The sequence below is a fragment of the Microbacterium resistens genome (assembly GCF_021172025.1).
Classification (GTDB): domain Bacteria; phylum Actinomycetota; class Actinomycetes; order Actinomycetales; family Microbacteriaceae; genus Microbacterium; species Microbacterium resistens.
Genome location: NZ_CP082781.1, coordinates 3,847,438 through 3,959,918 on the forward strand (window position 1 = coordinate 3,847,438; position 112,481 = coordinate 3,959,918).

Genomic DNA, 112,481 nt, shown 5'->3' on the forward strand with positions numbered 1-112,481 from the left:
AGGCCACGGCGAAGTCCCCGTTCTCCAGGTCCTTGAGGTCGAGGGTGGAGGGGGAGTGGTCGGACACGATGAAGTCGATCGTGCCGTCCTCCAGCCCTTGCCACAGCAGCTCACGGTTGCCCGCCTCGCGGATCGGGGGGCAGCACTTGAACTGCGTGGCGCCGTGCGGGATCTCCTCGGCGGTGAGGGTGAGGTAGTGCGGGCAGGTCTCGACCGTGAGGCGGAGGCCGTCGTTCTTGGCGGAGCGCAGCATGGGGAGGGCGTCGGACGAGGACAGGTGGAGGACGTGCGCCCGTGCGCCCGTCCATCGCGCGCGCTCGATGACCTCGGCGATCGCCAGGTTCTCCGCACCGCGCGGGCGGGAGGCGAGGAACTTGGCGTAGTCGTCGCCCTCCGGGCGCGGGGCGCGATCGATGGCGCGCGAGTCCTCGGCGTGCACGATCATCACGGAGTCGAAGGAGGCCAGCTCGCGCATGTCCTTCTCCATCTCGTCCGCGTCCAGCGGAGGGAACTCGTCCACGCCCGAGTGGAGCAGGAAGCACTTGAAGCCGAAGACGCCGGCGTCGTGGAGGCCGCGCAGATCGCCGGTGTTGCCCGGGATCGCGCCGCCCCAGAAGCCCACGTCCACGTGGGTCTGGCCCTGGGCGGCCTCGCGCTTGACGTTCAGGGCCTCGACGGTGACGGTCGGCGGGATGCTGTTCAGCGGCATGTCGACGATCGTGGTGACCCCGCCGGCGGCCGCGGCGCGCGTGGCCGATGCGAAGCCCTCCCACTCGGTGCGGCCGGGCTCGTTCACGTGCACATGCGTGTCGACGAGCCCGGGGATCAGCGTCTCGTCCGCGGCGAGCTCGATGACCTCGTCACCGACGAGGCCGTTGCCCAGCGGCTGCATCGCGACGATGACGCCGTCGCGGACGCCCACCTCCCGGGGGCTGATGCCCGCCGTCGTGAGCACCCGCTCGCCGCGGATGACGAGGTCGTAGCGCTCGCCGGTGGGGTCGAGCGACGCCGCGGCGGCGTCGTCCCGTGCGGTCTCTTGCGACATGTCGCGGTCCCTTCTGCGGGCTTCCACCATACGAAACCCGGATCTCATCCAAAGAAATTAGCGCACGCCGTTCCCTCGCCCGTCAACTCCTCCTGCGCGGTCGCGATGCGGTCGCGGAGCATGGTGGCGTCCTCTCGGGGTTTGGCGTACCATTTCGCAGTGTAGAAGAAAACTTCCGCAGATCGGAAGTAATGATCCGTCCCGCCGGCCCGACGTCCGTTCCGGCCGGTTCGCGGGCCACCGCCGTCCCCGCCTCCCGAAAGAAGGCCGATCCGTGACCGATCTCTCCCTCTCCGCCTCTGTCGCCGACCTCGACGCCGAGGAGGCGGCGGAGTGGCGCGACTCCCTCGACGCGCTCGTGCAGGTGCGCGGGGCCGACAACGGCGCCGCGATCGTCCGCATGCTCGCCGATCACGCGGGGCTGCGCGCCGCGCCGATGACGACGACCGACTACGTCAACACCATCCCGGCCTCCGAGGAGCCCGGCTACCCCGGCGACGAGGAGCGGGAACGGCGGTATCGGGCCTGGATGCGGTGGAACGCGGCCGTCATGGTGCACCGCGCCCAGCGCCCCGGCATCGGGGTCGGCGGCCACATCTCCACCTACGCCGGCGCCGCCACCCTGTACGAGGTCGGCTTCAACCACTTCTTCCGCGGCAAGGACCACCCCGGCGGCGGCGATCAGGTCTTCTTCCAGGGCCACGCCTCGCCCGGCATGTACGCCCGCGCCTTCCTGGAGGGCCGCCTCACCGAGGAGGACCTCGACGGGTTCCGTCAGGAGAAGTCCCGCGAGGGCCATGCGCTGTCGTCGTACCCGCACCCGCGCCTGATGCCGGAGTTCTGGGAGTTCCCGACGGTGTCGATGGGCATCGGCCCCATGAACGCGATCTACCAGGCGCAGGCCAACCGCTACCTTCACGGCCGCGGCCTCAAAGACACCTCCGACCAGCACGTCTGGGCGTTCCTCGGCGACGGCGAGATGGACGAGCCCGAGTCCCGCGGCCTGCTGCAGCTCGCCGCCAACGACGGCCTCGACAACCTCACCTTCGTCGTCAACTGCAACCTGCAGCGCCTCGACGGCCCGGTGCGCGGCAACGGCAAGATCATCCAGGAGCTGGAGGGGTTCTTCCGCGGCGCCGGCTGGAACGTCATCAAGGTGATCTGGGGCCGGGAGTGGGACGACCTGCTCGCCCGTGACACGGACGGCGCGCTCGTCGACGTCATGAACACGACGCGCGACGGCGACTACCAGACGTACAAGGCGGAGTCGGGCGCGTTCATCCGGGAGAACTTCTTCGGACGCGACCCGCGCGCCCGCGCCCTCGTCGACGGTCTCACCGACGACGAGATCTGGGGGCTCAAGCGCGGCGGCCACGACTACCGCAAGGTGTACGCCGCCTACGCGAAGTCGCTCGAGCACAACGGCAAGCCCACCGTCATCCTCGTGAAGACCGTCAAGGGCTACGGCCTCGGCCCCCGCTTCGAGGCGCGCAACGCGACGCACCAGATGAAGAAGCTCACCCTGCAGGATCTCAAGGACTTCCGCGACCACCTGCGCGTGCCCATCACCGACGCGCAGCTCGAGGAGAACCCGTACCTGCCGCCGTACTACCACCCCGGAGCGGACGCTCCGGAGATCCAGTACCTGCAGGAGCGCCGCCGTGCCCTGGGCGGCTACCTGCCCGAGCGTCGCCCGGCCCACGAGCCCATCGCCCTGCCCGATCCGAAGGTCTTCGAGGTCGCCGCGCGCGGCTCCGGCAAGCAGGAGGCCGCGACGACCATGGCGTTCGTCCGGGTGCTGAAGGACCTCATGCGCGACAAGGAGTTCGGCCACCGCATCGTGCCGATCATCCCCGACGAGGCGCGCACGTTCGGCATGGACGCGTTCTTCCCGACGGCGAAGATCTACAACCCGAACGGGCAGAACTACCTCGCCGTCGACCGCGACATCGTGCTGTCGTACAAGGAGAGCACGTCGGGCCAGATCCTGCACGTCGGCATCAACGAGGCGGGGTCGATCGCGGCGTTCACCGCAGCAGGGACGGCCTACGCGACGCACAGGGTGCCGCTCATCCCCGTGTACGTCTTCTACTCGATGTTCGGCTTCCAGCGCACGGGCGACTCGCTGTGGGCGGCCGCCGACCAGATGGCGCGCGGCTTCCTCATCTCCGCCACCGCCGGCCGCACCACGCTCACGGGCGAGGGTCTGCAGCACGCGGACGGCCACTCGCCCCTGCTCGCGGCGACCAACCCGGCCGTCGTCACGTACGACCCCGCGTACGGCTACGAGATCGGCCACATCATGCGCGCCGGCATCGAGCGCATGTACGGCCCGGACTCCACCGACCGCAACGTCATCTACAACCTCATGGTCTACAACGAGCCGATCGTGCAGCCCGCCGAGCCGGCGGACGTCGATGTCGAGGGCATCCTGGGCGGCATCCACCGCATCTCGGCCGTGGAGAACCCGCGCACGCACCTGCTCGCCTCGGGCATCGGTGTGACCTGGGCGCTCGAGGCGCAGAAGATGCTCGCCGAGGAGTGGGGCGTGGCCGCCGACGTGTGGTCGGTCACCTCGTGGACCGAGCTGCGCCGCGACGCCGTGGCGGCGGAGGAGGACGAGTTCCTCGGGCGGGGATCGCGCACGCCGTTCCTCGTCTCGCAGCTCGCGGGGGCCGAGGGACCGATCGTCGCCGTCAGCGACTACGCGAAGGACCTGCCCGACCAGGTGCGCCAGTTCGTGAAGAACGACTGGGCGACCCTCGGCGCCGACGGCTTCGGCTTCTCGGACACCCGGGCCGCCGCCCGGCGGTTCTTCAAGATCGACGGACCGTCGATCGCGGTGCGCACGCTGCAGCTGCTCGCGAAGCGCGGAGAGGTGGACGCCGCGGCGCCCGCCCAGGCCGCCGAGCGCTACCGCCTGCTCGACGTGAACGCGGGCACCAGCGGCGGCGATGGCGAGTAGTCCCGCGCTGCGGACGGGTGAGCGCGTTTCGTCTCGCGGAGACCTGCACTGAGCGAGCGCAGCGAGTCGAAGTGTCGCTCAACGACCGGTGGTTGTCGGTCGTTGAGCGAGGAGCGCAGCGACGAGTCGAAACGTGGTGAGCGCGTTTCGTCTCGCGGCGCTCGCTCAGCGGCCGGACGGGCAGGGCTAGGCGGCGAGCTCGGCGCGGATGGCCTCCGCCGCCGAGCGCAGCAGCGGAACGGCGCGGACGGCGAACGGCTCGTCGACGCGGGAGACGGGACCGGACACCGACACCGCCGTCGGCGTGGGGGCGTCCGGCACCGCCATCGCGTAGCACCGGACCCCGATCTCCTGCTCCTGCTCGTCGATCGAGTACCCCCGCTCGCGGATCCGTTCGAGCTCGGCCAGCAGCACATCGATCGACCCGATGCTGTGGTCGGTCGGAGTGGGCATGCCGGCACGCGCCACGATCCCGCGCACGGCGTCGTCGGGGAGCTGCGCGAGGATCGCCTTGCCCACACCGGTGTCGTGCAGGTGCGCGCGGCGGCCCACCTCGGTGAACATGCGCATGGAGTGCGGGGACGGGACCTGCGCGACGTAGACGACCATGTCGCCGTCGAGCACCGCCATGTTCGCGCTCTCGCCGAGCTCGTCGACGAGCCGCGCGAGCTGGGGGCGGGCCAGGGCGCCGAACTGGCGCGAGGCCCCCTCGCCGATCCGGATGAGCAGCGGTCCCAGGGCATAGCGCCGGTTCGGGAGCTGGCGCATGTACCCGAGGGAGACGAGCGTGCGCAGCAGCCGGTGGATGGTCGGCAGCGGCAGGGCGGTCGACGCGGCGAGCTCGCTGAGGGTCACGTCGCCCCCGGCGTCGGTCACCAGCTCGAGGATCTCGAACACGCGCTCGACGGAGCGCACCCCGGCGCCGGCCTCGGTCGAGGTCTTGGTCTCCGTCATCGGGTCTCCTCTGGACGGTCGTCGTGTCGTTCAATCCTTCCACAATGCGGTAGCAATCCTTCGGAATCCGAAAATTGGCATACCAAGAGCTTGCGGAGAATTTCCGCATCGTAGATAATTGACTCCACCAGGCGAAATGAATGGACGTTCGTCGGGAGACTGTGGTGGTGGCCGGGAGGCGACGCACCTCGAAGAGGAGGAAACATGGCGAATCCGGGACCCGGGAACTCGATCACGCTGCGGATCGACGCACCGTCGAACTTCAGCGTCACGAGCGAGCTCGCCGCCGCCGCGGCGGGAGCGGGGGCCGCAGTCACCGCGCTCGACGTGGTCGAGTCCCATCCGGCGTCGATCGTCGTGGACCTCACGTGCAACACCACCGACGAGGAGCACGCGGAGCGCATCCGCGACGCGGTCCAGGCGCTGGACGGCGTCGCGGTGCGCCAGGTCAGCGACCGCACCTTCCTCATGCACCTGGGCGGCAAGCTCGAGGTCGTTCCGCGGGTGGCACTGCGCAATCGCGACGACCTGTCCCGGGCGTACACGCCGGGCGTCGCCCGCGTCTGCACAGCGATCGCCGAGGACACGGCCAAGGCGCGAAAGCTCACGGTCAAGCGCAACACCATCGCCGTGGTCACGGACGGCACCGCGGTGCTGGGGCTCGGCGACATCGGCCCGGAGGCGGCGCTGCCGGTCATGGAGGGGAAGGCGGCCCTGTTCAAGCAGTTCGCCAACGTCGACGCGTGGCCGGTCTGCCTGGACACGAAGGACACCGAGGAGATCATCCGCACGGTCAAGGCCATCGCGCCCGTGTACGGCGGGGTGAACCTGGAGGACATCGCGGCGCCGCGGTGCTTCGAGATCGAGGCGCGCCTGCGCGAGGAGCTGGACATCCCGGTCTTCCACGACGACCAGCACGGCACCGCCATCGTCACCCTCGCGGCGCTGCGCAACGCGCTGCGGGTGGTCGGCAAGACCATCGGCGACGTCCGCATCGTCGTGTCCGGCGTGGGCGCCGCGGGCAACGCCATCGTGCAGCTGCTGCTGGCCGAGGGCGCGGTCGACATCGTCGCCTGCGGCCGCGACGGCGCGATCCACGCCGGCGCCGAGTACGCCGACGCGCACCGCGTCGAGCTCGCCGCGACGACGAACCCGCGCGGATTCCGGGGCACCCTCAAGGAGGCGTTGGTCGGGGCCGACGTCTTCATCGGCGTCAGCGCGCCGAACATCCTCGACGAGGCGGACATCGCCGGGATGGCCGAGAACGCGATCGTCTTCGCGATGGCCAACCCCACGCCGGAGGTGGACCCGGTCGTCGCGTCCCGCCATGCCGCGGTCGTCGCCACGGGGCGCAGCGACTTCCCCAACCAGATCAACAACGTCCTCGCCTTCCCGGGCGTCTTCCGCGGCCTGCTGGACGCCGGGGTGTCGGAGGTGACCACGCCTATGCTGGTCGCGGCGGCGGAGGCGATCGCCGACCGCGTCGGCGAGGACGAGCTCAACGCGAGCTTCATCATCCCGAGCGTGTTCGATCCCCTCGTCGCGGGCGCCGTCGCCGACGCGATCGTGCGCTCGTCCGAGTCCGCCGCGTCCGAGAAGGAGTGACCGTGCCCGACATCCGCACCACCGCGTCCGCGGTCGACCGCGCCGAGGAGATCCTGACCCCGGACGCGCTCGCGTTCGTCGCCGCGCTGCACGAGCGCTTCGCCTCGCGCCGGGACGAGCTCCTGGCCGCCCGCGCCGACGCCCGCGCCGCCGCCTCCGCCGCCGGCCGACTGGACTTCGCGGCGGACACGGCCGCGATCCGCTCCGGCGACTGGCGCGTGGCCGAGGCGCCCGAGGCCCTGCGCGACCGCCGCGTGGAGATCACCGGCCCCGCGACGCCCGCCAAGATGGCCATCAACGCGCTCAACTCCGGGGCGAAGGTCTGGCTCGCCGACCTCGAGGACGCGAGCACGCCGCACTGGCACAACGTCGTCGACGCGCAGGTGGTCCTGCGCGACGCGGCGCGAGGCACCCTCGCGCACACCTCGCCGGAGGGCAAGGAGTACCGCCTGCGCGAGGACGCGCCGCTCGCCGTCGTCGTCGTCCGCCCGCGCGGATGGCACATGGACGAGCGCCACATCACGATCGACGGCGTTCCCGCCGTGGGGGCGCTCGTGGACTTCGGTCTGCACTTCTTCCACAACGCGTCCGTGCTGTCGGCTTCCGGACAGGGACCGTTCTACTACCTCCCGAAGATGGAGAGCCGCCTCGAGGCGCGGCTGTGGAACGATGTGTTCGCCTTCGCGCAGGAGCAGCTCGGGATCCCGTACGGCACGGTGCGTGCCACCATGCTCATCGAGACCATCCCGGCGGCGTTCCAGATGGAGGAGATGCTCTACGAGCTGCGCGATCACGCGTCGGGCCTGAACGCGGGTCGCTGGGACTACCTCTTCAGCGTCATCAAGTACTTCCGCGACGCGGGGGAGCGGTTCGTCCTGCCAGACCGGGCGAGCGTGGCGATGACGGCGCCATTCATGCGCGCCTACACCGAGCTGCTGGTCCGCACCTGTCACCGCCGCGGCGCCTTCGCGATGGGCGGGATGGCCGCGTTCATCCCGAACCGGCGGGACCCGCAGGTCACGGAGGCGGCGATCGCCAAGGTGCGCGCGGACAAGACGCGCGAGGCGGACGACGGGTTCGACGGGTCCTGGGTCGCACACCCGGATCTCGTCCCGGTCTGCCGCGAGGTGTTCGACGCCGTGCTCGGCGACCGTCCGAACCAGCTCGACCGGCTCCGGGAGGACGTCTCGGTCACCGCGGATCAGCTCCTCGACGTCGCGTCGGCGGGCGGCGAGGCCACCGAGGCGGGGCTCCGGACGAACCTCTATGTCGCGGTCGCCTACACCGCCGTGTGGCTGTCCGGGAACGGCGCCGTCGCGATCCACAATCTGATGGAGGATGCGGCGACGGCCGAGATCTCCCGCTCCCAGATCTGGCAGCAGGTCCGGGTGGGGACGACGCTCGCGGACACGGGTCGCGTGGTGACCCCGGCCCTGGTCGAGGAGCTCCTCGCCGAGGAGGTCGACCGCCTGCGCGGCGAGGTCGACGAGGCGGCGTTCGCGGAGTTCTACGAACCGGCCGCCCGTCTCGTCCGCGACCTCTGCCTGGAGGACGAGTACGTCGACTTCCTCACGACCGCCGCATACGAGCTGGTGAGCTGATGGCCGCGACGCTGAACGAGCAGGACCTCGCGGAGATCGACGCGCGTCTGGCCGACACCGACGCGCTGCTGCGCACCGCCTACCCGGGCGACGACGGCACGCGCCAGCCCGTGCACACCCTCTACGTCCCGGCGGACCGGTTCCGGCCGGGCCTCGCCGACGCTCTGGGCGCGGACGCCGTCGCGGCCGTGCGGTCCTTCGGGGGCACCGCGGCGCTCGCCGACGCGGTGGGTCTCGGGCACCTCGCCGAGGATCTCGCGCCACTCGTGGACGCCAAGCTCCGCCGCGAGCCCGTCGAGGACCTGCGGCTGGACTTCGAGGACGGCTACGGCGCGCGGCCGGACGACGAGGAGGACGCGGACGCGGTCCTCGCCGCCGAGCGCGTGGCCGAGGCGGTCGCCGCGGGCACCGCACCGCCGTTCATCGGGATCCGGTTCAAGTGCTTCGAGGCGCCGACGCGGCGCCGCGGCATCCGCACCCTCGATCTGTTCCTCACCACGCTCGTCGCGAACGGCGGGCTCCCGGACGGCCTCGTGCTGACCCTGCCGAAGGTCACCACTGTCGCCCAGATCGAGGCGATGGTGGCGCTGTGCGAGGCGTTCGAGGAGCGGCTGGGGCTGGCTCCGGGCCGTCTCCGGTTCGAGGTGCAGATGGAGACGCCCCAGCTCATCGTGGCGGCGGACGGGACCGTGCCGGTCGCCGCCCTGCTGCACCGGGCACCCGGCCGCATCACCGCCCTGCACTACGGCACCTACGACTACAGCGCCTCCCTGCAGATCGCGGCGGCGTACCAGTCGATGGAGCATCCGGCGGCGGACTACGCCAAGCAGGTGATGCAGGTCGCGGTCGCCGAGACCGGCATCCGGCTGTCCGACGGGTCCACCAACGTCATCCCGGTGGGGGACCCCGACCACGTGCGCGAGGCCTGGCGCCTGCACGCCCGCCTCGTCCGGCGCTCGCTGGAACGCGGCTACTACCAGGGGTGGGACCTGCACGCGGCCCAGCTGCCGACGCGGTACCTCGCGACCTACGCCTTCTACCGGGAGGGGTTCGCGTCGGCGGCCGCACGGCTGCGCAACTACCTGCACGGCGGGGACGAGGCGATCATGGACGAGCCGGCCACGGCCCGCGCGCTCGCCCGCTTCGTCGTCCGCGGCGTGGAGTGCGGGGCGATCACCGAGGACGAGCTGCAGGGCGCCGCCGGGTCCTCGCGGGAGGCCCTGATCCGCCTCGCGCACCCGAAGCTCGCCCTGTCCGACAAGGAGGACCGATGACGTACACGTACTACACCCCGGCCGGCGGGCTGCCCCCGCAGACGGCTCTGCTGACCGACCGCGCGATCGTGAAGCTCGCCTACACCGTCATCCCGAAGGGCGTGCTGCGCGACATCGTCACCAGCACCCTCCCGGGCTTCACGAACACGCGCGCGTGGATCATCGCGCGCCCGACGCCGAGCTCGGCCACGACGTTCTCGCAGCTCATCGTGGAGATCGCCCCCGGCGGCGGTGCGGCGAAGCCCGAGGCGGAGGCGGGGGTCGAGGGCGTGGTGTTCGTGACCGCCGGATCCCTCACCCTGACGCTGGAGGGCGAACGCCACGTCCTCGAGCCCGGCGGGTACGCGTTCCTCGCCCCGGGCGCCGACTGGTCGCTGGCCAACGAGGGCGAGGAGCTCACGAGCTTCCACTGGATCCGCAAGGCCTACGAATACCTCGACGGCGTGCCGGCTCCCGCGTCCTTCGTCACGCGCGACCAGGACGTCGAGCCGGTGCCGATGGTGGGGACCGACGCGTGGGCCACGACGCGCTTCACCGACTCGAGCGACATCGCGCACGACATGCAGGTGAACATCGTCACCTTCAAGCCGGGGGGCTCCATCCCGTTCGCGGAGACGCACGTCATGGAGCACGGCCTGTTCGTGCTCCAGGGGAAGGCCGTGTACCGCCTCAACGACGACTGGGTCGAGGTGGAGGCCGGCGACTACATGCTGTTGCGTGCCTTCTGCCCGCAGGCCTGCTACGCGGGCGGCCCGGAGGACTTCCGCTACCTGCTCTACAAGGACATGAACCGCCAGATCGCGCTCACCTGAGCCGATGCGCCCCGAGCCGTCGGGGTCCCGGAGCCTCCGGGACTCCGACGGCTTCGTCGTTCCCGCCGAGGCTGGCCGCCAGCCCCGGGCGCGGGGTGGCACGGCGGCGGGCGGCCGTGGCGGCGGGAGACGCGGCCGACCCTTGACGGCGGGCGGGTGACTCCGTAAGCTTTCGTCTAGTAAAAGTTCTCTTCCGAATAGTGGAAGTCAGGGCGATGAAGGGACCTCGACGATGACGTATACCGTGAACTGCTCGATCCTCCTCACGGAGCTGCCGCTGCTCGAGCGGCCGGCGGCGGCCAAGGCGGCCGGCTTCGACGCGGTCGAGTTCTGGTGGCCCTTCGCCACGGCCGTCCCGGCGGACGCCGACGTCGACGCGTTCGTCTCCGCGATCCGCGACGCGGGCGTGCAGCTGACCGGGCTGAACTTCTTCGCGGGCGACATGCCCGCCGGCGACCGCGGCCTCGTCTCCTGGCCCGCCCGCTCGGCGGAGTTCCGGGACAACCTCGCGGTCGTCGCCGGGATCGGCGACGCTCTCGGCACGAAGGGGTTCAACGCGCTGTACGGCAACCGTGTGGACGGCGAGGACCCCGCCGCGCAGGACGACCTCGCCGTGGAGAACCTGGCGCTCGCGGCCCGGGCGGTCGCTCCGATCGGCGGCACCGTGCTCGTGGAGCCGGTCAGCGGCGCCGACCGCTATCCGCTGCGCACCGCCGCGGATGCCCTCGGCGTGATCGAGCGCGTGCGGAGCGAGCAGGGCGAGTCGAACCTGGGGCTGCTGGCCGACTTCTACCACCTGGCCGTCAACGGCGACGACGTGCCCGCGGTCATCGAGGCCCACGCGGGCGGCTTCGCCCACATCCAGATCGCCGACGCGCCGGGCCGTGGCGCTCCCGGCAGCGGGAGCGCTCCGCTGGACGACTGGATCGCCCGCAGCCGCGAGCTCGGCTACGCCGGGCCCATCGGCCTGGAGTACAAGGCTCCGCAGGAGAGCGCCTTCGACTGGATCCGCGCGGGCGCGGCCGCCCGCTGATCCGCCCAGACACCGACTCAGCAAAGGACATCGACATGACCAGCATCGCCATCATCGGCCTCGGCATCATGGGTCTGCCCATGGCCAAGAACCTCGTCAAGGCCGGCTACGACGTCACCGGGTACAACCGGAGCCAGGAGCCGATCGACGCCCTCGTCGAGGCCGGCGGCACGGGCGCGTCCGGCATCGCCGAGGCCGTCGCGGACGCGGACGTCGTCATCACCATGGTGCCCGACTCCCCGGACGTCGAGGGGGTCGTGCGCGGCGAGGACGGCGTCTTCGCAAACGCCAAGGCCGGCGCCCTCTGGATCGACAACTCCTCCATCCGTCCCGACGTCGCCAAGACGCTGGCCGAGGAGGCCGTCGCCGCCGGGCTCGGCGTCGTCGACGCCCCCGTCTCCGGCGGCGAGCAGGGCGCGATCGACGGGGTGCTCTCGATCATGGTCGGCGGCAGCGCCGAGGACTTCGCGAAGGCCGAGCCCGTGCTGAACGCGATCGGCAAGACGATCGTGCACGTCGGGCCGTCCGGCGCCGGCCAGACCGTCAAGGCGGCCAATCAGCTGATCGTGGCCGTCAACATCCAGGCGCTCGCCGAGGCGATCACGTTCCTGGAGGCCTTCGGCGTCGACACCGACGCCGCGCTGACCGTCCTCGGCGGCGGCCTCGCGGGCTCCAAGGTCCTCGATCAGAAGGGGAGGAAGATGCTCGATCGCGACTTCGCCCCCGGCTTCCGTCTCGCCCTCCACAACAAGGATCTGGGCATCGTCACCGCCGCTGCGCGCCAGGCCGGGGTCACCGTCCCGCTGGGCGCCGCGGTCGCACAGCTCGTGAACGCCCTCGTCGCCCGCGGCGACGGCGGACTCGACCACTCCGGGCTCTTCAAGCTCACCACCGAGCTCTCCGGCCGCTGAGCTCGGACGTTTCGACTCGCTTGGCTCGCTCAACGACCGGGACCGTACTTCCGTTCGTTGAGCGAGGAGCGAAGCGACGAGACGAAACGCCCCACCCGGGACCGCGTTTCGACTCGCTTGGCTCGCTCAACGACCGGGACTCCTCGCTCACCGACCGGTACACACATCTAAGGAAACTCCCATGACCCGTATGCGCGCAGTGGACGCCATCGTGCAGATCCTCGTCAAGGAGGGCGCCGACGAGGCGTTCGGCCTGCCCGGGGCTGCGATCAACCCCCTCTACTCCGCGATGCGCGCCCACGGCGGCATCCGGCACACGCTCGCCCGCCACGTCGAGGGCGCCTCGCACATGGCCGACGGCTACAGCCGCACCGGCGACGGCCGGATCGGGGTGTGCATCGGCACCTCGGGGCCGGCCGGCACCGACATGATCACCGGCCTGTACGCCGCGATCGCCGACTCCATCCCGATGCTGTGCATCACGGGCCAGGCGCCGGTCGCGAAGCTCGACAAGGAGGACTTCCAGGCCGTCGACATCGCGTCGATCGCGAAGCCGGTGACGAAGTTCGCCAAGACCGTGCTCGAGGGCGCCCAGGTCCCCGGCGTCTTCCAGACGGCCTTCCAGGTCATGCGCTCCGGCCGCCCCGGCCCGGTGCTGATCGACCTGCCGTTCGACGTGCAGATGACCGAGATCGAGTTCGACATCGACACCTACGAGCCGCTGCCCGTGGCGAAGCCCGTCGCCACCCGGGCGCAGGCCGAGAAGGTGCTCGACATGCTCGTCGCGGCCGAGCACCCGGCGATCATCGCCGGTGGCGGCGTCGTGAACTCGGGCGCGTCCGCCGCGCTCGTCGAGCTCGCCGAGACCCTGGGTGTGCCCGTGTTCCCGACCCTGATGGGCTGGGGCGCGATCGCCGACGACCACCCGCTCGCCGCGGGGCTGGTCGGCATCCAGACCTCGCAGCGCTACGGCAACGCGAGCTTCCTCGAGTCCGACTTCGTGCTCGGCATCGGCAACCGCTGGGCCAACCGCCACACCGGCGGGCTGGACACGTACCGCAAGGGCCGCACGTTCGTGCACGTCGACATCGAGCCGACGCAGATCGGCCGCGTCTTCGCACCCGACTACGGCGTGGTCTCGGACGCGGGCGCGTTCATCGACGCCCTGCTCGCGGCCGCCCGCGACCGCGTCGCCGAGCTGCCCGACTACAACGGCTGGGCGCAGGAGTGCCGCGACCGCAAGGCGCGCCTGCTGCGCAAGACGAACTTCGACGACGTGCCGATGAAGCCGCACCGTGTGTACCAGGAGATGCTCTCGGCGTTCGACCGCGACACCACCTACGTCACCACGATCGGCCTGTCGCAGATCGCCGGCGCGCAGTTGCTGCACGCCTATGGCCCCCGCAAGTGGATCAACGCCGGGCAGGCGGGCCCGCTGGGCTGGACCGGACCCGCAGCCCTCGGCGTCGTGCGCGGCAAGCCCGGCGAGCAGGTCGTCGCGCTCTCGGGCGACTACGACTTCCAGTTCATGATCGAGGAGCTCGCCGTGGGCGCGCAGCACAAGCTGCCCTACATCCACGTGGTGGTGAACAACAGCTACCTGGGTCTGATCCGTCAGTCCCAGCGCGGTTTCGAGATGGACTACGAGGTCTCGCTGGCCTTCGACAACGTCAACACCCCGAAGGACTCGTCCAGCGTGGCCGAGGGTTACGGGGTGGACCACGTCAAGGTCGCCGAGGGCTTGGGCTGCAAGGCCCTGCGCGTGGAGCGTCCCGAGGACCTCGCCGCCGGCTTCGCCGAGGCGCAGCGCCTGCGGGACGAGTTCCAGGTGCCGGTGGTCGTCGAGGTGATCCTCGAGCGCGTGACCAACATCGCCATGGGGGCCGACCTCGACACCATGACGGAGTTCGAGGACCTCGCGTCGGTGCCCGAGGACGCGCCCGAGGCCGTCTACGCCCTTCTCGACTGAGAGCGGACGGGGCACGCCCATGCGCATCCTCATCGCCTCGGACAAGTTCAAGGGCTCCGCGACGGGACCGGAGGTGGCCGCCGCGCTCGCCGAGGGGATCGCGCAGTCCGCGCCGGGGACCGTGGTGGACGCGGTCCCCGTCGCCGACGGCGGCGAGGGGACGGTGGACGCCGCCCTCGCCGCCGGGTTCGAGGAGGTCCGCGTCACGGTCACCGGCCCCACCGGCAGGCCCGTCGAGGCGCGCTTCGCCGTGCGGGGCGAGCAGGCGGTCATCGAGATGGCCGCGGCGAGCGGACTGGATCTGCTCCCGGGCGGTGTCAAGGACCCGCTCGGCGCGACGAGCCGGGGCACCGGCGAGCTGATCCTCGCCGCCCTCGACCGGGGCTGCGCGTTCCTCGTCCTGGCGGTCGGCGGCAGCGCGAACACCGATGCCGGCGCGGGGATGCTCCAGGCGCTCGGGGTGAGCGTGCGGGATGCGGCAGGGCGTGAGGTCTCCGGCGGCGGGGGGAGCCTCGCCGCGGTGGACGCCGTGGACGTGACCGGGCTGGATCCTCGCGTGGAGCGGACGCGCGTGGTGCTCGCCAGCGACGTGGACAATCCGCTGCTCGGCGAGCGCGGGGCTGCGGCGGTCTTCGGACCGCAGAAGGGCGCCGCGGGCGACGACGTCGCCGTGCTGGACGCCGCGATGGCGCGCTTCGCCGGACTGCTGGAGCAGCAGCCGGGCGTCCGCGCATCGTCCGAGGCGGCGGGCGCGGGAGCCGCGGGAGGGGTCGGGTACGCGGCGCTCGCCGTGCTCGGCGCGCAGCGGCAGCCCGGCGTCGAGGTCGTGCAGCGATTGACCGGCCTCTCCGAGCATCTCGTCGGCGCCGACCTCGTCGTGACGGGGGAGGGGAGCCTCGACGACCAGAGCCTGGGCGGCAAGACGCCGCTCGGCGTCGCGGCCGCCGCGCGTGCGGCGGGCATCCCTGTCGTCGCGGTCTGCGGCCGGACCACGCTCGATGCCGATCAGGCGGCCTCGGCCGGCTTCTCCCGGGTCTACGCTCTCAGTGAGCTCGAGCCGGACCCCGACAAGAGCATGGCCGGTGCCCGGCGGCTCCTCGAGGAGGTCGGACGCCGCATCGGCGCCGAGGCCGCGGGGATCATCCGGTCCTGACCGGATCCCCGACACGGCGAGGCCGAGGACGGCGTCGCCGGATCACCGCAGGATGAGAGAGGACGGAACATGACCACTGCCGAACGACTCGAGGCCGGTCAGCCGGCGCCGGACTTCGCACTGCCGGACGCCGAGGGGCGCGTGCGGCGCCTGTCGGACCTGCGCGGCACGCCCGTGATCGTGTACTTCTATCCGGCCGCCTTCACGCCCGGCTGCACGACCGAGGCCTGCGATTTCCGCGACAACCTCGCCTCGTTCCAGGGATCGGGCTACGCGGTGCTGGGCATCTCGCCCGATCCGGTCGCGAAGCTCGCGGAGTTCGCCGCGGCCGAGCAGCTGAGCTTCCCGCTGCTGAGCGACGAGGACGCCGCCACCGCCAAGGCCTGGGGTGCGTGGGGCCCGAAGACGATCAACGGGAACACGTTCGACGGTCTGCTGCGCTCGACCTTCGTGATCGACGCGGAGGGCCGCGTGCAGTCCGCCGAGTATGAGGTGTCCGCCGAGGGGCACGTCGTTCGCCTCCGCGAGGCTCTCGGCGTCTGACGTCGGCATCTTCCTCTCGAGTGGTCAGTTTCTGTGGGTTTCGGCGCCGCGAACCCACAGAAACTGACCACTCGATTGCGTGGGGGAGGCGACGCACGAAAGTCTTGTCTTCGAGGTCGAGTCGGGTTAGAGTTGTCGCATGCTGAAATAACAGTTCCACGATACGAAACCGAGAGCAGGATCCTCGGGATCGTATTTCCGTACACCGTGGATGCCAGCATGAAAGAGAAAGCAGTTCGAGCAATGTTGCTTGAGGAGTTCAACAGAGCCGATCGCTCCGTCGCGATCGCCGCTCTCCGACCGTGCGTCGACGTGACGCGCTGGTGCGAGCACCTCGTCGATCATCGCCCCTACGACTCGGTCGAGTCCCTCGTGGCGGAGGCGGCCGTGGCCGCCGACCCGTTCACGGCGGAGGAGATCGAGGCGGCCTTCGTGCATCATCCCCGCATCGGGGAGCGCCCGAAGGGCGAGGGCGCGGAAGCGGCGCTGTCCCGGTCCGAGCAGTCGGGGGTCGACACCTCCGAGGGGGTCCAGGAGGCGCTGCGCGAGGGCAACCTCGCCTACGAGGAGCGCTTCGGCCGGGTCTTCCTGATCCGCGCCGCGGGCCGCAGCGCGGACGAGATCCTCGCCGCGCTGAGGGAGCGCCTGGCCAACGACGACGACGCCGAGGCGGTCATCGTCGCCCAGCAGCTGCGGGAGATCGCGCTGCTCCGATTGAAGGGAGTGGTCGCCGCATGACCGCCGTGTCCCACATCACGACCCACGTGCTCGACGCCGTCCAGGGCCTTCCCGCCCCGGGCGTCGCCGTGCAGCTCACCGCCCTGCGCGACGGCGAGTGGCAGTCCGTGGCCGACGCGGTCACGGACCAGGACGGGCGGGCCAAGCAGCTCGGTCCCGAGCGCCTGCCGGCCGGCACCTACCGCCTCCGCTTCGACACCGGCGCGTACTTCGCCGCGCGCGGCATCCCCACCTTCTATCCCGAGGCTCTGCTCACCTTCGTCGTCGACGACGAGGAGCGGCACTACCACGTGCCGCTGCTGCTGAGCCCGTTCGCCTATTCGACGTACCGAGGAAGCTGAATCATCATGACCGACACCCTGACCACCACCGCGACCGCCCCCGCCGACAGCGCCGCCGACGGCATCGTCCTCGGGCCGAACCAGTACGGCAAGGCCGAGGTCCGCGTCGTCAAGGTCACCCGCGACACCGACCGTCACGAGATCGAGGACCTCAACGTCACCTCGCAGCTGCACGGCGACTTCGCCGGGGCCCACCTCGCCGGCGACAACAGCCACGTCGTGGCGACGGACACGCAGAAGAACACCGTCTTCGCCTTCGCCCGTGACGGCGTCGGGTCTCCGGAGGCCTTCCTGCTTCGCCTCTCGGACCACTTCACCGGCGAGTTCGACTGGGTCACCGGCGGCCGCTGGGAGGCCGAGAGTTACGCCTGGGAGCGGATCCTCGTCGACGGCGAGGGGCACGACCACTCCTTCGTCCGCAAGGGGCAGGAGACCCGCACCGCCTTCGTCTTCGCCGACGGGGACGAGCGTCACGTGTTCGGCGGGCTCAAGGGCCTCACGGTCCTGAAGACCACCGGGTCCGGGTTCGAGGGCTACCCGCGCGACCGCTACACGACGCTGCCGGAGACCACCGACCGCATCCTCGCCACGGACGTCAAGGCGCGGTGGCGCTACGTCCCGGGTACGCGCGACCTCGACTTCACCGCGGTGTACGAGGACGTCAAGCGCATCCTCCTCGAGGAGTTCACGCGCCGTTACTCGGCCGCGCTGCAGACGACCCTGTTCGACATGGGGCGCGCGGCGCTGGCCGCACACCCGGAGATCGCGGAGATCCGGTTCTCGATGCCGAACAAGCACCACTTCGTCGTCGATCTGGCCCCCTTCGGCCTGGACAACCCGAACGAGGTGTTCTTCGCCTCCGACCGTTCCTACGGCCTGATCGAGGCCACGGTCACCCGCGAGGGCCAGGCCGAGGTCCCGGCGGCCTGGGCGGCGGCGACCGCGTTCTGCTGAGACCCCCAGCTCGGCAGATACCGCTGAGTCCCACGCTCAGCACCACCATTCCGGGTGCGGCGGTCGACGGAGCCCGACCCGCCCGGAAGCCCGGAGACCCCGCGTGCGCGCTGCGTACGCGGGGTCTCCTGCGTCCGCGGCGGTCGGGGGCGGCGGGTCCCGTTTCGACAGCGGGTCGCGTCGTTTGGGAGAATCGCTCGATGGCCACCCCGAAGATCGTGCTCTTCTACGCGTTCACCCCGCTGGCCGACCCCGAGGCGATCCGGCTGTGGCAGCGCGACCTGTGCGATGCCCTGCACCTGCGCGGCCGCATCCTCATCTCCCCGGACGGCATCAACGGCACCCTTGGCGGCGACCTGCCGGCCGTCAAGCGCTGGCTGCGCTCCTTCCGGTCCTACGCGCCCTTCCGCGACGCGGACGTCAAGTGGAGCGAGGGCACCGCGGTGGACGCCGACGGCTACAGCGCGGACTTCCCGAAGCTCAGCGTCAAGGTCCGCGACGAGATCGTGTCGTTCGGCGCACCGGGCGAGCTCCGCGTGGACGAGCGCGGGGTCGTCGGCGGGGGAGTCCGCCTGACGCCCGAGGCGCTGCACGAGCTCGTCGCGGAGCGCGGCGACGAGGTGGTGTTCTTCGACGGCCGCAACGCGCTGGAGGCGCAGATCGGGCGGTTCCGGGGCGCGGTCGTCCCGGACGCCGAGACGACGCGGGACTTCGTGGGGCTGCTCGACTCGGGCGCGTTCGACGACCTCAAGGGGCGACCGGTCGTGACCTACTGCACCGGGGGGATCCGGTGCGAGGTGCTGTCGGGGCTCATGCGCTCGCGCGGCTTCGGCGAGGTGTATCAGCTCGACGGCGGCATCGTCCGGTACGGCGAGCGGTTCGGAGACGACGGGCTGTGGGAGGGATCCCTCTACGTGTTCGACGGGCGGGGGTCCGTCGACTTCAGCGACCATGCGGCGGTGATCGGCGAGTGCGCCGGGTGCGGTGCGGCGACGAATCGCACCGCGAACTGCCCCGATGCGTCGTGTCGTCGTCAGTTCGTGGTCTGCCCCGCCTGCGTCGCCGTCCCCTGCTCCGCCCACGCGGCCTGACCCGCAGTTCGCGAGACCCCCTTCCGGCGACGAAACCCCCTCGTAGATGCGTGTGTGGGAGGGGGTTTCGGCGCCCAGAGGGGGTTTCGCCGGAACGTGGAGAGGGAGGGGGAGAGGGATCCGAAGGGGCAGGGGGGATCAGGAGACGGAGGCCGCGGTGAGGCGTCCGCCGAAGAGGGAACGGGGAGCCAAAGCCGCGAGGATGCGGTCGCGTGCGCTCACGCCGCCGGCGAGGTCCGCGCGGATCCGCCGTACGGCCGATGCGAGCTCCGCTCCGTCGGCGGCCGGGCTCTCCGTACGGGCTGCGACGGGCGCCGGGTCGTTCCCGCCGGCCCGCAGGCCGCTCCCCGCGGCCGGCGGGGAGCCGGGCGAGGACGCCCGGGCGTAGCTCGCCCGCTCCACCGCGGTCACGAGGACGCGGACCGCGCCCGGGTCGACGCCCCCGGTCGCCGTGAGCCGCGCGCCGCGGGTGCGCGGCGACTCGGCGGAGGAGGCGGGAAGGCCCAGGTCCAGCAGGGTGTCGCGGACCTCCGCCCACGCCGCGGTGGCGTCGCCCCGGCGGATGGCGCCGAACCGCGCGGCGCGTCGGATCGCGCGGGCGAGAGCGGGCAGGAGTACGACCGCGAGCACGCCGAGGATCGTCCACAGCAGCGGGTAGGGATCGAAGGTCCGCAGCGGCACCGCGCCGCCGGCGTCCGGATCCTGGTCGTTGCGGTCGAACGGGTCGCTCGTGGCGGGAGCCGTGGTCGGCTCGCTCGTCGGCGCCTCGCTCGTGGCGGGCGCCCCGTTCCCCGTGCCGTTCGCCGCGGTCTCGAACCGGGTCGGGACGCCGCGGGTCGCGGTCGGCTCGAACGGGATCCAGCCCAGGCCCTCGAAGTAGACCTCGGGCCAGGAGTGGAGCTGGTCGCTCGTCACGAGATAGACGGGGCCGCCGTCCTGCCGCTGGTCGCTCGCCGTCCCGGGGAGGTAGCCGACGACGATGCGCGTGGGCATCCCGAGCGAGCGCGCCATCAGCGCGAACGCCCCGGCGAAGTGGACGCAGTAGCCCTCCCGGACCGTGAGGAAGGCCTCCACCGCATCCACTCCGGTGCCGTCGAATCCCTCCGCGACCGGGGTCTCCTCCGAGTACCGGAACCCGGCGCGGAACCACGTCTGCAGCGCGACCATGCGGTCGTAGTCGCTGCCTTCCGCCCCCGCGACCTGACGCGCGGTCTCCTCGATCACGGGCGGGAGGTCGGCGGGGAGGTCGCGGAACGGCCCGGCGACAGGGGCCTGCGCGGCGGACGCGGCCCGCACCTGCTCGAGGGTCGGCTGCACCGAGGCCGACTCCACCGTGTAGTTCTGGTCGGCGGCGTCGGCGTCGGAGGCGATGACGGTGCGGTTGTCGCGCATCGCGATCCAGCTCCCGTTCAGCCCCCGGACCGTGGTGGCCTGGTAGGGGAGGGGAAGCCAGGATCCGCTCACGCCGGTCACGCGGATCGAGGTGCGCGCGGTCCGCAGGGCGACGCCCTCCGCGGCCGCCACCGCACCCAGGCCGTCCCGCAGGGCACTCGTCCGTGCGCGGTCCGGGTGCCAGACCTCGCCGTCGAACGCGGAGAGCGTGGCGATGCGCAGATACGGCGCCGAGGCCGCGTCCGTGATGAGGGTGAGCGCGGTGCGCGGCGTCGGTCGCCGCAGGTCCTCGCCGAGTCGCATCGTCGGGTTGAGCGCCGTGCTCCCGGCCACGATCTCGACGCCGGTCGCGGACACCGGGAGGATCGGCGACACCGCGAGAGCGACGACCACGGCCGCCGCTCCCACCGCGAGCGCGGCGGCGGTGCGGGGCCGGGGCGGTCGTGCCACCGCAGCGGCGGCGTCGTCGCGCCGGAACGCGCTGCGGCCGGACACATCCCGGCGCACCCCCACCCGCAGCAGCACGAGCAGCACCACGGCGAGCGCCACGAACCAGACCACGTCCACGGTCCCCGGGACGGCCGCCGCCGGGACCACCCCCACACCCGCCACGGCGAGCACGGCCAGCAGCGGCAGCCGCAGCACGACGACGAGCAGGTCAAGCACGATCGCCAGCGCGGCGACGCCCAGGGCGATCACCACGGCGACGGGGCGCGTGGACTCCAGCGGCGCGGATCCCAGCAGCACCTCCTGCCAGGCCTGCGCGAACAGCGGCGGCAACGCCCGCGCCGCCTCCGGCGTCGGGAGGACGCCCGCGAGCGCCTCGGCGCGGAACTCCAGGACCGTCAGCATGACGGACGCGGCCAGCGCCTGCCCGGCCAGCACCACGGGGATCACCGCTGCGCGCGGGCGTCCGCGCAGGAGGAGCCGCAGCGCCACGCCGGCGACGAGCACGCCGAGTGCGACGCCGAGCGCGTCCGCGCTCCAGCGGCCCGCCTGGATCACGCCGAGCAGGGGCCAGACGGCGACGGCGAGGCAGAGGGCCGTGATCAGGGCGGCGCCCACGACGCCCGTGTCCCGCTCTGCGCCGGCGCCGCCGGTCGCGTCGGGCGAAGAGAGGACGGGCCCCTGCCAGGCGGCGGCGGATCCCTGGTCACGGGCGGGCACGGCGGCCCCCTTCGGACACGGGCGTGGGCACGGCATCGGCCCAGGAAGCGGCGACATCCTCGTCCAGGCGACCGGTGAGCCAGCCCTGGGAGGCGGCCGCCTCCAGCGCCCGCGGTGCGGGGTCCGTCGCCAGCAGGATCGGGGTGGCGGCGCCGCCGTGCGGGAAGACGCCGGCGCTGTCGGTCCCGAGCGCCCCGGTCACCACCACGAGCGGCCCGAGCAGGTGCCCGCCCACGGCCGGTGCCAGGTGGGCGTCGCGTTCACCGCTGCGCGGAGAGGTCGCCGCGAGGGCCACGAGGAGTCCGTCGCGATCGTCCTCGCCGCCGCGGAGCCGGCCCAGGAGCACTCCCGTGGCGTCGACGACGTCCACGGCGTAGCCGTGACCCGACAGATGCAGGGCGATCGAGGCGCAGGCGGACACCGCGCGTTCGAACGCGTCGTCCGCGGCGCCGCCGACGACGGACCCGGACGAGGAGCGCGGCCAGCGCACGCCGGCGCGATCCAGCACCACGACGGCGTCCGGGCTCGACTCCTGCTCCTCCTGGCGCACCATGAGGTCGCCGCGGTGCGCGGTGGCTCGCCAGTGGATCCGGCGCATGGAGTCCCCGGAGACGTAGCGGCGCGGAGACAGGTTGTCCGCGCCCTGACCGAGCCGGCTGGACGACGTCTGCGCGGTGCCCCCGGCGGCGCCGACGCGGTCGTGGAGGGGGGCGAGGGCGACCACCTCGGGGACCACCGTGATCGGCCGGGTCTCGCCGAAGTCCTGGCGACGGCGCACGAGTCCGAACGGATCGGTCGTGGTGAGCGTGAACGGGCCGAGCGACCAGAGACCGCGGCGCACGCCCTGGATCTCGTACGTCAGGGTCAGGGGCACCCCGTCCGCGGTCCGCTCCGTACGGTTCGCCCGCTCGGGCGGGAACGGCCCGGACGCGTCGCCGCGCACGGACGGCGGCAGCGCGTCCTGCCAGAACCCGACCGGCGGACCCGTCACGGACCGGAGGCCGAAGCGCACGAGCACGGAGGAGCTCTCGCCCACGGGGAGGAGGTCGGTCGCGATCGTGCGGGTCACGGCGCCGCTTCGGCGGGGGAGGGCCACCGCGAGCGCGGCGAGGGCGACGAGGGCGAACAGCAGCACGCCGAGGTACAGCAGCACGGGCGTGCCGAGCACGTTCGCCGCGACGACGCAGACCAGGCCCAGGACCAGCGCCGCGGCGCCGCGGCCGGTCAGCGGGCGGTGCCGAGGCGCCCGGCGTCGTCCGCGTGTGTCGTCCGCCATGTCGCGTCCGTCCCTCCGCATCCGTCTCGCCGCGCGGTCGCTCAGCGGGCGGCGCCCACCGGCACCGGGGTGCGCTCGACGATGTGGGCGAGGGCCTGCTCGATCGGGCGGGCACCGGCGCGGTGCGCCCCGCGGGCGGGGATCAGCCGGTGCGAGAATACGGCGGGCAGCAGCTGGGACACGTCGTCGGGGATGACGAACTCACGGCCGTCCAGCGCGGCGTGCACCTTCGCGGCGCGTACCAGCTGGAGGGTGGCCCGGGGACTCGCCCCCAGGTGGAGGTTCGGATCCGTGCGCGTCGCCTGGGCGAGCGCGACGGCGTACTCCTCCACGGCGGGGGCGACGTGGATCGAGCGCGCCCAGGCGATCAGCCCGGTGACGTCCGCGGCGGCCAGCACGGGCCGGATCGTGTCGAGCGGGTTGACCGTGTCGCGCTGTCGGAGCATGAGCGTCTCGGCGGCGGCGTCGGGGTAGCCCATCGAGATCCGCATCATGAAGCGGTCGCGCTGGGCCTCGGGCAGCGCGTAGGTGCCCTCCATCTCCAGGGGGTTCTGCGTGGCGACGACGAGGAACGGATCCGGAAGCGGGTGCGTGCGTCCGTCCACCGTCACCTGCCCCTCCTCCATGGCCTCCAGGAGCGCGGACTGCGTCTTGGGGGAGGAGCGGTTGATCTCGTCCGCGATGACGATGTGCGCGAACACCGCGCCGGGCTTGAACTCGAACTCGCGGTCCACCGGGTTGTAGACGCTCACCCCGGTCACGTCGCCGGGCAGCAGGTCCGGGGTGAACTGGATGCGGCGCACGGTCGCGTCGATGCTGGCCGCGAGGGCCCGCGCGAGCATGGTCTTCCCGACGCCGGGCACGTCCTCGATGAGCAGGTGGCCCTCGGCGAGCAGGCAGACCAGTGCGCTGCGCAGGGCCTGCTCCTTGCCGTCGATCACCTCCGCGACCGAGGCCAGGATGGCGGATGTCTGCGCGGCGAACGCCGCAGCGTCCATCGGCGTGGAGGAGGCTTCCATGCGGTCCCTTCCGGCGTCGTCCCGGGGCGCCCCGGTGCGCTGCTGCGATCCTACCCGCCGGCCCCCGTGCCGGTCCTGGGAGACGGATGGCGTCCCTCCCGCGCCACCTGCCGTTCACCGGCGCGCGCCACGATGGCCCTATGCGCGCCCGTGACACCGCTCCGAAGCACCTCCGCATCGCCCGGATGATCCTGCGGGAGATCGAGGGCGGGCGTTATCGTCCCGGCACGCCGCTGCCCAGCGAGGCGACGCTCGCGGCCCGCTTCGGCGTCGCCCGGGGCACGATCCACCGGGCGCTGCAGGACGTGGAGGAGTCGCACCGGAGGGTGAGCCGGCGCGGCGCACGGTGGTACGTGCACGAGGCGCCGCGGATGCAGGACGTCACCGAGCTGCGCTCGTTCGGGCAGTGGGCGCTCGCCACGGGCCTGCGCCCGGGCGGGCGGACGGTGCGCAGCGTGGAGGGGCGGGCGACGGCCGAGGAGGCGCGGGAGCTCGGCGTCGCCGATCGCGCGCCGGTGCTGCGGATCACGCGGGTGCAGACCCTCGACGACGTGCCGGCGATGGTCAAGCGCACGACCTACCCCGCGTGGCTGATCCCGCTGCTGTCCACCCTTCCCGAGGACGCCCGGTCGATCATGGAGGTCGTCGAGCGCGAGGGCGGACCCGGGCTCGCCCACGGCGAGCACCGGATCTCCGCGATGGCGGCGACGCCCGAGGACGCACGGCTGCTGGAGTCGCCGAGCGCCACGCCGCTGCTGCGCGTCGAGCGGACCGTGCGCACCGTCGACGGTCGTCCGTTCGAGCTCAGCGACGACCGCTATCTGGGGACGGTCACGGCGTTCAGCCTCGTCAACGCGGCCCCTGGGCAGTGGCGGCGGGGCCGCGACCGGGCCCGCACCGCCTGAGCGCCCGCGGCCCGTTCTGACACCCCGGCCGAACGGTCAGGCCGGGTGCGGGAACGTTCACCGTGCGGCGAGGAGCCGTGCAGCGCCCGGTCCGCCGGCGGTGATCCGCCGTTCCTTGACTGACCCTGTCGCGCATCGCGCGCGGCCGATTCGGACAGGGAAGGAACGCATCTCATGACCATGCGCATCACGCGGAGCGCCCGACGCGCGGGGACGGCTCTCGCCGTGACCGCGACGGCGGCGGCGCTCACGGCGGGGCTCGTCGCCGTGCCAGCCGCGCACGCCCAGACGCCGGCCACGGCATCCGCCGAGGTCGCCCCCGGCGACGTCGTCCTCTCGGAGGCCTTCGACGACGGCACGCTCCCGGACGGGTGGAACGCGATCGCCGGGGACTGGAAGGTCGCGGACGGCCGGCTCGTCGGCACCAGCGGGGCCCAGGACGCGAAGATCACCTTCGGGTCGCACCTGAAGGACTTCGCCTTCGACGTGGACGTGCGCTTCGAGCAGGCCGCGGACAGCGCCCGCTGGCTGTCGCTGCTGCTGGACGCACCCGCCGACGGCTCCCACCCGTGGCAGCAGGCGGCCCTGCGCAACGGCTCCAACGCCGCGAACGGGGTGGAGTTCGCCCAGCGCACCCCGGCGGACGCCTGGAACGTCACCGACACCGGGTCCACCGCCGAGGCGATCGGGATCGGCACGGACGCGCACCTGCGCGTCGAGGTCCGCGGCGGGCGGGGCACGTGGTTCGTCGACGGGGTCGAGATCATGTCCACCCGTCAGCTGGTCCGCACCCAGGACGGCGTGATGGGGCTCATCGCGAACCGCTCCACCGTGAGCTTCGACAACGTGGAGATCACGGCGCTGGAGCCGGCGCCGCCGATCGACCTCGTCCAGCCGGGCGACACCGGGATCGTCGCCGCCCACCGCGGCAACTCCTCGGTCGCCCCCGAGAACACGATGCCCGCGTTCGTCTCCGCGTCCCGCGCCGGCGCCGACCTCTTCGAGATCGACATCGCCCTGACCAAGGACGGCGTGCCGGTCGTGATCCACGACGACACCGTCGACCGCACGACCGACGGCAGCGGGGCCGTGCGCGACCTGACCCTCGAGCAGATCCGCGCGCTGGATGCCGGGTCCTGGTTCTCCGACGCGTTCGCGGGGACCCGCATCCCGACCCTGGACGAGGTGCTGACCTACGTCGCCGGGGGCGGCGCGGACCTGCTGCTGGAGTACAAGGGCGACTGGGACGTCGCGCAGACGCAGATGACGGTCGACATGATCAACGCGCACGGCGTCGCCGACCGCACGTTCGCGCAGAGCTTCAGCGCCCTGACGGTGGGCAACATCGCCGCGGTGGCGCCGGATCTGACTCTCGGCTGGCTGGTCGGCGAGCTGAACCAGGACGTGATCGACCGCGGGATCGCGCTCGGGGCGGACGCCGTCAACCCGAACAGCGTCACGGCCGAGTCCGTCGCGGCCGCCCACGCCTCGGGCGTCGGCGTGTTCGTCTGGACGGTGGACAACGCCCAGCAGTGGCAGACGCTGACCGCGTACGGCGTGGACGGGATCATCACGAACCGCCCGGACCAGCTCGTCGGCTGGAACCTTCGCTACAACCAGCACCGCCCCGAGGAGCCGGAGCAGCCGGAGGAGCCCGGTGAGAACGAGCAGCTCATGGCCGTGGAGATCCCCGACGGCGGCCCGAGCGTGCCCAGCGGCGAGTTCACCTGGCGGTTCAGCTCCCACGACGTCGTCTCGCTCGGCACGGCGACCGCGCTCGGCGACAGCCTCGTCGCGCAGGGAGCGCTGAACGACATCCTCGTCACGGACACCCGGTCGGCGCCGGCCGGCGCCTGGGCGCTCACCGCGAAGGCCTCCGGGTTCGTCGCGGGCGAGGAGGAGTTCTCCGCGGAGTCGCTCGGCTGGTCCCCGTTCGTCAAGCACCCCGGTGCCGACGCGCAGCCCGGCAAGACCGTTCGGCCGGGGGAGAACGGCGGCCTGTCCGTGCCGTCGCTGCTCGCCTCCTCGGACAGCGACGAGTTCAAGGGCACCGACACCGCCACGATCGGAGCCGGCCTCGACCTGCGCCTGCCCGTGGGTCAGGCCGCCGGCGACTACACCTCGACGCTGACGATCACGGTCGTCCAGTAGCACGGCTGGGCCTGCGGGGCGGGCGCTCCGCCCCGCAGGCCCTCCGACGATCCCGCAAGGAAGGACAGCAACGCATGAACCGCACCCCCTTCGCCGCCCGCGCGGCCCTCGTCCTCGTCCTCGCCGGCTCCGCCGCCCTCACCGCGGCCCCGGCGGCCGCCGCCGCGGAGACCCCCGCCGACGAGGCGCAGGGCGTCGCGTGGAGCATGACGCCGGTGATCACCGCCGTCGGCGAGGAACGCACCAACTTCGCGTACGCCGTGGACCCCGGGGCGCGCATCGACGACGCCGTCCTCGTCCGCAACTCGGGCTCGACCGAGCTCGTCCTGGCCGTCCAGGGAGCGGGCGGCGAGACGACCAGCGAGGGAGCGCTCGACTTCGCCCGGGCCGGCGACGAGACCCCGGCGGACGCGATCGGATCCTGGATCGCCCCCGCGACCGAAAGCGTCACGATCGCTCCGGGCGCCCAGGCGCGCATCCCATTCTCGGTCACCGTCCCCGCCGACGCGGCGCCGGGGGAGCACGCCGGGGCCCTGCTGACCGTGCGGCAGCAGACCGGCGACGTCGTCTCGGTCGACATGCGCTACGCCACGCGCGTCACCGTCGCCGTCTCCGGGGAGCTCACCGCGGGACTCGGCCTGTCGGACACGGCGCTCCAGGTGCGGACCGGCTTCTGGCCCTGGGAGCCAGCGTCCGCGCAGGTGGGCTACGCGGTCACGAACACGGGGAACACCCGGCTGTCCGGTCCGCAGCTGGTGGACGTGCAGGGCGTGGCGGTCACCTCGGTCACGGACGGCTCCACGGGGGTCCCGCAGCTGTCCGAGCTACTCCCCGGCGCCGCCGTCCGGGTGGACGCCCGGATCGACGGGATCCCGGCGTGGTCGCCGTTCTTCACCGCCTCGATCGCCGTCGCGCCCACGGTCCTGACCACGGTCTCCGGCGACGTCCCGGTCGTCGAGCAGGCGACCGCGCGCGTGACCGCCGTCGCCGTGGCGCCCGGCACCTGGGTGCTCGCCGCCCTCCTGGTGGGGATCCCGATCCTCGTGCTGCTGCGGTGGCGCCGGCGCGGCGCCGGGACGCGGACCCCCGCGCCCGTGCCGGCGGACACGGAGCCCGCGCCGCACCTGTAGAATGGACGACGGCCCTCCGCGTGACGACATCCAGGCCAACTCCCCCAGGGCGGAAACGCAGCAAGGGTAACCGGGCTCTGCCGGGTGCGCGGAGGGTCTTCTCATGCCCGCCGTCGGACGGTGCGAAGTCGTGACCGGGAGGGCCTGCGGGCCGGTAGGGTCCAGACATGAGCGGCCGCGAGCGATACTCCGAGACCTACACCTCGGTGCCCGAGCGGATCACCGAGCCCTATCTCATCCCTCCGCTGGAGGCGTCGCGGCGCGGATATCGCCGCCCGCCGGCGGCCGCGTCCGCCGGCGTCCGGGCGATCCGCCGCACCGTGCTCGTGCTGGTGGTCCTCCTCGTCGGCGGGTTCGCGGCGGTCCAGACGCAGCTGTTCGGCCTGTGGCCTCAGGTGGTCGCGCTCGCCGACGGCGTGTTCGGGACGTCGTCCGGCCCGGGGACGGCTCCGGGAGCGGAGCCCGCGGCGTCGGCGACGCCCTCTCCGACGCCGAGCCCGGAGCCGACGTGGGAGGCGCCGGACCCGTCGGCCTTCGTGCCGGTCGATCAGGGGACGCTGGACGCGGTCCTCGACACGCCCGCGGCGCACGCGGATCGGCCGCTGCTCGCATACGCCGTGGTCCTCCAGGCCGGCGGGTTCGAGACCACGGCCGTGCCGGGTCTGCGGGCCTTCTTCGTGACCCTGAGCGCGGACCGGCCCGCCGAGCAGTACGAGTTCCCCACCAGGGACGCCGTGCTGCTCGCCCCCACCTCCTCGCACGCCGACATCGCCGAGGGCGACCTGCTGCTCGTCCGGCTCGCCGTCCCGCCCGCCGGTGAGGAGCCGGTGTCGGTCTACAGCCAGTCGGGGATGGGCGTCCCCGAGCTCCGCCTGTTCGCGGCGGAGCCGACGGAGTACGCGGACCTCGTCGCCGATGTCGCCATCGGCGAGATCGACCGCGGCGGCGAGCTGCCGGTCCTGCGCGTGGCCGTCCGCAACAGCACGTCCGTCACGATGTCGTACGCGATCGACGTCACGGCGCTGCGCGGCGACGGCTCGACGGCGACCAGCACCACCGCGTGGAGCGACCCGATCCCCGGCGGTCAGACGGGATCGGCGGACATCACGCTGCACGGCGAGCTGCCCGACGGCGTGACCTTCCGCGTCGACGAGGTCCACCGATACCCGGGATAGCGGCGCGGGGCGCGCGGATGACGGCTCGAAGAACGGGCTGTCATGAGGGCGCGGGCGTGATTACGCTGGACACGCGGCACGTCGCGGTGCCGATCCATCGATCCGTCCGCCGACCGGAGGAGCCGCCGTGCCCGAGACCCCCGCAGCGCCCGACCTCAGCGTCGCCGCCGGCGTGCTCTTCGACCTCGACGGCGTGCTGACGCCGACCGCCGAGGTGCACATGCGCGCCTGGAAGGCGGTGTTCGACGAGGTGTTCGCGGCGTGGGGCATCACCCCGCCCTACACCGACGCGGATTACTTCGCGTACGTCGACGGGAAGAAGCGGTACGACGGCGTGGCGAGCCTGCTGCACAGCCGCAACGTCGAGATCGCGTGGGGGAGCGTCGACGATCCTCCCGAGGCCGACACGATCTGCGGCATCGGCAACCGCAAGAACGCGGCGTTCGCGACGGCGCTGCGCCGCGACGGCATCGCCCCGTACCCCGGGTCCCTGGCCCTGCTGGAGCGCCTGCGCGACGCGGGCGTGCCGATGGCGGTGGTGTCGAGCTCGAAGAACGCCGAAGAGGTGCTCGCGGCGGCCGGGATCCGTGACTTCTTCGAGGTCGTCGTCGACGGCGTCGTCGCCGAGCGCGAGCACCTCGCCTCCAAGCCCGCGGCGGACGTCTTCCGCGTCGGGGCGGAGCGCCTGGGAGTGGCGGCCGCGGACGCGGTCGGCGTCGAGGACGCGGTGTCCGGGGTCGCCTCGGCCGCCGCCGCGGGCTACGGCACCGTCATCGGGGTGGATCGCGGCGCGGGCGCCGAGGCCCTCCGCGCCCACGGCGCGACGATCGTCGTCGACGACCTCGCCGGCCTCGTATCCTGAGACGTCCGCTCCGCACACCCCACCCGAACCGGCACCCGCACGTCCACATCCACGGAGAACTGCATGCGACGTACTGAGCGACTGAAGGAGTCGAAGTGATCGACCGCGACGTCTTCCCCGTCGACCCCTGGCGACTCGTCGAGACCCGCTTCCCCGCGGAGGATCCCGGCGTCGCCGAGACCCTCTTCGCCGTCGGCAACGGCTATCTCGGCCTGCGCGGCAACCACATCGAGGGGCGTGAGGCCCTCGAGCACGGCACCTTCCTGAACGGCCTGCACGAGACCTGGCAGATCCGGCACGCGGAGGCCGCGTACGGCTTCGCCGAGGTGGGGCAGACCATCGTGAACGCCCCGGACGCCAAGGTCATGCGCGTGTACGTCGACGACGAGCCGCTGAGCTTCGACGAGGCGGACGTCCGCGAGTACCGGCGGGCCTTGGACTTCCGCACCGGCATCCTCTCCCGGGACGTGCTGTGGGTCACCCCGTCCGGCAAGCGCGTGCGCCTGCGCGACGAGCGGATCGTCTCGTTCGATGAGCGCCACCTCGCCGTGCTGCGGCTGGAGGTCGTCGTCGAGAACGCGGACGCGCCGGTCACCGTGTCCTGCCAGATCATCAATCGGCAGGACGGCGAGGACGTCTACGGGGGCGCCCCCACGATCTCCGGCAAGGACGTCCGCGGAGGATCCGCACCGGGCGGATTCGATCCGCGCAAGGCGGAGCGGATCTCGGAGCGGGTGCTCCAGCCGGCGGAGTTCTGGCAGGAGGAGCAGCGCTCGGCGCTGTCGTACCGCGTCGCCGAGTCCGGGATGACGCTTGCCGTCGTGGCCGACCACGTGGTGGAGACCGAGAACGACTACACCGCGCGCCGCCTCATCGAGCCGGACATCGCCAAGAACGTCTTCCGCGTGCAGGCCAAGGCCGGAGTTCCGATCCGGGTGACGAAGCTCGTCAGCTACCACACCTCCCGCGGGGTGCCGCCGCGCGAGCTCGTCGACCGCTGCCGCCGCACGCTGGACCGGGTGGCGTTCGAGGGCGTCGAGGCCCAGTTCGCCAAGCAGGCCGCGTGGCTCGCCGCCTTCTGGGAGCGCTCGGACGTGCGGATCGGCGCCCGGGACGACCTGCAGCAGGCGACCCGGTGGTGCCTGTTCCAGATCGCGCAGGCGTCGGCGCGCGCCGACGGCGCGGGAGTGTCCGCGAAGGGCGTGTCCGGGTCCGGCTACAGCGGTCACTACTTCTGGGACACGGAGATCTACGTCCTCCCGTTCCTGACGTACACCTCCCCGCAGTGGGCGCGCAACGCCCTCCGCGCCCGCGTGCACATGCTCCCCGCGGCGCGGCGGCGGGCGAGGCAGCTCAACGAGGGCGGGGCCCTGTTCCCCTGGCGGACGATCAACGGCGAGGAGGCCTCCGCCTACTACGCCGCCGGCACCGCGCAGTACCACATCAACGCCGACGTCAGCTTCGCCCTGGGCAAGTACGTGCGGGGCACCGGGGACGACGAGTTCCTGTACCACGAGGGCGCGGACATCGCGGTCGAGACGGCCCGGATGTGGGAGACGCTCGGCTTCTGGCGCACGGGAGGGGACGTGGAGACGTTCCACATCCACGGCGTGACCGGCCCGGACGAGTACACCACCGTCGTCAACGACAACCTCTTCACGAACGTGATGGCCCGCTACAACCTGCGCTTCGCGGCGCGGGTGGTCAGCGAGATGGCCGAGGACGCGCCGGAGGCGTACGAGAAGCTCGTCGACCGCCTCCAGCTGCGCCCGGAGGAGGTGGAGGGCTGGGAGCGTGCCGCGGAGGCGATGTTCATCCCGTTCAGCCCCGCGCTGGGCATCCACCCGCAGGACTCCCTGTTCCTGGAGCGCGAGGTGTGGGATCTGGCGAACACGCCGAAGGAGCAGCGCCCGCTGCTGCTGCACTTCCACCCGCTGGTGATCTACCGCTTCCAGGTGCTGAAGCAGGCGGACGTGGTGCTGGCGCTGTTCCTGCAGGGCAACCACTTCACCGAGGCGGAGAAGCTGGCCGACTTCGAGTACTACGACCCGCTGACCACGGGCGACTCGACGCTGTCGGCGGTCGTCCAGTCGATCCTCGCGGCGGAGGTCGGATACCAGGACCTGGCGCTGGAGTACTTCGAGCAGTCGATCTTCGTCGACCTCGGCGATCTGCACCGCAACGCCTCCGACGGCGTGCATGTGGCCTCGGCGGGCGGCGTGTGGACCGCGCTCGTGTGCGGCTTCGGCGGCATGCGCGACTACAACGGCGAGCTGAGCTTCGACCCGCGCCTGCCGCGGGACTGGCCGGAGCTGTCGTACCCGCTGCGCTGGCTCGGTTCCGTGCTGCAGGTGACGCTCACCCGCGGCGAGCTGGAGGTGGAGGTGCGCGAGGGCGACCCGGTCGACTTCACCGTGCGCGGCGCGGCCTACACCGCGTCCGTGGGCGAACCGGTCCGGGTGCCCCTGGCGCACCAGGGACCCGTCATCCCCGGACGGCCCGAGCTGGGTCTGCAGGCGCGGCGCGAGGACGGCACGCTGCTGTCGGCCTCGGTGCCGACCACCTCCGCGATCCCGATCGTGGGAGCCGCGGGGGAGTGATGCGACGGAGGGCGGGGACCCGAGGGTCCCCGCCCTCCGTGCGTGCGGGTCGGGCCCGGCTCAGATGATGCTGCGGCCCTCGGCCTTGGCCTCTCGCGCCTCGGTCACGAACGCGCGGACGATGACGGCGAGCGTGCCCAGCACGATCACCGGCCAGACGAGGACGTAGGCGGTCAGGAGGACTGTCGACGTTTCCATTCTTCTTCCCTTCTCTCGCGTTCCCCGGTCACGCCCGTCCGACGCCGTCGCGTGGATCCTCGGGCGCGGCGGCGCGCGCGGCCTCGTCCTCGAGCGCGGCGAGCTCCGCGTCGAGGTCCTGGTCGAAGTCCCCGGTGCGCTCCTTGATGAGGGCGAAGTCGAAGCGCCGCCTGCTCGGCAGCGTCAGCGCGACGCACACGATCGTGGACACCGCGTACGCGACGAGGGAGCCCGACAGCACCGGATAGGTGTGCAGGAACCCGATCGAGAACGGCGCGGCCGTGAGCGTCGCGACGGTGCCGACCGCGAGAGCGATCCGCTTCCCGAAGAACCCGAACGCCATGAGCCCGAGGACGACGCCGATGCCGACGGTGGCGAGGGCGTCGCTGACGATGCCCACCGGGCCCGACAGCGGCACCCACTCGAACCGGACCGGCAGGAACGCGGCCAGCGCCGCGACCACCGCGACGGAGAACGCGAGGTTGGTGACGCGGTCCCAGTAGAAGCTCGCGATCACCGGGAACACCAGCGCGCCCCACATCGCGCCGACGAACACGAGGAGGTCGAGGATGTTGAGCTGCGACCCCGCGAAGGCGAGGCCGGCCACCATCGCGACGATCATCGTGACCCGTCCGACGAGCACCATGGTGCGGGGGTTCGCGCGCTTCTTGCCCGCGATGTTCTGGCCGTACACGTCGGCCATGACGATGGAGGACAGCGCCGTCAGGTCGGCGTCCGCCGTGGACGACAGGGATCCGATGATCATCACGAAGAACACGCACAGCAGCACCGGCGACAGGTACGCCGCCGCCATCTGCGGGATGAGGTTGTTCACGTCCCCGCCGACGGGCTCGATGCCCGCGTAGAGGGCGATGACCCCGAGCATCCCGATCCCGATGATGGTGGCGCCGTAGCCGAACGTCGCCGTGACGAAGGTCTTCTTGATGAGGTCCTCACGGACCGCGAAGAGACGCTGCGCGATGGTCTGGTTGCCGATCGCGTAGGCCAGCACGGCGGCGATGTAGGGCGCCCCCTGATTGAAGAACGCGTCCGAGGAGAAGAAGTCCCCCTGCTGCGGCGTCAGGTTGTGCGCCCCGGTCTCGAACAGCGCCGGGCCGCCGGCGGCGAAGAACACCACCGGGATGATGATCACGACCGCGCCGAGCATCGCGCACACCTGCGCGAAGTCCGTCAGCACGGAGGCGCGGAAGCCGGACCACAGGGTGTAGAGGAGCACCCCCGCACCGATCGCGAGGATCCCCTGGGTAAAGGAGAACGGCGTGAGCATCGAGATGAGCGCCCCGCCGGCGATCAGGTTCGAGGTGAGGCTGATCAGGCTGCCGAGCACGTTGGATCCCGCCAGCATGAGCTGGCTGGAGCGGCCGTGCCGGGCGAACATGACCTCGGCGATCGTGTGCGCGCGGGGCGCGACCTGGCGGATCCGCCGGCCGAAGGGATAGATCAGCAGGATCATCAGCGCGCCCCACAGCCCGTAGTGGATGGGGCCGGAGATGCCGTAGGTGTAGCCGGACGTCGCGGAGGCGTACATCGAGGCCGCCCAGATCCAGGTCGCCGTCATCGACGCGGCGGAGATCCCGAAGCCGATCCGTCCGCCGCCGGTCATGTAGCCGTCGGCGTTCTCGGTGCGCTTGCGGATGCGCAGGGACATGTACAGGCTGCCGCCGAAGAACAGCAGCAGGAGCAGGACCACGACGGGTCCCGAGAGTTGTTGCAGGTTTTCCACGTCTTCTCCTTGTCTCGTCGGCACCGGCTGCGGTGCCGGGTGTCGGGGGAGGAGAAGCGCTAACGGGTGGGGAGAGTGGCCTTCAGCGGGCTGGTGCGGAGACGATCGGGGGCGGGGAGCGGCAGTGTGCGGGCCGTCACAGGGTTCCTTTCGACACGGGGCACGCGCGCAGCCATCGTTCCGGCGCCGGCGGATCGACGCGCACGTGCACGGACGACGGGGCCGTCCGTGCGGCCGGGCGGATTCGCGCGACCGCTCACGACACAGCGCTGTCGTGGCGCGGGAGCCGGTGCGGATCCCGGATGCGCGCTCGCGGGTGCGGCGGCGGTCGGGCGAGCGCGCGGCCCGCTCCTCCAACGTAGCAACGGCCCCGGGCAAGTCAAACGCGCGCCCCGTCGGGTGCCCTCCCCGCGGCGCCGTCCGGGGTCCGGCGGCGGCGGATTCGACGACGAGGGGCGACGTGTCGGAGGCACGCTCTAGGCTTGTCGGGTGACCACAGCCCTCTACCGCCGCTACCGGCCCGAGACCTTCGGGGAGATGATCGGGCAGTCCCAGGTCACCGATCCGCTGATGACGGCGCTGCGCGGCGACCGCGTGGGTCACGCCTACCTGTTCTCCGGTCCCCGCGGATGCGGGAAGACGACGTCGGCGCGCATCCTCGCGCGCTGCCTGAACTGCGCCGAGGGCCCGACCGACACCCCGTGCGGCACCTGCCCGAGCTGCGTGGAGCTGTCCCGCGCCGGCGGCGGCTCGCTGGACGTCGTGGAGATCGATGCGGCGAGCCACAACGGCGTCGACGACGCGCGCGACCTGCGCGAGCGCGCCACGTTCGCCCCCAGCCGCGACCGCTACAAGATCTTCATCCTCGACGAGGCGCACATGGTCACCCCGCAGGGGTTCAATGCGCTGCTCAAGCTCGTCGAGGAGCCCCCGCCGCACGTCAAGTTCATCTTCGCGACGACCGAGCCGGAGAAGGTGCTCGGCACGATCCGCTCGCGCACCCACCACTACCCGTTCCGTCTCGTGCCGCCCGCGGCGATGCTGGAGTACGTCGAGAAGCTCTGCGCCGAAGAAGGGGTGTCGGTCGAGCAGGGGGTGCTGCCGCTCGTCGTGCGCGCGGGAGGCGGGTCGCCCCGTGACACGCTCTCGCTGCTGGACCAGCTCATCGCCGGGTCGGAGGGCGAGACCGGATCCGTCGAGGTCAAGTACGAGCGCGCGGTGGCGCTGCTCGGCTACACGCACGCGGCCCTCCTGGACGAGATCGTGGACGCCCTGGCCGCGGCCGACGCGTCCGCCGCCTTCCCCGCGGTCGACCGCGTGGTGCAGACAGGTCAGGACCCGCGGCGGTTCGTGGACGACCTGCTGGAGCGGCTGCGCGATCTCATCGTCATCGCGGCCGTCGGCGACGGCGCCTCGGCGGTGCTGCGCGGAGTACCGGAGGACGAGCTCGTCCGCATGCGCGACCAGGCCGCGGCGTTCGGATCCGACCGGCTGTCGCGCACCGCCGACCTCGTCAGCGCGGCGCTGGACGACATGACGGGGGCGACCTCCCCGCGCCTGCACCTGGAGCTCATGGTGGCGCGCGTGCTGTCCGCGGGCGAGACCGGGCCGGCCGTCGTCCCCGCTCCCGACCGAGCGCGCCCGGGAGACGCGCCCGCGCCGTCGCGTCCGACGCAGCCGGTCGAGACGCGGCACGCCGGTCCCGCCGCCCCGCAGTCGGCCGCCCCCGCCGAGACGCCCGGCTCCGCCCCGTCCGGCTCCGGTTCTGCGCCCTCCGACGCCGGTTCCGCGTCGTCTCCCGCTGCCTCTGCTCCGTCGGTGGCCCCGGCACCGGCTCCGGATGCGCAGACGGAAGCCCCCGCCCCCGTCGAGACCGGCCCGGTGGACTTCGCCCGGATCCGCGCCGCGTGGCCGGCGATCCTGAGCCGGCTCGAGAAGATCAGCCGCGGCTCGTGGCTCGTGGTCACCGCCGTCCAGCCCCTGGACTTCGACACGGCGACGGACGTGCTCACCCTCGGCTTCGCGAGCCCGAACGACGTCGCACGGTTCAAGGGGACGACCCCCGGCTCCGGCACCTCCGACCATCTGCGCAGCGCCATCGAGCAGGAGCTCGGCATCAAGGTCAAGTACAAGCCGGCTCCGCTGCCGCCCTCCGGAGGATCGGGGACGCCCGAGCCACCGCCGTCCACCGGACCGGGCGGATCGACGCCCGCTCCGGCGCCGCCGTCCCCGCCCTCGGGTGGGGAGTCCGCGCGCCCGGCAGCGCCGAAGACGGCCTCGGCCTCCGCGGCCCCCGTGACGGAGTGGGCGGTCGCTCCCATCCCTCGGGGTGAGCCCGATGCCGGTCCGGCCGGCTCGCCTCTCGGAGCCGCCCCGGCGGCCTCGCCCTCGGCGGTGTCGACTCCCGCAGCGGCCCCGGTGGTCTCGCCCTCCGCGGTGTCGACGATCGCCGAGACCGGCACGGGGAGCACGCTTCCGCCCCCGCAGTTCCCGGTGGACGAGGAGCCGGCCGACGTCGAGGCCATGCCGGCGTCCGGGTGGTACGAGCCGGTCCACGACGGCGACGTCCTGGACGAGGAGCCGCCGTACCCGGACGACGAGCCGCCTTACGATTCCGGTCCGCCGCCCCCGGACGACGCGGCGCCGCCCGCCCCGGCGCCGTCGTCGACGCCGCCCGCCCCGGTCCCGCCCGCCCCGGTCCCGCCGCCCGCGGCGCCGGACGGCACGAGCGCGCGCGCCCCGCGCCCGGCGTCCAACGGGGTGCAGCGCTACGGCGAGGCGGTCGTGCGCCAGATCCTCGGCGCCAGGTTCGTCCGTGAAGAGCCCTACGAGCCCCCGACGAGGTTCTCCTGATGTACGACGGCATCGTCCAAGAGCTGATCGACGAGTTCGGGCGGCTTCCCGGCATCGGGCCGAAGTCCGCTCAGCGCATCGCCTTCCACATCCTCCAGACCCCCTCCTTCGACGTGGCGCGGCTGGCGGAGCTGCTGACCGAGGTGCGCGAGCGCGTGAGGTTCTGCGAGGTGTGCGGCAACGTCGCCGAGCAGGAGCGCTGCGCGATCTGCCGTGACCCGCGGCGCAACGGCGCGCTCATCTGCGTGGTGGAGGACGCGAAGGACGTCGCCGCGATCGAGCGCACGCGGGAGTTCCGGGGCCTGTATCACGTCCTCGGCGGCGCGATCAGTCCCATCGCCGGCATCGGACCGGACGATCTGCGCATCGCGCAGCTGATGTCGCGGCTCGCCGACGGCACCGTCCAGGAGGTGATCCTCGCCACCAACCCGAACCTCGAGGGGGAGGCCACGGCGAGCTACCTGAGCCGCCTGCTCACGAGCATGCAGATCACCGTCTCCCGGCTGGCCTCGGGGCTGCCGGTGGGCGGCGACCTGGAGTACGCGGACGAGGTCACTCTCGGCCGCGCCTTCGAGGGGCGGCGCGTCCTGTGAACGCCGCCGGAGGGTTCACCCGCAAGGGGTGGCTGCTCTTCGGCGCCATGGCCCTGCTCTGGGGCGTGCCCTACCTGTTCATCAGCGTCGCGGTCGAGTCGTTCTCCCCGCCCGCGGTCGTCGCCGGTCGCACCTTCCTCGCCGCGCTCCTGCTCCTGCCGTTCGCGATCCGCAGCGGTGCGCTGCGCGCCGCCTGGAAGCACTGGCCGTGGGTGCTCGCCTTCGGGCTGGTGGAGATGGGCGGGCCGTTCCTGCTGCTCGGGCACGCCGAGCAGACGCTTCCCTCCGGGCTCACCGGCCTGCTCGTGGCGACCGTTCCGCTGTTCGCCGCCCTCATCGCGCTCGGCGGCGGCGACCGGGGCGTGCTGAGGCCGGCCCGCGTGATCGGCCTCCTCGTCGGCTTCGCCGGCGTCGCGACGGTCGTCGCCGGCCCCGGGCTGTTCGGCGGCGAGGTCAACCTCGTCGCTGCCGGCGAGGTGCTGCTGGTCGCCGTGCTCTACGCGATCGCGCCGTTCATCGTCGCGCGCAAGCTCCACGACGTCCCCTCCCTGGGATCGATCACGCTCGCGCTGCTCTTCATCGGCGTCCTGTATCTGCCGATCGCGCTCCTCACCCAGCACCAGGTGCCGACGCTGCGTTCCGCGGCGGCGCTGCTGGCCCTCACCGTGGTGTGCACGGCGGTGGCGTTCCTCGTCTTCTTCGCCCTCATCCGCGAGGTCGGGCCGGTCCGGGCGCCGCTGTTCACCTACGTCAACCCGGTCGTCGCGATCGTGCTCGGTGCGCTGCTGCTCGCCGAGCCGCTCACCCCGGGACTGCTGATCGGGTTCCCGCTCATCATCGTCGGCTGCTGGTTCGCGGGGACCGGCGGTCGTCTCCGGCCCCCGCGCGCCGCCGACCGCGACGAGGCGGAGGCGACAACCGTCGCCACAGCCATGGAGTCGGCGGCCGCGGCGGAGATCGAGGGGCACGCGGACGGGCGTGTCACGACTCGCGACGGATCGCCGCCCGCAGGCTGAGCAGAAGCAGGACGAAGCCCGCGCCGACGAGGATGTGGCCGACGCCGGCGAGCCCGGCGATCATCGCCGAGGCCTCTTCGCCGAGGACCTGCAGGATGCCGTGCCACACCAGCAGGGCGCTCGTGAGGAGCACGCCGGCGTTGTAGATCGCGAAGAACCAGCGGAACAGCCGGCCGTCCGACAGATGGAAGCTCTTCTGCAGCGCCAGGACGAGGAGCATGATCACGGCGCCCAGCGTCAGGATGTGGGTGTGGGCGAGACCGAGCTGACCGGACATCCCCTCCGGGAAGCCGTTGGCCTTGGTGAACTCGCGGTAGAACAGGCCCGCAGCGAGGCCGAGGACAACGTAGACGGTGGTGGTCGTCAACAGCAGGCGGAGCGCGGCGGAGCGGGTCCGGGTGACGTCGGCGGACACGGGAACGGTCGGGGATGCGGTCATGCCTCCAGCGTCCGTCCCGTCACGGCCCGGGGGATCCATCGAAAGATCGATCCCCGGGACGCGCGCTCCCGGCCGCCCGCCCGGCAGAATCGGGGGATGACCGCTGCGCCCTCCGCCGTCGTCGGGGACTCCCGGCACCGGATGCTGCGCGGCGCCCGCTTCGCGCTGCACCTCATCACCGTGGTCCTGACGGTGGTCGTCACCGTCCGCGCGGCGCTCGCCGGGGGCGAACTGGTGCTCGTGCTGTGTGCGGCGGGAGCGTTCCTCGCGTGGTACGGCGCCGGCGCGTCGTTCGCGCGCGGCCGAGCCGCGGGCTGGTGGGTCGTCGCGCTGGCGGTGCTGTGGGCGGGCATGGTCGTGCTGTCGCCGGAGTTCGTGTGGCTCGTCTTCCCGATCCTGCTGCTCGCGGGGCACGTGCTGCGGCAGCCGTGGTCCCTGCTGTTCGCCGCGGCGGCCATCGCCGCGGCCATCGTCGTCCCGGCGGTGCACCCCGCCTCGGCGGGCCTCACCACGTTCGCGCATGTCCTCGGCCCGCTCGTCGGCGGCGGGTTCGCCTACGGGGTGTCACTGGGCTACGACCGTCTGCTCCGCGACGCCGCGGAGCGGGAGCGCCTCATCGCCTCCCTGATCCGGGCCCAGGAGGAGACCGCGCGGCTGCAGGAGGAACTGGCGGTCACCCAGCGCGAGGCCGGGGCGGCACGGGAGCGCACCCGCCTCGCCCGGGACCTTCACGACACGATCGCGCAGGAGCTGAGTTCGATCGTCATGCTCGCTCGCGCCGATGACGAGGCCGGGTCGTCCTCGGGAACCGGCAGCGCCGGGCAGGTGGCCGCGCTCGCGCAGCACGCCCTCGGGGAGCTCCGTCGCATCGTCGCCGCCCTCGCTCCGGCGGAGCTGGAGGGATCCGCCCTCGCCGCCGCCCTGTCGCGCATGGTCGCGGCGCTGGGGGAGGAGACGGGGATCTCGGCGCGGCTGGACGTGGACGAGACGCTGCCACCGCTCCCCACGGCCGTGGAGGTCGCCTTCCTGCGGCTGGCGCAGTCCGCGCTCTCGAACGTCCGTCGGCACGCCGGGGCTTCCCATGTCCGCGTCGTGCTCGCGGCGGACGCCGGGGGCGTCGTCCTGGAGGTCGTCGACGACGGCGTCGGTTTCGACGTCGACGAGGCCCTTCGCCGCTCGGGGTCCTCCTACGGGTTCACGGCGATGCGTTCGCGGCTGCGCGAGCTGGGCGGAGAGCTCCGGATCGCCTCGGAGCCCGGCGAAGGGGTGCGGCTCGCCGCGAGCGTCCCGCTCGCCCCGGGCGGAACGGCGACGGGGGAGCACGCATGAGCGTGCGCGTGCTGCTCGTCGACGATCACCCCATCGTCCGCGCGGGGCTGCGGGCGCTGGTGGAGAGTCGCGGCTTCCCGGTCGTGGGAGAGGCCGCGAGCGGGGAGGAGGCGGTCCGTCTGGCCGCCGACCTGCGTCCCGACGTCGTCCTGTGCGACCTGCGCCTGGGGGAGGGGATGGACGGGGTCGCCGTGACGCGGGCCGTGCGCGCCCTGCCGGGTGCCCCGGCCGTCCTGATCCTCACCACGTTCGACCACGACGCCCAGATCATCCGCGCGGTCGAGGCGGGAGCCGCGGGCTATCTCCTCAAGGAGGTCCCCACCGATGTCATCGCCGCGGCGATCGCCGACGCGGCGGCCGGGGCGACGGTGCTGACGCCGGGCGGGGACCAGCGACTGGTGGAGGCGCTTCGCGCACCGCGTGTCTCGCTGACGGCGCGGGAGCGAGAGGTGCTGGTCCTCGTCGACGAGGGAGCGAGCAACCGGGAGATCGCGAGCCGACTGTTCATCAGCGAGGGCACCGTGAAGACCCACGTCGTGCACCTCCTGGAGAAGCTCGGGGCGGAGAGCCGCTCGGCCGCCGCGAGCGAGGCCCGTCGGCGCGGCCTGATCTGAGCGTCACATGTCCCGAGCGGCATGCGGCGCGCTCGTAGAATGTGCGAGGGCGCGGGCACCGAGCCGCGCCCGACCGTTCCCCGGGAGATTTTCGTGGCCCTCATCGTGCAGAAGTACGGCGGATCCTCCGTCGCCGACGCGGAGAGCATCAAGCGCGTCGCCAAGCGCATCGTCGACACCCGCCGCGCCGGGCACGACGTCGTCGTGGCCGTGAGCGCGATGGGCGACACGACGGACGAGCTGCTCGACCTCGCCGCCGAGGTCGCGCCGATCCCCGCCCCCCGGGAGCTCGACATGCTGCTCTCCAGCGGCGAGCGGATCTCGATGGCGCTGCTGGCCATGGCCATCCACTCGATGGGCTTCGACGCGCGCTCCTTCACCGGTCCCCAGGCCGGGATGCGAACCGACAGCCGGTACGGCGCCGCCAGGATCGTGGAGGTCACCCCCACGCGGCTCCGTGAGGCGCTCGACGAGGGGGCGATCGTCATCGTCGCGGGGTTCCAGGGGCTCAACGACGACACGCAGGACATCACGACGCTCGGCCGCGGCGGATCCGACACGACCGCGGTCGCGCTCGCCGCGGCGCTCGAGGCCGACGTCTGCGAGATCTACAGCGATGTGGACGGCATCTTCACCGCGGATCCCCGTGTCGTGCCGATGGCGCGCAAGCTCGGCACGGTCGGGAGCGAGGAGATGCTGGAGCTCGCCGCCAACGGCGCGAAGGTGCTCTACATCCGCGCCGTCGAGTACGCCCGTCGTCACGGGGTGCTCATCCACGCCCGGTCGACCTTCACGTCGAACGAGGGCACCTACGTTCTGGGCGAGGGCATGAAGAACCCCCGCGAATCCGAGGGAGACGCCATGGAAGAGCCGATCGTCGCCGGGGTCGCCACCGATCTCAGCCAGGCCAAGGTCACCGTCACCGGGGTCCCGGACGTCCCGGGCAAGGCCGCCGAGATCTTCAAGATCGTGGCGAAGTCCGGCGCGAACGTCGACATGATCGTGCAGAACGTGTCGCCGGCCTCGACCGCGCGCACCGACATCTCCTTCACGCTGCCGAAGTCGGACGCCGCCGCGGCGCTCAAGGCGCTGGCCGCGGAGCAGCAGGAGGTCGGGTTCGAGAGCCTCGTGCACGACGACCAGATCGGCAAGCTGTCCGTGGTGGGGGCGGGGATGCGCACGCACTCGGGCGTCTCCGCGATCCTCTTCGAGGCGCTGTCCACCGCCGGGATCAACATCGAGATGATCTCCACGTCCGAGATCCGCATCTCGGTCGTGCTGCGTGGCGACGACCTCGCCGAGGCCGCGCGCACCGTGCACACCGCGTACGGTCTCGACGGCGAGGTGGAGGCGGTCGTCGCCGCCGGCTCCGGCCGCTGATCCACCCCTCGGTCGTTGAGCGAGCGAAGCGAGACGAAACGCCCTCCGCTCCGCCCCGGTCGTTGAGCGAGCGGAGCGAGACGAAACGCCGCCCGATCTGCACACGTCGCTCCGATCCGCACAGGATTCCAGGGAGAGCATGTGCAGATCGGGTCCGAGTGTGCAGATCGGGGCACGCGGTCCGGCGGAGCGGGTGAGGCTCGGGGTCAGGCGGACAGCCAGTCCGCGAAGGAGGGACCGATCCGCAGGGCGTCCGGGCCGGGAAGGTTCAGGCCCGCGCGCATCCCCCGCATCTGCGCGTTCGGGACGGACAGCGCGACGACGGGCCCTCGGCGACCGTCCCGGCGGACCTGGGCACGGATCATCTCGGCCAGGCTCTCCTCGCGCGGACCCGTGACGTCCGCAGCGCGTCCCTGCGCCCCGGCGGCGACGAGGCTCACGAGGTGCCCGGCGAGCGCCGCAGCCGACACCGGCTGCACCCGAGCGCGAGGCGCGAACTGGATCGGCCCGAGACGGGACTGTGCGGCGACCTGGCCCGCGAACTCGTGGAACTGCGTCGCCCGGAGGATCGTCCACGGCGCATCGGACGCGACCACCTGTTGCTCCTGCGCGAGCTTTCCGGCGTAGTACCCGGCGGGGTTTCGGTCCACTCCCACGATCGACAGCGTCAGCAGATGGCGGATGCCGTGGCGCGACACCGCCCGCAGGAGCGTCGCGGTGGTCGCCTCGTAGAAGGCGGTGGCGGTCCGGGCGTCGAGCGTGGGCACGCTCACGGCGTCCACGATCGCGTCGACCCCGTCGAGAGCGGCGTCGACGCCCTCGCCGGTGCGCAGATCCACGCCGGCGGTGCGCGCGAGCACGACGCTGTCATGGCCGGCGGCGCGCGTCGCCGCGACGATCTTCCTGCCGATCGTTCCGGTTCCTCCTGCGATCGCGATCCTCATGCGTGTCCTCTCCTGCAGCGGGCCGCGGCGCGGTCCCTCACCCTCCCGACGACGCGGCACGCGAGAATGTGAGCACGCCCCCGCGCCTCGGTCGTGCGCGGCGGGAGGGAAGGGGTGCGGATGTCCGGCGACACAGGGACCGCCGAAGCCGAGCGTCCGCGGCTGATCGCGGTGGCGTTCCGCATGCTGGGCGAGCTCGCGGAGGCCGAGGACGCGGTGCAGGAGGCATACGTCCGGTGGTACGGGCTGGACGACGCGGAGCGCGCGGCGATCCGCGTGCCCGGCGCCTGGCTGACCCGCGTCGTCTCCCGGATCGTGCTGGACGTCCTCGGGTCGGCGCGGGCGCGCCGGGAGCGGTACGTGGGCGAGTGGCTGCCCGAGCCCGTGCCGGCCGAGGCGCTGCGGGTGGCCGGAATCCACGGGACCCCTCCGGGAGATCCCCTCGATCGCGTCTCCCAGGCGGAGAGCGTGTCGACGGCGCTTCTGCTCCTGCTGGAGGCGCTCACCCCGGCGGAACGCGTCGTCTTCGTGCTGCACGACGTGTTCGGCGTGCCGTTCGACGAGGTGGCGGCCGCGGTCGGACGCACGCCCGCCGCCTGCCGCCAATTGGCCTCGTCCGCCCGTCGTCACGTCCGAGAGGGGCGGCGCGTCCGCGCGGATGCCGCGCGCCACGACGACCTCGTGCAGGCGTTCGCCGCGGCGTGCCTCTCGGGGGATCTCGCCGCGGTCGTGGCGGTGCTCGACGACACCGTCACCCTCCGCTCCGACGGAGGAGGGGTCGTCTCGGCGGCCCGGCGCCCGGTCACGGGCGCGACGGACGTCGCGCGGTTCCTGCTCGGCCTCCTCGCGAAATGGCCGGATGCGGAGGTCGAGGCCGTGCGCACGGGCGACGGCCTGGCGCTCGTCGCGAGGCAGGGCGGCGCCGTCACGACGGTGGTGAACGTGGGGGCCGGTCCCGACGCGGTCACGGACGTGTGGATCATGCGCAATCCGGAGAAGATGCGGTTGTGGAACCGCTAGACTCGCTCAAACCCTGACACCGGCGCCAGGCGCGGATCCCTCCGCCACACCCGGCGACCGCGTCTGCGCCTCGAACGCCTCACCGCTCGACGCCTAGGAACCCTCATGACCCGTATCTCCGATTCCGGACTCTCCCTCGCCATCGTCGGCGCCACCGGCCAGGTCGGCACCGTCATGCGCGACATCCTGGCGGAGCGCTCCTTCCCGATCCGGGAGCTGCGACTGTTCGCGTCGGCGCGGTCGGCCGGCACGGCCGTCGAGTTCGGCGGAGAGACGATCCTCATCGAGGACGTCGAGACGGCGGATCCCGCGGGCATCGACATCGCGCTGTTCTCGGCGGGGGCGACGGCGAGCCGCGCCTACGCGCCGCGCTTCGCCGCGGCCGGCGCCGTGGTCGTCGACAACTCCAGCGCCTGGCGGATGGACCCGGAGGTCCCGCTGGTGGTCAGCGAGGTCAACCCGGAGGCGATCGCGCACACCCCCAAGGGCATCATCGCCAACCCGAACTGCACCACGATGGCGGCGATGCCGGTGCTGAAGGCGCTGCACGAGGAGGCGGGGCTGGAGCGGCTCATCGTGAGCACCTACCAGGCGGTGAGCGGATCGGGGCTGGCCGGCGCGCAGGAGCTGCTCGGCCAGGTCGAGGGCGTGCTCGCCCAGGGCGACACCCTGCGTCTCGTCCACGACGGCTCCGCGGTGGACTTCCCGCAGCCGGAGAAGTACGTCGCCCCGATCGCGTTCGACGTGATCCCCCTGGCCGGATCCGTCGTCGACGACGGGCTGAACGAGACCGACGAGGAGAAGAAGCTCCGCAACGAGAGCCGGAAGATCCTGGGTCTGCCGGACCTGCGCGTGGCGGGCACGTGCGTGCGCGTGCCGGTGTTCACGGGTCACTCGCTCTCGATCAACGCCGAGTTCGCACGGGACATCACCCCCGATCGTGCGCGCGAGGTGCTGGCCGGCGCCCCCGGCGTCGTGCTCGAGGAGGTCCCCACTCCGCTGTCCGCGGCGGGCAAGGACCCGAGCTTCGTCGGCCGGATCCGGGCCGACCAGTCGGCACCGGAGGGCAAGGGCCTCGTGCTCTTCCTCAGCAACGACAACCTGCGCAAGGGCGCGGCGCTCAACGCCGTCCAGGTCGCAGAGCTCGTCGCCGACCGTCTCGGCCGCTGATCGGCGGGGCGGGGCGACACGTGGTCGGGGGGCCTCGCGCCCGGAACTAGACTGGTCGGGTGACTGAATCCGTCGACGTCGTCCTCATCGGCGGTGGCATCATGAGCGCCACCCTGGGTACCCTGCTGCACGAACTGCAGCCGGACTGGAAGATCGTCGCCTTCGAGCGGCTCAGCGACGTGGGGCAGGAGAGCTCCAACCCCTGGAACAACGCGGGAACGGGTCACGCCGCCCTCTGCGAGCTGAACTACATGCCGGAGAACGGCGACGGCCCGCTGGATCCGGCCAAGGCGATCTCGATCAACGAGCAGTTCCAGCAGAGCCGGCAGTTCTGGAGCGCGCTGGTCGAGCGGGGGGTGCTGGACGCACCGTCGACGTTCATCAACTCCACGCCGCACATGACGTTCGTCCGCGGTGAGAAGGACGTCGCCTACCTCAAGAAGCGGTACGAGGTCCTCAAGGAGCAGCCGCTGTTCGCGGGCATCGAGTACAGCGAGGACTCCCGGGTCATCAACCAGTGGGCGCCGTTGCTGATGCAGAAGCGCCGGGCGGGCGAGCCGTTCGCGGCGACGCGCGTCCCCTCGGGCACCGACGTGGACTTCGGCGCCCTCACCCACCAGCTCTTCGACCACCTCGCCGAGAGCGGCGTCGAGGTCCGCACGGACCATGAGGTGCGCAGCCTCAAGCGCCGCAAGGACGGCACGTGGCGGGTCGGCTACCGCAACGCGATCGGCCGCACGCCCGGTCAGCTCGACGCGAAGTTCGTCTTCGTCGGCGCGGGCGGCTGGGCCCTCAAGCTCCTGCAGAAGTCCGGGATCCCGGAGATCCGCGGCTACGGCGTGTTCCCGATCGGCGGGCAGTTCCTGAAGACCACGAACCCGGCGGTGGTGGCCCAGCACAAGGCCAAGGTCTACTCGCAGGCCTCGGTCGGCGCGCCGCCGATGTCGGTCCCGCACCTGGACGCCCGCGTCGTCGACGGGGAGTCCTCCCTCCTGTTCGGTCCGTTCGCGACGTTCAGCCCCAAGTTCCTCAAGAACGGATCGATGCTCGACATCGTCACGCAGGTCCGTCCGCACAACCTGTGGCCGATGCTGCGCGTCGCGTTCGCGAACCCGGACCTCATCACGTACCTGCTCGGCGAGCTGGCGAAGAACCATCGCAAGAAGGTGGACAGCCTGCGCGTCTTCATGCCGACGGCGAAGGACGAGGACTGGACGCTGATCCAGGCGGGCCAGCGCGCCCAGGTGATGAAGAAGGATCCGAAGAAGGGCGGGATCCTCCAGTTCGGCACCGAGGTCGTCGCGGCCGAGGACGGATCCATCGCCGGTCTGCTGGGCGCGTCCCCGGGCGCGTCGACCGCCGTCCCGATCATGCTCGGTCTGCTCAAGCGCTGCTTCCCCGAGCAGTACCCGGGGTGGGAGCCGGAGCTGCGTGCGCTGATCCCGACGCTCGGGCAGACGCTGAACGGCGACGCCGCGGCGGCGGAGGCGTCGATGTCCACCACCGCCTCCGCGCTCGACCTCACGGCCTGACGGTCCGCCGTGGCGAAGCTGTACTTCCGCTACGGGGCGATGAACTCCGGAAAGTCGACGGCTCTGCTGCAGGCGGCGTACAACTACGAGGAGCGAGGCCAGCACGTGCTGCTGGCCAAGCCCGCGATCGACACGAAGGGCGCGTCCCAGATCGAGAGCCGGCTCGGGATGACGCGTGAGGTCGACTTCCTGATCGGGGCGGAGGACGACGCCCGAGCCCTCTTCCAGCGGGAGCGCGATCGCGTCCGCGGGGAGGCGACGGCGGGGCTGCTGCCGCAGGAGCCGGCGGACGTGGCGTGCCTGCTCGTGGACGAGGCGCAGTTCCTCACGCCTGAGCAGGTCGACGACCTGTTCCGGATCGCCGTGGAGGACGGGATCCCCGTGCTCGCATACGGGATCCGCAACGACTTCCTCACCCATGCCTTCCCGGGGTCTGCCCGGCTCCTCGCCATCGCGCACACGCTCGAGGAGCTGAAGACGATCTGCCGCTGCGGGCGCAAGGCGGTGTTCAACGGCCGTCGTGTGGGGGACGCGTTCGTCTTCGACGGGGAGCAGGTCGCGATCGACGGTGCCGCCGTGACGTACGAGTCCCTCTGCGGCAACTGCTATCTCCAGGAGTCCGGCGGCCGCCTGAGCTGATCCGACTCGGCGGATCCCGCGCGTTCACCCGCCCGCTCGTTGAGCGAGCGCAGCGAGTCGAAACGCAGCACGTCCCCCGCGCCCTCTGGTCGTTGAGCGAGCGCAGCGAGTCGAAACGCAGCACGTCCCCCGCGCCCTCTGGTCGTTGAGCGAGCGTAGCGAGACGAAACGCAGCACGTCCCGCGCCACCTTCCGGTCGTTGAGCGAGCGCAGCGAGACGAAACGCGCGCCATCCCACCCCGACCACCGGGCTTGCGTGGTCAGACCACACGGCATATCCTGTGGTCAGACCACAGGAGGATGTATGACCGAGAGCGCGGACGCCCCGGTGCGCGCCTGGCGCGCGGTGCTCGAGCACATCGAGCGCGACCTCCTCGACGGCCGCCTCGGTCCCGGCGACCGCCTGCCCTCCGAGCGCGATCTCGCCGCCGATCTCGGCGTCGGGCGGTCCAGCGTCCGCGAGGCGCTGCGGGTCCTCGAAGTCATGGGGCTCATCCGCACGGCCACGGGATCCGGTCCGCAGGCGGGCGCGATCGTGATCGCCGCCCCGGGAGGGGGCCTGTCCGCGCTGTTGCGTCTGCAGGTTGCCGCGCAGGGCTTCCCGATCGCCGACGTGGTGCGGACGCGCCTGGTGCTGGAGGAGGCCGTGACGGCGATGGTCGCCGCGGATCCCGAGCGCGACACGACCGCTGCCCACGCGATCCTCGACGCGATGGACGCCCCCGGTCTGAGCAGGTCCGAGTTCCTGGCGCTGGACGCCCAGCTCCACCTGGCGTTGGCCGAGGCCTCCGGGAACGCCGTCATCGCGGCGATGATGACCGGGCTGCGCGAGGCGATCGAGTCCTACGTGATCCAGGGATCCGCGGGCATCGACGATTGGGACGCGATGGCCCAGGCGCTGCGTCACGAGCATCGACACATCATCCGGGCGGTGGACGAGGGGGCGGCCACCGAGGCCTCCGCCCGTGTCCGCGACCACATCCTCGGCTACTACGCCGCGACCGGTCTCACCTGAAGGAAGGGCATCCATGGCATCCCGCATCCCCCGTCAGCTCCCCAAGCCCGCGGAGATCTTCGAACTGATGAAGTTCAAGGCGCCCGAGCTGGACGGCACCAAGCGCCGTCTCGACTCGGCGCTGACGATCGCCGACCTGCGCACGATCGCGAAGCGGCGCACCCCGAAGGCGGCCTTCGACTACACCGACGGCGCCGCCGAGGGTGAGCTCTCGCTGGCGCGGGCCCGTCAGGCGTTCGAGGACGTCGAGTTCCACCCGGGGATCCTCACGCCGGCACCCGACCTGGACACGTCGACGACGATCCTCGACGGTCCCAGCGCGTTGCCGTTCGGCATCGCCCCCACCGGCTTCACCCGCCTCATGCAGACCGAGGGGGAGATCGCCGGTGCCGGTGCCGCCGCCGCGGCCGGGATCCCGTTCACGCTCTCCACCCTCGGGACCACTTCGATCGAGGGCGTCAAGGCGGCCAACCCGACGGGTCGCAACTGGTTCCAGCTCTATGTGATGCGTGATCGCGAGATCTCCTACGGTCTCACCCGCCGCGCGGCCGACGCGGGTTTCGACACGCTGATGTTCACCGTCGACACCCCGGTCGCGGGGGCGCGTCTGCGCGACAAGCGCAACGGCTTCTCCATCCCGCCGCAGCTGACCCTCGGCACGATCATCAACGCGATCCCGCGTCCGTGGTGGTGGTTCGACTTCCTCACGACCCCGAAGCTGGAGTTCGCCTCCCTCAGCAGCACGGGCGGCACCGTGGGCGAGCTCCTGGACGCCGCGATGGACCCGACGATCAGCTACGAGGACCTGGACGTGATCCGCGGCCTGTGGCCGGGCAAGCTCGTCGTCAAGGGCGTGCAGACGGTGGAGGACGCCGCACGGCTGAAGGACGCGGGCGTCGACGGGATCGTGCTGTCGAACCACGGCGGCCGTCAGCTCGACCGCGCGCCGATCCCGTTCCACCTGCTGCCGCACGTGCGCCGTGAGGTGGGGGAGGACTTCACCGTCATGATCGACACGGGGATCATGAACGGTGCCGACATCGTGGCGTCCGTCGCGCTGGGCGCCGACTTCACGCTCATCGGCCGCGCATACCTGTACGGGCTGATGGCCGGCGGGCGCCGCGGAGTGGACCGGACGATCGCGATCCTCCGCAGCGAGATCGAGCGGACGATGCGCCTGCTCGGCGTCTCCACGCTGGCGGAGCTGGAGCCCGCGCACGTCACGCAGCTGACGCGGATGGTGCCCGTGTCTCCGGCCGCCGCGGAGTCGGTCTCACCCGGTCGCTGAGCGACCGCCGCGAGCCCCCTCCGTCCGTCGAGCGAGCGCAGCGAGTGACCCTCCGGTCGTTGAGCGAGCGCAGCGAGTCGAAACGCGGCATCTCCGGTCGTTGAGCGAGCGGAGCGAGTCGAAACGCGCTGCCCCGGTGCCGGGCGCGTTTCGTCTCGTCGCTGCGCTCCTCGCTCAACGTCCGGTGGGTGTCTGTCGTTGAGCGAGCGCAGCGAGACGAAACGCGCTGCCCTCGTCAGCGGCGCGGGAGCGTCGGCAGCAGGGCGTCCAGGTGGTCCGCGGTGTCCTCCCAGCCCTCCACAGCCACGCAGGGGACGCCGAGAGCCTTCACGGGGTAGTCGTTGCCGCCCTCGTCCAGCCGGTCGCCGTAGAAGAGCATCTCGCCGTAGGGGATGCCGGTATGCTCGGCGAGCTCGCCCATGCCGTACGCCTTGTCGATGCCGGCGCGCGTGATGTCGATCGAGGTGGAGCCGCCGGAGCGGACCTCCAGGTCGGGCAGGAGCGGCGCCACGGCGTCGCGGAGCGCGCGGCGCTTGGCGCCGTCCGGGTCCCACGCCTTCTTCGCGTCGCCGGGAGCCTTCTGCCCGAGCGCGGAGAACGTCACCTGCGACCCGCGGTCCTCCAGGATCGGCCCCCACGGCTCGGCCTCCCAGAGGCCGAGCCGACGTGCCTCCTCCTCCAGGGCCCGGAGCGCCTCGGCGGTCTGCTCCGGAGTGAGGTCGCGGGCGTAGACGAGCGTGAAGTCGTCGCCGTCGTGGCGCAGGTAGCGCGTGCCGCAGGTGGGCATGAGGTGGATCCGGGCGAGCGTCGCCGTGTCGACGTCGGTTCCGAGCTGCGAGACGACCTGCGTGCGGAACTGGTCCTCGTTTCCGCCGGAGATGATCGCGACCTCGACCCGGGACGCGAGGTCGATCAGCAGGCGGGCGATCCGCGGATCGATCGGGCTCTTCGAGGGGGCGAGGGTGTCGTCGAGGTCGAAGGCGACCAGGCGCGGTGCAGTCATGGTGTGCTCAGCTTATCCGGCGGACCTGGGCCTTCCCGCTCGGCGTCGGGGCCGGAGCGGGGGAGAACGAGAGAGGGACCGATCCGTGGATCGGTCCCTCTGATGTGTCGGGGTGACAGGATTTGAACCTGCGGCCTCTTCGTCCCGAACGAAGCGCGCTACCAAGCTGCGCCACACCCCGTGGCAACCGTTCGAGTCTATACCGAAAACTGCGTGCGTCCGAATCGGGTCACCGCCCGGGAGCGTTGCGCGGCGGTCCGAGGTCCGGCTCCTGGTCCCCGAGCTCACCACATCGCCTTCCCCTTCCGCTCGACCAGAAGCTGTTCCAGTGAAACGAGTTGTGGCGAGTGCGCGTCGATCTGTTCGCGCACCCAGTCCGGGCAGTCGCGGTCCTTGAGTGTGACGCGCTTCGACTGATCGAGCGTCAAGCTCCCGCATCCGTAGATGAACGCCGATTCATCGAAAGCCGACACAACGCTGGCGGCTTGGGGAGCCAGAAGACGATAGAGGAGCTTTGTCCGTCGGCCGCAGAATCAAAGACGTTCGGTGTGCCGCCCATTGGGGTGGGGCTTTCGGCCGGAGGGCGTCCGTCCACAAGGAAGTTGACGCGAGCATCTGGGAGATCTGCTTTCGTCAGCACCGATCCGATTCTCGTCCCAGGCACGTTCATCTTCATGCTCGTCGCTAGGGAGTTGATTGCGGACGCGGCGCTCTTCTCAGCTCGCTCTCGTGCGGAAGGGGAGAAGGAGCATCCGCCCAGGGCGAGGATGAGCAGGATCGAGATGAATGCGGCCGCGATGCGTCTCTGGGTCACCACCTCAGGACCGCCGTCCACGTCTGTAGCGGCGGTTCGAGCGGGCTCGGCGAGATCCGCCGCTGAGCGAGACGGAATCGTGAATACTCACCAGGTCGTCCTGCCCTTCTGCTTCGTCAGGACCTCTTCGAGCGAGACAACCCGGATCGTCGAGCTCGTGAATCGGGCAGCCACCCATCCGGGGCATTCGCTGTCGGCCAGCGTCACGCTGCGGTCCGCCGCGAGGGTGAGGCTGCCACAGCCATAAGCACGCGCTGTCGTGGAGAAGACGGAATCGATCGTTGCTTCTTGATATGTCCAGAACTGAACTCGTGAACGAGTGCCGTCGCCCGATGATTCGAACACCACGACTTCCCCTGTGTGAAGCGCCGAATCTGCCGCCTGTTCATGCGCGTCGAGGAGGTGTAGGACACCGACCGTTGCCAGATCTTCCGAGGTGAGTGCCTTCCCTACCTTCGACGCGGGAACTTCAGATTTCAGTCTTGCCGCCACGTCGCTGACGGAGAACGCCACATCCTTCTCGGCTTCGTCTCTTCCCGAACCTCGGGATGCCCACGAGCATCCGGAGAGGCCGATGCAGAGAACGGTCGCAAGGATCCCGGCCACGAATTGCGTGGCATGGAGTGCTCTCACCATGTCGTCGTTCCCTTTCGTGCCGTCAGCACCTCTTCCAGATCGACGAGTTGTGGCGAGCTCTGGGCCAACAGGCCAGCGATCCAATCCGGGCAGATGACATTCCGGAGTTGCACGCGCCGGTCGATGGTCAGGCTGAGCTCAGCGCATCCGTAGATGTTCGCGGATGTCGTGAACACCGAGGTGACGCTGGCGCCTTGATACAGCCCAAAAGTGATCTCCGAGCGTGTGCCGCTTCCGGTGGATTGGTACACCGTCGGGGTTCCTCCGCGGAGTACGCGGTCATCTGCGGGAGGCCACGACCTTTCCTCGAAGAAAGAGATCCGGACATCGACGAAATCATCGCGCGTCAGGGGAAAGCCGATCCGTTCGGCAGGCACTTTGTCCTTCAAGTTCACAGCTAGGGAGTTGATTGCGGATGCGGCGCTCTTCTCAGCTCGCTCTCGTGCGGAAGGGGAGAAGGAGCATCCGCCCAGGGCGAGGATGAGCAGGATCGAGATGAATGCGGCCGCGATGCGTCTCCGGGTCACCACCTCAGGACCGCCGTCCACGGCTGTTCCGGGTCTCCCGGGCAGGGCGCGGTCAGGCGTGCGTTGAGCGCATAATCCCCTGCGGGCAACCACGTGTCGCCGGGAGCGTCCTCTCGCATGAAGGTCTGCATCTTGTGAGGGCGCTCCCAAGCCAGAGTCTCCGTGTCCTGTTCGCCGATCGCACCGATGCCGTCGTTGCGTCGGAGACCGAATCGGATCTGGCCACCACAGGAGTCGAAACCCGTGACGTTGAACGACACAGGACCGCCATCGTGTACACGGAAGGTCATGTAATAGGTCGTCGGTTGCCCGCCGACAAGGGTCCCACTGAGCGACACGGACGAGGCGTCGAGAGCGGAGTTCGCCACCGTGGCGTAGCGGTCAGCCCCGGCCGTGTTCGGATGAAAGGACTGCGCGGATAGCGGGGCGGGCACGTTCGGCCCCAGGCCGGTCCATTCCGCAAGGGGCTCGTCGCCGGGGGTCAGCTCGAGCATGAATCCGTTGATCAGGGTATCTGGGGTGCAGAGGTTCGCGCCGGCGAAGAGGTACTGCGGATCTTGGTAGGTTACGTGCGCTCCCGCGGCGTCGGCTGCTTCGGTCAGGGCCGCGTTCAGCTTGTCGGCCACGGAGTTCAACCAGGGGAGGTCTCCGCTGCGCACGGAGACGCATGCGCCGCTGCTCTCGAAGATCATGGGGTACCCGAGCATGAGAATACGTGCATTGGGAGCATTGTCACGGATCTCGTTCAGGGTCGCGGAAACGAGGTCTGGAAGGGCGGAGAGCCTGTCGGCGACGACTTCTCCCAACGACAGACCCGTGCTCGTCCCTACGGACTCACAATCATCCGGGGAGGAGATCGTGCCGAGGATCACGCAGGATTTGATGATCTCCTCGAAGCCCAGGTCGTTGCCGCCGATCGTGAGGGTGACAAGTGTCGTGTTCTCGTCAACGAACCCGCGATCTAGCTGGTTGCGCTCTGCGAATCGCTGTTTGGAGCCGGAAACCTGGTCGCTTTGTACATGACGTGTTTCTGCACCCGAACAGGCAAGCAGGTGAAAGTCGAGGCGCGGGTCCTGTGCCGCCGTGAGAGCCCGAGCCGGCTGTCCGGGGATGTTCGGAGGCTCGATGCCATACGGCCACGCCGCAGTTGAGCGGTGGCACGCGTTTCTGTTCGGGTCGGGCGCGTAAGAATCCTCGGGGTCATCGGGATCGCCGTCCTGCAGAGCCTTCCTGCCGTGATGGTCGCTTCCGCGGAAGAAGCCCGAGCCGTCCCCGGGAGAGGTGCCCTCGCCGGAGGAGTAGGAGTCACCGAGTGCGACGATGAGGTCGGCCGGCTTGGCGGGGAGCGGTTCGAAGGCCACGGCATCCCATGCGATGTCGTCTGCCCCTGAAAGTGCGCTCGCCAGGTCTTCGTCGGCGTACTGGGCGTCGTTGTTCGCCAGCGTGATTCGTGGTGTGCCCGCGAAGGGAAGTGCACCGAGCGAGACCCATTCGTTGGCGTAATTGCGCTGATTGACGATCCGCGTCGTCGTCTTCACGCCCGTCTCGATCTGGTACGAGGCCTGTTGCGTCCAGGCGCCGTGGTTCGGCATGTGGACGTAAACCCGCGCCCAGCCATTCAAGGGCTGGTCGAGTGTCCACGTGCCTGCGACGTCGAGGGCGCCGCCGAACGCCTCGGCGGTGTCGGGCACGCGCACATGAGTGAACCAGAACTGCCCGTTGAACCCGGAACCGAGTTGATGCAGGTCGACCTTTGACGGGTAGAGCCCGGCCGCATCCTGAGCGAAGCGGAACTCGAATGTCCCCGCGCTGGAGACCGGGGAGCAACCAGAGCGCGTCGGCGGTGAGCCTGACGGCAGGTTGTCGATGATCAGAGCGCCTGCGGGAAGTTCGTCTACCGAACAGTTCGGCGGGTAGCTGCCCGCCGCCGAGGGCTTCGGCTCCCCGATGTCGTACATCAACGTCTCTCGTCCGCATTCCGTGGAGCAGTCCTCCTTCCATTCCGCAGAGAAGTGGAACCAGCACTCCGAGTCAGCACGCGTGCACTTCGCCGCGGTCGCAGGGTCGCAACTATTGGTGGCATCACAGAAGAGGTCAGGCTCGGGTTTGACTTGTCGTCGGAAGGTCTCGCCGTTGTCGTTGTCAGCGGCTGTCCACCAGGCGGGTGTGAAAGCGGGAAGGTAGGTGAACGTGTCGCCGAGCGGACCCTGGTCGACGGAATCGATGAACTGCGCAGAGTGCGCGGCGAAACCGAGTACCTTCTCCGGGTACGGCCACCGTTGAGGGTTCGCCGCATCTGCGGGGGAGTTGTCGAGGAATGGTCCGCGGTTGGCGGCATAGATCGGGTTGATCGGATTGTTGGACCAGCCGACTCCCCAGCGGTCGTTCGACGGCGTAGGTGCTTTGAACCCGGTGTTGTAGGTCCACAGGGCGTAGAACCAGTTCTCGAGATAGGCGGGATTGCCGTCGTTGATCTTCATCCCCGCGGCGTGCAGTTCGTTCCACTTCTCGATGAGGATCTGAAGGCCTCGCGCGATGTTCGCCTGGTAGTCGGTCGCGATGGCGAGTTGATCGGCGTAGGGCATCTCGCCCTGTTCCATTCCGTCTGTCACCTGCGCGATGCCATATCCGCAGTCGGCGTTCTCGTAGTCGATCTGCCACCATGCATCGTCTGCGTCGCTGAGCCGGTCGATGCCGTAGTAGTTCCCGATCAGCGGGTTGCCCGGCACGCCGGGCACGGAGTATCGAGACGCCTGCCAGACGTTGGACTCCTGCGCGAGGACACCGAGCATGATCTGCACGGGTACACGGCCGCCTCCTGCAAGTGCGGGCCGAGGGAACGACGGATGCAGATCTTGCTGCACGGCTTGACTCACGGCCCATTCGACCTCCGCAGGCCGCGGTTGCATCGCCTGGATCGCTGGGTCGTTCCGCGGCACCGCACAGATACTTCCGCTGCTGACAGGGGAATCGGGGACCATCGCGGGCGGTGCGTCCCGTCGAAACTCGTCCTGCGAGGTCGATGAAGGCGAGGACGGGCTATCGCTGGTGTCGACCTCGAACTCGAGCTGTGTATCGGTCTCGACCACCCTGGCGCTGATCTGTGTCGACGTGGTGGCGTCCGGGGCGGGGGAAGCGGACCCGAGCGGTGCGGCCGTAGCGAACGACGTATCGATGAACAGCGCCCCATCCGCCGAGAGGGTACCGCCCACGCTGCTTCCTTCCAGCGCCATGACATGCGAGGGCAGGCCGTCGGAGACTTCGTTCGGCGTTCCGAGGATCGCAATGCTGCCGTCCGCCGCCGTGGCGAGGCCGAGCTCCGAGAGCACACCATCTGCGAGCTGTGTCGGATCGCCGGAACCGTCGCCGGCAACGAGCATCGCTTGCGCCTGGGTGCCGTCGTGCTGGAGGTACGTGAGCGAACCGTCGACGCTCAGACTCAGATCGAAGGCCTGTCCTTGGGTCTTAATCAGGGATGACGTGCTTCCGTCGTCGCCGATCAGGGACAGCTCGCCCCCTGTCGCGCCGACGATCCCGCGTGAGGTGGGGATTGCGGACGTGACGAAGTCGGCGACATCAACCTCCTGTCGGTCGCTCGGATCCGATGCGGAGAGGCGGGTGAGGTGGGTGGCCCAGGTGTCCGAGAACGCGGAGAACACCGCGTGGTCGTCCTGGCCGCACCCGGGGTTGAAGTAGGCGAGGCTGAAGCCCCTGCCCAGCTCAGTGACGGAGCCCGTGTCGACCTCGACAACGGCCCCAAACGCGCCGCGCGTGAAGAGTACTTCGTCGTTCGTGAAACCGCGGGGTCCGTAGACGACGGCAAGCCAGCGTTTGTCGGCTGTCATGCATGCGTTGCCGATCCACCGGTCGGTCTCGAGATTGAGAGTGCCGAGCGCCGCGATCTCGGTCCAGGTGTATCCCTCGCTCTCGCGAGCGGTGAGGACACGGAGCGCGGTGCTGTCGCCGGACAGAGTCCAGGCGATGTCGTCGCTCGTCCGCCAGTCCGGCCCGAGGACGTCCTCACGCTGGTCCTCGGGCACGCGGTCCTCCGCGGTCGCAGAGAAGTCGGCTTCGATGGCGATCCGCTGTGTCTCGGAAGGGCGTGGCGGCGCCGTCCCCATCAGCGGTGCGGTGGGTGCGCCGTTGCTCACGGCGGCAAGGAATGCGAGCAGCATCCCGCTTGCGGCGAGGGCTTTGGGCGCCGGTGGAAGCATCATGATCCCTACAGGTACGCCGTCTCGTTCGCCTCGACAGCACTGGCATGCGATACAAGGTCCAAGACTGCTCTTCGCTGCTGGGTCTAGTCAAGAGTGTCTGTGTCGGCGCCAGAAAAAGGCTGTAATCGTAGGTATTGATGCCTCAAGTGGGAGAAGTCACCCATTGACTGGCTGGCATGCACTTATTATCTTGCGATCATGAACTGGCATCCAGAAGAACTGTCACGGAGATCGATGCTCAAGCGGGCCGGGGTCACGCTGGGGATGGGCGGCATGGCCGCGCTTGCCTCGCTGCCGTTGGCACCCCGTCCGGCGAGTGCGACGGAGCCGTCTGATCCTGCGGAGCTCGACACCATGGCTCGTCAGGTCGTCGACCAGGTGCGACAGAACAGCGCGCATGTGGGCGGCCGTCTCGAATCTCTTCCCTATCAACGGAAAGGACCGAACGGCGTGGACTGGGATTTCAACCTCACGAGTGGCGGCACCATCGAGATCCGTGCGGACTGGGGTGAACCCTTCCTCGATTCCTGCCGTGCCCTGGCCTATGTCCGCTTCGGCGTGTTCTACCGGGACCTGTACGGGCAAGAACAGATCAGCAACTCGATCCAGATCAATCATGATCAGAAGAACGCCTGGTTCAAGTTCTGGAGAGATTCGGGGACCGGTTCGTGGACAGACCAGTTCCCTGCTGGCGCGTTCGGCTTCTATGCTCGTGTGCCCCGCTCTGACTGCTACGGTGGCCGCATGTACCACGGGTGGGCCCCCGACGGCACCTTCCATGGCGCAAACATGCCCTTCTACTGGATCGCTCGGTACAACACCTATTGACATCCACAGGTGGACGTGACGGCGCTACGACGCTTTCCGCTTGCTGCACCATACCTGGCGACGCGGGAGCGGATGCGCCGTCAAGGCGGCGGCCCTCCGGATGTCAGAGGCGCCGCAGAACCGTCAGGCCTTCGCCGTGAGGGTCAGGAGGGTCGCCTCGGGGCGGCAGGCGAAGCGCACCGGAGCGTAGATCGAATGTCCGCAGCCCGCGCTTACGTTCAACGGGACGCGGTGGGCACCGTGGCTCCAGGTGCTCAGGCCCTTCGCCTGCTTGAGCGGGATGTCGCAGTTGGCGACGAGAGTGCCGAATCCGGGGAGGCAGACCTGGCCGCCGTGCGTGTGGCCGGCGAGGACGGCGTCGGCGCCGAGGTCGACGAGCCCGTTGAGCACCCGCTGGTACGGCGCATGGGTGACACCCAGGACCGGGATGCCCGCGGGACGCGGGCCGAGGGCGTCGATGGCGGAAGGGAGAGCGTCGAGGTCGTCCCAGTCGCGGTGCGCATCGCCGACGCCGACGAGGTCGAGTCTCCGTCCGCCGATCTCCATCGTCGCGGCGGTGTTGTCGATGCCCACCCAGCCGATCTCGTCGGTGAGGAACCGGTCGAGAGCCGCGGTGTCGAGTCGCTCGGCGTCCGGGACGTCTCGCGAGGGGCTGAGGAAGTACCGGAACGGATTGCGCGGCGCGGGGACGAAGACGTCGTTCGAGCCGTGCACGAAGACGCCGGGCACGCCCGCAAAGGGGGCGAACGCGCGCCGGATCCCTTCCAGGCCGTCGCGGTGACCCAGGTTGTCCCCGGTGTTGACGACGAGGTCCGGCTTCAGATCGGCAAGAGAAGCGAGCCAGCGCTGCCGACGCTCCTGCCACGGGGCCATGTGCGCATCGGACACGTGCAGGATCCGCAGGGGAGCGGAGCCTGGCAGGAGCGCCGGGGCGGAGACGTGCCGCACCGTGTACAGGTGCCGTTCGATCCCCACGCCCCAGATGACCGCGGACACGCCGACGGCCCCCACCGCGCCGAGCGCGATGAGGGCCGGGTGCGCCGGACGTGCCACTACGGGCAATTCTGCTTCGAGTAGTTAACCTGGACCGTGGTGCCCTTGGCGACCGATGTTCCCGCCGCCGGGTTGGTGTCGGTGACCTTCGGACTGCCGCCACCCGGCGTGCACTGGCCCGTGATGCCTACGAGTCCGGACTGCTCGAGGGCCTTGAGCGCATTGTTCAGGGCCTGGCCGCTCACGTCCGGCACGGCGGTTCCCTGTCCGTTGCTGGGAGAGATCGTGACGACGGCACCGCTGGCGACCTGGCCTGCGCCGGGATCCTGCGCCGCGATGACTCCGGGTGCGAGCGCGCTGGCGACAGGCGCGCCGACTGTGACGTCGAAACCGGCATTCTCCAGTCGACGCACCGCGTCTTCCTGGCTCATGCCCACGACGTTCGGAAGGTCGACGTAAGTGCGCTTGAGGAAGTTGTCCGGCGGGTCGGGGAACTCATCGCCGCCCGCGGTGACGATATTCGCTGCCCCCTGGAGGCGCGCGGCCAGCGGGAAACGGATGTTGGTCACGTCGCTGTTGTCCGTGTAGAAGTAGTTCAGATCCACGTCCTGCGCGTTGGGGGTCCATCGGCCCGGCGCCTCAGGGTCGTAGCCGACGTACTGCCCGACCCAGACGGCGGTAGCCGCCTTGGTGCTCGACTCGACGAGCATCGTCTGAGAGTTGTTGTGCGTTCCGGTCTTGCCGATCAGCGGGGTGCCGTCGTCCGGATTCCCGGCCGCGCCGGTTCCGCCGTTCATCACGCCTTCGAGCGCGTAGGCCGCAGCCGCCGCGATCTCCGGTTTGATGACCTCGCGGCATTCGGTCTTCGGGAGCGGCACGTCATTGCCGTCCGGCCCGACGATCCGGTCGATGGCGTGCGGGGTGCAATAGACGCCCTTGTTCGCTACCGTCGCGTACGCGGCGGCGATATCGACCGGTGCGATGTTCTGATCGCCGAGGACGTTGAACGGTACGCCGTTGATCAGCGTGCCAGTGGGCTGGTAGTCCGGGTCGGAGACCGATCCGCCGTCGCCGCGCTTGATGCCCATTCGCTCGGCGACTTTGTTGATGTCGCAGACATTGAGCTTCTCCGCCATCGCGAGGAACCCGCTGTTGAGCGAGCGCCGGGTGAAGCCCATAACGGTATCCGTGTTTCCACGGTCCCCTCCGGCGTTTCCGATGATGTCGGAGCCGCCCCAGACGAGCTCGCCGTTGCAGCCCTCCATCTTCGTGAACTTGCGGTTGGTGCCGTTGAGCGTCTCGTTGACGGAGTGTCCCTTTTCGAGCCAGTCGATCAGTGTGAACAGCTTGTACGTCGATCCGGCGCTGAATCCGCTGGCGGAGCCGTGCGCCGAATCTGCGGCGAACACCTGGGCGCTGTATCCCGGACCGGCGTCGGTCTCGCTGAATTCCGTGTTCTGGGTGATCGCCAGGATGCGTCCGCTGTCCGGCTGGATCGTCACGCCGGCGGCACCGAAGTTCATGCCGTCGATGGTCCGCGGTGCGAGCTCGCCCATCGCGGCCAGAGCCGGGTCCTGGACGTCGAAGTTCAGCGTCGTGTAGACGTCCAGACCGCCCTTGAGGAGCTTCTCCTGGCGCTCCTCCCAGGTCTCGCCGAAGGCCGGGTCGTTCTCCAGCGTGGCTCGCACGTACTGGCAGAAGTAGGCATAGCCGCCGGCATCGCCGCAGCCCTGGCTGGGCGTGCTGATCACCGGGGTGATCGGCTCCGCGTGCGCCGCGTCGTACTGCTCCTGGGTGATCTTGCCGTCGTCGAGGAGGCGGCCGAGCACGTAGTTGCGCCGTGTGAGCGTCTCGGAGTAGCCGTCCGCGGCGCCGTTCACCTCGTTGTCGGGCTGGTCGATCCGGTACTCGTTGGGGTTCTGCACCATGCCGGCGAGCGTCGCGGCCTGGTTGAGCGTGAGGTTCGCGGCGGACGTGCTGAAGTAGCGCTGCGCGGCGGCCTCGATGCCGTACGTGGTGCCGCCGAAGCTGACGAGGTTCAGGTACCCGATGAGGATGTCGTTCTTCGAGTACGTCTTCTCGATCTGCATGGCATAGCGCATCTCCTGGAGCTTGCGCTGGATGCCCTCGGAGCCGTCCGAGTTCGCCGCCGCGTTCCAGCAGTCAGCGAGCTGCTGGTCCCGCTCCTCCTGCGGCAGGTTCAGCTTGACCCCGCGCTCGCACTCCTGGAGCTGCACGTTCTTCACGTACTGCTGGCTGATCGACGAGGCGCCACGGGTGGACGAACCGCGGAGGTTGTCCACGAGGGCCTTGGTCGTGCCGACGAGGTCGATCCCGCCGTGGCTGTAGAAGTTCTTGTCCTCACTGGACAGCAGCGCGTCGTACATGACGGGCGCGACCTGGTCGAAGTTCAGTGGGATGCGGTTCTGGTCATAGAACCGCGCGAGCTGACGCTGGCTGCCGTCTCGATCCGTCGCGTAGATCGTCGTCGCCTCCATCGGCCGGTCGACCTCGAGGTTGGAGGGGAGGTTCTCGAACAGGTCGATCGACTGCGCGGCCGCGGCGCCGGCGACGGTGAACACCGGGGTCACGCTCGCGGTGACGAGGACGCCGGCGACGGTGCTGAGACCGACGAGCCCGGCCAGGCCGCCGAGCACACCCTTCAGCGTTCGTTTGGACTGAGGCATACGCTAGATCGTAAGGGAAGACCCTGAGTACCGTCTCTGACGCGCGCGCGTGCGCGTCCCTTCCGGCAGGAGAGCCATGACCACGTGGGAGTACCTCACCACCCCGCTGCTGATCCACAACACCGCAGCGATCCTGAACAACTGGGGCAAGCAGGGCTGGGAGCTCGTGCAGGTGGTGCAGGGGCCCGAAGGGGGTCTCGTCGCCTACCTCAAGCGTCCGGTGAGCGAGGAGGGCACCGCCAACGCCGGCCTCGCCGCGGCCGCCGAGGCGTCCCGCCAGTTCGAGGGAGGCGCGCAGTGACCGTCTCCGCCCGCCTCGCCGAGCTCGGAATCGAGCTTCCCGCCGTCGCGGCGCCGGTCGCCGCCTACGTTCCGGCCGTGGTGCACGGCGGCGTCGTCTACACCGCGGGCCAGCTCCCGTTCCAGGACGGCGCGCTGCCGGCGACGGGCAAGGTCGGCGCCGAGGTGACCCCCGAGGACGCCAAGGGGTACGCCCGGATCTGCGCGCTCAACGCACTGGCCGCCGCCGCGGACGCCGCAGGCGGGGTCGACCGGATCGCCGGGGTGCTCCGGGTGGGCGGGTTCGTCGCCTCCGACCCGTCGTTCCCCGGCCAGCCGGCGGTCATCAACGGCGCCAGCGAGGTCCTCGGCGAGATCTTCGGCGATGCGGGGCGCCACGCCCGCGCGGCCGTGGGCGTGTCCGTCCTGCCGCTGGACAGCCCGGTCGAGGTCGAGGTCTCCTTCCTCCTCGCCTGATCCCGCGTCGCGCCCCCGCTGGCGCCGCCCGGCGCGCCGGATCAGGCGGACGCGTGAGATCAGGCGAGCAGGCTGGGTTCTTGCCTGATCTGGCGTGAGTGCCTGACCTTGCGTGAGTGCCTGCGCGCTGTGCCCGGCGCGCCGTCCGAACGTCGGATCAGGCGGACGCGTGAGATCAGGCGAGCAGGCTGGGTTCTTGCCTGATCCAGCGTGAGTGCCTGATCTGGCGAGGGCGCGCCTTCTTGCGTGAGTAGCTGAGCACCGCGGCCCTGAGCGCGGAAGCAATCGCGTCGCGGCGACACCTGCGCGTGGGACAACACGAGAGCCCCGCGTCCGACCGGACGCGGGGCTCTCGCTGTTGTGACCTACTTGACCTGCGCCGAGATCACGCTCATCACGGCGGTGTCCGCGAGCGTCGTGGTGTCGCCGACCTCGCGGCCCTCCGCGACGTCGCGCAGCAGGCGCCGCATGATCTTCCCGGAGCGGGTCTTGGGCAGCTCGCCCACGATGTACACGTCGCGGGGACGGGCGATCGGGCCGATCTGCTCGCCCACCCAGACGCGCAGCTGAGCCGCGAGGCCTTCGGGGGAGTGGGCGTCGAGATAGCTCTGCTTGATGATGACGAACGCGACGACCGCCTGGCCCGTGGTCTCGTCGGAGGCGCCGACGACGGCGGCCTCGGCCGTCGCCTCATGGGCGACGAGCGAGGACTCGATCTCCGCCGTGGAGAGGCGGTGACCGGAGACGTTCATCACGTCGTCCACGCGGCCGAGCAGCCACAGGTCGCCGTCCTCGTCCAGGCGCGCGCCGTCGCCGGCGAAGTAGTAGCCCTGGTCCTCGAACTTCTCCCAGTACGTCTCCTTGAAGCGCTCCGGGTCGCCCCAGATGCCGCGGAGCATGCTGGGCCACGGCTCGGTGATCACCAGCAGCCCGCCGTTGCCGTTGCCGACCTCGGCGCCGGACTCGTCCACCACGTCGATCGAGATGCCCGGGAGCGGCACCTGGGCGGAACCGGGCTTCGCCGCCGTGATGCCCGGCAGCGGCGACACCATGATCGCCCCGGTCTCCGTCTGCCACCAGGTGTCGACGATCGGCGTGCGGTTGCCGCCGATCACCTCGCGGTACCACATCCACGCCTCGGGGTTGATGGGCTCGCCCACGGAGCCCAGCACGCGCAGGCTCGTCAGGTCGAACTCGTTCGGGATGCTGCGGCCGAGCTTCATGAACGACCGGATCGCGGTCGGCGCCGTGTAGAAGATCGTCACGCCGTACTTCTGGATGATCTCCCACCAGCGCCCGGGGTGCGGCGTGTCCGGGGTGCCCTCGTAGAGCACCTGCGTCGCCCCGTTGGCGAGGGGGCCGTAGGTGACGTACGAGTGCCCGGTCACCCACCCGATGTCGGCCGTGCACCAGAACACGTCCGACTCGGGGTGCAGGTCGAACACGTTCTTGTGCGTGTACGCCGCCTGGGTCAGGTAGCCGCCCGAGGTGTGCAGGATGCCCTTCGGCTTCCCCGTCGTACCGGACGTGTAGAGGATGAACAGCGGGTTCTCCGCGGGGAACGCCTCGGCGGTGTGGTCGGCCGAGGCCACCGGGACGACGTCGTGGTACCAGACGTCCCGGCCCGGATCCCACTCGACCTCGTTTTCGGTCCGCTTGACCACGAGCACGTGCTCGACGGTCTGCTGCTCGCCGTCTCCGCGGTCGCTGAGGGCCTGGTCCACGGCGGGCTTGAGGGGCGAGACCCGGCCCTTGCGGTAACCGCCGTCGGCGGTGATGACGAGGCGGGCCCCGGCGTCGTCGATGCGCGAGCGCAGGCTGTCCGCGCTGAAACCGCCGAACACGACGGAGTGGATCGCGCCGACGCGTGCGACCGCGAGCATGGAGGCGATGGCCTCGGGGATCATGGGCAGGTAGATCGCGACCCGGTCGCCGTGGCCGATGCCGAGATCGGTCAGCACGTTCGCGAGGCGCTTGACCTCGTCGGTGAGCTCGGCGTAGGTGATGCGTCGTTCGTCGCCCGGCTCACCCTCCCAGAGGATCGCGACGCGGTCGCCGTTCCCGGCCTCGACGTGCCGGTCCAGGCAGTTGTACGCGACGTTGAGCTCGCCGTCCGCGAACCACTTCGCGAAGGGCGGCGTGCTCCAGTCCAGCACCTGAGTGAACGGGGTGTGCCAGTGCAGGAGCTCGCGGGACTGCTCGGCCCAGAACCCCTCCCGATCGGCGGCGGCCCGGTCGTAGAGCTCGGGCTTGGCGATCGACTGGGCGGCGAACTCCGGCGACGGGGGGAACCGGCGGTCCTCGTTCAGAAGGTGGTCGATCTGGCTGCTGCTCATGATGAGGAGGCGCTCCTTTGCGGCACGGGTGTTGCGGGGTCGCGACGGGACCGCGACATCGGGAATCTAGCCCTGCGGCGTGATCCGAGAGTACCGCCGAAAGTCGGTAGACGAATGGGTTTTGTCAGACCCCTTACGTTGCGTATGCTGACCCACGGCCGAATTAACGATTCCGGCTTCACGCCGCGATTCCCCCGATCGCGTGCGTCTCTGGGCGGCATCCCATTCCCCCCGTGGGGTGCCGCCCTCTCTCCGTCGTGGGAGCGCTCGCACGACGCTCGGCCGGCCATGCGTCTCGTCCTCCACGGAGGCGGATCCGGAGGCGTTGTGCACCGCTGGTGTCCGGCCGTCTCCACGGCCGCGCGCCGGTTCCTAGCCTCGGCGTATGCCTGGACCTTTCGTCATCGTCCCGCGCCGCGGGGAGGGGGATCCGCTCGTCGCGGCCCCCGATTCCGTCGCTCTCGATCCCGCCTTCGGGGATCTCGCCGTGCATTGCGCCGACGAACGCGTGACCGACCTCTTCGTCAACGGCGCAGACGGGTTGTTCGTCGACCGGGGCGCCGGTATCGAGCGGGTCTCCGGGTGGTCGGCCTCCGAGCGCGAGGTGCGCGACCTCGCCGTGCGACTGGTCGGTGCCGGCGGGCGCCATCTCGACGACCAGTCCCCGTGCGTGGACGTTCGGCTCGGCTCGGGCATCCGGGTGCACGCGGTGCTGGCACCGGTCTGCACCGGCGGCACGGCGGTGTCCGTGCGGATTCCGCGTGTCCGCGCTGCGGACCTCGACGACCTGGTGGCTCTCGGCGGGCTCGGGCCGGAGAGCAGGTCCTGGCTCGAAGGCGCGGTCCGTGACCGCGAGAACCTCCTGATCACGGGCGGGACCGGCACCGGCAAGACCACCCTGCTGTCCGCGCTGCTGGCGCACGTCCCCTCCGCCGAGCGCATCGTCACGATCGAGGACGTGGCCGAGCTGCGGCCGCGGCACCCGCACCATGTGGCGCTCGAAGCGCGGCAGCCGAACCTCGAGGGCGTCGGCGGGATCACCGTGTCCCGCCTTCTGCGCGAATCGCTGCGGATGCGTCCGGACCGACTGGTGGTGGGAGAGTGCCGCGGCGAGGAGATCCGCGACCTGCTCACGGCGCTCAACACCGGTCACGACGGCGGCGCCGGCACCCTGCATGCTTCGGGACTGGCCGACGTCCCGGCCCGGCTGGAGGCGCTGGGAGCGCTGGCTGGAATGGATCCGCCGGCATTGGCGCGACAGGCGGTGAGTGCGTTCTCGTTCGTGCTGCACCTCGTCCGGGGGGCCGACGGGACGCGCCGGCTGGCGCAGGTCGGACGCCTCCGCCTGGAAGAGGATCGCCTCGGCATCGAGGAGGTGCGACCGTGGTGATCTCGGTGCCGCGCCGCCGCGCGGCGGGCCCGTCCGCGGTGGCGGTGCCGGTGCCCGAGGCGGTGCGCACGCTCGCGGTGCTGCTGCAGGCCGGGGCCGCGCCGCTGTCCGCGTGGCGCCACCTCGCCGACGCCGGGATCCCCGAGGCGGACGAGGTCGTCTCCGGCGTCGAGGGCGGGCGAGGGATCGCCGACGCCCTCCGGGAGACGAGCGTCGCGGCGGAGCCCCGTGGCGGCCCTCGCGGGCGCCGACGGACCGATGATCGGCAGCGGCGGGGAGCCGCGTGGCGTCAGGTGGCGTCGGCATGGGCGATCGCCGCCACCGTCGGCGCGCCGCTCGGCGACACGCTCCGCGTGATCGCCGACTCTCTCGACGACGCGGAGGCGACCCGCGACGATGTGCGGATCGCCTTGGCCGAGCCGGCCGGAAGCGCGCGGCTCATGATGTGGCTGCCGGTCGCGGGCCTTCTCCTCGGCACGGCACTCGGCTTCGACACCCTCGTCGTCCTCCTGACGAACCCGATCGGGGTGGCGTGCCTTGCGGTGGGGAGCGGCCTGATCGGGGCGGCGCGGATCTGGACGACCTCCCTCGTCCGGGCCGCCGAGCCGCCTCCGGACGTGCCCGGCATCCGCGCGGAGCTCCTGGCCATCGCGCTCGCCGGCGGCACGTCCATCGCTCGGGCCCGCGCCCTTCTGGCCGACGAGGGCGATGCGGCGGCCCCGACTTCGAACGGCGCGGCCGCCCGTGGCGGTCCCGGCGACGGACCCAACGACGCGATCGACCGGGTCCTGCGGCTGGCCGAAGCGGCGGGGGTGCCCGCCGTCGAGCTGCTCCGAGCGGACGCGACCCGGGCCAGGCGCGAAGCGCGGGTCGCAGGACGCACGAGCGCCGCCCGGCTTTCGGCCCGTCTCCTTCTCCCGCTGGGCGTGTGCACGCTGCCCGCCTTCCTCCTGCTCGGCGTCGCGCCCCTCGTCCTCAGCGTGCTGACGACGACCCCGTTGCCCGTTCCGCCGTGACGAGCGGACGACGTCGCGACCGGCGCGGCGGAGCGGCGCGGCGGAAGGTCCGGGACGGACTGCCGAGAAGAGACCCCATAAGAAGAGGAACACCCGAGGAAAGGAAACACCACGATGACCGATGCACGAACGACGCCCTGCGCAGCGATCACGTCCTCCCGGAGGGCCCGGCCCGCACCGGCGAGCGCACCGCCGCTTCCCCCACTGACCCGCCGGCGTTCGGCCGCGCTCTTCGGCGACGATCGCGGCGCCGCGACGGCGGAGTACGCGATCGCCACGATGGCGGCCGTGGCGTTCGCCGGTCTGCTGGTGGTCATCATGCGATCGGATGAGGTGCGGGGCATCCTCACCGACCTGGTCCGTCGCGCCCTCACGGTGTCCTGATGCCGCGGTCCGCCCGGTCCCGCTCGCAGGGGCCGGGCGCACCACGGCTCCGGCCGGACCGGGCCTCGCTTCCCTCGGGGCAGGCGACCCGGGACCCGACCGGGGACGCGGTCCGCGGCGAGAGGCGCGGCGCGGTCGTCGGCTCGGCCCGAGGGACGGGGCAGCGGGGCGCGGCGACCGCGGAGCTGGCGGTCGCCCTGCCCCTCGTCGTCGGCGTGCTGCTGTTCGGCGTGGCCGTGGCGGGTGCGGGGGTCCGACAGGTGGCTCTGCAGGATGCGGCGGCCGACGCCTCGCGGCTGCTCGGCCGCGGAGAGGACGACGCCGTCGCCGCGGCCGCGGTGTCGCGGGTGGATCCCGCAGCCGGGATCTCCGTGCACCGTACGGACGACCTCGTGTGCGTCACGGCGTCCGTCGATCTGCCCCTCCTCGCCGGATGGGCGCTGCCGATCCGCGCAGGCAGCTGCGCGCTGGACGGCGGGCGCTGATGGCGGGCACGATTCTGGCCGCCGGGTCCGCGACGGTCGCCGCAGGGCTCGTGGTAGGGGCGGCGGTGCTCGCCGGGGCAGCCACGACCGCGCAGCGTGTGGCATCGGCCGCGGACGCCGCGGCGCTCGCCGCAGCCGACGTCGTCTCCGGGGCCGTTCCGCTCGCCGCCGACCCCTGTGCGGTCGCGGAGCGGGTGGCCGCCGCATCGGGAGCGACCCTGGAGTGGTGCCGTCTCGACGACGGCCCGGGCGTGGCGACCGTGCAGGTTTTCGCGGCGTACGCTGGTATCACCGCCGTCGCCCGATCCCGAGCAGGCCCACCCGAGGCCGCTGCGGGCGGCGGATGAACCGCATGAGGACGACCTCCTCAGGGCGGTGTGTATGGTGTGCTTCGAAGAAAGGACGCACCCGTGGCGCAAGGCAAGAAGCTCGTCATCGTCGAGTCCCCGACGAAGATGCGCTCGATCCAGGGTTACCTCGGCGACGGCTACGAGGTGCTCAGTTCGGTCGGGCACATCCGCGACCTCGCGGACAAGAAGGACATCCCCGCCTCCGACAAGCAGGCGTATGGGAAGTACTCGATCGACGTCGAGAACGACTTCGACCCGTACTACGTCGTCAGCGACCGCAAGACGAAGACGGTCGCCGAGCTCAAGCGCGCGCTCAAGGACGCCGACGAGCTCCTGCTCGCGACTGATGAGGACCGCGAGGGCGAGGCCATCGCCTGGCACCTCCTGGAGACGCTCAAGCCCAAGGTGCCGGTCAAGCGCATGGTGTTCCACGAGATCACCAAGGACGCGATCCAGGCGGCCGTGGGAAACACGCGCGAGCTCGACCTCGCCCTGGTCGACGCCCAGGAGACCCGCCGCATCCTCGACCGCCTCTACGGCTGGGACGTGTCCCCGGTGCTCTGGTACAAGGTGAAGTCCGGGTTGTCCGCCGGGCGCGTGCAGTCCGCGGCCACTCGCATGATCGTCGACCGCGAGCGCGAGCGGATGGCCTTCGTCTCCGTCGAGTACTGGGACGTCGACGCCCAGGCCGCCGCGGGGGCCGGTACCGGGTTCCGCGTCCGACTGGTGCGCGTCGACGGCGGGCAGCTCGCCCGGGGGACCGACTTCGACGACTCCGGGAAGCTCAAGAAGGCCGTCGTCGTCCTCGACGAGGCGCGGGCGCAGTCGCTCGCCGCCGCGATCGAGGACGCCGGATCCGGCACCGTCACCAAGGTCGAGGCGAAGCCCGGCACGCGCAGCCCCTATGCCCCGTTCACCACCTCCACGATGCAGCAGGAGGCGGGGCGCAAGCTCTCGATGACCGCGAAGCAGGCGATGAGCGTCGCCCAGCGGCTGTACGAGAAGGGGTACATCACCTATATGCGTACGGACTCGACCGCGCTGAGCAGCCAGGCCGTCCAGGCGGCCCGCGAGCAGGCGGTCGCGCTCTACGGCGATGCGTCCGTGCCGCTCAAGCCGCGCGTCTACAAGTCGAAGAGCAAGAACGCGCAGGAGGCGCACGAGGCGATCCGCCCGTCGGGGGAGCACTTCCGCACGCCTGCCTCGCTGGCGAGCCAGCTCGACCGCGAGGAGCAGCGGCTCTACGACCTCATCTGGAAGCGCACGGTCGCCAGCCAGATGGCGGACGCGAAGTACGAGACGACCACGGTCACCCTCGCGGTGGACGCGGCCGGCCAGTCCGCGGAGTTCACCGCGTCGGGAACCGTGTACACCTTCAAGGGCTTCCTGGAGGCGTACGAGGAGGGCCGCGACGAGAAGCGCGGCGAGGACGCGAACGCGGAGAACCAGTCCCTCCCTGCCGTCGCCGTGGGCGACGAGCTCGCCGTCTCGGACGCGCAGGCCAAGTCCCACCGGACCACGCCGAAGCCCCGCTACACCGAGGCCTCGCTGGTGAAGGCGCTGGAGGAGCACGGCATCGGCCGCCCCTCCACGTTCGCCAGCATCATCGGCACCGTCATCGATCGCGGGTACGCCACCAAGCGGGGCCAGGCGCTCGTGCCGACGTGGCTGGCGTTCAGCGTCGTGCGGCTCATGGAGCAGCACTTCTCGGATCTGATCGACTACGACTTCACCGCCTCCCTGGAAGACGATCTCGACGCCATCGCCCGGGGCGAGCAGAAGCGCGTCGAGTGGCTGCGCTCGTTCTACTTCGGCTCCGACGCCCACGTCGGGCTCCGGCAGATCGTCGACAACCTCGGGGAGATCGACGCACGCGCCCTCAACGCGACGCGGATCACCGACACCGCCACCCTCCGCTTCGGCAAGTACGGCCCCTACCTGGAGGTCGTCGACCCGGCGAACCCCGACGCCAAGCCGCGCATCGTCAACGTCCCGGAGGACCTCGCCCCGGACGAGCTCACCGCGCAGAAGGCGCAGGAGCTCATCGACGCACCGGTCGCGGGCGATCGGGTCCTCGGGGAGAACCCCGAGAACGGCAAGGTCATCGTCGTCAAGGACGGCCGGTTCGGTCCCTACGTCCAGGAGAATGACCCGGAGCCCGAGGAGCAGGTCGACGAGGCCACCGGCGAGATCCTGCCCGCCGCGGCGCCGGCGAAGAAGTCGACGAAGAAGAAGGAGGCCGCGCCGAAGCCGCGCACCGCCTCGCTCCTGCGTTCGATGTCGGTCGACACGATCGACCTGGAGACGGCGCTGAAGCTGCTCAGCCTGCCCCGCGTCGTCGGCGTGGATCCCGCGACGAACGAGGAGATCACCGCGCAGAACGGACGGTTCGGCCCGTACCTGAAGAAGGGCACGGACTCCCGCTCCCTGGAGTCGGAGCAGCAGATCTTCGACATCACGCTGGAGCAGGCGTTGGAGCTCTACGCCCAGCCGAAGTACGGCGCGCGGCGGGCGTCGAGCGCGCTCGCCGAGTTCGAGGCGGATCCGGTCAGCGGCAAGCCGATCCGGATCCGCGACGGACGCTTCGGCCCGTACGTGACCGACGGCGAGACCAACGTCACGATCCCGCGGGGCCAGCAGCCCAGCGACATCACCTTCGAGATCGCCGTGCAGATGCTGGCCGACAAGCGTGCGAAGGGACCTGCTCCCAAGCGTGGCCGTGCGGCGGCGACGAAGAAGGCACCGGCCAAGAAGGCTCCCGCGAAGAAGTCCGCCGCGAAGGCGCCCGCCAAGAAGTCCGCGGCGGAGGTGTCGGCGGCGCGGTCGGCGGCCGCGAAGAAGGCGGCGGCGACCCGCGCGGCGAACGCGAAGAAGAAGGCGGATTCATGACCCCAGGGCGCGGGCTCTGGATCACGTTCGAGGGCGGTGACGGCTCGGGCAAGACGACGCAGGCGACGCTGCTCGCCGATCGTCTCCGGGAGCAGGGACGCACGGTCGTGCGCACCCGGGAGCCCGGGGGATCGGAGGTCGGCGTCCTCATCCGCGACATCGTGCTCCACCACCGCGGCGACATCGCTCCCCGCGCCGAGGCACTCCTCTACGCCGCCGACCGGGCGCACCACGTCGCCACCGTCGTTCGTCCCGCCCTGGACCGGGGCGAGGTCGTGATCCAGGATCGCTATCTGGACTCCTCGGTCGCCTACCAGGGGGCCGGCCGCGTCCTCGACGGCGACGAGGTCCGCGGATTGTCGCTCTGGGGCGCGGAGGGCGCGCTTCCCGACCTCACCGTGCTCCTCGACCTCGATCCCGTCGTCGCCCGGGCACGCCTGGACGCCGACGACAAGCCGTTCGACCGCCTGGAGGCGGAGCAGGAGGAGTTCCACGGACGGGTCCGCGCGGCCTTCCTCGCCCTCGCGGACGCGGAGCCCGAGCGGTTCCTCGTGCTGGATGCGACCGACGACCCGCAGACGATCGCCGCCCGCGTGGCGGCACGGGTCGACGACCTCGGCGCCTGATCCCTTCCCCGTCCGGAGTCGGGGCGCGTTCCGGGAGGAATCGGCCCCACAACGAGCCCCGAACGACCACGGCGGACCCCAAACCCGGAGGTGACGGGGATGAGAGGGGACGAGGGGAGGGGAGTGTCGGGAGGCGCGGCTAGGCTGAATCCATGCCCGACCCCGTCACCGCCCCCTTTCCGTGGACGGACGTCTGGGGGCAGGAGGAGGCGGTGCGGGCGCTGCGCGCGGCCGCGGCGGATCCGGAGGCCCTCGCGCACGCGTGGCTCATCACCGGCCCGCCCGGATCGGGGCGCTCCACGCTCGCCTACGCCTTCGCCGCGGCTCTCATCGCCGAGGGGCCGGACGACGAGGCGACCATGCGCCAGGTCCTCGCGCGCACGCATCCGGACGTCACGGCCCTGCGCACCGACAAGGTGATCATCACGATCGCCGAGGCGCGCGCGCTCGTCGAGCGTTCCTACTTCGCCCCCTCGTCGGGACGCTACCGCGTCATCGTCGTCGAGGACGCGGACCGGATGGTGGAGCGGACCTCGAACGTCCTGCTGAAGGCGCTCGAGGAGCCGCCGGAGCGGACGGTGTGGATCCTGTGCGCTCCGAGCGAGGCGGATCTGCTTCCCACGATCCGCTCGCGCGTGCGGCCGTTGCGCCTGCGGGAGCCGGAGGTCGACGACGTCGCCCGGCTGATCGTCCACCGCACGGGCGTCTCCCCGGAGATCGCCGAGCAGGCGGCGCGGCATGCGCAGCGGCACATCGGGATGGCTCAGCGCCTGGCCACCGACGAGGCCGCGCGGATCCGCCGCGACGACACCATGCGCGCGGTCCTCGGCGTGCGCGGCGTCGGCGATGCCGTGGAGGTGGCAGGGCGCATCGTCCAGGCGGCGACGGAGGACGCCAAGGCCCTCACCGCCGAGCGGGACGCCGCGGAGCGCGAGTCGCTGCTGCGGACGGTCGGGATCGCCGAGGGCCAGGCCGTTCCGCCGGCGCTGCGGGCGCAGGTCTCCGCGCTCGAGGACGAGCAGCGCAAACGTGCGACCCGGAGCCTTCGCGACGGCATCGACCGCGTGCTCACGGACCTGCAGTCGCTGTTCCGCGACGTCGTGCTGCTGCAGTTCGGTCGCACCGACGACCTGATCAACCGCGAGCTGAGCGATCAGCTCGCCGCGCTCGCGGACGCCTGGCCGGCCACGCGTACGCTGGACGTGCTCGACCACCTGGCGGAGACCAGGGAGTCGCTGGAGCGCAACGTCGCTCCGACCCTCGCCCTCGAGAGCTTGCTCGTCACCGTGACGAGCGGGAGGAAACCGTGAAGAACCGATCGACCCGGCGGATCCGCCGCCTCGCGACCGTCCTGGCGGGCCTCGCCGTCGCCTCCGTCGCCCTCTCTGGATGCCTGTACGCGATGATCCCGCCGGGGACGTCCTCGTCGCCGCTGCCGGAGCGCACCACGGAGCCGGACACAAGCGGCGTGTCCGAGGAGCTGATGCCCTTCTACGCGCAGAAGCTCGACTGGAAGCCGTGCTCGTCCGGGATGGAGTGCACGACCGTCACGGCTCCGCTGGACTGGTCCGCCCCGCAGGCCGGGGAGATCGACCTCGCGGTGGTGCGCCACCGCGCGGAGGGCACGCCGGCGGGTTCCCTTCTGACGAACCCCGGCGGTCCCGGCGCGAGCGGCCTCGACTTCATCTCGGAGAGCATCGACTACGCCGTGGGACCGGACGTCATCGCGGCGTACGATGTCATCGGCTTCGACCCGCGCGGCGTGGGCCAGTCGACAGCCGTGCGCTGCTTCGACGCCGCGGAGATGGACGAGTACCTCTACGCGATCCCCGAGGGCGTGCGCGGCTCCGACGAGTGGACGGCGGAGCTCGACGAGGCCAACGCCCGTTTCGCACAGGCGTGCGAGGCCAACAGCGGCGGGATCCTGCCGTACATCACGACGATCAACTCCGCGCGCGACATGGACCTGCTGCGCGCGGTGCTCGGCGACAAGAAGCTGAACTATCTCGGCTACTCCTACGGCACCTTCCTCGGGGCCACCTACGCGAACCTGTACCCGGAGCGCGTCGGCCACCTGGTACTGGACGGGGCGATCGACCCGGCCGTCTCGGGCTTGGACGTCAGCACCACGCAGGCGCTCGGCTTCGAGTCTGCGCTGCGGGCCTACATGGCCGACTGCCTGTCCGGGAACGACTGCGCGTTCAACGGCACCGTGGACGAGGCGATGGCGGATCTCGGCGCGCTCCTGGCGAGCGTGGCCCGGGTGCCGCTGCAGAACGGCGACGGCCGGATGCTGGGCGCCGACGCCCTGATGACCGCGATCATCTCCGCCCTCTACTCGCAGGACAGCTGGTCCTACCTCACGGACGCTCTCAGCGGTGCACTCGAAGGGGATCCGAGCACCGCGTTCTTCCTCGCGGACTTCTACAACGGCCGGACCCAGAACGGCGAGTACGAGGACAACTCGTCGGAGGCGTTCCGGGCCTACAACTGCATGGACTACCCGGTGGAGGACGACCCGCAGGCCGAGGCGGCCGCGAAGGCGCTGATCGCGGAGAAGGCTCCGACGATCGCACCGTACTGGGAGGGCGCGGATCCGTGCGCCGTCTGGCCCTATCCGCCCACCGGCACCCGCGGCGAGATCACCGCGCCCGGTGCGGGGCCGATCCTCGTCGTGGGCACCACCAACGACCCGGCGACGCCGTATGACTGGTCGGTGTCGCTGGCCGAGCAGCTCGAGGGCGGGGTGCTCATCACCCGCGTGGGGGAAGGGCACACCGGATACAACAAGGGCAACCGCTGCGTCGACAGCGCCGTCGACGGCTTCTTCCTCGACAGCACGGTGCCGGAGGACGGCCTGCGCTGCGAGTAGGACGAGCGCGCCTGCGCGCCGGGGCCCGGCCGACCCACGTGGTCGGCCGGGCCCTCGCCGTCTCGCGTGCCCACCGCCATCGGCGCGCCCGTGCGGCCGCTGGGTATGCTGGTCCCGTGCTCAGGCAGCAGCGATTTCGGAACCCCCGGCCGGGACATGGCCGCGGGGTCCTCGACGCGCGCTAGCGCCCAGGTCTTCGTAGGCGCGGCCGGGGGAAGCTCTCCACCCCGACCGACCACACCGGAGACCTTTCATGTCGAAGACCGACCACCTGACGCCCGCACAGCTCACGCGGGCTCTGTCCATCCGCGATCTCACGGATCCCGTCCAGGGACCGCATGCCGTCCAGACGCTGCTCGACGGCGTCGTCGACTCTCTCCGCACGTCGTGGGGCTGCACGGTGCGGATCGTCCGCTCGTCCCCGCTCGTCCCCGTGCGGGACAACTATGACCGCCTCGGCTACGGCGTCGAGGACGTGACGCGAGCCCGCCGGTACACGCGGTACGTCAGCCCCACGGTGATGCTGCGCAGCCATACGAGCGCGCTTCTGCCGACCGCCCTGGAGGACTACGCCGGCGAGGACCGCGTCGATGAGCTGATCGTGGTCCCCGGTCTCGTGTACCGGCGGGACGTCGTCGACCGCACCCACGTCGGGGAGCCGCACCAGGTCGACCTGTGGCGCATCCGCACCGGAGAGACCACGGACGAGGAGATGCGGGAGATGATCGCGCTCCTGGTCGAGGCGGTCCTTCCCGGGGCCGAGTGGCGGGTGACGGACGCGGTGCACCCGTACACGATCGGCGGGAGGCAGATCGACGTCCGTCACGACGGACGGTGGCTGGAGCTCGCCGAGTGCGGGCGCATCCATCCCGACGTGCTCCGCCGCTCGGGCCTGGACCCCGAGCGGTGGTCGGGACTGGCGCTCGGGATGGGCCTGGAGCGGGCGCTGATGCTGCGCAAGTCCATCCCTGACATCCGCTACCTGCGGGCCACGGATCCGCGGATCGCCGCGCAGATGCTCACCCTCGAGCCGTGGCGCCACGTGTCGCCGCTTCCGGCCACTCGCCGGGACCTCTCCGTCGTGGTCGGAGCCGAGGCGGACGAGGAGACCCTGGGCGATCGCATCCGTACCGCCCTCGGGGACGAGGCCGAGGTGATCGAGTCGGTCACGATCCGGGCGCGCACCCCGCACGACGAGCTGCCCGCGGCGGCGCGCGAGCGACTGGCGACGCGGGCGGGGCAGACCAACGTTCTGCTGCGGGTCGTCCTTCGACCCATCGACCGGACGCTCACGGCGGAGGAGGCGAACCGGGTCCGCAACGCGGTCTACCTCGCCGTGCACGAGGGGCCCGCCCTGGAGCTGATCTGATGCCGAAGAGCCGTACCGGTGCGTTTACTCCATGTTCTCCGGGACGAGGACGATGCCTCCGGACGAGTGCGAGGAATGCGCGAGGTCGTCGATCCACTTCCGGCTCAGCGGCGGCTGCTCGGGGTCGTCGAACACGAACCGGAGCGGGATGGACGGGTGCAGCCAGATCGTGCTGCGTCCCTCCGGCTGACTCTCGGGGTGCTTCCACGAGACCGTGAAGCTCTCGTCTCGCCGGAGCTTGGTCGTGATCACGATTTTCAGGTGCGCGAGCGTGCGATCCTCGATCTCGATGGCGGTTTCGGGACTGCCGTAGTACAGGGTTCCCATGCCCCGACACATTACGCTCCCGCGCCCGCCCCGCACCATGCCGAGGCGGAGGAACGATCCTCCGTCCTCGTGCTGTCTCGTGCTCCCGCGGGCGGCGGTCAGAGGTCGCTGAAGTCGTTGCCCGGCGCGCTGATGGACTCGAGGACGCTGTTCACCACGTCGTAGCTCACGAAGACGCTTCCGGTCTCTCCCGGGTGCACCAGCGACGAGGTCCCATCGATCGCCTTCCGTTGGGAGACGAAGACCTCGTGGTTGCGGCCGTTCGCGTCATCGGACCAGGTCGAGTCCAGGCTGGCGCCCGTCGCCGCGACCTCGTCACCGGTCATCCCGACGCTCGCGCCGTCGGACGAGCGCAGTGCGAGCGCGTCGATCGCCGCAGCCCGGAAGCTCACGCTGGCGTCGGACGACTGATCCGCCGTCCCGACGATGACGGCCTCGCCCCACTTCGTGGAGGTGAACCCGTACCGGTCGTCGCGTGTCGTGGCGGTGGGCTCGCCGAGATGGTCGGTCAGCACCGAGGTCACGGCCGCGGCGTCCGAGAGGGGAGCGCTCGTGAGGACGGCGCCGTCTGCGGACACCGCCGACAGGGTGTCGAGGGAAAGCACCAGTGCCGAGGTCTCGGGCGTCTCCTCCGGCGTCGGGGCGGGGGAGGGGTCGGCACCGGTGCCCGTCGTCGGCGAGGTCGAGGGTGTCGGTCCCGCGGCGGACGGGGCGCAGCCGGCGAGCAGAACGGCGGCGAGGGCGAGCGGGACGAGCAGGGAGAGGCGGCGCATGCCCGGATTGTACTCACGGTGTGGGTCTCACCCGCTGCGTGAAGAGTCGCGTCGAAACGTAGGGACCGGGGATGGGGCGTTTCGTCTCGCTGCGCTCGCTCAACGACCGACACCTCGTCCGGTCGTTGAGCGAGGAGCGCAGCGACGAGTCGAAACGTGGTGACCCGGCGTCGCTCGCTCAACGGCCGACGCTCTTTCCGGTCGTTGAGCGAGGAGCGCAGCGACGAGTCGAAACGTGATGACCGGGCTCGTACGCGTTTCGTCTCGCTGCGCTCGCTCAACGACCGACGCTGCGGCACCGTCCGAAGCCCTGTGCATCCGATGGGGTAGGCTGTCCCCAGGTTGTTGAAGTTGTGTTTCTGCTGGAGCCTGGCTCCAGACCAGCTTCTGGCCCGGGCGATGGCCCGGCGGGTATCCAGTTCAGTGGCTTCGGATGCATCGCGCCCGCGGTGCCCGCTCTGTCGATTGGTTGCCGTATCTGCTCCGCCGCCCTCCTCCGCTCGGGCGAGAACCCGTGCATGATCGGAGCTCCCAGGGGATCTCGCCGATCACCCGACCACCTCAGACTTCCGCCGCGAACTCGCTGCGGATACACGGATCACTCCCGTGGTCCCGGACAACGAAGGAATGACGTCATGGCCACTGGCACCGTCAAATGGTTCAACTCCGAGAAGGGCTTCGGCTTCATCGCGCCCGACGACGGATCCGACGACGTGTTCGCGCACTTCAGCGCGATCACGGGCGACGGCTACCGCAACCTCGAGGAGAACCAGAAGGTCTCGTTCGACTCCGAGCGCGGTCCGAAGGGAATGCAGGCGGCGAACATCCAGGTCATCTGACCTTTCGCACCGAGACGGGTCCTCCGGCGCCGACGCGTCGGGGGACCCGTCTTCGTGTCCGGGGAGAGCGGTGCCTCCCGCCCGACGACCCGCGGGAGGAGTCGTATTCGGTTCGGGGCATGCGAGGACGCGTAGCGTGGCGCGTAGCGATCGGCGTCCGCCCTTGGCTTCCACGGCTCAAGGGCTCCGATCAGAGGAGAGAATCATCTCCCTTTCCCTCACTGCACCATCTCCGGCCGGCACCCTCGGTCCGGTCCGGCAGACCTACGCAGGCGCGGACGCGTTCCCGCCGATGGCGAAGGCGTACACCCAGCTCTCCCGGACCGTCCGGGAGACGGGGCTCCTGTCGCGGACGCCGCTCTTCTACGCCGCCGTCGGCACGGCGCTGACCCTGGGGTTCGCGGCCTGCATCGCGGGCTTCCTCCTTCTCGGCGACAGCTGGTTCCAGCTCCTCATCGCCGCGGCCCTGGGGGTGCTCTTCACCCAGGTCGCATTCCTCGCTCATGAGGCGGCCCACCGGCAGATCCTGACGAGCGGTCCCGCGAACCTCCGGCTCGCACGGGTCCTCGGCGGCGTGGTCGGGATGAGCTACTCCTGGTGGGACTCCAAGCACACGCGTCACCACGGCAATCCGAACCGGGTCGGGAAAGACCCCGACATCGAGGTCGACACGATCTCGTTCCTGGACGAGGACGCCGCGCGCTCGCGAGGGCTCGTCCGGGCGATCACCAGGAGACAGGGCTGGTTGTTCTTCCCCTTGCTCACCCTGGAAGGGCTCAACCTGCACGCGCTCAGTGTGCGTCACCTCCTCTCGCGGGGGCGGATCGCCGGCCGCGGCCAGGAACTGGCTCTGCTCGCCGTCCGCTTCGCCGTCGTGCTCGTCCCGGTGTTCGTTCTGCTTCCGCTGGGCATGGCGTTCGCCTTCGTGGGCGTCCAGCTCGCCGTCTTCGGCGTGTACATGGGGGCGTCGTTCGCGCCCAACCACAAGGGCATGCCGGTCATCGCCGCGGACGCACGCCTGGACTTCTTCACCAAGCAGGTGCGCACGTCCCGCAACATCAGCGGCGGCTGGTGGGCCACCTGGCTCATGGGCGGACTGAACTACCAGATCGAGCATCACCTGTTCCCGAACATGCCGCGGCCGCACCTCTCCCGTGCGCGCGCGATCGTGCGCGAGCACTGCCGCGCCAACGATGTGCCCTACACGGAGACGACGCTCGTCCGGTCGTATGCGATCGTGATCCAGTACCTGAACCGTGTCGGTCTCGCGGCTCGGGACCCCTTCGACTGCCCGATCAGCGCCGAGTACCGTCGCGGCTGAAGCACGAACCGGGCGAAGCCCAAACCACGAAGCCCCCGTCCGGACCGGTGTCCTGACGGGGGCTTCTGTGTGAGCCGCCTAAGGGAATCGAACCCTTGACCTATTCATTACATGGCTCAGGGTTCCTCTGGATCCGAGGCGTTTTGGACCCCCGGGCGGGCTCTCTCGATCGCTGAGCTGTGGCGTCAACTCGACGTTGACACCGTTTCGACGTTCCCCGAGGCGGTGCAGTGATGGGGCGTCGTGAGGTCGAAACGGGCTCCTACATCGCGTTCGCACGTCGGATCATCCGAGGCGCTGGTGCTCGCGTGGCGAAGGCCGACGATTGGGAGCTGGGCGAACTGCTCTCCCTCCGGGACGAGGTAGAGGACGCGATCAGTCGTGCCGTCGTCGGCCTCAAGGCACAGGGCCACTCGTGGCAGTACATCGGGGATGCGCTCGGCATCACTCGACAGGCCGCGCAGCAGCGCTACGCCGATCGGATGAGCGCATGAGCGGGTCGTGGGACGCGATGCTTCGCTGGGAGGCTGAGAACGGCATCCGCCGTCCGGTGTCGTCCCAGGCGGGCCTCGCGTCGATCCGCGGCGGGCTGGGTCTACAGGCGCAGCCAGTAGCGCGTCTGCGGGAAGGCGGCGGGGTCGAGGAAAGCGGTCAGGATCTTGTTGCACCGCCCGTCGAAGTCGGTATCGAGATCCAGGCTCACGTCGTGCCCGTCGATGAGGACGTGCGCGTCGTAGAACCAGACAGGCCGGGAACCGACTTGCTTGTGGATCACGTACCCGATCAGGCGACCCTCGTAGCGGACGTTCCAGCGCTCGGGCTCGTGGCGGCGCACGATGACGTGCTCAACGGTCAGTCGGGGATCCACGCGGACACGGTAACGCCGACCCCCGACGTACCGACACCCAACCGCCCCGGATGGGAGCGAGTCATGAGCGCGCGACCCGGGTTCTTCCCGAACGGTCAGTGTCGGCACTATCAACTCGCGGATGGCTGGGCGAAGGTCTGGTGCGTCCGCACCGACGAGGGGCACACCGAGCACGAGACGGCGAACGGCGTTCGATGGGCGGCAGGCCGCCCGGATCGGAGCAACTGATGGAGTGCCCGAACTGCGGTGAGCCGGACATGATCTTCTACCGCGGCGAGCCCGCAGACGATGAGTACCCCGCCGAGCCGGACATGTGGTACTGCCCGGATTGCGGTTGCGAGGTCACAGACCGCCCGAACGGGGGTGCGTGATGGGGATTCTGAAGATGGTCGAGCCCGCCTATGACCGATGCCCCGGAAGCGTGTTCGGCTGCATTCCTCCGATGTACTGGACGGTCGGCATCGGCACCGTCTGGCAGTGCGATCACTGCGGGCGCATCTGGGAGCGCGTCTCCCGGCCTGGGGTGGCTTGGGCGAAGGTCCCGGATCGCCCGATTGGTCGTCCGGTAGGCGGGTTGGATAACGGTTTGTAGTACCCCTGACCGGTATGCGCTCAGGGGCATGCCGGGTGCCCTAGATTCGTCACGCTCTGGGGACTAGTCAACCCCTCGCGAGAGGGGGCTACTCGGCGTGCCCGAGAGAGGAACATGGATATGGAAACGCTGTCGTCGTGGGAAGTCTGGATGAAGTCTCAGGGGCTTTCTGAGCGGACGATCCGTGAGCGGATCGGGACGGTTCGGAACCTGCTGAGCCGGTCGCACACCACGGCCCGGTCGCTGGAGCCCGTGCACATTCAGACGTGGCTCGCGCGGGACATGAGCCAGGCGACGAGGGCGACGTATCACGCCTCGATCCGCGCGTTCTGCAAGTGGATGCAGCGGAGCGGGATCCGCGAGGACAACCCTGCCGATCGGACGCCGAGCCCGAAGCGACCAAAGACGCTCCCACGCCCGTTGTCCCCGGAACAGCTCTACGCGCTGCTGCGGGCGTGCAATCGACGCCGGACGCGAGCGTACGTGCTGCTGGGGGCGCTGGCCGGGCTGAGGGTGCACGAGATCGCGAAGATCCAGGGTGAGGACGTGGACCCGTGGACGGGCGTCCTGACGGTGATCGGGAAGGGCGGGAAGGTGGCACGCCTGCCGCTGCACGATGAGCTGATCGCGGAGGCGAAGCGGTGGCCGACGACGGGCTGGTGGTTCCCGAGCTACACGGGATCCCGTCCGCACGTGTCGTCACATGCGGTGTCCATGGCGATCTCCGATGCGATGTGGCGGGCAGGGGTGAGGGCGACCCCTCACGCGCTGCGGCACACGTACGGGACCGAGCTGGTCAAGGCTGGGGTTCACCTTCGGGTCGTGCAGGAGGCGATGCGGCACGAGAACCCGGCCAGCACGGCGATCTACACGAAGGTCGATTCCGAGCAGCTACGCGAGGGAATCGGGCGTCTCGTCCTCCCGGGCGCGGCGTAGGACGTACGCCAATCGGGTGTCAAGGTCGGGTTGACGGCCCCGGCAGGGTGGGAGATCCCGCCGTGCCGGGGCCGTTCTCGTCCTACTTGGGGTCGCCGTTCTCGTTCACGAAGAACAGGGCGGCGGCGAGGGGGAGCAGGTACACGGATGCGCCCGGGGGCAGCCAGCCGGCCCCGATCGCGGCGACGATGCTCGCGATCGCGAGGCCGTAGGCCCAGCGTCGGAACGTCGGCGTTGCGATGACAGCGGCCTTGTCCTGGCGTGCTGCGCGCCGCGCGCGGCGGGTGAGGGGGGCGGGGGTGTCGTTCATTCGTTCTCTCCAAACAGGTCGTCGGGGATGGGTAGGGGGTCGATGCCGGATCGGTAGGCGTGGTCGTGCTGTCGGCGCACGTACGCCCAAAGCCGGTTGTTCAGGGCTTCGACTGCGGCCAGGCGCGCCTCGACGCGGGCCATGCGCCCGTAGCGGGCGTTCAGCCATGCGCCGGAGGCGGCGAGGACGGCGACGACGATCGCGACGATCTCGGTCGCGCTCACGCGGTCACCGGCGTTTCGACGGGCGGGATCTCGGCGGCGGTCGTCAGCAGGTCGTCCAGCGTCAGGCGCTCGTCGTCCAGGGTGCGGGCGCGGGCGGTGAGCTGGCCCCTGATCGCGATTCCCTCGGCCTGCTGGCGGGACCAGTGCCGACCGTCGTTGCCGAGGGCGACGCTGCGCATGCAGGCGTCCACCGCGGACCACGGGATCGCGTTGAGGTTCAGCTCCAGGGTGAACGCGGCATTGTCCATCTCGTCGCCTTCGGTGAACGGGCCGTAGTGGTCTTTCAGGTAGGCGAGCGCGTTCGGGTCTGCGACGTAGTAGACCGTCTCGGGGCCGAGCAGGAAGAAGTGCAGGCGGTTCCAGCGCTTCAGCTCCAGGTACTTACTCATGGGGTCCTCCTTGGGGACGTTCGGGGGCGGTGTGGGGGTCGTGGCGCGTCCGACGATGCGGGCGGCGGTGAACAGGTCCCAGACGGCTTCATAGGTGCCGCCCGGGTCGGTTTCGAGGTGGAGGTGGGGGCCGTCGCTGTTGGTGCCGGTGGAGCCGACCCAGCCGAGCCAATCGCCCTCGTTGACGCGGGTGCCGATCGCGGGCCGGTCGGGGCTGTCCTGGTGGCAGTAGCCGACCTCGTAGTCGGGGTACTCGTCGTATCGGACCCATGTGACGTATCCGGGCTTGGGGGCGTAGGTGAGGGCGGAGACGACGCCGGGGCCGGATGCGGGGATGAGGGTTCCGCGGGACTGCCCGAAGTCAACGCCTGCGTGGCCGGGGTAGGTGCTCGGGTTGTCGAACGGGATCGGGAGCATGGTGGAAGTCCTTTCAGAGCACGTAGGAGCAGTTGAGCCACATACGGTTGTTGAGCCCGGAAGATCCGATCCGGACTACGCCGTTGGTTTCGACGCGCAGCGACCCGTGCGCGGCCCGGTTGGCGTCGTTCGTGACCGCCATGACGCGCAGCCCGTTCGGCCTCATCTCCACGGGGACAGAGAAGTAGGCAGCCACGTCGGCCAGGTTGCCGCCGCCGGTCGCGGTGAGCAGTCCGTTGAGGTACACGACGTCACCGATCCGGCGCGCCCCGGGTCCCTGGCTGAGCGTCGCCCCGGTGTCCGGGACGATGTCCACGAAGCTGACCCAGCCGCTATCAACGCGCCGCCATGCGCCGCCGACGTACTCGATCAGGGCTTTGCTCGGTCTGTGCCAGGCGCGCATGCCTTCCTCGGCGTTGATTCTGTCGCGCTCGGCCACCGAGTCCACGAAGATCGTTCCCTGTCGCATGAACGCGTTGGCGTCGTCGGCGGTGAGGATCTGCCCGTCCGTGTAGTGCTTGTACATGTCAGTCCGTTCCGAAGAGGTCGAGGTCGATCAGCCAGCGGGTCGGCGTGATCGTGTGGTGGATGCCGATGATGAACGCGCGTTGCTCGGGCCAGTACGTGCCGCCGTCCGGGCCGGTGCGCGTCACGCTCAGGTCGGTGTAGCTGATGACGTTTCCCAACTCCAGGCGGGGGATGTCTGCGAGGCGTTCCTGCGCGTTCCAGGTGATCCGCCGTACCCGTGCTTTGGGGTCGCGGGCCGGGGTGATGCGGGCCTGGCAGGCGCTGAAGTCGTCCCCGGTGCGGAAGTAGTAGTTCGTATCGTGGACGGCTTCACGGTTGCCCCAGCGGCCTTGACTGACCGGGTCGTAGTAGGTCAGCTCCGTGCTGTCGTCTGCCACCCATGAGCTGGGGTTGTTCGGGTCAGGCTTGGCGCGGTGCTGGCGTGCGTAGAGCGTGTTCACGAAGTCCGCGAGGCCGTTGCTCGGCTGGGAGCGGATATGGTGCAGCGCCCCGGGCCTCGTCCCGAACGTGAACGGCGGTCCCTGGGGAGCCTTGGCCGGGTCGAGAATGCGGGTCCGCGTGGTGCCGTCCGCGCCGACGTACCACATCGCCCCCATCGTCTGGCAGGCGAGGGTGAGGTGGTTCGACAGGCTCGACTCGTACACGGTGCGGGCCAGCAGCGCGGTCGGGCTCGTGGACGGCGCTTCGATCGGCTCGCGCGCCGTCTCGGTGAGACGGAGGATCCGGGCGCGGAACGTCTCGTACCCGGCTGTCGGCAGTGCCCCGTAGCGGGTGATCGAGTTGTGCGAGCGCACGGCGTCGGCAATCGTGATGACGGCCACGGGCGTGAGGGTGTGGCGACCGGTGAGTCGCACCAGGTCGCGGCGCATGTCGTAGATCCGGCCCGTGAACAGAGGCCGGTCCACGCCGCCGAGGCGCAGCACGAGCCGCGCGGGCGTGTCGGGGAACAGCCCGTTCGCGACGTTCAGGATGTTCCCGGGGTCGCGCATGGTGACGGTGAGCAGCCCGACCTCGTTCTGGATCGTCACGCCGTCGCGGCGCGCGCCGCGGTGCGCGACGATGCTTGTCGCGTGGGCGGTCCACTCGGTCCAGGATCCGGTGTCGGTGGCCTTCCCGAGCTTGGAGTATCCGAGCTTGGACATGCCGAGCACGAACGGGCCGGACACGTCGAACGTCTGGAGGACGACGTTCGACAGCAGGGTCGTCTCGCGGATCACATCATCACCCCCGCTTCGGCGGCCTCGTACTCGCGGATCGCGGCGACGACGGCCCGCCCGACCTCAACGGACGGGGCGAGAGTGTGAATGTTGATCTCGTAGACCCGCTGTCCGCCGTACCCGGCCCCGGTGCCGCCGCGGCGTGCGCCGATCGACGGGAGATCCAGGGACGGGTCGAACCCGCCTTCGACGGCCCCGTTCAGGTCATCGACAGCGCGGGTGACGTGACGCATCCCGCCCGCGAGGCCCTTCGCCAGCCCCTGGTCGATGTTGACGCCGAACCCCTCGAACAGGCGGCTCGGGCTGTGGATGCCGAAGAACGACAGGAAGTCGTCAACGGCGCTCGACGCGATGTCGAGCAGCATCGACCCCACTTCCCACGCGGCGTTCCCGAGGCCCTGGACGAGCCCGCCGATGAGATCCATACCGGCTTGGACGAGCCGGGGCACCATTTCGAGGACGGACCAGACCAGGTGCGGGGCGATGTCGAAGATCGCCCGCACGAGGTCGGGCACGATCCGCGGGATCGCGGTCACCAGGCCGGTGAACAGCTCGATCGCGGCCTGGAGCAGCGTCGGCAGCATTTCGAGGACGCTCATCACGATCTTGGGGAGCAGATCCACGATCGCGCGCAGCAGCAGCGGGAGGATGATCGGGATCGACTCGACCAGGGCGGTGAACAGTCGCACCGCGGATTCGAGGATCTTCGGCAGCATCGACAGGATCGACTCGATCAGCCGGGGCAGCAGATCCACGATCGCGCGCAGCAGCAGGGGCAGGATGACCGGGATCGACTCGACCAGGGCAGTGAACAGCTTCACCGCGGCGTCGAGGATCTTCGGCAGCATCGACAGGATCGCGGTGACGAGCTTCGGCAGCAGCTTGACGATCGCGTCGAGCAGTACCGGCAGGATCTTGGGGATCGCGTCGACCAGGCCGGTGAACAGGATCACCGCGCCGTCGAGGATCTGCGGCAGTGCGGCTACCAGGAACTCGACCGTCTGGAGCACGAGCCCGGTCAGGGACTCGATCAGCGGCGGGATGATGAGGGGCAGGGCCTCCACGAGCGCCCCGAACACCTGGAGGGCGACGCCGAGCAGTGTTTCCCGGCCCGTGTTCAGGGCCTCGAAGATCGCGACGAGGCCACCGCCCGACAGCCAGTCGGCGGCGGCCTGGATGCCGTTGATGACGGCGGGGAGCAGGCCGGAGAACAGGGCTCCGAAGTCGAGGGACTGGGTGCCGTTGAGGATCCCGAACACGAAGTCCGCGAACGTGTTCGACGCTTCGGTCAGGTTGCCGGTGAAGGCGTCGAATGCGTCGGAGTTGTAGATGCGGCTGACGAACTCGCCCAGGGCCGCGGTGACGGCGGTGACAGCCGGGAGCAGGGACATCCCGAGCGTGGCGTACAGGTTTTCGGTGCCTGCGGCGAGGCGCTGCTGGGAGCCTGCGAGGGTGGTCGATTCGCGGGCGAACGCGCCCTGAGCGTCGGCGGTTTGGGCGTAGAGCAGCGCGAGGGTCGCCTGGAGCTTCGCGCCCTTCTCTGCCTCCCCGGTGAGCCCGGACAGGCCCATCTCAGCCATCTTCGCTTTGACGGCTACCTCGTTGATCGAGACGCCGTAGCGCTCGATCGGGTCACGCTCGCCGCGCAGCAGCGACGAGATCGCGCCCACGGCGTCGGAGGTCGGTCCGCCGAACTGCGCGGCGAGGTCCGCGCCGAGCCCGATCAGCTTGTTCGTCTGCCCGCCGAGCTCGTCGGTCGAGACGCCCATGTTCTTGAGCTGCGACCCGAGGACGGTCGCGAGGCTCGCGTACTCGCTCTTGGCGAGCCCGACGCTGGAGGCGGCACCGTTGGCCCACTTCTCCATCTGCGCCCCGTTGTCCTTGAACACTGCGCCCATGCCGCCCATGGACTGTTCCAGCTCGGAGGCGCTGCGCACGGCCTTGACGCCGACCGCGCCGACCGCGGCGACGGCGACCGCGGCCCCCGCCGCTGCGGCCTTCGCGAACTTCCCGAACGCGCCTTCGGCCCCACCGAGCTTGTTCTGCAGATCGCGGGTGTCTCCGAGCACGGAGACGATCACGGTGTTACGTGCCACGGCGGGGCCTTCCTGGTGGTGGGTGTGGGGGCCGGGGCGGCACGGCCCCCACACCTGGACTCAGCGGCGCTTTCTCAGCAGCCGCGCGATCGCTTTCTGTTCTCCGACGGTGAGCTGATCTATCTCGCTCGGCTGGATCCCGGCGTAGACGATCAGCTCCGCCCTCAGACGGTCACGGGCTCGTCGGAGGTCGGCGCGTTTCCCTCCGCGCTCGCGTCCTCGTCGGCCTCGTCCTCGTCGGCGTCGTCGCCCGTGAACCCGAGGGCCTTCTGCGCCTCCACCATCGGGACGGCGAGGGCCTGGTTGAACGTGAACGTCGGGTCTCCGCTGCGGCGCTGGACGACCATGTAGATGGCGGCGAGGAACTTCCCCTGGGGGGTGCCCTGGTTGAGCGCGCCGATGCCGAACCCGGACAGGTCTTCGATCGTGGCGACCTCTCCGAGGGTGAGCTGCTCGAAGTCGAACTTGGGGGCGGTGGTGGTCATGGGTGTGGGCCTTTCAGGTGAGGTTGTGGCGGTGCAGGATCTCGTTGATGCCGTCTGACAGCTCCGAGACGATTTGGGGTTGGGTGCGGCGCAGCGCGTCCACGAGGAAGGGCTGCGCGCGGTGGTTGCGGTGCGGGTCGCCGTAGTGGACGACGCCCGCGTGTGCGCCGCGTCGGGCGTACCCGGCGCGGACGACGGCTTTCGTTCGGCCTCGTCCGGCGCGCAGCGTGCCGCGCAGCTCGCCGGAGTCGGCGGGGACGCGGGCGTTCTCGATGACGATGTTCCCGATCCTCTGCATGAGGTCGGGCATGTCCTGAGAGTCGTCGCCCGCGGCCCGGAGGCGTGCATTCAGCTCGCGCAGGCCCTCGATGCGGACCCCGCGGTTCTGGTACACGCCCCCGGCCATGGCGTTACGGGGTCGTCCCGGTGTCCATCGTCGGCTCGCCGTCGATGCGGAACTCGTAGTCGAACTGGAATGCGCTGGTGGCGCTGGTGTCGGCCTCGCCGCCAATGGTGGGCTTGGGGCCGATCGTGAGCGTTCCGACGAAGTGCGGTTCGTCGGCGGTCGGGGTCGCGTTGCCGTGCGGGGCGACCGTGTAGGGCACCTCCGTCTCGCCGCTGTTCTCCCAGACGTACCGCCAGAAAGCGGCGGTCTGGGTGGACTGGATCGCCGCACCGCGCAGGAAGTGCTGACGGTCGCCGCCCTTCTCGGCGTCCTCGAACGTGACGGTGTCCGCGTCGGCTTCTTCGTTCTCGATGCGCCAACTGATGAGATCGGCGGCGTGGTCGGTGCCCGGGGCACCGATCCGGAGTACCGGCTTCTTGTTGCCGCGAATGCGGGACGAGCCCATGGCGGTTCCTTTCAGGTGAGGGCCGGGATCGTCCCGGCGACGGTGATCGGTACGGCGAGGATTTCCTGGCCGTTCAGGTTCTGAGAGATGGGCTGATCGACCCGTTCCACGAGGTAGTCGGCCTCCGCGAGGTCGTGCAGAACGCTCTCGATGAGCCGGTCCAGCTCGTCCGTCTCGGCGTCGTTCGGTCCCGTCTGCGCTGCGATGACGACCTGGTGTCGGACGGTCTGGGAGCCGAACGTGTCGCCCTGCTGGAGGTACGGGCTCCCGGCGAGGATCCACACACACGGGAGCACCGCACGCCCCGGAAGGTGGGTGTACGTGTTGATGCCGGTGATCGTGTCGGCCAACTCGACGCGAAGCGCTCTCAGCTCGCCGCTCATGCGAACCCCAGGGGGAGGAACGGGCCGAGGATGATTCGCGCCGTGACCATCGGATCCCGGGCGACGCGGAGCTGGCCACCGTCCGGGGCCGCGTACTGGCTGATGCCGTTCGGAGCCATGCGACGGTGGTACAGCTCGCTCCCGGCCTCGATCACGGCCCGGTTGCGGATGCCGTCCGGGACCGTGGTCGCTGCGCCGATGAGCTGGCCGACCAGGGCGAGAGCTTCCACCACGCACCGCTCGATGAACGCCTCATCGTCACTGGTCGAGGCGGCGTTGTGCACTCCCGGGGTGACGTAGGCGGTCAGCTCTGCGACCAGCTCGGCGGTCGTCTCGTCCTGGTCGGCCATGGCTCAGCCCTCAGCCGGCGGGGTCGGCGCGGAGGCGACGACGGGGAGGATCGCCCCGGGGATCTCCGTCGCGTTCGCGGCGTAGTAGTACAGGCCGAATTCCTTGGTCAGGTTGCTGATCTTCTCGTCCGACAGCTCGGTGATCGGGCTCGCGTACTGGCGGATTGCTTCGCCGTTGACGAACGCGGCCCCCGGGGTGGCCTGCTTGAGGTTCACCCGCACGGCGACGCTCGCGAGGTCCCCGCCAAGCGCCTTCGGGGCGATCTCGCCCACGGTGTTGACGCCCGTGCCGGAGATCCGCATGAGGGGACGCCCGCCGTTGTCGGACAGCTCGGAAAGCTCCTTGAAGATGGACTTGTCCACCACGAGAGCGTCGAGGGAGAGACCGAGATCCAGCATGATCTCGGCGGCGTCCACGATGCCCCCGACCCAAGCCGTGTACTTGGTCTGATCTGCGACGACGATCGCGCGCGTCGGGTCGGCGGCGTTGGTGGCGACGACGCCCGCGTAGTGGGCGCGGAGGACGGCAGCCTTCCGTCGCGCGGCCTTGAGCGCGAGCCCCCGGTGGTGGATGTCCAGCAGGTTGACGTTGGTCGTCCGCTCGATCGCCTGGCGGGTCAGACCGAACGTGCCGCCGTAGGTCTTGATCGGGGCGTACTTGAGGCCGACCTTCATCTGGCCGGTCGTGAGGTCGTCGCCTTCGTTGGCCTGCTCGTCCACGTCGGTGGTGTCCGACTTCAGCTCGCCGTACTCAAGCTGAAGGCCCTTCGCGGGAAGGGTGCCGGTCGCGAAGATCTGCGAGAGGGCGTCGGGGGCGTTGATGAGCCGGATCGTGTCACCGACGTACTGCGGATCCTTGATGCCGTCCGCGCTGGTGCCGCCCGCGTAGGCGCGCTCCACCATGTCGTTGTACTCGCGGATCATGTCCTCGTCGCCCGAGGCGAGACCGCGGATCCACTCGCCCGCGCTGCGGGTGTCCTGGATGGGCTCGGAGCGGTCGAGGCCGCGCTGGGTCAGGACGGCGACGGAGCGGGTCACGTCCTGCACCTGCTCGCGCAGCTCGCGGATGTCGTCCGCGCTGCGCTGCTGCTCCGCGGTGGGGTTCTCGTCGGCCATGGTGGCGTCCTCTCGTGTGGTGGCCTGCGGGCCGGGGTTGGTGGTGGGTGCGTGTCGAACGCCCGTGACGCGGGCGGACGGGTAGGCGGGGAAGGGGACCAGGGAGACCTCGCGGACGCGCACGCGGTCGTACACGATCACGTCGCCCTCGTCGTCGCGCTCGTAGTGCGCCTGGAGCACGTCGAACCCGATCGACAGTCCGTCGTACACGCCGTCACGGGCGAGCTGGTACGCCTCATCGGCGGCGGCGGTGCGGGAGAACTTCGCCGTGGGGATCCACCCCTGTTCGGTGTTCTCGTGCGCGGTCACGACGCCGATCGGGGTGTCGTGGCGGGCGAACAGCTTCGCGCCGTCGGCCTCGACTGCGCCGGGTGCCAGCCGCTCCCGCTCGCCCCAGACGGTGATCGTCTCGTTGTAGGGGACGCCGACGCCGGTGACGGTGCGGTCCTGTTCGTTCACCGCGGCGCGGATGTGCAGCTCGCGGGTCTGGTGCTCGGTCATTCGGTGATCTCCTTCGCGGGGTGGAGCTGGCGCAGCATGCCGATGTCGAACGCGCGTTCGTCGTTCTGCGCGGTGTCGGGCAGGGCGTCCCAGCCCTCGATCGCGCGGACCTCGTTGACGGTCATGAACCCCGCGGCGATCGCGTCGAGGTAGGACCGGTATCGGGTGGACGTGTCGGCGCGCAGCAGGGCCTCGATGTTGAACCGGGCGCGCTGCGCGCCGGGCAGGAGGTCGGACAGGGCGTCCTCGATCTCCACGAGGTAGCCCATGAGCGTGAACCGGCTGTACGCGAGCCATTCCTGCTCGACGTTCTGGTAGGTCTGCGATCCGCCTTCCGGGGCAATCAGCATGAGGGTCGGCGGGACGCCGAACATCATCGCGATCTCCAGGGCGCTGAACTGCTGCGACTCGATGAACTGCACGTCCTTGGGGCGCAGCAGGATCGGGCGGTAGTCGAGCCCGTTCCCGAGCACGGCGACGCCGCCACGATGGCCCACGTTGTCGTTGAACCGGTCCTTGGCGAGGTCGGCCTGTTCCTTGGTCAGGTTCGCGTCGGACTTGAGGATGCCGGTGGGGACGCCGCTGTCGTCCATCCATGCGGCCGCGTAGTCGCGCGTCGAGATCGCCCCGTACAGCTCGCGCTGCGCGGCCTGGATCGGGCCGAGGCCGTAGGCGGTGCCGGGGACGCGGAGCAGGGTGATGTGCTGCACGTTCTCGGGGCGCAGCTCGCGCCCGTGGTAGCCGTACCCGGTGATGCGGCCTTCCCGGTCGGTGCGGATGCGCACGTCCAGGGGGTTGAGGATCGGGAGGGCGACGACCTGGCCGAACGTGTCGCGGATGATCTCCATGTACCCGTTGCCGGTGGTCGCGAGCGACACCACGGCCTGCTCGACCCAGCTCGACCGGCGACCGGACGGATCCGGGCGGCGGGTCAGCGGGTGATCCTCGATCCGGACGCCGTAGCGGGTCGTCTCGATCGAAAGCTGCTTGGCGGCGATCGCGTGGATCTGCACGGCCCGGTAGACCCGTCCGACGCTCAGGGCGTCGCTCACTGAGACGGTGGAGGGACGCGCCGAGCGGGTCGGCGGGGTAACGCCGTCTGTCGTCGTGTCGCTGCTCGCGCTGCGGATAATCCCGCTCGCCGCGTCCCTGATCCATCCCACGAGAGAGAGCATCCAGCCGCCATATGCCGCCGCGCGAATGCGGACACGCGGCATGCGTGCAGGCGTATGTAGGTATTTCGGGGTCAAAAAATCTGGAGCGTGGAGGGCGTTGTGACCTCCGCGAGCTGCACGCCGATGACGTGGTTCAGCACGCCGTCGATCTCGCCGGACGAATCGACTCGGGAGATCTTGAACCCGTCGTTCACGTTCTTGCGTCCGGTCACGGGGATCTGCCGGTCTAGCAGCTCGTGGCCGGGGTGCTTGATCGTGCCGCGCTGCACCTTCGCGTAGAACAGCGCGGATCCGTTGAGCATGTCGCCGTAGGTGGTGATGGTGACGGGGAGCCCGCGCCGCTCCAGCTCGCGGCCAAGATCCTTGAGGACGTACCCGTCCATGCCGAACGTGACCGCATGGTGGCGGCGGTGCAGCTCCACGCACACGTCCGCGAGCTGCGCGAGCGTCGGGCTCACGTAGGAGGCCACGAGGTCGGCGTACGTCTTGCCGTCTGCGGGGTCGATCGCGAACGCGCCGATCGACGCATAGCCCCAGTCGGGCGTGCGGTCGATCGTGAACACGGGGCGCACGTCGGGGAACGGGTCTTCGGTGCGCAGCAGTCGCCACCCGTGCACGGTCATGAACGCGGAGTCCGACTCGGTGAACCGGTTGAGCCGGTAGCGTATGGCGTCCTGCGCGGGCATGCCCCGCACTTCCTCGACCACGTTGTCGAGGCGTTCGACGCCGCCGCGTCCGCTCGCCAAGCTCGGGTTCGCTCGGCACAGCTCGCGGCGCAGCTCCAGCTCGTCCGGGGTCTGCTCGGGCATGGCTGCGGCCAGGGCCTCCCACACGTAGAACCCGAACCGGGCTTCGCCGCCCTTCGCGATCGCCTCGTCGCCCTGGTCGTAGAGGAACAGCAGCAGCTCGGACTCGGTGGAGTCGCCCGCCGTGGTGATCCCGACGACGAGGCAATTCGCACGCCCGCCGAGCCCGTTCACGAGGTCGAACCAGAGGGCGCGCACGAGCAGGTGCAGCTCGTCCACGAGGCCCACGTCAACGGGGATGCCCTGGAGGGCGGCGGACTTCGCGGCCTTGATCTCGTACGCGCCGCCGCTGTAGGTCTGGATGCCGCGTGTCTCGGTGAGGGCCTTGAACCGGGCCTTGAGCTGCGGCGTCCCGCGGATCGCCTGCATCGTCCGGGAGTACACGAGGCGGGCCTGGTCGGCGTTGGACGCGATGCCGACCACGGATGGAATCGCCTTCATGAGCAGCGCCCACAGCCCGATCGCCGCCGCGATCTCGGTCTTGCCGTTCTGCCTGCCGAGCGAGATCACGACCTGACGGAAACGGAGCTGCCCGGCGCGGGGATGCCCGGGCGGGTAGATCTCCAGCGCGTGCCGGATCGTCTGTTCCTGCCAGTCCTCCAGCACGTATCCGAACGCGGCCCGCCAGATGAGCCGGAACAGCTCGCGGTAGCCGTCGAACGCCGAGGGGAAGTCGGGGGAGAGCGGCGGGGTCCAGCGCTGCGGGGGCCAGGCCGGTATGTCGTCGTAGTGCGGCGTCACTGGTCAGCCGACCATGCGCCGCCGAGCTGCTCGAACAGCGACGGCCCGAGCGCGTCGCGTCGGGCCTTCTCGCCGGGGTCGGTCGGCGTCTCGCCGGGCCGTCGCGAGAGCAGCGCCCGATGGATGAGCGTGAACTGGCTGATGAGCGCGGCCTGGAACTTGCCGCCGTCGAGTTCCTTCGCGATCGAGCGCAGCGCCATGAGCTGGGGAGCGTCAGCAGGGGTCAGCCATGCCGCCGCGTCGGCCTGGAAGGCCTCCACAGCCTCGATCCACGTCGAATCGGGGTCGAGCTGGAACGCATCGGACGTGCTGGGGCTGTTCTCGGTCATTTCCTGAATATTTCGGGCTTGATCTGGTGAAAAAGAAAACTGGGGCGGGGTGAACGGCGACCCCCGATCAGAAAAGCGGGGGCCGCCGTCCGGTCAGCCGGGCTACCAGCACTCAGTGATGCCGTGCGGCGATCCGGCCACGATCGGCCAGAGGTTGCGGAGTCGGCTCACCCGGGCTGTTCCGTCGTAGAGCAGCACGTCAGCATCCATGCCTCGCATGCCCTCGCCTGCCACTCGGAGGCGGATCGGACACGATGCGTCCGTGCCGAGATCCACCGACCAACGGCCCTGTGCGCGTCGTACGCGCACGTTCTCGGGCTCGACCCACTCGGCTTCGGTCGCCAGGCTTTCAAGCTGTTCCAGCACCAGCGAGGCGGTGTAGGCGTTGCGGCATGCGATCACTACGCGCAGCCCCTCACGGGCGTACGCGAGCGCGAGCGCTGCGGGATCGCGCCGGGTGAGCATGCCGGTCACGAGTGCGATCCCTTCAACGCGCCCCCGAGCATCGCGACCACGAGATCGCCCGCCTGCTGTTCGGTCCAACCCTGGTCGATGAACTGCTGGCGAAGGCCGGTCACGAGCGCAACGGCGTCACGAGTCTGCTCCAGGGTTTCGAGCAGGGCCGCGCGCTCGGCGTCCCGAATGGTCTTCCCGAGATCGGCATAGGGGGCTGTGTACGGGTCGGTGGTCATGGTGTTCTCCTGTGGGTTAGATCCAGCGGGGGTTTGTCCAGTTGATGCGGGGTAGGGTTCCGTCTTGCTTGCGGCTGTTGCAGCTTCGGCAGAGGGAGACGAGGTTGTCGTCAGAGTCGGGGTTGCCGGGTCGGCCTTCGCGGATCCAGACGGCTTTCGCGACGATGTGGTCTACGGTCGCGTCGTCGCCTACTACGTCCTTGCCGCATGCGGTGCAGATCCAGCCGTCCCGGTCGAGGATCCGTTTCCGGGTCTTGTTCCAGGCAGAGCCCCGGCTGCTGTGTTGGCTCACGGGTTGCCGAGGATCCCGACTGCGAGCCAGTAGGCGACGATGCTCAGGGCGGCGCAGACGGTGAGGACGGCGGACGCGGCGGCGAGGACGTAGAGGGCGAGCCTGCGGCCCTCGCTGAGCCAGAGCAGCAGCGTCCCGAGTCCGAGGATGAGCAGGGCGGCGATGATGACGGTCAGCCAGGTGACGGTCATGACTCGGCCAGCTTCCGGTCGATCTCGGCGGCGTCGAACCGGCGATCTCCTCCGAGCGTGCGGGTGGGGTGCAGCTTGCCCTCGTCGGACCATCGGCGGACGGTGGGGACTGTCACCCCGAACAGGGCGGCGACCTGGCCGACTGTGAGCTTTCGGGGCTGCGCGTCGGCGGTGCGCGACGGTGAGCGGTCGGTGGTGGTCATCGGCGGGCCTTCCTTCGGTCACGGATCCATCCCCACGCGACGAGGCCCCAGAGGGCGACGCCGACCGGGACGAACAGGGCGGGGTCGAGGTAGTCGGGGTTCATGCGACGAACAGCCGTTCGATCGATCGGCGCTGCCAGGGGTAGACGTGGATGCCGTTGTGGTCGAGCCACGCGATAACGTCGTCGGCGGTGGTGCGCTCGGCGGCGATCCGGTCGATGCCGAGGTCGATCACGTCCAGCTCGCGGAGGTAGGTCGAGAGGGTGCGGCGCCCGGCGTCCACGAAGGCCCACGCGGTCGGGAGGTAGTCGGCCCCGTCCTGGACGATGCGGGTTCGGGCGGCGTCGAAGCTGTTTCCGAGTCGGCGGATCTCCGTCAAGAGGGCGTGCTGTCGGGCTCGGCGGGCTCGGCGTGCTGCGGTTCGGCAGTCGTCCACGAGGGTGGAGAGAGCGCCGATCGCGGCGAGGGTCTGAGCTGCGGCGACGGGCGTCGGGCCGGTCGGGGTCTGGTCGAGTGCCATGGGTCAGCCCTTCCGGTTCCGGCGACGGGGACGCTTCTTGTCGGCGCGTCCGGCCGCGTGCTTGCTGATCGGTCGGGGGTGGACGAGGGGGTTCGGGACGAGCTGGCCGAAGCCGGATCGGATGATGCGGGGCTGGGTGGGAGTGGTCATCGGTGTGCTTTCGGTTCGTAGGCGGGGCCGTGGGTCTGGAGCGTCTGGCGGATTGTGGCGACGGTGGGCCGGTTATCGGGTTGCTTGCCCTCGCGGTGTCCGTCGTCTCGGTGGTGCCCGCACGTGCACCAGCCGGAGGCCAGGTAGCGGTGTTCACTCATGACGTGGTTGTCTCTCGTGGTGGACTATCGGGAATACATCTCGTCGCCGGAGTGGCGAGCGGTCAGGGATCGTTACTGGGCCTCGAAGCTGCCCAGCTCCTGCTACGTCTGCGGATCCGAGCGAGTTCCGGGGATGCACCTTCACCACCGGACGTACAAGAACCTGGGATCCGAACGGCTGATGGATCTGGTTCCGGTCTGTCCCTCGTGTCATGAGCTGATCCACCTGATCCATTCGGAAGCTCGGTTCAAGCGGGCTGGCCTCTGGGAAGCGACGAAGGAAGCTAGGCGGCGAGTGCTTCGCCGGAAGCGTCCTTCTTGATGCTTCGGTGGTGGGTGGTTGAGGGAGTAGTGGCCCCCTCCGCGAACGGAAGGGACCGCGAATCTCTGATGCTTCGGCGGAGCCTGGGCGTCGGTCGATTCGTGGGCGCGTCTCTCGATCGCGCTACTGACAGGACATGAGCACCGGAGTGGGAACCCTGGGGAGGTCGCGCCCGGTCGTACCACTTACCGCGATCCCCGATGCTCTCGGGATGGCACCGGGACTGGTTACCCGTTCTTGTTTGGCGGTCGCCTACCGCCCTCACCTTCCGGACTCGATCCGGAGGGCGGCCCCTGTGTGCCGAGGCTGCGCTGTGTCTCCCCTGCGGGAGTGCCTGGTGGTGGCCGCGTCGCCGGAATGCCGCGTGTGTGCAGAATTTGAAACATGCGTCAACATGAGCACACAAGAACGCATCCGTTTCGGATCTACGCGGCGTGTCGCGATTTCTGCACGGGCGTCAGGCTAGACTCACAGCCATGACGATGCTGCACACACCTACACAGGCCAGCGTCAGCGCGCCCGTCGAGACGCTGACGGACTTCCTGATCTTGTCCCGCCGCCTATCGGGCCTCTCAACGCGCGCCCTGGGTGCGGCGATGGGAGTTTCGGCCTCGGCGATCTCGAACTGGGAGAACGGTAAGGGCGAGCCCTCCGTGACGCAGTTTGTCGCGTGGTGCCAGGAAACGAATCAGCCCCTCGAACTGGCGTTCGAGGGGCTGAAGCAGTGGAGCCGCCTGAGGGAATCGAACCCTCGACCTATTCATTACGAGTGAATCGCTCTGCCGTCTGAGCTAAGGCGGCGTGCCACGAGTGGCGCCTGTGCGGCGAACCGCACGAACAACGATCTTACCCTGTCCGGAGCCGTGCTGCGAACCACGCGCCGGATCCCGCGCGCCGCGCGGCCGATGCGGGAGGGAGGGCGGGGGGCGTACGCTCGAGACATGGCCAGGGCACTGCTCATCGTCGACGTCCAGAACGACTTCACCGAGGGCGGGGCGCTCGCCGTGGACGGCGGCGACGCCGTGGCCGCGGGCGTGTCCGCGTATCTCGCCGATCACGCCGCGGAGTACGACGTGATCGTCGCATCGCGCGACTGGCACGACGCCGACGGCGACAACGGCGGGCACTTCTCCGAGGAGCCCGACTATGTCGACACGTGGCCCGTCCACTGCGTGGCGGGGACGCCGGGAGCCGAGTACGACCCCCTGCTGACGACCGACGCGGTGACCCACCATGTGCGCAAGGGCCAGGGCGTGCCCGCGTACTCGATGTTCGAGGGCGCCACCGAGGCGGGGGAGAGCGTCGCGGAGATCCTCTCCGGGCGCGGCGTCCTCGTCGCGGACGTGGTCGGGATCGCGACCGATCATTGCGTGCGCGCGTCCGCCCTCGACGCGATCGCTCACGGGGTGCGGGTGCGGATCCTCACGGGGCTCGTCGCCGGGGTGGGCGCGGCGTCCTCGGAAGCGGCCCTCGCCGAGCTCGCCCACGCGGGCGCCGAGCTCGTCGAGACGGCCGAGTGAGCACGGCAGCGGCCCGGGACGTCGGGCCGGAGGAGCGCGAAGTCCGGCAGCGGTGCGTCCTGCTGCTGCGTGCGGTGAACGTGAGCGGGCGCAACCGGGTTCCCATGGCGCAGCTGCGCGCGTTGCTGTCCGAGCGGCTGGGGCTGGGCGATGTGGCCACGTACATCGCGAGCGGCAACGTGATCTGCCCGGATCCCGGTGACGCCGCTGCACGGGCGGACCTCTGTGAGCGCGTCCGCCTCCTCATCGCCGGCGAGTTCGGGGTGGACACCCCGGTGATCCTGCGCACCCGCGGACAGCTCCTCGACGCCCTCGACCGCAATCCGTTCCCGGACGCTGCGCACGACAAGCTGCTGCACGTCATGTTCCTCGCCGGACCGCCCGCGGGCGGCGCCGAGGAGGCGCTCGCGGCACGGCTGGTGCCGGGGGAGCGGATCGCGCTGTGCGGGGAGGACCTCTGGATCGACTACGCGTCGTCCGGCGTGCACGGCACGAAGCTCACGAAATCGGTCCTCGACCGGGCGCTGGGCGTTGCGGGCACGGCACGGAACGTCCGCACCGTGCGCACTCTCGCCGAGCGGACCGCCTGACCGGGCAGGGCGTCTCAGACCGGGACGGCCCGGACCGCGCGGGCGGACCAGCGGTGGTCCTCGCGGCTCACCGCGATCGGATGGGCGAAGGCCGCGGAGATGGTCTCGGTCGTCACCACGTCTTCGACCGCACCCGCCGCGACGACCCGGCCCTCGGCGATGACCATCGCGTGCGTGGTGCTCTCCGGGAGCTCCTCCAGGTGGTGGGTGACGAGGATCGTCGCGAGGCCGGGCTCGCGGCGTCCGAGATCGTCCACGGTCTCCAGGAACTGCTCGCGCGCGGCGACGTCCAGCCCGGTCGTGGGCTCGTCCAGGAGGAGCAGACGCGGGTCGGCGATGAGGGCGCGGGCGATCAGCGCTCGTCCCCGCTCGCCCTGGGACAGCAGCGGCCAGGCGGTGCGTCGGCGGTGGGACAGTCCGACCCCGTCGATCTCCCTCGCGGCGCGGGCACGCTGCGCGTCGGTGGCGACCCAGCGCATCGGCGTCTCCACGGTCCCCGTGATCCCCGTCAGGACCACGTCCTCGACGGTCAGCGGGCTGCGCAGCGGGTGGCGCGGGTCCACGTGACCGATCTCGCGTCGAAGCTCCTGCAGGTCCACGCGTCCCAGCCGTCTGCCCAGGACGTCCACGGTGCCGGCGCTGGGATGCGTGCGCGCCCCGCAGAAGCCGAGGATCGTGCTCTTGCCGGCGCCGTTGGGCCCGAGCAGCGCCCAGTGCTCGCCCCGGTGCACGGCGAGGTCGATGCCGTGCAGGATGGTGTTGCCGTCGCGCCGGAAGACGACGCCGCGCAGCTCCAGGACGCGGTCGTCGGGGGAATCGGATCCGGTTACCGTGCTCATGCGAGGGCCTCCGCGAGGCCGGTCAGGTGCGCACGGCTGCGCCGCGCCGCCTCCGTCGCGTCCCGGTCGGCGATGCTCGCGGCGAGCTCCTCGTGCGCCCGGTGGTCGGCTGCCGTGTCGTGGACACCGCGGATCCGCAGCATGTCGACCATGGCGGGGCGCAGACGCGGCGTGAAGCCGTCGAACATCTCGCCGAGGATCGGGTTGTGCGCCGCGGCGACGACGCTGCGGTGGAACGCCGTGTCCGCGTCCACGTAGGACTCGATCGACGTGTGCTCCCCGGCACGGGCGCCCAGCGCCCGACGGATCGCACGGAGGTCCGCGGGGGTGCGACGCGCGGCGGCGAGCGCGGCCGCCTCGGACTCGATGGCGACGCGCGCCTCGATGACGGAGAGGATGTCGGCGCGCTGCAGCACCGCATCCCAGTCCTCCGCGGCGTCCAGGGCCGCGACGAACACGCCGGCCCCCTGCCGGCTCACGAGGACCCCCCGACCCGCGAGCTGGCGGATCGCCTCCCGCACCGTGGAGCGTCCGACCCCGAGCTGCGGGCCCAGGGTCGTCTCTCCGGGAAGACGCGCGCCCAGCGCCCACTCGCCGGCGCGGATCCGATCGAGCAGGAGGGCCGCTGCCTGATCCGCGAGCGTGCCCCGGACGACCTGTCTCATGGCATTCCTATCTGCTTGTCTGAGGAGTTGTGCTACATTCTAGCCATGCTCGCGGGCATCCTCCTCCTTCGCTGCCACGGCGGGGCCTGATCGACCGGACCCCCTCCGTGGGGGTTCGACGTGTGCCGGTCGTCTCATCGATCCCGACCGGAAGGACCCGGACATGCCTCATCCCACCCTCTCGACCCCGCGTGGCCCCCGCCCCGCCGACGCTCCGGCCTGGAACCGTCAGCGTCACTCCCAGATGCCGTCGCACCGCTACGCCGACGTGCACTCCCGTGTGGAGCTCCCGCTCGTCGGGCGGACCTGGCCCGACCGTCGGCTGGAGCGCGCGCCGCTGTGGGTGCCCGTCGATCTCCGCGACGGCAACCAGGCCCTCGCCGAGCCGATGGATCCCCTCCGCAAGCGACGCTTCTTCGAGCTCATGGTCGCCATGGGGTACAAGGAGATCGAGGTCGGCTACCCGTCGGCGAGCCGCACCGACCACGATTTCGTGCGGCTGCTCGCCGAAGAGCCGCTCGCGCCCGACGACGTGACCATCGTCGTGTTCACGCCGGCGCGGGCCGACCTCATCGCGAAGACCGTCGAATCGATCCGCGGGATCCGCAACGAGGTCGTCATCCACATGTACACCGCGACCGCCCCCGTCTGGCGCGACGTCGTCCTGGGGCGGGATCGCGCAGAGCTGCTGCGGCTCATCCTCGACGGCGCCCGGGAGGTCCGCGACCGCACGGCGTCCCTGGCGAACGTCCGGTACGAGTTCTCGCCCGAGGTCTTCAACCTCACCGAGCCGGACTTCGCGATCGAGGTGTGCGACGCGGTGACCGCGCTGTGGGAGGCGTCGCCGGACCGCCCGGTGATCCTGAACCTGCCGGCCACCGTCGAGATCGCGACGCCGAACGTCTACGCGGACCAGATCGAGCACATGCACCGCAGCGTGGCGCGTCGCGACGGCGTCATCCTGTCCGTGCACCCGCACAACGACCGCGGGACTGGCGTCGCCTGCGCGGAGCTCGCGGTCCTCGCCGGCGCCCAGCGCGTCGAGGGGTGCCTGTTCGGCAACGGTGAGCGCACGGGCAACGTCGACCTGGTGACGCTCGCGCTGAACCTCCACGCCCAGGGCGTCGATCCGATGATCGACTTCTCCGACATCGACGAGATCCGCAGGGTCGTCGAGCACAGCAACCGCATCGAGGTCCATCCGCGCCATCCGTACGTCGGCGACCTCGTCCACACCGCCTTCAGCGGCACGCACCAGGACGCGATCCGGAAGGGGTTCGCGGAGCACCGGGAGCGGGCGCGCTCGACCGGCGTCGCGGAGCGGGAGATCGCCTGGCGGGTGCCGTACCTGCCGATCGACCCGGCGGACATCGGGCGCAGCTATGACGCGGTGATCCGCGTGAACTCGCAGTCCGGCAAGGGCGGGATCGCGTATCTGCTGGAGAGCGAGTACGGCGTCGAGCTGCCCCGCCGCCTCCAGATCGACTTCGCCCGGCACGTGCAGGAGCACGCGGACGAGGCCGGGGACGAGATCTCCGCGGCGGCCCTGTGGGACATCTTCACGACGGCATACCTCGCCTCGCCCGCCTCAGCGGTCGCGCTCGCCGGGTTCGACGTGGCGGAGGAGGGCGGGCGCTCGCGCACCCGGGTGGTGCTGGAGGCGGACGGCGGCCGGGCCGACTCGGTCTTCGACGACATCGGGCCGGTCGAGGCGCTCGTGGCGGCGCTGGCGGAGCGCGGCATCCTGGTCGACGTCCTGAGCCTGCACCAGACGAGCCTCGACCGGGGGAGCGATGCGCAGGCGCTCACGATGCTCGAGTATCGCCGCGGCGACGAGGTCGCGTGGGCGGCGGGCGTGCACGCCTCCACGCTCGGGGCGTCCCTCGCGGCGGTGATGGCCGCGGCGGCGCGGGTGTCCGCAGCGGTCTCGGCGGTCTGAGGCGGCGGTGCGCACGACCCGCGGGGTCCGGTCGTCAGCGGCCGGGCGCCGCGGGCGTGCGCGGAGGCGGGGTGTCGGCGGGCGCGCCGATGCCCCGGCTCACGGCGAGCGGGGGCAGGGTCGGTGTGGGGACGAGATCGACCCGTCGGGTGCCGCAGGCGGTGCAGCGTACGTACACGATCACGCCCTCCGAGGTGGGATGGCGGGACTCGGAGATCCACCCGTGCTCGTGCCGGGCGGCGGTGCGCTCGGCGGGGGGCGGCAGGGGGACGGGACGCGTGGCGGGAGCGGACATGAGCCCAGGATGATGTAATGGGCTTATGCATCTCAACCCTTACGGCGAGTACGCGACGCTCCTGGCCGCGTCGCTGGCGGACGACTGGCCCGCAGACCGCGCAGGGATCGAGGCGCGCACGCGGCGGTTCGGCATGACCATGGTCTTCCGGGCCGCCCCGGACGACCATGAGCGCACGCGCGCCGTGATCGACGAGTGGCTGCGGGTCGTCGACGCCGAGGACCCGGCGGATCGCGCCGTCCTCCTGAACCGGATGATGGCCGAGGCCGCCGCGCACCCGCATCTCACCGACCACGACGGCGAAGGCTGGCACCTGCACTACCGGGATCCGGACGACGCCCTGCCGTACGTGCTGCGCGCCGTCATCGCCGTGGGGACGGCGCTGCATCTGGCCACGCGGGGCATGCACCGGCTCGGTCGATGCGCGGCCGATCCCTGCACCAACGTCATCGTGGACATCACCCGCAACGGTCGGCAGCGCTACTGCTCGGTCCGCTGCGCCAATCGCGACGCCGTCCGCCGGCATCGGGCCCGCCGGGCCTGACGCGGGCCCGGTGCCACCTCAGTCCTCGTCGTGCTCCTGCGGGGGCAGGGCGGCGATCAGCGGGTGGTCGTACGGGAGCGGGCCGGTCCGCGCGGCCCCACCGGGGGATCCGATCTCGTCGAAGAACTCGACGTTCGCCTTGTAGTAGTCCTGCCATTCGTCGGGGAGATCGTCCTCGTAGAAGATGGCCTCGACCGGGCACACGGGCTCGCACGCCCCGCAGTCCACGCATTCGTCCGGGTGGATGTAGAGGGAGCGCTCGCCCTCGTAGATGCAGTCCACGGGGCACTCGTCGATGCACGCGCGGTCCTTCAGGTCCACGCACGGCAGCGCGATCACGTAGGTCATGGGTGCTCCCGCCCTCCTTCTCGTCCGGTCCTTCACCGTAGGATCTCAAGTGCACTTGAGGTCAAATCGAAGGAGGACCCGTGGTTGCCGCGCACGAGCCGGAGGAGCTGCTGACGATCGGGGAGATGAGCGCGCGCACGGGTGTCGCGGTGTCGGCGCTGCGCTACTACGAGGACCTCGGGCTCATCGCGTCCGTGCGCACCGCGGGCAACCAGCGTCGGTTCGCGCGGCACATGCTGCGCCGCGTCTCGCTGATCGCGGTGGCGAAGAACCTCGGCATCCCGCTGACCGACGTCCAGGAGGCGTTCGCCGCCGTGCCGCTCGACAGGACGCCGAGCCACGAGGACTGGCAGCGCGCGTCGCGGGCGTGGAAGCGTCAGCTCGAAGAGCGCCGCCGACGCCTCGAGCGGCTGGAGCACGAGCTGACCGGGTGCATCGGCTGCGGCTGCCTGTCGATGAAGGCCTGCGCGCTGCTGAACCCTGGCGATGCGCTCGCCGCTCTCGGGGCGGGGCCGCGCCGTCTGGCCGACGCGGACGACGAGTGAGAGGTGACGCGGATCGGTCGATTTGACCTCAAGTGCACTTGAGGTTTTACGGTGGACGCGACCCTTTCGGAAAGGAATCGCATGGCCGTCTACACACTGCCCGAGCTGCCCTACGACTACTCCGCGCTCGCGCCGCACGTCTCGGCGCGGATCATGGAGCTGCACCACTCCAAGCACCACCAGGCGTACGTCACGGGCGCGAACACCGCGCTCGAGCAGCTGGAGGAGGCGCGCGAGAGCGGCGACCTCGCCGCCGTGAACAAGCTGGAGAAGGACCTGGCCTTCAATCTCGGCGGGCACCTGAACCACTCGGTCTTCTGGCAGAACATGTCCCCGGACGGCGGCGGCCGGCCCGAGGGCGAGCTCGCGGCGGCGCTCGACGACGCCTTCGGCTCCTTCCAGAAGTTCCAGGCGCACTTCACCGCGACGGCCCTCGGCGTCCAGGGTTCCGGATGGGCCGTGCTCGCGTGGGACCGCCTCGGCGCGAAGCCGCTCGTGTTCCAGATGTTCGATCAGCAGAGCAACGTGCCGCTGGGCGTCACGCCGCTGCTGCAGCTGGACGTCTGGGAGCACGCCTACTACCTGGACTACCAGAACGTCCGGGCCGACTACGTGAAGGCGTTCTGGGAGATCGCGAACTGGTCCGACGTCGCGGCGCGCTTCGCCGCCGTCGCGAACTGACGCGCCCGGCCATCCGCCGCCGCGCGCGGACGCCCGCATCCGGGCGTCCGCCTGGGCCGGTCGTCGCGCGCCCACGAGGACGACGCCGGCCGGCCCCCACTGATCCCCGTACCAGAGAGCCCATCGCGCATGATCCGTCCCCTCAACGTCGCCGTCGTCGGCGCCGGCCCCGCCGGCGTGTTCACCGCCGACATCCTCCGCCAGCAGCCGTTCCCCACGCGCGTCGACCTGTTCGAGCGGCTCCCGGTGCCGTTCGGCCTCGTCCGCTACGGCGTCGCCCCCGACCACCCCCGCATCAAGGCGATCATCGACTCGCTCCATGCGGTCCTCGACCGGCGGGACATCCGGCTCGTCGCCGGCGTCGACGTCGGCACGGACATCGGCATCGACCGGCTGCGCGCGGCCTATGACGCCGTGATCCTGACCACCGGGGCCGACGACGACGCGCCGCTGCCGATCCCGGGTGTGGACCTGCCCGGATCCTTCGGCGCGTCCGCGTTCGTCTCCTGGTACGACGCGCACCCGGACGCCGCCCGGGAGTGGCCGCTGGACGCGGAGCACGTGGCCGTCATCGGTGCGGGCAACGTGGCGCTGGACGTCGCACGGATGCTCGCCAAGCACGCCGACGACCTGCTCTCCACGGAGATCCCGGACCACGTCCACGAGGGTCTGCGTCGCAGCCGGATCACCGACGTGCACGTGTTTGCCCGCCGGGGGCCGGCGGAAGCGGCGTTCTCGCCGCTGGAGCTGCGCGAGCTCGGCGAGGTCGCGGACGTCGACGTCATCGTGGACCCGGCGGACATGGTCTTCGACCGCTCCAGCGAGGAGCTCATGAAGAGCTCGAACCAGCGGAGGATCGTCGCGCGCACGATCCGGGAGTGGTCGGAGCGGGATCCGGCGACGCGGACGGCCTCGCGGCGCATCCACCTGCACTTCATGCAGGCGCCGGTACGGCTGGACGGGACCGATCGCGTGGAGGGCATCACGGTGGAGCGGACGCGGCACCTCGTCAACGGGACCGTCGAGGGCACGGGGGAGCTGCGCCACTACCCGGTGGGACAGGTGTATCGCGCCGTGGGGTATGCGTCGAGCCCGGTGCCGGGCGTGCCCTTCGACCCCGTGCGTCGCCGCATCCCGAACGAGCAGGGGCGCGTGCTGGACAGCGCCGGGACGCCGATCCCCGGTCTGTACGTCAGCGGCTGGATCAAACGGGGGCCGGTGGGGCTGATCGGGTCGACGAAGTCCGACTCGCTGCAGACCGTCTCCCAGCTCGTCGCGGATCTCGAGCGGCGCCCGCTCGACGGGCCGGACCGGGATCCGCTTCCCCCGCTGCGGGAGGCCGCCGGCGTCACGGCGGTCGACTGGGACGGCTGGCTGCGGGTCGACGCGCACGAGCGCGCGCTCGGCGCCGAACGCGGGCGGGAGCGGATCAAGGTCGCGGACCGTGGGGAGCTCAGGGACATCGCGGCCCGGGCCGAGGCGGTGGTCGCATGAGCGCCGTCGATCCCTCGCTGTACGACAGCTTCGCGCGTTACGGCAGCGGCATCACCCTCGTCGCCACCCGCGACGACGACCACGATCTCTTCTTCATCGCCGCGTCGGTGCTCACCGCGTCGGTGAACCCGTTCACCCTCGCCGTCTCCGTCGGGCAGGATCGCGACGCGTTGCCCGCGATCACGGCCGGCGCGCCGTGGGCGGTGTCGGTGCTCGCCGCGCACCACCTGCCGCTCGTGCGGCGGCTCACCTCTCCGGGCACGCGCGCCGAGCGCCTGGACGCGCTGGGCGAGGCGGGCGCCGTCGCCTCCGCGGAGGGACCGCTCTTCCTTCCCGATGCGCTCGTGACGCTGTGGTGCACGACCCACTCGACCACGCCCGTCAACGACCAGATGCTGCTCGTGGGGGAGGTCACGCGCGGCAGCGCTCCCGAGGAGGGCGTGCCGCTCCTGCGCTGGAACCGCGCCTTCCACACCACGACGCGGCTCGCTGTGCCGTCCGCCGCCTGACCGGTGGGCCCCGTGGGGCTCGAACCCACGACCCGCGGCCGGTCACGGCGGCCGGTGCGGGGAGGCGCGGGTGCGCCAGGAGCCGCCCATCCGCTCGTAGGTGACGATCGCATGGCAGTTGCGGCACCGCACGTCGCATCGTGCGATCTCCGCGATGATCGTCGCGAGCCGGAACCCATTCCGGACGAGCTGCATGACGCCGTCGCGCTTGGGTTCGTCCGGACGGTGATCGAAGTCGAGCACCCGGAGGTCGGAGGCGCCGCAGTCGACACAGGGGTGGTCCTGGAGGTAGGCGGCGATGAAGGCCAGCGACTCGGCCCTCTGCGACGACGTTCGTGCGCGGATGACCGCGATGTGATGGTCTCGGTTGCGTTGGTAGTAGCGACGGGACGAGGCGCGGTTGCACTCTCGGCACACCTCTTGAAGCCCGTCCGGACGCGACGCTTTCCGGTTGAATTCGGCGAGTGGCTTAGACTGTCGGCACGTGCCGCAGGTCTTCTGAGTCGGCACGGGCCCCCGTAGCTCAGAGGCAGAGCAACCGGCTTTTAACCGGTGGGTCGGGATGTCGGAATTCCCCGGGGGCACCTGTTCGGACATCGGCGGACTCTCCTCCCGGGTCCTCGTCCACGCTACCGCGCACCGCCGACATCGGCGCGCGGGGCGCGGTCTATGGCGCACGCCGACGGCCCCCGGCGCCGTCGCGCCGGGGGCCGTCGCCCGCGCCCGCCCCCGCAGGCGCGGGCAGCGGTCACTGCGCCGGAGGCATCAGGACCGAGTCCACGAGGTACACGGTGGCGTTGGCGGTCTGGACGCCGCCGCAGATCACGGAGGCCCCGTTCACCATCAGGTCGTCTCCGCTGCCGGTGACCTCCACGTCCGCGCCCTGCACCGTCTTGTGCATGCCGGGGATCGCGTCCGGGGCGATCTGTCCGGGGACGACGTGATACGTGAGGATCGACGTCAGCGTGGCGCTGTCCGTCTTCAGGCCCTCGATGGTGGCCGGATCGATCTTCGCGAACGCGTCGTCGACCGGGGCGAACACGGTGAACTCGTCCCCGTTGAGCGTGTCGACCAGGTTCACGTCGGGGTTGAGCTGGCCGCTCACCGCGGACACCAGCGTGGTGAGCAGCGGGTTGTTCGACGCGGCCACGGCCACCGGGTCCTGGGACATCCCCTGGACCGACCCCGGGCCGTCCGGGACCTCGGACGCATAGGCCGCGCAGCCGGGGCCCACGAGATCCGCGGACGGGTCGGCCATCGACGGCATCGGCGAAGACTCCTCCGAGGGGGAGCTGGGCATCGACGACTCGGACGTGTCGGAGCCGGACGACCCGGACGATCCCATCGCGCAGCCGGACAGGGTGAGCGCCCCGGCGAACACGAGGGCGGTCACCGTGACGATCTTCTTCTTGGTGCTGAACATCTCTCCACCTCCGGTGGTGATGCGCCGCGGGCCTCTCCTGCGGCGTCGAGTGCTGTTCGGCGCCGCCGGCGGATCGGATGGGAAACGGATTCGCGTCGGGCCGAGGACCGCGCCGCACCAATCCGAACCCGGCCCGGCCGCGAACAGCCCGTGACAGGAACGGGGACTCATGGACGTCGTCATCATCGGTCTGCTCGGCGGGCTCATCACCGGCATCTCGCCGTGCATCCTGCCGGTGCTGCCGGTCATCTTCCTCACCGGCGGCGCCCAGTCGGCACGGTTCGAGGAGGAGACCGCACCGGCCGGCCGGGCACGGCCCTACCTCGTGATCGCGGGGCTGGTGACGAGCTTCACCGCGGTCACTCTCGCCGGCTCGCTGCTGCTGGGACTGCTCGGCCTTCCCCAGGACCTGATCCGCTGGATCGGGATCGTCGTGCTCGCGCTCCTCGGGGTGGGACTGCTCTTCCCCGGGGTGGAGAGGCTGCTGGAGAAGCCGTTCCAGTGGATCCCGCGGCGCAATGTCGAGAACCGGGGGAGCGGCTTCGGCGTGGGCCTCGCGCTCGGCACGGTCTTCGTCCCGTGCGCGGGACCCGTGCTCGCCGCGATCATCGTCGCCGGGGCGACCGGTCGGATCGGCCCGGAGACGGTGCTGCTGACCGTGTCGTTCGCCGTGGGGGTCGCGGTGCCGCTGCTCGCCTTCGCCCTCGCCGGACGCGGGCTGATCGAGCGCATCCGGGCGTTCCGCACCCGGGAGCGAGGACTCCGGATCACCGCCGGGGTCGCGATGATCGCGCTCGCCGTGGGACTCGTCTTCAACGTTCCGCAGCTGATCCAACGGCTCATCCCCGACTACACCGCCTCCTTCCAGGAGGGGCTGACCTCCTCGGAGGGCGGGCAGGAGGCGCTCGGGCTCGGCGGACTGGTCACCGACGAGAACCGGGACCTCGACCGGTGCGTCCCGGGGTCGCCGGAGCTCGCCGAGTGCGGGACGGCCCCTGCGCTGCGGGGCATCGAGACCTGGCTGAACACGCCGGACGGCGCCGGCGTCGACCTGGCGGCCCTGCGCGGACGGGTCGTGCTCATCGACTTCTGGGCATACTCCTGCATCAACTGCCAGCGTTCGCTGCCGCACGTCGTGGCCTGGGACGAGGCCTACCGGGACGCCGGTCTGCAGGTGATCGGCGTCCACTCGCCGGAGTACGCGTTCGAGAAGGATCCCGCGAACGTCGCCGCCGGGGCGGAGTCGTTCGGGATCGACTACCCGGTGGGCCTCGACAACGCGCTGTCGACCTGGACGGCCTACCGCAACCGGTACTGGCCCGCGCACTACCTCATCGACGCGGAGGGCGTCGTGCGGCAGATCTCCTTCGGCGAGGGCGGGTACGCGACGACCGAGGACCACATCCGCAAGCTTCTGACCGAAGCGGACCCCGGCGTGGTCCTTCCTCCGCGCACCGATGTGGTCGACGAGACCCCCGAGGTCGGATCCACGACCCGGGAGACCTTCCTGGGCTCGGCCAAGGACGTGAATTTCGCCGGGCCCGGGCCGTACCGCGCCGGCATCGTCGACCACGAGTTCCCGGCGACGCAGCCCGACGACACCTTCGCCCTGCACGGACGTTGGGACGTCCGGACGCAGTTCGCCGCGCCGGTGGGGGAGGCGGGGCGGGTCCGAGTGGACTTCCGGGCCGCGGAGGTGCGCACGGTGTTGGCCGGCGAGGGCACGATCACGGTGCAGGACGGCGCGCGCACGACGCGGATCGAGGTCTCCGGCACGCCCCGGTCCTACGCCGTGGTGCCGCCCGGGGAGAGCCGTCGCGGGGTCCTCGAGGTGGAGGTCCCTCCGGGCGTGCAGGTCTATTCCTTCACCTTCGGCTGAGCGCCTCCGAGGGGAAGACGGAGGATGCGGCATGCTGAGGGAGATGGTCATCGACGGGATCGACGTACCCGAGGACGGAACGGCGCGCGACGCCGTGGCCGATCTCCTCGTGCGCATCGCCGCCGACGACCGCGACGCGTTCGCCGAGCTCTACGATCTGCTCTCCGGCCGCGTGTTCGGTCTCATCCTGCGGGTCGTGGTCAACCGTGCGCAGAGCGAGGAGGTGCTCCAGGAGGTCTTCCTGGAGATCTGGCAATCCGCAGCGCGCTTCGCTCCGAACAGGGGACAGGGACGATCCTGGATCCTCACGATCGCCCACCGCCGCGCGGTCGACCGCGTGCGCTCGTCGCAGGCGGGCAGCGACCGGGACGTGAGAGCGGGGATCCGGGACCTGGGCGTCCCGTACGACAGCGTCGCCGAGCAGGCGGAGCTGGGGATCGAGGGACGACGGGTCGTGGCAGCGCTCGGGGAGCTTCCCGAGCCGCAGCGGGACGCGCTCGTCCTCGCCTACTACGGCGGTTACAGTCAAAGCGAGATCGCCGCGATGACCGCGACCCCGCTGGGAACCGTGAAGACGCGCATGCGCGACGGGCTGTCGCGCCTGAGGAGTGAGCTGGGGGTGACCGCATGACCGAGAGCATGGACGAGGCGGAGTTCCGCGCGCTCTCCGCAGGACACGCGCTGCATGCGCTCTCGCCCGCGGACGAGGAGCGCTTCCTCCGCGCCGCGCGGGAGCACCCCGAGTGGACCGCGCTCGTGGCCGAGGACACGGCGACCGCCGCGCTGCTCGGGATGGGCGCCGCTGCGGAGGACCCGCCGCCCGCCGTCCGCGGGGCGCTGCTGGCGCGGATCGCCGAGGACACCGTCCCGTCGGCGACCGGCGCCTCTGCCGTCGGGGGGCCGGTGGCCGGGGTGCAGGGCGCGGGGGAGGACGAGCCGGCCGCCGGCGCCGACCGCCACCCGCGTCGCCGCTCGCGCCGACTGTTCGCGCTCGCGGCATCGGTGGCGCTGATCGCTGCCCTCGGCGTGGGGGCGGCAACGCTGCTGCCCGCGATCCTGCGTCCGGCCGCCGTCGTCGCGCTGGAGCAGATCGAGCAGGCTCCGGACGCCAGGCAGCGCACGGCGGAGGTGGCCCAGGGCGGCTCGGTCACGGCGCACTGGTCCTCGTCCCTCGGCCGGGCGGTGCTCGTGACGGAAGGGATGGCCGCGCTCCCGGACGACAAGGCGTACGAGCTCTGGTTCGTCCGCGGCGACGAGCCGATCTCCGCGGGACTCCTGTCGGCCCCGGACGGCACGGCGGCGCTGGAAGGAGCCTTCCGCGACGGCGACCTTCTCGCCATCACGGTGGAGCGGGCCGGCGGTTCCGCGACGGGCGCGCCGACCACGGATCCGATCGTCGCGATCCCCACGTCGTGAGGCGCCGCGTTCCCCGGTTCCGGGCGGACGCCCGTCGTCGGGCGCGTACCCTGGATCGGTGCCCCAGGACTTCCATCGGCCGGTCCGCCGACCCAACGAGTCGTTCGACAACCTCGTCGGCGCGCACGATCCTGCCGAGAAGACCCGGATCGCGCACGCAACGGCCTCCGCACTGCTCGCCCGGGTGCGCGCCGACGACAGCGGGGCCAGCGCGGAACGGCTGATCGCGTACGCGGATTCCCACGGCATCGACGAGATCGCGGAGCTGTGGTCCACGGCGACGTCCCGCTCTCTGCCGGGGGCGCTGTGGCGACTGTACGTCCTGCAGGCCTCCATCCACGGCGATCCCGCGACCAGCGCCCTGCTCTACGAGCGCGGACGGACCGAGTTGTCCACGGTGGACGCCGTGGTGGCCGGTGCGCCGAGCCCCGCCGGGCCGGAGGAGCTCGTGGCGCTCATCGACACCATCCTCCGCGGCGCCTTCCGCGGGGACTTCGCCGTCGCGCTGGAGCGGGCGGCGGCGTTCTGCCGCATCCAGGCCTCCGGCGCGACGCACCTCGCCGACGACTACGAGGCGACCGAGCCCGAGCGGGCAGGCGGCCTCACGCGGCGCGCGCTGCGGCTGAGCGGCTACGCCCTCGACCTCGCAGCGTCGGCGGGGGCCTGGCGCCAAGGCATGCTGGCCTGACGCTGCCTTCTCCTGTCGCTGCCTTCTCCTGCGGCTGCCCCGCCTCACGCTGCCCTCGGGCGCGCTGCCCTCGGGCGCGTGGGATCAGGCGAACGCGTGGGATCAGGCGGTCAGCCGGTCTGGATGCCTGATGTCGCGCGTATGCCTGAATTGGGGAGTGCATACGGGCTGGTGGGCGGTGGGATCTCGGATCTGTTGATCTGCGCGCGGGATCAGGCGGACGCGTGGGATCAGGCCAGGGGTGTGCACGAGTGCCTGATGTCGCGCGTATGCCTGATCCGGCGTGCGCGCGCTGCGCGTTGACGCGAGGCGCCCCTCGCACCGAGTCCATGCAGGGCGGTGGATACGAAAGGGCCGGGCCGCAAGAACGCCTCTCGGCGGAA

Annotated in this window: 110 protein-coding genes, 3 tRNA genes and 1 other RNA gene (1 of these 114 running past the window's edge); 64 read left to right on the plus strand and 50 right to left on the minus strand. The window is 70.7% G+C overall.

Going from position 1 to position 112,481, the window contains the following annotated elements; translation table 11 throughout:
* A protein-coding gene (allB, locus tag K8F61_RS18185) for an allantoinase AllB (protein ID WP_231820178.1) crosses the window boundary here: on the minus strand, positions 1-1,045 show its 5' portion. 350 nt of this gene lie to the left of the window's left edge; only the first 1,045 of its 1,395 coding nucleotides appear in the window; its start codon is at positions 1,043-1,045; its stop codon lies beyond the left edge, outside the window.
* Between the two features lie 274 nt (positions 1,046-1,319).
* Between allB and aceE the strand changes: the two genes are divergently transcribed.
* Positions 1,320-4,010 (plus strand): pyruvate dehydrogenase (acetyl-transferring), homodimeric type, encoded by a 2,691-nt coding sequence (aceE, locus tag K8F61_RS18190; protein ID WP_231820179.1) that lies wholly within the window; start codon positions 1,320-1,322, stop codon positions 4,008-4,010.
* Between the two features lie 186 nt (positions 4,011-4,196).
* Here the strand turns inward: aceE and K8F61_RS18195 are convergent, their stop codons facing one another.
* The gene (locus K8F61_RS18195) at positions 4,197-4,964 is read right to left on the minus strand and encodes an IclR family transcriptional regulator (protein ID WP_219086619.1); all 768 of its coding nucleotides are present in this window, start codon (positions 4,962-4,964) and stop codon (positions 4,197-4,199) included.
* 204 nt (positions 4,965-5,168) lie between these two features.
* Between K8F61_RS18195 and K8F61_RS18200 the strand changes: the two genes are divergently transcribed.
* The 13 genes from K8F61_RS18200 to trhO all read left to right on the plus strand — a co-directional run bounded on the left by K8F61_RS18200 (position 5,169) and on the right by trhO (position 18,989).
* Positions 5,169-6,569 (plus strand): NAD-dependent malic enzyme, encoded by a 1,401-nt coding sequence (locus K8F61_RS18200; protein ID WP_219086621.1) that lies wholly within the window; start codon positions 5,169-5,171, stop codon positions 6,567-6,569.
* Positions 6,566-8,170 carry a malate synthase A gene (gene aceB / locus K8F61_RS18205; protein WP_418888056.1) on the plus strand — a complete coding sequence of 535 codons (1,605 nt, stop codon included), beginning with the start codon at positions 6,566-6,568 and terminating at the stop codon, positions 8,168-8,170. The genes K8F61_RS18200 and aceB overlap by 4 nt, the downstream gene beginning before the upstream one ends.
* Positions 8,170-9,444, plus strand: a complete 1,275-nt coding sequence (locus K8F61_RS18210) for a DUF6986 family protein (protein ID WP_231820181.1) — start codon at positions 8,170-8,172, stop codon at positions 9,442-9,444. The genes aceB and K8F61_RS18210 overlap by 1 nt, the downstream gene beginning before the upstream one ends.
* A complete protein-coding gene (locus K8F61_RS18215) occupies positions 9,441-10,256 on the plus strand; it encodes a bifunctional allantoicase/(S)-ureidoglycine aminohydrolase (RefSeq protein WP_067249464.1) in 816 nt (271 codons plus the stop codon). The genes K8F61_RS18210 and K8F61_RS18215 overlap by 4 nt, the downstream gene beginning before the upstream one ends.
* 232 nt (positions 10,257-10,488) lie before the next feature.
* The gene (locus K8F61_RS18220) at positions 10,489-11,289 is read left to right on the plus strand and encodes a hydroxypyruvate isomerase family protein (protein WP_067249467.1); all 801 of its coding nucleotides are present in this window, start codon (positions 10,489-10,491) and stop codon (positions 11,287-11,289) included.
* A 35-nt stretch (positions 11,290-11,324) separates the two neighbouring features.
* Positions 11,325-12,200, plus strand: a complete 876-nt coding sequence (locus tag K8F61_RS18225) for a 2-hydroxy-3-oxopropionate reductase (protein ID WP_067249471.1) — start codon at positions 11,325-11,327, stop codon at positions 12,198-12,200.
* A gap of 181 nt (positions 12,201-12,381) precedes the next feature.
* Complete coding sequence (gene gcl / locus K8F61_RS18230; protein WP_231820182.1) at positions 12,382-14,169, plus strand: glyoxylate carboligase; 1,788 nt, start codon at positions 12,382-12,384, stop codon at positions 14,167-14,169.
* Between the two features lie 19 nt (positions 14,170-14,188).
* Complete coding sequence (locus K8F61_RS18235) at positions 14,189-15,322, plus strand: glycerate kinase (protein WP_231820183.1); 1,134 nt, start codon at positions 14,189-14,191, stop codon at positions 15,320-15,322.
* A gap of 69 nt (positions 15,323-15,391) precedes the next feature.
* Entirely contained in the window at positions 15,392-15,865 is a 474-nt protein-coding gene (bcp, locus tag K8F61_RS18240; protein ID WP_231820184.1) for a thioredoxin-dependent thiol peroxidase, read from the plus strand.
* Between the two features lie 243 nt (positions 15,866-16,108).
* Positions 16,109-16,603, plus strand: a complete 495-nt coding sequence (gene uraD / locus K8F61_RS18245) for a 2-oxo-4-hydroxy-4-carboxy-5-ureidoimidazoline decarboxylase (protein ID WP_231820185.1) — start codon at positions 16,109-16,111, stop codon at positions 16,601-16,603.
* Positions 16,600-16,944: a hydroxyisourate hydrolase gene (gene uraH / locus K8F61_RS18250; protein ID WP_067249488.1), complete on the plus strand. Its 345-nt coding sequence runs from the start codon at positions 16,600-16,602 to the stop codon at positions 16,942-16,944. The genes uraD and uraH overlap by 4 nt, the downstream gene beginning before the upstream one ends.
* Before the next feature lie 6 nt (positions 16,945-16,950).
* Positions 16,951-17,898 carry a factor-independent urate hydroxylase gene (gene pucL / locus K8F61_RS18255; RefSeq protein WP_219086632.1) on the plus strand — a complete coding sequence of 316 codons (948 nt, stop codon included), beginning with the start codon at positions 16,951-16,953 and terminating at the stop codon, positions 17,896-17,898.
* A 200-nt stretch (positions 17,899-18,098) separates the two neighbouring features.
* Positions 18,099-18,989, plus strand: coding sequence for an oxygen-dependent tRNA uridine(34) hydroxylase TrhO (trhO, locus tag K8F61_RS18260; RefSeq protein ID WP_231820186.1), 891 nt, complete (start codon positions 18,099-18,101; stop codon positions 18,987-18,989).
* Between the two features lie 138 nt (positions 18,990-19,127).
* Here the strand turns inward: trhO and K8F61_RS18265 are convergent, their stop codons facing one another.
* Genes K8F61_RS18265 through K8F61_RS18275 form a run of 3 tightly spaced genes read right to left on the minus strand, consistent with a single transcriptional unit; the run spans position 19,128 to position 23,843 of the window.
* Positions 19,128-21,548, minus strand: coding sequence for a transglutaminase TgpA family protein (locus tag K8F61_RS18265; RefSeq protein ID WP_231820187.1), 2,421 nt, complete (start codon positions 21,546-21,548; stop codon positions 19,128-19,130).
* Positions 21,535-22,824 carry a DUF58 domain-containing protein gene (locus K8F61_RS18270; RefSeq protein ID WP_231820188.1) on the minus strand — a complete coding sequence of 430 codons (1,290 nt, stop codon included), beginning with the start codon at positions 22,822-22,824 and terminating at the stop codon, positions 21,535-21,537. Before K8F61_RS18270 ends, K8F61_RS18265 begins: the two co-directional genes overlap by 14 nt.
* Before the next feature lie 41 nt (positions 22,825-22,865).
* A complete protein-coding gene (locus tag K8F61_RS18275; RefSeq protein WP_219086911.1) occupies positions 22,866-23,843 on the minus strand; it encodes an AAA family ATPase in 978 nt (325 codons plus the stop codon).
* Between the two features lie 140 nt (positions 23,844-23,983).
* Here K8F61_RS18275 and K8F61_RS18280 point away from each other — a divergent pair, with 140 nt between their 5' ends.
* The 7 genes from K8F61_RS18280 (at position 23,984) to K8F61_RS18310 (ending at position 32,666) form a co-directional block, all read left to right on the plus strand.
* The gene (locus tag K8F61_RS18280; protein WP_219086910.1) at positions 23,984-24,748 is read left to right on the plus strand and encodes a GntR family transcriptional regulator; all 765 of its coding nucleotides are present in this window, start codon (positions 23,984-23,986) and stop codon (positions 24,746-24,748) included.
* A gap of 174 nt (positions 24,749-24,922) precedes the next feature.
* Entirely contained in the window at positions 24,923-26,899 is a 1,977-nt protein-coding gene (locus K8F61_RS18285; protein WP_231820189.1) for a glycerophosphodiester phosphodiesterase family protein, read from the plus strand.
* Between the two features lie 74 nt (positions 26,900-26,973).
* Positions 26,974-28,029 carry a WxL protein peptidoglycan domain-containing protein gene (locus tag K8F61_RS18290; protein ID WP_231820190.1) on the plus strand — a complete coding sequence of 352 codons (1,056 nt, stop codon included), beginning with the start codon at positions 26,974-26,976 and terminating at the stop codon, positions 28,027-28,029.
* Positions 28,030-28,036: 7 nt separating this feature from the next.
* Positions 28,037-28,133, plus strand: an RNA gene (ffs, locus tag K8F61_RS18295) — signal recognition particle sRNA small type.
* 63 nt (positions 28,134-28,196) lie between these two features.
* On the plus strand, positions 28,197-29,204 hold the full coding sequence (locus tag K8F61_RS18300; RefSeq protein ID WP_231820191.1) for a hypothetical protein: 1,008 nt from the start codon (positions 28,197-28,199) through the stop codon (positions 29,202-29,204).
* 127 nt (positions 29,205-29,331) lie between these two features.
* Complete coding sequence (locus tag K8F61_RS18305; protein WP_231820192.1) at positions 29,332-30,066, plus strand: HAD family hydrolase; 735 nt, start codon at positions 29,332-29,334, stop codon at positions 30,064-30,066.
* Between the two features lie 95 nt (positions 30,067-30,161).
* Positions 30,162-32,666: a glycoside hydrolase family 65 protein gene (locus K8F61_RS18310; RefSeq protein WP_067250144.1), complete on the plus strand. Its 2,505-nt coding sequence runs from the start codon at positions 30,162-30,164 to the stop codon at positions 32,664-32,666.
* A gap of 60 nt (positions 32,667-32,726) precedes the next feature.
* Here the strand turns inward: K8F61_RS18310 and K8F61_RS18315 are convergent, their stop codons facing one another.
* Both K8F61_RS18315 and K8F61_RS18320 read right to left on the minus strand, forming a co-directional pair.
* The gene (locus K8F61_RS18315; protein WP_169797715.1) at positions 32,727-32,864 is read right to left on the minus strand and encodes a putative transporter small subunit; all 138 of its coding nucleotides are present in this window, start codon (positions 32,862-32,864) and stop codon (positions 32,727-32,729) included.
* A gap of 28 nt (positions 32,865-32,892) precedes the next feature.
* On the minus strand, positions 32,893-34,608 hold the full coding sequence (locus K8F61_RS18320) for a sodium:solute symporter family protein (protein WP_418888057.1): 1,716 nt from the start codon (positions 34,606-34,608) through the stop codon (positions 32,893-32,895).
* 489 nt (positions 34,609-35,097) lie between these two features.
* On the opposite strand from K8F61_RS18320, the gene K8F61_RS18325 reads away from it, so the two are divergent.
* From K8F61_RS18325 to K8F61_RS18335, 3 genes are read left to right on the plus strand one after another with little or no spacing between them, the layout of a single operon-like run.
* On the plus strand, positions 35,098-37,461 hold the full coding sequence (locus K8F61_RS18325) for a DNA polymerase III subunit gamma and tau (RefSeq protein ID WP_231820193.1): 2,364 nt from the start codon (positions 35,098-35,100) through the stop codon (positions 37,459-37,461).
* Complete coding sequence (recR, locus tag K8F61_RS18330) at positions 37,461-38,054, plus strand: recombination mediator RecR (RefSeq protein WP_067247543.1); 594 nt, start codon at positions 37,461-37,463, stop codon at positions 38,052-38,054. The genes K8F61_RS18325 and recR overlap by 1 nt, the downstream gene beginning before the upstream one ends.
* Positions 38,051-39,070, plus strand: coding sequence for a DMT family transporter (locus tag K8F61_RS18335; protein ID WP_231820194.1), 1,020 nt, complete (start codon positions 38,051-38,053; stop codon positions 39,068-39,070). The genes recR and K8F61_RS18335 overlap by 4 nt, the downstream gene beginning before the upstream one ends.
* On the opposite strand, the gene K8F61_RS18340 is transcribed toward K8F61_RS18335, so the two are convergent.
* Complete coding sequence (locus K8F61_RS18340) at positions 39,036-39,509, minus strand: DUF2871 domain-containing protein (protein WP_231820195.1); 474 nt, start codon at positions 39,507-39,509, stop codon at positions 39,036-39,038. The two genes, K8F61_RS18335 and K8F61_RS18340, sit on opposite strands and share 35 nt — an antisense overlap.
* A 96-nt stretch (positions 39,510-39,605) precedes the next feature.
* Between K8F61_RS18340 and K8F61_RS18345 the strand changes: the two genes are divergently transcribed.
* The 3 genes from K8F61_RS18345 to K8F61_RS18355 all read left to right on the plus strand — a co-directional run bounded on the left by K8F61_RS18345 (position 39,606) and on the right by K8F61_RS18355 (position 42,832).
* Complete coding sequence (locus K8F61_RS18345) at positions 39,606-40,838, plus strand: sensor histidine kinase (RefSeq protein WP_219086274.1); 1,233 nt, start codon at positions 39,606-39,608, stop codon at positions 40,836-40,838.
* Positions 40,835-41,452, plus strand: a complete 618-nt coding sequence (locus K8F61_RS18350; protein WP_067247550.1) for a response regulator — start codon at positions 40,835-40,837, stop codon at positions 41,450-41,452. The genes K8F61_RS18345 and K8F61_RS18350 overlap by 4 nt, the downstream gene beginning before the upstream one ends.
* 93 nt (positions 41,453-41,545) lie before the next feature.
* Positions 41,546-42,832 carry an aspartate kinase gene (locus K8F61_RS18355; protein ID WP_067247553.1) on the plus strand — a complete coding sequence of 429 codons (1,287 nt, stop codon included), beginning with the start codon at positions 41,546-41,548 and terminating at the stop codon, positions 42,830-42,832.
* Between the two features lie 206 nt (positions 42,833-43,038).
* On the opposite strand, the gene K8F61_RS18360 is transcribed toward K8F61_RS18355, so the two are convergent.
* The gene (locus K8F61_RS18360) at positions 43,039-43,776 is read right to left on the minus strand and encodes an SDR family oxidoreductase (RefSeq protein ID WP_231820196.1); all 738 of its coding nucleotides are present in this window, start codon (positions 43,774-43,776) and stop codon (positions 43,039-43,041) included.
* Between the two features lie 120 nt (positions 43,777-43,896).
* Here K8F61_RS18360 and sigJ point away from each other — a divergent pair, with 120 nt between their 5' ends.
* From sigJ to K8F61_RS18390, 6 genes are all read left to right on the plus strand, one after another.
* Positions 43,897-44,796 carry an RNA polymerase sigma factor SigJ gene (sigJ, locus tag K8F61_RS18365; protein ID WP_067247559.1) on the plus strand — a complete coding sequence of 300 codons (900 nt, stop codon included), beginning with the start codon at positions 43,897-43,899 and terminating at the stop codon, positions 44,794-44,796.
* Positions 44,797-44,901: 105 nt separating this feature from the next.
* A complete protein-coding gene (locus K8F61_RS18370; RefSeq protein ID WP_067247561.1) occupies positions 44,902-45,966 on the plus strand; it encodes an aspartate-semialdehyde dehydrogenase in 1,065 nt (354 codons plus the stop codon).
* A 101-nt stretch (positions 45,967-46,067) separates the two neighbouring features.
* Positions 46,068-47,498, plus strand: a complete 1,431-nt coding sequence (mqo, locus tag K8F61_RS18375) for a malate dehydrogenase (quinone) (protein WP_231821582.1) — start codon at positions 46,068-46,070, stop codon at positions 47,496-47,498.
* Between the two features lie 9 nt (positions 47,499-47,507).
* On the plus strand, positions 47,508-48,137 hold the full coding sequence (locus tag K8F61_RS18380) for a thymidine kinase (RefSeq protein WP_231820197.1): 630 nt from the start codon (positions 47,508-47,510) through the stop codon (positions 48,135-48,137).
* A gap of 304 nt (positions 48,138-48,441) precedes the next feature.
* Positions 48,442-49,152, plus strand: a complete 711-nt coding sequence (locus K8F61_RS18385; protein WP_231820198.1) for a FadR/GntR family transcriptional regulator — start codon at positions 48,442-48,444, stop codon at positions 49,150-49,152.
* A gap of 13 nt (positions 49,153-49,165) precedes the next feature.
* Positions 49,166-50,440, plus strand: a complete 1,275-nt coding sequence (locus tag K8F61_RS18390) for an alpha-hydroxy acid oxidase (protein WP_231820199.1) — start codon at positions 49,166-49,168, stop codon at positions 50,438-50,440.
* Between the two features lie 235 nt (positions 50,441-50,675).
* Here K8F61_RS18390 and K8F61_RS18395 read toward each other — a convergent pair whose 3' ends face one another.
* The 6 genes from K8F61_RS18395 to K8F61_RS18420 form a co-directional block, all read right to left on the minus strand.
* Positions 50,676-51,443: an HAD-IIB family hydrolase gene (locus tag K8F61_RS18395; protein ID WP_231820200.1), complete on the minus strand. Its 768-nt coding sequence runs from the start codon at positions 51,441-51,443 to the stop codon at positions 50,676-50,678.
* A gap of 107 nt (positions 51,444-51,550) precedes the next feature.
* Positions 51,551-51,624 (minus strand) — tRNA-Pro (locus K8F61_RS18400).
* A gap of 103 nt (positions 51,625-51,727) precedes the next feature.
* Positions 51,728-51,871, minus strand: coding sequence for a hypothetical protein (locus K8F61_RS18405; protein ID WP_231820201.1), 144 nt, complete (start codon positions 51,869-51,871; stop codon positions 51,728-51,730).
* Between the two features lie 473 nt (positions 51,872-52,344).
* Positions 52,345-52,893, minus strand: coding sequence for a hypothetical protein (locus tag K8F61_RS18410; RefSeq protein ID WP_231820202.1), 549 nt, complete (start codon positions 52,891-52,893; stop codon positions 52,345-52,347).
* Positions 52,887-53,288, minus strand: a complete 402-nt coding sequence (locus K8F61_RS18415; RefSeq protein ID WP_231820203.1) for a hypothetical protein — start codon at positions 53,286-53,288, stop codon at positions 52,887-52,889. The genes K8F61_RS18410 and K8F61_RS18415 overlap by 7 nt, the downstream gene beginning before the upstream one ends.
* Before the next feature lie 128 nt (positions 53,289-53,416).
* Positions 53,417-57,637: a GDSL-type esterase/lipase family protein gene (locus tag K8F61_RS18420; RefSeq protein ID WP_231820204.1), complete on the minus strand. Its 4,221-nt coding sequence runs from the start codon at positions 57,635-57,637 to the stop codon at positions 53,417-53,419.
* Positions 57,638-57,835: 198 nt separating this feature from the next.
* On the opposite strand from K8F61_RS18420, the gene K8F61_RS18425 reads away from it, so the two are divergent.
* Positions 57,836-58,465 (plus strand): hypothetical protein, encoded by a 630-nt coding sequence (locus K8F61_RS18425; RefSeq protein ID WP_231820205.1) that lies wholly within the window; start codon positions 57,836-57,838, stop codon positions 58,463-58,465.
* A gap of 123 nt (positions 58,466-58,588) precedes the next feature.
* Here the strand turns inward: K8F61_RS18425 and K8F61_RS18430 are convergent, their stop codons facing one another.
* Positions 58,589-59,518: a metallophosphoesterase gene (locus K8F61_RS18430; RefSeq protein ID WP_231820206.1), complete on the minus strand. Its 930-nt coding sequence runs from the start codon at positions 59,516-59,518 to the stop codon at positions 58,589-58,591.
* Positions 59,518-62,145 carry a transglycosylase domain-containing protein gene (locus K8F61_RS18435; protein WP_231820207.1) on the minus strand — a complete coding sequence of 876 codons (2,628 nt, stop codon included), beginning with the start codon at positions 62,143-62,145 and terminating at the stop codon, positions 59,518-59,520. Before K8F61_RS18435 ends, K8F61_RS18430 begins: the two co-directional genes overlap by 1 nt.
* A 76-nt stretch (positions 62,146-62,221) precedes the next feature.
* On the opposite strand from K8F61_RS18435, the gene K8F61_RS18440 reads away from it, so the two are divergent.
* Both K8F61_RS18440 and K8F61_RS18445 read left to right on the plus strand, forming a co-directional pair.
* Positions 62,222-62,446 (plus strand): DUF4177 domain-containing protein, encoded by a 225-nt coding sequence (locus K8F61_RS18440; RefSeq protein ID WP_067247602.1) that lies wholly within the window; start codon positions 62,222-62,224, stop codon positions 62,444-62,446.
* Positions 62,443-62,901 (plus strand): RidA family protein, encoded by a 459-nt coding sequence (locus K8F61_RS18445; RefSeq protein WP_067247606.1) that lies wholly within the window; start codon positions 62,443-62,445, stop codon positions 62,899-62,901. Before K8F61_RS18440 ends, K8F61_RS18445 begins: the two co-directional genes overlap by 4 nt.
* Positions 62,902-63,266: 365 nt before the next feature.
* On the opposite strand, the gene acs is transcribed toward K8F61_RS18445, so the two are convergent.
* A complete protein-coding gene (gene acs, locus K8F61_RS18450) occupies positions 63,267-65,237 on the minus strand; it encodes an acetate--CoA ligase (protein WP_219086264.1) in 1,971 nt (656 codons plus the stop codon).
* A gap of 385 nt (positions 65,238-65,622) precedes the next feature.
* Here acs and K8F61_RS18455 point away from each other — a divergent pair, with 385 nt between their 5' ends.
* From K8F61_RS18455 to srmL, 10 genes are all read left to right on the plus strand, one after another.
* Entirely contained in the window at positions 65,623-66,627 is a 1,005-nt protein-coding gene (locus tag K8F61_RS18455; protein ID WP_231820208.1) for a TadA family conjugal transfer-associated ATPase, read from the plus strand.
* Positions 66,621-67,643, plus strand: a complete 1,023-nt coding sequence (locus K8F61_RS18460) for a type II secretion system F family protein (RefSeq protein ID WP_231820209.1) — start codon at positions 66,621-66,623, stop codon at positions 67,641-67,643. The genes K8F61_RS18455 and K8F61_RS18460 overlap by 7 nt, the downstream gene beginning before the upstream one ends.
* Before the next feature lie 114 nt (positions 67,644-67,757).
* Positions 67,758-68,027, plus strand: a complete 270-nt coding sequence (locus K8F61_RS18465) for a DUF4244 domain-containing protein (protein ID WP_372449957.1) — start codon at positions 67,758-67,760, stop codon at positions 68,025-68,027.
* Positions 68,027-68,512: a TadE family protein gene (locus K8F61_RS18470; RefSeq protein WP_231820210.1), complete on the plus strand. Its 486-nt coding sequence runs from the start codon at positions 68,027-68,029 to the stop codon at positions 68,510-68,512. The genes K8F61_RS18465 and K8F61_RS18470 overlap by 1 nt, the downstream gene beginning before the upstream one ends.
* Positions 68,512-68,859: a helicase gene (locus tag K8F61_RS18475; protein ID WP_231820211.1), complete on the plus strand. Its 348-nt coding sequence runs from the start codon at positions 68,512-68,514 to the stop codon at positions 68,857-68,859. The genes K8F61_RS18470 and K8F61_RS18475 overlap by 1 nt, the downstream gene beginning before the upstream one ends.
* Before the next feature lie 63 nt (positions 68,860-68,922).
* A complete protein-coding gene (gene topA, locus K8F61_RS18480) occupies positions 68,923-71,751 on the plus strand; it encodes a type I DNA topoisomerase (protein ID WP_231820212.1) in 2,829 nt (942 codons plus the stop codon).
* Entirely contained in the window at positions 71,748-72,377 is a 630-nt protein-coding gene (tmk, locus tag K8F61_RS18485; protein ID WP_231820213.1) for a dTMP kinase, read from the plus strand. Before topA ends, tmk begins: the two co-directional genes overlap by 4 nt.
* A gap of 152 nt (positions 72,378-72,529) precedes the next feature.
* Positions 72,530-73,687 (plus strand): DNA polymerase III subunit delta', encoded by a 1,158-nt coding sequence (locus K8F61_RS18490; protein ID WP_067250351.1) that lies wholly within the window; start codon positions 72,530-72,532, stop codon positions 73,685-73,687.
* On the plus strand, positions 73,684-75,249 hold the full coding sequence (locus K8F61_RS18495) for an alpha/beta hydrolase (protein ID WP_231820214.1): 1,566 nt from the start codon (positions 73,684-73,686) through the stop codon (positions 75,247-75,249). Before K8F61_RS18490 ends, K8F61_RS18495 begins: the two co-directional genes overlap by 4 nt.
* A 253-nt stretch (positions 75,250-75,502) precedes the next feature.
* Positions 75,503-76,618: a PheS-related mystery ligase SrmL gene (srmL, locus tag K8F61_RS18500; protein WP_231820215.1), complete on the plus strand. Its 1,116-nt coding sequence runs from the start codon at positions 75,503-75,505 to the stop codon at positions 76,616-76,618.
* 24 nt (positions 76,619-76,642) lie between these two features.
* On the opposite strand, the gene K8F61_RS18505 is transcribed toward srmL, so the two are convergent.
* Together K8F61_RS18505 and K8F61_RS18510 are read right to left on the minus strand one after the other, a co-directional pair.
* Positions 76,643-76,945 carry a DUF7882 family protein gene (locus K8F61_RS18505; RefSeq protein WP_067249170.1) on the minus strand — a complete coding sequence of 101 codons (303 nt, stop codon included), beginning with the start codon at positions 76,943-76,945 and terminating at the stop codon, positions 76,643-76,645.
* Between the two features lie 98 nt (positions 76,946-77,043).
* Entirely contained in the window at positions 77,044-77,718 is a 675-nt protein-coding gene (locus K8F61_RS18510) for a hypothetical protein (protein ID WP_231820216.1), read from the minus strand.
* A gap of 635 nt (positions 77,719-78,353) precedes the next feature.
* Between K8F61_RS18510 and K8F61_RS18515 the strand changes: the two genes are divergently transcribed.
* From K8F61_RS18515 to K8F61_RS18525, 3 genes are all read left to right on the plus strand, one after another.
* Positions 78,354-78,557, plus strand: a complete 204-nt coding sequence (locus tag K8F61_RS18515) for a cold-shock protein (RefSeq protein WP_067249177.1) — start codon at positions 78,354-78,356, stop codon at positions 78,555-78,557.
* Between the two features lie 292 nt (positions 78,558-78,849).
* Positions 78,850-79,878 (plus strand): fatty acid desaturase family protein, encoded by a 1,029-nt coding sequence (locus tag K8F61_RS18520; RefSeq protein WP_231820217.1) that lies wholly within the window; start codon positions 78,850-78,852, stop codon positions 79,876-79,878.
* Positions 79,879-80,186: 308 nt separating this feature from the next.
* The gene (locus K8F61_RS18525) at positions 80,187-80,372 is read left to right on the plus strand and encodes a hypothetical protein (protein WP_231820218.1); all 186 of its coding nucleotides are present in this window, start codon (positions 80,187-80,189) and stop codon (positions 80,370-80,372) included.
* 101 nt (positions 80,373-80,473) lie between these two features.
* Here K8F61_RS18525 and K8F61_RS18530 read toward each other — a convergent pair whose 3' ends face one another.
* Positions 80,474-80,746 carry a hypothetical protein gene (locus K8F61_RS18530; protein ID WP_231820219.1) on the minus strand — a complete coding sequence of 91 codons (273 nt, stop codon included), beginning with the start codon at positions 80,744-80,746 and terminating at the stop codon, positions 80,474-80,476.
* A gap of 742 nt (positions 80,747-81,488) precedes the next feature.
* Between K8F61_RS18530 and K8F61_RS18535 the strand changes: the two genes are divergently transcribed.
* Positions 81,489-82,274 (plus strand): tyrosine-type recombinase/integrase, encoded by a 786-nt coding sequence (locus K8F61_RS18535; RefSeq protein ID WP_231820220.1) that lies wholly within the window; start codon positions 81,489-81,491, stop codon positions 82,272-82,274.
* Between the two features lie 82 nt (positions 82,275-82,356).
* Here the strand turns inward: K8F61_RS18535 and K8F61_RS18540 are convergent, their stop codons facing one another.
* From K8F61_RS18540 to K8F61_RS18640, 22 genes are all read right to left on the minus strand, one after another.
* On the minus strand, positions 82,357-82,584 hold the full coding sequence (locus tag K8F61_RS18540) for a hypothetical protein (protein WP_231820221.1): 228 nt from the start codon (positions 82,582-82,584) through the stop codon (positions 82,357-82,359).
* The gene (locus K8F61_RS18545) at positions 82,581-82,808 is read right to left on the minus strand and encodes a hypothetical protein (protein ID WP_231820222.1); all 228 of its coding nucleotides are present in this window, start codon (positions 82,806-82,808) and stop codon (positions 82,581-82,583) included. The genes K8F61_RS18540 and K8F61_RS18545 overlap by 4 nt, the downstream gene beginning before the upstream one ends.
* Complete coding sequence (locus K8F61_RS18550; RefSeq protein ID WP_231820223.1) at positions 82,805-83,614, minus strand: M23 family metallopeptidase; 810 nt, start codon at positions 83,612-83,614, stop codon at positions 82,805-82,807. Before K8F61_RS18550 ends, K8F61_RS18545 begins: the two co-directional genes overlap by 4 nt.
* A gap of 13 nt (positions 83,615-83,627) precedes the next feature.
* On the minus strand, positions 83,628-84,140 hold the full coding sequence (locus K8F61_RS18555; RefSeq protein WP_231820224.1) for a hypothetical protein: 513 nt from the start codon (positions 84,138-84,140) through the stop codon (positions 83,628-83,630).
* Position 84,141: 1 nt separating this feature from the next.
* Complete coding sequence (locus K8F61_RS18560) at positions 84,142-85,359, minus strand: hypothetical protein (protein WP_231820225.1); 1,218 nt, start codon at positions 85,357-85,359, stop codon at positions 84,142-84,144.
* Positions 85,356-87,455, minus strand: coding sequence for a phage tail protein (locus tag K8F61_RS18565; protein WP_231820226.1), 2,100 nt, complete (start codon positions 87,453-87,455; stop codon positions 85,356-85,358). The genes K8F61_RS18560 and K8F61_RS18565 overlap by 4 nt, the downstream gene beginning before the upstream one ends.
* A gap of 164 nt (positions 87,456-87,619) precedes the next feature.
* Complete coding sequence (locus K8F61_RS18570) at positions 87,620-87,940, minus strand: hypothetical protein (protein WP_231820227.1); 321 nt, start codon at positions 87,938-87,940, stop codon at positions 87,620-87,622.
* 13 nt (positions 87,941-87,953) lie between these two features.
* Positions 87,954-88,346, minus strand: a complete 393-nt coding sequence (locus K8F61_RS18575; protein WP_231820228.1) for a hypothetical protein — start codon at positions 88,344-88,346, stop codon at positions 87,954-87,956.
* A gap of 4 nt (positions 88,347-88,350) precedes the next feature.
* The gene (locus tag K8F61_RS18580) at positions 88,351-88,791 is read right to left on the minus strand and encodes a hypothetical protein (RefSeq protein WP_231820229.1); all 441 of its coding nucleotides are present in this window, start codon (positions 88,789-88,791) and stop codon (positions 88,351-88,353) included.
* A gap of 11 nt (positions 88,792-88,802) precedes the next feature.
* Positions 88,803-89,174, minus strand: coding sequence for a hypothetical protein (locus tag K8F61_RS18585; RefSeq protein WP_231820230.1), 372 nt, complete (start codon positions 89,172-89,174; stop codon positions 88,803-88,805).
* Positions 89,171-89,524, minus strand: a complete 354-nt coding sequence (locus K8F61_RS18590; protein ID WP_231820231.1) for a hypothetical protein — start codon at positions 89,522-89,524, stop codon at positions 89,171-89,173. The genes K8F61_RS18585 and K8F61_RS18590 overlap by 4 nt, the downstream gene beginning before the upstream one ends.
* A 3-nt stretch (positions 89,525-89,527) precedes the next feature.
* The gene (locus K8F61_RS18595; RefSeq protein ID WP_231820232.1) at positions 89,528-91,141 is read right to left on the minus strand and encodes an HK97 family phage prohead protease; all 1,614 of its coding nucleotides are present in this window, start codon (positions 91,139-91,141) and stop codon (positions 89,528-89,530) included.
* A complete protein-coding gene (locus tag K8F61_RS18600) occupies positions 91,138-92,193 on the minus strand; it encodes a phage portal protein (RefSeq protein WP_231820233.1) in 1,056 nt (351 codons plus the stop codon). Before K8F61_RS18600 ends, K8F61_RS18595 begins: the two co-directional genes overlap by 4 nt.
* Before the next feature lie 194 nt (positions 92,194-92,387).
* The gene (locus K8F61_RS18605; protein WP_231820234.1) at positions 92,388-93,863 is read right to left on the minus strand and encodes a terminase large subunit domain-containing protein; all 1,476 of its coding nucleotides are present in this window, start codon (positions 93,861-93,863) and stop codon (positions 92,388-92,390) included.
* The gene (locus tag K8F61_RS18610; RefSeq protein ID WP_231820235.1) at positions 93,860-94,192 is read right to left on the minus strand and encodes a hypothetical protein; all 333 of its coding nucleotides are present in this window, start codon (positions 94,190-94,192) and stop codon (positions 93,860-93,862) included. Before K8F61_RS18610 ends, K8F61_RS18605 begins: the two co-directional genes overlap by 4 nt.
* A gap of 102 nt (positions 94,193-94,294) precedes the next feature.
* Positions 94,295-94,666 carry a hypothetical protein gene (locus tag K8F61_RS18615; RefSeq protein ID WP_231820236.1) on the minus strand — a complete coding sequence of 124 codons (372 nt, stop codon included), beginning with the start codon at positions 94,664-94,666 and terminating at the stop codon, positions 94,295-94,297.
* Positions 94,663-94,884 (minus strand): hypothetical protein, encoded by a 222-nt coding sequence (locus K8F61_RS18620; RefSeq protein ID WP_231820237.1) that lies wholly within the window; start codon positions 94,882-94,884, stop codon positions 94,663-94,665. The genes K8F61_RS18615 and K8F61_RS18620 overlap by 4 nt, the downstream gene beginning before the upstream one ends.
* Positions 94,885-94,900: 16 nt before the next feature.
* Positions 94,901-95,176, minus strand: coding sequence for an HNH endonuclease (locus tag K8F61_RS19170; protein WP_418888058.1), 276 nt, complete (start codon positions 95,174-95,176; stop codon positions 94,901-94,903).
* Positions 95,173-95,367: a hypothetical protein gene (locus K8F61_RS18625; protein WP_231820238.1), complete on the minus strand. Its 195-nt coding sequence runs from the start codon at positions 95,365-95,367 to the stop codon at positions 95,173-95,175. The genes K8F61_RS19170 and K8F61_RS18625 overlap by 4 nt, the downstream gene beginning before the upstream one ends.
* Positions 95,364-95,570, minus strand: coding sequence for a MerR family DNA-binding transcriptional regulator (locus K8F61_RS18630; RefSeq protein ID WP_231820239.1), 207 nt, complete (start codon positions 95,568-95,570; stop codon positions 95,364-95,366). The genes K8F61_RS18625 and K8F61_RS18630 overlap by 4 nt, the downstream gene beginning before the upstream one ends.
* A gap of 100 nt (positions 95,571-95,670) precedes the next feature.
* Positions 95,671-96,090: a hypothetical protein gene (locus K8F61_RS18635; RefSeq protein ID WP_231820240.1), complete on the minus strand. Its 420-nt coding sequence runs from the start codon at positions 96,088-96,090 to the stop codon at positions 95,671-95,673.
* Positions 96,091-96,093: 3 nt separating this feature from the next.
* Positions 96,094-96,240, minus strand: a complete 147-nt coding sequence (locus tag K8F61_RS18640; RefSeq protein ID WP_231820241.1) for a hypothetical protein — start codon at positions 96,238-96,240, stop codon at positions 96,094-96,096.
* A 1,079-nt stretch (positions 96,241-97,319) separates the two neighbouring features.
* On the opposite strand from K8F61_RS18640, the gene K8F61_RS19175 reads away from it, so the two are divergent.
* Positions 97,320-97,496 carry a helix-turn-helix domain-containing protein gene (locus K8F61_RS19175; protein ID WP_418888092.1) on the plus strand — a complete coding sequence of 59 codons (177 nt, stop codon included), beginning with the start codon at positions 97,320-97,322 and terminating at the stop codon, positions 97,494-97,496.
* Here the strand turns inward: K8F61_RS19175 and K8F61_RS18645 are convergent.
* Positions 97,449-97,524, minus strand: a tRNA-Thr gene (locus K8F61_RS18645). The two genes, K8F61_RS19175 and K8F61_RS18645, sit on opposite strands and share 48 nt — an antisense overlap.
* 140 nt (positions 97,525-97,664) lie before the next feature.
* Between K8F61_RS18645 and K8F61_RS18650 the strand changes: the two genes are divergently transcribed.
* Positions 97,665-98,243, plus strand: coding sequence for an isochorismatase family protein (locus K8F61_RS18650; RefSeq protein WP_067249180.1), 579 nt, complete (start codon positions 97,665-97,667; stop codon positions 98,241-98,243).
* Positions 98,240-98,833, plus strand: a complete 594-nt coding sequence (locus K8F61_RS18655) for a DUF1697 domain-containing protein (protein WP_231820242.1) — start codon at positions 98,240-98,242, stop codon at positions 98,831-98,833. Before K8F61_RS18650 ends, K8F61_RS18655 begins: the two co-directional genes overlap by 4 nt.
* 14 nt (positions 98,834-98,847) lie before the next feature.
* Here K8F61_RS18655 and K8F61_RS18660 read toward each other — a convergent pair whose 3' ends face one another.
* Positions 98,848-99,672, minus strand: a complete 825-nt coding sequence (locus K8F61_RS18660) for an ABC transporter ATP-binding protein (protein ID WP_231820243.1) — start codon at positions 99,670-99,672, stop codon at positions 98,848-98,850.
* Positions 99,669-100,337, minus strand: coding sequence for a FadR/GntR family transcriptional regulator (locus tag K8F61_RS18665; protein ID WP_231820244.1), 669 nt, complete (start codon positions 100,335-100,337; stop codon positions 99,669-99,671). The genes K8F61_RS18660 and K8F61_RS18665 overlap by 4 nt, the downstream gene beginning before the upstream one ends.
* Before the next feature lie 163 nt (positions 100,338-100,500).
* Between K8F61_RS18665 and K8F61_RS18670 the strand changes: the two genes are divergently transcribed.
* Complete coding sequence (locus tag K8F61_RS18670) at positions 100,501-102,276, plus strand: 2-isopropylmalate synthase (protein WP_231820245.1); 1,776 nt, start codon at positions 100,501-100,503, stop codon at positions 102,274-102,276.
* Positions 102,277-102,310: 34 nt separating this feature from the next.
* On the opposite strand, the gene K8F61_RS18675 is transcribed toward K8F61_RS18670, so the two are convergent.
* Positions 102,311-102,571 (minus strand): hypothetical protein, encoded by a 261-nt coding sequence (locus tag K8F61_RS18675; RefSeq protein ID WP_231820246.1) that lies wholly within the window; start codon positions 102,569-102,571, stop codon positions 102,311-102,313.
* 25 nt (positions 102,572-102,596) lie between these two features.
* Between K8F61_RS18675 and K8F61_RS18680 the strand changes: the two genes are divergently transcribed.
* Entirely contained in the window at positions 102,597-103,115 is a 519-nt protein-coding gene (locus tag K8F61_RS18680; protein WP_067249197.1) for a CGNR zinc finger domain-containing protein, read from the plus strand.
* 18 nt (positions 103,116-103,133) lie between these two features.
* Here K8F61_RS18680 and fdxA read toward each other — a convergent pair whose 3' ends face one another.
* A complete protein-coding gene (gene fdxA, locus K8F61_RS18685; RefSeq protein WP_067249199.1) occupies positions 103,134-103,463 on the minus strand; it encodes a ferredoxin in 330 nt (109 codons plus the stop codon).
* 125 nt (positions 103,464-103,588) lie between these two features.
* On the opposite strand from fdxA, the gene soxR reads away from it, so the two are divergent.
* The 4 genes from soxR (at position 103,589) to K8F61_RS18705 (ending at position 106,692) form a co-directional block, all read left to right on the plus strand.
* The gene (gene soxR, locus K8F61_RS18690) at positions 103,589-104,008 is read left to right on the plus strand and encodes a redox-sensitive transcriptional activator SoxR (protein WP_067249220.1); all 420 of its coding nucleotides are present in this window, start codon (positions 103,589-103,591) and stop codon (positions 104,006-104,008) included.
* An 81-nt stretch (positions 104,009-104,089) separates the two neighbouring features.
* Positions 104,090-104,689 (plus strand): superoxide dismutase, encoded by a 600-nt coding sequence (locus K8F61_RS18695; RefSeq protein WP_231820247.1) that lies wholly within the window; start codon positions 104,090-104,092, stop codon positions 104,687-104,689.
* A 129-nt stretch (positions 104,690-104,818) separates the two neighbouring features.
* The gene (locus K8F61_RS18700) at positions 104,819-106,183 is read left to right on the plus strand and encodes an FAD-dependent oxidoreductase (RefSeq protein ID WP_231820248.1); all 1,365 of its coding nucleotides are present in this window, start codon (positions 104,819-104,821) and stop codon (positions 106,181-106,183) included.
* Positions 106,180-106,692, plus strand: a complete 513-nt coding sequence (locus K8F61_RS18705) for a flavin reductase family protein (RefSeq protein ID WP_067249211.1) — start codon at positions 106,180-106,182, stop codon at positions 106,690-106,692. Before K8F61_RS18700 ends, K8F61_RS18705 begins: the two co-directional genes overlap by 4 nt.
* Before the next feature lie 42 nt (positions 106,693-106,734).
* Here K8F61_RS18705 and K8F61_RS18710 read toward each other — a convergent pair whose 3' ends face one another.
* A complete protein-coding gene (locus K8F61_RS18710) occupies positions 106,735-106,935 on the minus strand; it encodes a hypothetical protein (RefSeq protein WP_231820249.1) in 201 nt (66 codons plus the stop codon).
* 269 nt (positions 106,936-107,204) lie between these two features.
* On the opposite strand from K8F61_RS18710, the gene K8F61_RS18715 reads away from it, so the two are divergent.
* A tRNA-Lys gene (locus K8F61_RS18715) sits at positions 107,205-107,276 on the plus strand.
* Between the two features lie 164 nt (positions 107,277-107,440).
* Here the strand turns inward: K8F61_RS18715 and K8F61_RS18720 are convergent.
* Positions 107,441-108,115 (minus strand): fasciclin domain-containing protein, encoded by a 675-nt coding sequence (locus K8F61_RS18720; RefSeq protein ID WP_231820250.1) that lies wholly within the window; start codon positions 108,113-108,115, stop codon positions 107,441-107,443.
* Positions 108,116-108,284: 169 nt separating this feature from the next.
* On the opposite strand from K8F61_RS18720, the gene K8F61_RS18725 reads away from it, so the two are divergent.
* From K8F61_RS18725 to K8F61_RS18740, 4 genes are read left to right on the plus strand one after another with little or no spacing between them, the layout of a single operon-like run.
* Positions 108,285-109,994, plus strand: a complete 1,710-nt coding sequence (locus tag K8F61_RS18725) for a cytochrome c biogenesis protein CcdA (protein ID WP_231820251.1) — start codon at positions 108,285-108,287, stop codon at positions 109,992-109,994.
* A 31-nt stretch (positions 109,995-110,025) separates the two neighbouring features.
* The gene (gene sigK, locus K8F61_RS18730) at positions 110,026-110,625 is read left to right on the plus strand and encodes an ECF RNA polymerase sigma factor SigK (protein WP_231820252.1); all 600 of its coding nucleotides are present in this window, start codon (positions 110,026-110,028) and stop codon (positions 110,623-110,625) included.
* A complete protein-coding gene (locus tag K8F61_RS18735; RefSeq protein WP_231820253.1) occupies positions 110,622-111,410 on the plus strand; it encodes an anti-sigma factor in 789 nt (262 codons plus the stop codon). Before sigK ends, K8F61_RS18735 begins: the two co-directional genes overlap by 4 nt.
* A 58-nt stretch (positions 111,411-111,468) precedes the next feature.
* Complete coding sequence (locus K8F61_RS18740; protein WP_067249341.1) at positions 111,469-112,098, plus strand: DNA-directed RNA polymerase subunit beta; 630 nt, start codon at positions 111,469-111,471, stop codon at positions 112,096-112,098.
* The last annotated feature ends 383 nt before the right edge of the window (positions 112,099-112,481 follow it).

Bases quoted from the DNA above. Each gene is read 5' to 3' on its own strand.
- fdxA (WP_067249199.1), bottom strand. From the start codon at position 103,463: ATGACCTACGTGATCGCGCTGCCGTGCGTGGACCTGAAGGACCGCGCG.
- K8F61_RS18210 (WP_231820181.1), top strand. From the start codon at position 8,170: ATGGCCGCGACGCTGAACGAGCAGGACCTCGCGGAGATCGACGCGCGT.
- sigK (WP_231820252.1), top strand. From the start codon at position 110,026: ATGCTGAGGGAGATGGTCATCGACGGGATCGACGTACCCGAGGACGGA.
- K8F61_RS18235 (WP_231820183.1), top strand. From the start codon at position 14,189: ATGCGCATCCTCATCGCCTCGGACAAGTTCAAGGGCTCCGCGACGGGA.
- gcl (WP_231820182.1), top strand. From the start codon at position 12,382: ATGACCCGTATGCGCGCAGTGGACGCCATCGTGCAGATCCTCGTCAAG.
- K8F61_RS18290 (WP_231820190.1), top strand. From the start codon at position 26,974: ATGAACCGCACCCCCTTCGCCGCCCGCGCGGCCCTCGTCCTCGTCCTC.
- K8F61_RS18555 (WP_231820224.1), bottom strand. From the start codon at position 84,140: ATGTACAAGCACTACACGGACGGGCAGATCCTCACCGCCGACGACGCC.
- K8F61_RS18595 (WP_231820232.1), bottom strand. From the start codon at position 91,141: ATGACCGAGCACCAGACCCGCGAGCTGCACATCCGCGCCGCGGTGAAC.
- K8F61_RS18675 (WP_231820246.1), bottom strand. From the start codon at position 102,571: ATGTCCGCTCCCGCCACGCGTCCCGTCCCCCTGCCGCCCCCCGCCGAG.
- K8F61_RS18470 (WP_231820210.1), top strand. From the start codon at position 68,027: ATGCCGCGGTCCGCCCGGTCCCGCTCGCAGGGGCCGGGCGCACCACGG.
- sigJ (WP_067247559.1), top strand. From the start codon at position 43,897: ATGTCCGGCGACACAGGGACCGCCGAAGCCGAGCGTCCGCGGCTGATC.
- K8F61_RS18435 (WP_231820207.1), bottom strand. From the start codon at position 62,145: ATGCCTCAGTCCAAACGAACGCTGAAGGGTGTGCTCGGCGGCCTGGCC.
- K8F61_RS18285 (WP_231820189.1), top strand. From the start codon at position 24,923: ATGACCATGCGCATCACGCGGAGCGCCCGACGCGCGGGGACGGCTCTC.
- K8F61_RS18640 (WP_231820241.1), bottom strand. From the start codon at position 96,240: ATGACCACTCCCACCCAGCCCCGCATCATCCGATCCGGCTTCGGCCAG.
- K8F61_RS18455 (WP_231820208.1), top strand. From the start codon at position 65,623: ATGCCTGGACCTTTCGTCATCGTCCCGCGCCGCGGGGAGGGGGATCCG.
- K8F61_RS18695 (WP_231820247.1), top strand. From the start codon at position 104,090: ATGGCCGTCTACACACTGCCCGAGCTGCCCTACGACTACTCCGCGCTC.
- K8F61_RS18680 (WP_067249197.1), top strand. From the start codon at position 102,597: ATGCATCTCAACCCTTACGGCGAGTACGCGACGCTCCTGGCCGCGTCG.
- K8F61_RS19175 (WP_418888092.1), top strand. From the start codon at position 97,320: ATGGGAGTTTCGGCCTCGGCGATCTCGAACTGGGAGAACGGTAAGGGC.
- K8F61_RS18300 (WP_231820191.1), top strand. From the start codon at position 28,197: ATGAGCGGCCGCGAGCGATACTCCGAGACCTACACCTCGGTGCCCGAG.
- recR (WP_067247543.1), top strand. From the start codon at position 37,461: ATGTACGACGGCATCGTCCAAGAGCTGATCGACGAGTTCGGGCGGCTT.
- K8F61_RS18520 (WP_231820217.1), top strand. From the start codon at position 78,850: ATGGCGAAGGCGTACACCCAGCTCTCCCGGACCGTCCGGGAGACGGGG.
- K8F61_RS18670 (WP_231820245.1), top strand. From the start codon at position 100,501: ATGCCTCATCCCACCCTCTCGACCCCGCGTGGCCCCCGCCCCGCCGAC.
- K8F61_RS18275 (WP_219086911.1), bottom strand. From the start codon at position 23,843: ATGGAAGCCTCCTCCACGCCGATGGACGCTGCGGCGTTCGCCGCGCAG.
- pucL (WP_219086632.1), top strand. From the start codon at position 16,951: ATGACCGACACCCTGACCACCACCGCGACCGCCCCCGCCGACAGCGCC.
- K8F61_RS18660 (WP_231820243.1), bottom strand. From the start codon at position 99,672: ATGAGCACGGTAACCGGATCCGATTCCCCCGACGACCGCGTCCTGGAG.
- K8F61_RS18705 (WP_067249211.1), top strand. From the start codon at position 106,180: ATGAGCGCCGTCGATCCCTCGCTGTACGACAGCTTCGCGCGTTACGGC.
- K8F61_RS18195 (WP_219086619.1), bottom strand. From the start codon at position 4,964: ATGACGGAGACCAAGACCTCGACCGAGGCCGGCGCCGGGGTGCGCTCC.
- K8F61_RS18540 (WP_231820221.1), bottom strand. From the start codon at position 82,584: ATGAACGACACCCCCGCCCCCCTCACCCGCCGCGCGCGGCGCGCAGCA.
- K8F61_RS18550 (WP_231820223.1), bottom strand. From the start codon at position 83,614: ATGCTCCCGATCCCGTTCGACAACCCGAGCACCTACCCCGGCCACGCA.
- K8F61_RS18625 (WP_231820238.1), bottom strand. From the start codon at position 95,367: ATGACCGTCACCTGGCTGACCGTCATCATCGCCGCCCTGCTCATCCTC.
- K8F61_RS18225 (WP_067249471.1), top strand. From the start codon at position 11,325: ATGACCAGCATCGCCATCATCGGCCTCGGCATCATGGGTCTGCCCATG.
- uraD (WP_231820185.1), top strand. From the start codon at position 16,109: ATGTTGCTTGAGGAGTTCAACAGAGCCGATCGCTCCGTCGCGATCGCC.
- K8F61_RS18345 (WP_219086274.1), top strand. From the start codon at position 39,606: ATGACCGCTGCGCCCTCCGCCGTCGTCGGGGACTCCCGGCACCGGATG.
- K8F61_RS18700 (WP_231820248.1), top strand. From the start codon at position 104,819: ATGATCCGTCCCCTCAACGTCGCCGTCGTCGGCGCCGGCCCCGCCGGC.
- K8F61_RS18720 (WP_231820250.1), bottom strand. From the start codon at position 108,115: ATGTTCAGCACCAAGAAGAAGATCGTCACGGTGACCGCCCTCGTGTTC.
- K8F61_RS18535 (WP_231820220.1), top strand. From the start codon at position 81,489: ATGAAGTCTCAGGGGCTTTCTGAGCGGACGATCCGTGAGCGGATCGGG.
- K8F61_RS18515 (WP_067249177.1), top strand. From the start codon at position 78,354: ATGGCCACTGGCACCGTCAAATGGTTCAACTCCGAGAAGGGCTTCGGC.
- K8F61_RS18610 (WP_231820235.1), bottom strand. From the start codon at position 94,192: ATGACCGAGAACAGCCCCAGCACGTCCGATGCGTTCCAGCTCGACCCC.
- K8F61_RS18215 (WP_067249464.1), top strand. From the start codon at position 9,441: ATGACGTACACGTACTACACCCCGGCCGGCGGGCTGCCCCCGCAGACG.
- K8F61_RS18280 (WP_219086910.1), top strand. From the start codon at position 23,984: ATGCGCGCCCGTGACACCGCTCCGAAGCACCTCCGCATCGCCCGGATG.
- trhO (WP_231820186.1), top strand. From the start codon at position 18,099: ATGGCCACCCCGAAGATCGTGCTCTTCTACGCGTTCACCCCGCTGGCC.
- K8F61_RS18635 (WP_231820240.1), bottom strand. From the start codon at position 96,090: ATGGCACTCGACCAGACCCCGACCGGCCCGACGCCCGTCGCCGCAGCT.
- K8F61_RS18410 (WP_231820202.1), bottom strand. From the start codon at position 52,893: ATGGTGAGAGCACTCCATGCCACGCAATTCGTGGCCGGGATCCTTGCG.
- K8F61_RS18725 (WP_231820251.1), top strand. From the start codon at position 108,285: ATGGACGTCGTCATCATCGGTCTGCTCGGCGGGCTCATCACCGGCATC.
- mqo (WP_231821582.1), top strand. From the start codon at position 46,068: ATGAGCGCCACCCTGGGTACCCTGCTGCACGAACTGCAGCCGGACTGG.
- tmk (WP_231820213.1), top strand. From the start codon at position 71,748: ATGACCCCAGGGCGCGGGCTCTGGATCACGTTCGAGGGCGGTGACGGC.
- K8F61_RS18570 (WP_231820227.1), bottom strand. From the start codon at position 87,940: ATGACCACCACCGCCCCCAAGTTCGACTTCGAGCAGCTCACCCTCGGA.
- K8F61_RS18315 (WP_169797715.1), bottom strand. From the start codon at position 32,864: ATGGAAACGTCGACAGTCCTCCTGACCGCCTACGTCCTCGTCTGGCCG.
- K8F61_RS18590 (WP_231820231.1), bottom strand. From the start codon at position 89,524: ATGGCCGACCAGGACGAGACGACCGCCGAGCTGGTCGCAGAGCTGACC.
- K8F61_RS18575 (WP_231820228.1), bottom strand. From the start codon at position 88,346: ATGGCCGGGGGCGTGTACCAGAACCGCGGGGTCCGCATCGAGGGCCTG.
- K8F61_RS18340 (WP_231820195.1), bottom strand. From the start codon at position 39,509: ATGACCGCATCCCCGACCGTTCCCGTGTCCGCCGACGTCACCCGGACC.
- bcp (WP_231820184.1), top strand. From the start codon at position 15,392: ATGACCACTGCCGAACGACTCGAGGCCGGTCAGCCGGCGCCGGACTTC.
- K8F61_RS18580 (WP_231820229.1), bottom strand. From the start codon at position 88,791: ATGGGCTCGTCCCGCATTCGCGGCAACAAGAAGCCGGTACTCCGGATC.
- K8F61_RS18270 (WP_231820188.1), bottom strand. From the start codon at position 22,824: ATGGCGGACGACACACGCGGACGACGCCGGGCGCCTCGGCACCGCCCG.
- K8F61_RS18220 (WP_067249467.1), top strand. From the start codon at position 10,489: ATGACGTATACCGTGAACTGCTCGATCCTCCTCACGGAGCTGCCGCTG.
- K8F61_RS18630 (WP_231820239.1), bottom strand. From the start codon at position 95,570: ATGACCACCACCGACCGCTCACCGTCGCGCACCGCCGACGCGCAGCCC.
- K8F61_RS18620 (WP_231820237.1), bottom strand. From the start codon at position 94,884: ATGACCACCGACCCGTACACAGCCCCCTATGCCGATCTCGGGAAGACC.
- srmL (WP_231820215.1), top strand. From the start codon at position 75,503: ATGTCGAAGACCGACCACCTGACGCCCGCACAGCTCACGCGGGCTCTG.
- K8F61_RS18395 (WP_231820200.1), bottom strand. From the start codon at position 51,443: ATGACTGCACCGCGCCTGGTCGCCTTCGACCTCGACGACACCCTCGCC.
- soxR (WP_067249220.1), top strand. From the start codon at position 103,589: ATGAGCGCGCGCACGGGTGTCGCGGTGTCGGCGCTGCGCTACTACGAG.
- K8F61_RS18425 (WP_231820205.1), top strand. From the start codon at position 57,836: ATGAACTGGCATCCAGAAGAACTGTCACGGAGATCGATGCTCAAGCGG.
- K8F61_RS18665 (WP_231820244.1), bottom strand. From the start codon at position 100,337: ATGAGACAGGTCGTCCGGGGCACGCTCGCGGATCAGGCAGCGGCCCTC.
- acs (WP_219086264.1), bottom strand. From the start codon at position 65,237: ATGAGCAGCAGCCAGATCGACCACCTTCTGAACGAGGACCGCCGGTTC.
- K8F61_RS18390 (WP_231820199.1), top strand. From the start codon at position 49,166: ATGGCATCCCGCATCCCCCGTCAGCTCCCCAAGCCCGCGGAGATCTTC.
- K8F61_RS18440 (WP_067247602.1), top strand. From the start codon at position 62,222: ATGACCACGTGGGAGTACCTCACCACCCCGCTGCTGATCCACAACACC.
- K8F61_RS18200 (WP_219086621.1), top strand. From the start codon at position 5,169: ATGGCGAATCCGGGACCCGGGAACTCGATCACGCTGCGGATCGACGCA.
- K8F61_RS18420 (WP_231820204.1), bottom strand. From the start codon at position 57,637: ATGATGCTTCCACCGGCGCCCAAAGCCCTCGCCGCAAGCGGGATGCTG.
- K8F61_RS18385 (WP_231820198.1), top strand. From the start codon at position 48,442: ATGACCGAGAGCGCGGACGCCCCGGTGCGCGCCTGGCGCGCGGTGCTC.
- K8F61_RS18650 (WP_067249180.1), top strand. From the start codon at position 97,665: ATGGCCAGGGCACTGCTCATCGTCGACGTCCAGAACGACTTCACCGAG.
- K8F61_RS18735 (WP_231820253.1), top strand. From the start codon at position 110,622: ATGACCGAGAGCATGGACGAGGCGGAGTTCCGCGCGCTCTCCGCAGGA.
- K8F61_RS18360 (WP_231820196.1), bottom strand. From the start codon at position 43,776: ATGAGGATCGCGATCGCAGGAGGAACCGGAACGATCGGCAGGAAGATC.
- K8F61_RS18505 (WP_067249170.1), bottom strand. From the start codon at position 76,945: ATGGGAACCCTGTACTACGGCAGTCCCGAAACCGCCATCGAGATCGAG.
- K8F61_RS18510 (WP_231820216.1), bottom strand. From the start codon at position 77,718: ATGCGCCGCCTCTCCCTGCTCGTCCCGCTCGCCCTCGCCGCCGTTCTG.
- K8F61_RS18350 (WP_067247550.1), top strand. From the start codon at position 40,835: ATGAGCGTGCGCGTGCTGCTCGTCGACGATCACCCCATCGTCCGCGCG.
- K8F61_RS18475 (WP_231820211.1), top strand. From the start codon at position 68,512: ATGGCGGGCACGATTCTGGCCGCCGGGTCCGCGACGGTCGCCGCAGGG.
- K8F61_RS18465 (WP_372449957.1), top strand. From the start codon at position 67,758: ATGACCGATGCACGAACGACGCCCTGCGCAGCGATCACGTCCTCCCGG.
- uraH (WP_067249488.1), top strand. From the start codon at position 16,600: ATGACCGCCGTGTCCCACATCACGACCCACGTGCTCGACGCCGTCCAG.
- K8F61_RS18490 (WP_067250351.1), top strand. From the start codon at position 72,530: ATGCCCGACCCCGTCACCGCCCCCTTTCCGTGGACGGACGTCTGGGGG.
- K8F61_RS18585 (WP_231820230.1), bottom strand. From the start codon at position 89,174: ATGAGCGGCGAGCTGAGAGCGCTTCGCGTCGAGTTGGCCGACACGATC.
- K8F61_RS18370 (WP_067247561.1), top strand. From the start codon at position 44,902: ATGACCCGTATCTCCGATTCCGGACTCTCCCTCGCCATCGTCGGCGCC.